Annotated in this window: 118 protein-coding genes, 2 pseudogenes, 7 riboswitches and 2 other annotated features (2 of these 129 cut by a window edge); of the genes and pseudogenes, 13 read left to right on the top strand and 107 right to left on the bottom strand. The window is 43.4% G+C overall.

Annotated features, from left to right (window positions below):
- On the bottom strand, positions 1–2,311 hold the 5' portion of the coding sequence (locus tag E4K67_RS02200; protein ID WP_135544762.1) for a DNA internalization-related competence protein ComEC/Rec2. 218 nt of this gene lie to the left of the window's left edge; only the first 2,311 of its 2,529 coding nucleotides appear in the window; it begins with the start codon at positions 2,309–2,311; the stop codon falls past the left edge of the window.
- Complete coding sequence (locus E4K67_RS02195) at positions 2,308–2,964, bottom strand: helix-hairpin-helix domain-containing protein (RefSeq protein ID WP_135544761.1); 657 nt, start codon at positions 2,962–2,964, stop codon at positions 2,308–2,310. Before E4K67_RS02195 ends, E4K67_RS02200 begins: the two co-directional genes overlap by 4 nt.
- Before the next feature lie 652 nt (positions 2,965–3,616).
- Here E4K67_RS02195 and E4K67_RS31290 point away from each other — a divergent pair.
- Positions 3,617–3,850, top strand: coding sequence for a DUF6199 family natural product biosynthesis protein (locus E4K67_RS31290; protein WP_338031832.1), 234 nt, complete (start codon positions 3,617–3,619; stop codon positions 3,848–3,850).
- 179 nt (positions 3,851–4,029) lie between these two features.
- Here E4K67_RS31290 and E4K67_RS02185 read toward each other — a convergent pair whose 3' ends face one another.
- On the bottom strand, positions 4,030–4,806 hold the full coding sequence (locus E4K67_RS02185) for an SDR family NAD(P)-dependent oxidoreductase (protein ID WP_135544760.1): 777 nt from the start codon (positions 4,804–4,806) through the stop codon (positions 4,030–4,032).
- Positions 4,807–4,955: 149 nt separating this feature from the next.
- Between E4K67_RS02185 and E4K67_RS02180 the strand changes: the two genes are divergently transcribed.
- Entirely contained in the window at positions 4,956–5,984 is a 1,029-nt protein-coding gene (locus E4K67_RS02180) for an AraC family transcriptional regulator (protein WP_135544759.1), read from the top strand.
- Between the two features lie 669 nt (positions 5,985–6,653).
- Here E4K67_RS02180 and E4K67_RS02170 read toward each other — a convergent pair.
- The 8 genes from E4K67_RS02170 to E4K67_RS02135 form a co-directional block, all read right to left on the bottom strand.
- Complete coding sequence (locus tag E4K67_RS02170) at positions 6,654–7,424, bottom strand: ABC transporter permease (protein ID WP_135544757.1); 771 nt, start codon at positions 7,422–7,424, stop codon at positions 6,654–6,656.
- Entirely contained in the window at positions 7,425–8,183 is a 759-nt protein-coding gene (locus E4K67_RS02165) for an ABC transporter ATP-binding protein (protein ID WP_135544756.1), read from the bottom strand.
- A gap of 15 nt (positions 8,184–8,198) precedes the next feature.
- Complete coding sequence (locus E4K67_RS02160; RefSeq protein ID WP_135544755.1) at positions 8,199–8,549, bottom strand: DUF1048 domain-containing protein; 351 nt, start codon at positions 8,547–8,549, stop codon at positions 8,199–8,201.
- A 9-nt stretch (positions 8,550–8,558) separates the two neighbouring features.
- Entirely contained in the window at positions 8,559–8,906 is a 348-nt protein-coding gene (locus tag E4K67_RS02155; RefSeq protein WP_135544754.1) for a DUF1048 domain-containing protein, read from the bottom strand.
- Complete coding sequence (locus E4K67_RS02150) at positions 8,906–9,211, bottom strand: PadR family transcriptional regulator (RefSeq protein WP_274594831.1); 306 nt, start codon at positions 9,209–9,211, stop codon at positions 8,906–8,908. Before E4K67_RS02150 ends, E4K67_RS02155 begins: the two co-directional genes overlap by 1 nt.
- Before the next feature lie 323 nt (positions 9,212–9,534).
- Positions 9,535–9,738, bottom strand: coding sequence for a helix-turn-helix transcriptional regulator (locus tag E4K67_RS02145; protein ID WP_135544752.1), 204 nt, complete (start codon positions 9,736–9,738; stop codon positions 9,535–9,537).
- Positions 9,739–10,077, bottom strand: a complete 339-nt coding sequence (locus E4K67_RS02140) for a DUF3796 domain-containing protein (RefSeq protein WP_158408373.1) — start codon at positions 10,075–10,077, stop codon at positions 9,739–9,741.
- 236 nt (positions 10,078–10,313) lie between these two features.
- Positions 10,314–11,639, bottom strand: a complete 1,326-nt coding sequence (locus tag E4K67_RS02135; RefSeq protein WP_135544750.1) for a PhoH family protein — start codon at positions 11,637–11,639, stop codon at positions 10,314–10,316.
- Positions 11,640–12,136: 497 nt separating this feature from the next.
- Here E4K67_RS02135 and E4K67_RS02130 point away from each other — a divergent pair, with 497 nt between their 5' ends.
- Both E4K67_RS02130 and E4K67_RS02125 read left to right on the top strand, forming a co-directional pair.
- Positions 12,137–12,424: an AbrB/MazE/SpoVT family DNA-binding domain-containing protein gene (locus E4K67_RS02130; RefSeq protein WP_135544749.1), complete on the top strand. Its 288-nt coding sequence runs from the start codon at positions 12,137–12,139 to the stop codon at positions 12,422–12,424.
- Positions 12,417–12,830: a PIN domain-containing protein gene (locus E4K67_RS02125; protein ID WP_135544748.1), complete on the top strand. Its 414-nt coding sequence runs from the start codon at positions 12,417–12,419 to the stop codon at positions 12,828–12,830. Before E4K67_RS02130 ends, E4K67_RS02125 begins: the two co-directional genes overlap by 8 nt.
- A gap of 84 nt (positions 12,831–12,914) precedes the next feature.
- Here E4K67_RS02125 and E4K67_RS02120 read toward each other — a convergent pair whose 3' ends face one another.
- The 8 genes from E4K67_RS02120 to E4K67_RS02085 form a co-directional block, all read right to left on the bottom strand.
- Positions 12,915–14,240 carry a PhoH family protein gene (locus E4K67_RS02120; protein WP_135544747.1) on the bottom strand — a complete coding sequence of 442 codons (1,326 nt, stop codon included), beginning with the start codon at positions 14,238–14,240 and terminating at the stop codon, positions 12,915–12,917.
- Between the two features lie 716 nt (positions 14,241–14,956).
- Positions 14,957–17,461: a leucine--tRNA ligase gene (leuS, locus tag E4K67_RS02115; RefSeq protein WP_135544746.1), complete on the bottom strand. Its 2,505-nt coding sequence runs from the start codon at positions 17,459–17,461 to the stop codon at positions 14,957–14,959.
- A gap of 97 nt (positions 17,462–17,558) precedes the next feature.
- Positions 17,559–17,759 (bottom strand) — a binding site (T-box leader).
- Between the two features lie 20 nt (positions 17,760–17,779).
- The gene (gene rsfS, locus E4K67_RS02110) at positions 17,780–18,139 is read right to left on the bottom strand and encodes a ribosome silencing factor (protein ID WP_243454306.1); all 360 of its coding nucleotides are present in this window, start codon (positions 18,137–18,139) and stop codon (positions 17,780–17,782) included.
- Complete coding sequence (gene yqeK, locus E4K67_RS02105) at positions 18,114–18,710, bottom strand: bis(5'-nucleosyl)-tetraphosphatase (symmetrical) YqeK (RefSeq protein WP_135544745.1); 597 nt, start codon at positions 18,708–18,710, stop codon at positions 18,114–18,116. The genes rsfS and yqeK overlap by 26 nt, the downstream gene beginning before the upstream one ends.
- A 428-nt stretch (positions 18,711–19,138) precedes the next feature.
- Positions 19,139–19,390 (bottom strand): RNA recognition motif domain-containing protein, encoded by a 252-nt coding sequence (locus E4K67_RS02100; RefSeq protein WP_135544744.1) that lies wholly within the window; start codon positions 19,388–19,390, stop codon positions 19,139–19,141.
- A 74-nt stretch (positions 19,391–19,464) separates the two neighbouring features.
- Positions 19,465–20,106, bottom strand: coding sequence for a nicotinate-nucleotide adenylyltransferase (nadD, locus tag E4K67_RS02095; protein WP_135544743.1), 642 nt, complete (start codon positions 20,104–20,106; stop codon positions 19,465–19,467).
- Positions 20,107–20,466: 360 nt separating this feature from the next.
- Positions 20,467–20,670, bottom strand: a complete 204-nt coding sequence (locus tag E4K67_RS02090) for an aspartyl-phosphate phosphatase Spo0E family protein (protein ID WP_135544742.1) — start codon at positions 20,668–20,670, stop codon at positions 20,467–20,469.
- 259 nt (positions 20,671–20,929) lie between these two features.
- The gene (locus E4K67_RS02085; protein WP_135544741.1) at positions 20,930–21,130 is read right to left on the bottom strand and encodes a helix-turn-helix domain-containing protein; all 201 of its coding nucleotides are present in this window, start codon (positions 21,128–21,130) and stop codon (positions 20,930–20,932) included.
- A gap of 157 nt (positions 21,131–21,287) precedes the next feature.
- Between E4K67_RS02085 and E4K67_RS02080 the strand changes: the two genes are divergently transcribed.
- A complete protein-coding gene (locus E4K67_RS02080) occupies positions 21,288–21,656 on the top strand; it encodes a helix-turn-helix domain-containing protein (RefSeq protein ID WP_135544740.1) in 369 nt (122 codons plus the stop codon).
- A gap of 219 nt (positions 21,657–21,875) precedes the next feature.
- Here E4K67_RS02080 and E4K67_RS02075 read toward each other — a convergent pair whose 3' ends face one another.
- From E4K67_RS02075 to E4K67_RS02050, 7 genes are all read right to left on the bottom strand, one after another.
- Positions 21,876–22,001, bottom strand: coding sequence for a cyclic lactone autoinducer peptide (locus tag E4K67_RS02075; RefSeq protein ID WP_135544739.1), 126 nt, complete (start codon positions 21,999–22,001; stop codon positions 21,876–21,878).
- Positions 21,995–22,636 carry an accessory gene regulator ArgB-like protein gene (locus E4K67_RS02070; RefSeq protein ID WP_135544738.1) on the bottom strand — a complete coding sequence of 214 codons (642 nt, stop codon included), beginning with the start codon at positions 22,634–22,636 and terminating at the stop codon, positions 21,995–21,997. The genes E4K67_RS02075 and E4K67_RS02070 overlap by 7 nt, the downstream gene beginning before the upstream one ends.
- A 456-nt stretch (positions 22,637–23,092) precedes the next feature.
- A complete protein-coding gene (locus tag E4K67_RS02065) occupies positions 23,093–24,445 on the bottom strand; it encodes a sensor histidine kinase (RefSeq protein WP_243454305.1) in 1,353 nt (450 codons plus the stop codon).
- Positions 24,446–24,456: 11 nt separating this feature from the next.
- The gene (locus tag E4K67_RS02060) at positions 24,457–25,197 is read right to left on the bottom strand and encodes a LytR/AlgR family response regulator transcription factor (protein ID WP_135544737.1); all 741 of its coding nucleotides are present in this window, start codon (positions 25,195–25,197) and stop codon (positions 24,457–24,459) included.
- 21 nt (positions 25,198–25,218) lie between these two features.
- Positions 25,219–25,290, bottom strand: a riboswitch (cyclic di-GMP riboswitch).
- Between the two features lie 461 nt (positions 25,291–25,751).
- On the bottom strand, positions 25,752–27,308 hold the full coding sequence (locus E4K67_RS02055) for an ABC-F family ATP-binding cassette domain-containing protein (protein ID WP_135544736.1): 1,557 nt from the start codon (positions 27,306–27,308) through the stop codon (positions 25,752–25,754).
- Positions 27,309–27,360: 52 nt separating this feature from the next.
- A complete protein-coding gene (locus E4K67_RS30040) occupies positions 27,361–27,516 on the bottom strand; it encodes a hypothetical protein (protein ID WP_199242434.1) in 156 nt (51 codons plus the stop codon).
- 112 nt (positions 27,517–27,628) lie between these two features.
- Complete coding sequence (locus E4K67_RS02050; RefSeq protein ID WP_135544735.1) at positions 27,629–29,566, bottom strand: ABC-F family ATP-binding cassette domain-containing protein; 1,938 nt, start codon at positions 29,564–29,566, stop codon at positions 27,629–27,631.
- Positions 29,567–30,019: 453 nt separating this feature from the next.
- Between E4K67_RS02050 and E4K67_RS31430 the strand changes: the two genes are divergently transcribed.
- The gene (locus E4K67_RS31430) at positions 30,020–30,553 is read left to right on the top strand and encodes a CBO0543 family protein (protein ID WP_420841513.1); all 534 of its coding nucleotides are present in this window, start codon (positions 30,020–30,022) and stop codon (positions 30,551–30,553) included.
- A 124-nt stretch (positions 30,554–30,677) separates the two neighbouring features.
- Here E4K67_RS31430 and E4K67_RS02045 read toward each other — a convergent pair whose 3' ends face one another.
- From E4K67_RS02045 to E4K67_RS02025, 5 genes are all read right to left on the bottom strand, one after another.
- Positions 30,678–32,012, bottom strand: coding sequence for a CoA-disulfide reductase (locus E4K67_RS02045; RefSeq protein ID WP_135544734.1), 1,335 nt, complete (start codon positions 32,010–32,012; stop codon positions 30,678–30,680).
- Between the two features lie 207 nt (positions 32,013–32,219).
- Complete coding sequence (locus tag E4K67_RS02040; protein WP_206752173.1) at positions 32,220–32,648, bottom strand: hypothetical protein; 429 nt, start codon at positions 32,646–32,648, stop codon at positions 32,220–32,222.
- A gap of 8 nt (positions 32,649–32,656) precedes the next feature.
- Positions 32,657–33,004 carry a hypothetical protein gene (locus E4K67_RS02035; RefSeq protein WP_206752172.1) on the bottom strand — a complete coding sequence of 116 codons (348 nt, stop codon included), beginning with the start codon at positions 33,002–33,004 and terminating at the stop codon, positions 32,657–32,659.
- Positions 33,005–33,169: 165 nt separating this feature from the next.
- The gene (locus E4K67_RS02030; protein WP_206752171.1) at positions 33,170–33,358 is read right to left on the bottom strand and encodes a hypothetical protein; all 189 of its coding nucleotides are present in this window, start codon (positions 33,356–33,358) and stop codon (positions 33,170–33,172) included.
- Positions 33,359–33,573: 215 nt separating this feature from the next.
- The gene (locus tag E4K67_RS02025; RefSeq protein WP_135544730.1) at positions 33,574–34,872 is read right to left on the bottom strand and encodes an L-cysteine desulfidase family protein; all 1,299 of its coding nucleotides are present in this window, start codon (positions 34,870–34,872) and stop codon (positions 33,574–33,576) included.
- 383 nt (positions 34,873–35,255) lie between these two features.
- Between E4K67_RS02025 and E4K67_RS02020 the strand changes: the two genes are divergently transcribed.
- A complete protein-coding gene (locus E4K67_RS02020; RefSeq protein WP_135544729.1) occupies positions 35,256–36,653 on the top strand; it encodes an amino acid permease in 1,398 nt (465 codons plus the stop codon).
- A gap of 188 nt (positions 36,654–36,841) precedes the next feature.
- Here E4K67_RS02020 and E4K67_RS02015 read toward each other — a convergent pair whose 3' ends face one another.
- The 30 genes from E4K67_RS02015 to rplU all read right to left on the bottom strand — a co-directional run bounded on the left by E4K67_RS02015 (position 36,842) and on the right by rplU (position 63,763).
- The gene (locus tag E4K67_RS02015; protein ID WP_135544728.1) at positions 36,842–37,015 is read right to left on the bottom strand and encodes an aspartyl-phosphate phosphatase Spo0E family protein; all 174 of its coding nucleotides are present in this window, start codon (positions 37,013–37,015) and stop codon (positions 36,842–36,844) included.
- A 198-nt stretch (positions 37,016–37,213) separates the two neighbouring features.
- Positions 37,214–38,473, bottom strand: coding sequence for an imidazolonepropionase (gene hutI / locus E4K67_RS02010; protein ID WP_135544727.1), 1,260 nt, complete (start codon positions 38,471–38,473; stop codon positions 37,214–37,216).
- 38 nt (positions 38,474–38,511) lie between these two features.
- The gene (locus tag E4K67_RS02005; protein WP_135544726.1) at positions 38,512–38,730 is read right to left on the bottom strand and encodes a hypothetical protein; all 219 of its coding nucleotides are present in this window, start codon (positions 38,728–38,730) and stop codon (positions 38,512–38,514) included.
- Positions 38,731–38,810: 80 nt separating this feature from the next.
- Complete coding sequence (gene ftcD, locus E4K67_RS02000; RefSeq protein ID WP_135544725.1) at positions 38,811–39,707, bottom strand: glutamate formimidoyltransferase; 897 nt, start codon at positions 39,705–39,707, stop codon at positions 38,811–38,813.
- Positions 39,708–39,824: 117 nt separating this feature from the next.
- Positions 39,825–40,454, bottom strand: coding sequence for a cyclodeaminase/cyclohydrolase family protein (locus E4K67_RS01995; protein WP_135544724.1), 630 nt, complete (start codon positions 40,452–40,454; stop codon positions 39,825–39,827).
- A gap of 106 nt (positions 40,455–40,560) precedes the next feature.
- Positions 40,561–41,238: a hypothetical protein gene (locus E4K67_RS01990; protein WP_135544723.1), complete on the bottom strand. Its 678-nt coding sequence runs from the start codon at positions 41,236–41,238 to the stop codon at positions 40,561–40,563.
- 71 nt (positions 41,239–41,309) lie between these two features.
- Positions 41,310–43,322, bottom strand: coding sequence for a urocanate hydratase (locus E4K67_RS01985; RefSeq protein ID WP_135545150.1), 2,013 nt, complete (start codon positions 43,320–43,322; stop codon positions 41,310–41,312).
- On the bottom strand, positions 43,312–44,217 hold the full coding sequence (locus tag E4K67_RS01980; protein ID WP_135544722.1) for an FAD binding domain-containing protein: 906 nt from the start codon (positions 44,215–44,217) through the stop codon (positions 43,312–43,314). The genes E4K67_RS01985 and E4K67_RS01980 overlap by 11 nt, the downstream gene beginning before the upstream one ends.
- A complete protein-coding gene (locus tag E4K67_RS01975) occupies positions 44,204–44,698 on the bottom strand; it encodes a (2Fe-2S)-binding protein (protein WP_135544721.1) in 495 nt (164 codons plus the stop codon). The genes E4K67_RS01980 and E4K67_RS01975 overlap by 14 nt, the downstream gene beginning before the upstream one ends.
- A 135-nt stretch (positions 44,699–44,833) precedes the next feature.
- Positions 44,834–45,571 carry a vitamin B12 dependent methionine synthase gene (locus E4K67_RS01970; protein ID WP_243454303.1) on the bottom strand — a complete coding sequence of 246 codons (738 nt, stop codon included), beginning with the start codon at positions 45,569–45,571 and terminating at the stop codon, positions 44,834–44,836.
- A gap of 81 nt (positions 45,572–45,652) precedes the next feature.
- Positions 45,653–47,137, bottom strand: a complete 1,485-nt coding sequence (locus E4K67_RS01965) for a trimethylamine methyltransferase family protein (protein WP_135544720.1) — start codon at positions 47,135–47,137, stop codon at positions 45,653–45,655.
- 4 nt (positions 47,138–47,141) lie between these two features.
- Positions 47,142–48,635 carry a trimethylamine methyltransferase family protein gene (locus E4K67_RS01960; RefSeq protein WP_135544719.1) on the bottom strand — a complete coding sequence of 498 codons (1,494 nt, stop codon included), beginning with the start codon at positions 48,633–48,635 and terminating at the stop codon, positions 47,142–47,144.
- Positions 48,636–48,682: 47 nt separating this feature from the next.
- On the bottom strand, positions 48,683–49,687 hold the full coding sequence (locus E4K67_RS01955; protein ID WP_243454302.1) for an ATP-binding protein: 1,005 nt from the start codon (positions 49,685–49,687) through the stop codon (positions 48,683–48,685).
- 614 nt (positions 49,688–50,301) lie between these two features.
- Complete coding sequence (locus tag E4K67_RS01950) at positions 50,302–51,258, bottom strand: glycine betaine ABC transporter substrate-binding protein (protein WP_243454301.1); 957 nt, start codon at positions 51,256–51,258, stop codon at positions 50,302–50,304.
- Positions 51,259–51,381: 123 nt separating this feature from the next.
- Positions 51,382–52,023 (bottom strand): ABC transporter permease, encoded by a 642-nt coding sequence (locus E4K67_RS01945; RefSeq protein ID WP_135544717.1) that lies wholly within the window; start codon positions 52,021–52,023, stop codon positions 51,382–51,384.
- A complete protein-coding gene (locus E4K67_RS01940; RefSeq protein ID WP_135544716.1) occupies positions 52,024–53,139 on the bottom strand; it encodes a betaine/proline/choline family ABC transporter ATP-binding protein in 1,116 nt (371 codons plus the stop codon). It lies immediately after the preceding gene.
- Between the two features lie 44 nt (positions 53,140–53,183).
- Entirely contained in the window at positions 53,184–53,846 is a 663-nt protein-coding gene (locus tag E4K67_RS01935) for an ABC transporter permease (protein WP_135544715.1), read from the bottom strand.
- A gap of 314 nt (positions 53,847–54,160) precedes the next feature.
- Positions 54,161–55,624, bottom strand: a complete 1,464-nt coding sequence (locus E4K67_RS01930; RefSeq protein WP_135544714.1) for a sigma-54 interaction domain-containing protein — start codon at positions 55,622–55,624, stop codon at positions 54,161–54,163.
- A 370-nt stretch (positions 55,625–55,994) separates the two neighbouring features.
- Complete coding sequence (locus E4K67_RS01925) at positions 55,995–56,393, bottom strand: nucleotidyltransferase substrate binding protein (protein ID WP_135544713.1); 399 nt, start codon at positions 56,391–56,393, stop codon at positions 55,995–55,997.
- The gene (locus tag E4K67_RS01920) at positions 56,365–56,679 is read right to left on the bottom strand and encodes a nucleotidyltransferase domain-containing protein (protein WP_135544712.1); all 315 of its coding nucleotides are present in this window, start codon (positions 56,677–56,679) and stop codon (positions 56,365–56,367) included. The genes E4K67_RS01925 and E4K67_RS01920 overlap by 29 nt, the downstream gene beginning before the upstream one ends.
- 160 nt (positions 56,680–56,839) lie before the next feature.
- A complete protein-coding gene (locus E4K67_RS29600; RefSeq protein WP_158408371.1) occupies positions 56,840–56,977 on the bottom strand; it encodes a hypothetical protein in 138 nt (45 codons plus the stop codon).
- A gap of 332 nt (positions 56,978–57,309) precedes the next feature.
- The gene (locus E4K67_RS01915; RefSeq protein ID WP_135544711.1) at positions 57,310–58,509 is read right to left on the bottom strand and encodes an ABC transporter permease; all 1,200 of its coding nucleotides are present in this window, start codon (positions 58,507–58,509) and stop codon (positions 57,310–57,312) included.
- Positions 58,506–59,636 (bottom strand): efflux RND transporter periplasmic adaptor subunit, encoded by a 1,131-nt coding sequence (locus E4K67_RS01910; protein WP_135544710.1) that lies wholly within the window; start codon positions 59,634–59,636, stop codon positions 58,506–58,508. Before E4K67_RS01910 ends, E4K67_RS01915 begins: the two co-directional genes overlap by 4 nt.
- 227 nt (positions 59,637–59,863) lie before the next feature.
- On the bottom strand, positions 59,864–60,301 hold the full coding sequence (locus E4K67_RS01905; RefSeq protein ID WP_135544709.1) for a hypothetical protein: 438 nt from the start codon (positions 60,299–60,301) through the stop codon (positions 59,864–59,866).
- A 179-nt stretch (positions 60,302–60,480) separates the two neighbouring features.
- The gene (yhbY, locus tag E4K67_RS01900) at positions 60,481–60,774 is read right to left on the bottom strand and encodes a ribosome assembly RNA-binding protein YhbY (protein ID WP_135544708.1); all 294 of its coding nucleotides are present in this window, start codon (positions 60,772–60,774) and stop codon (positions 60,481–60,483) included.
- Positions 60,775–60,801: 27 nt separating this feature from the next.
- On the bottom strand, positions 60,802–62,076 hold the full coding sequence (obgE, locus tag E4K67_RS01895) for a GTPase ObgE (RefSeq protein ID WP_135544707.1): 1,275 nt from the start codon (positions 62,074–62,076) through the stop codon (positions 60,802–60,804).
- A gap of 80 nt (positions 62,077–62,156) precedes the next feature.
- Positions 62,157–62,672, bottom strand: a complete 516-nt coding sequence (locus tag E4K67_RS01890) for a Spo0B domain-containing protein (protein ID WP_243454300.1) — start codon at positions 62,670–62,672, stop codon at positions 62,157–62,159.
- 125 nt (positions 62,673–62,797) lie between these two features.
- Positions 62,798–63,106, bottom strand: coding sequence for a 50S ribosomal protein L27 (rpmA, locus tag E4K67_RS01885; protein ID WP_135544706.1), 309 nt, complete (start codon positions 63,104–63,106; stop codon positions 62,798–62,800).
- Positions 63,100–63,474 carry a ribosomal-processing cysteine protease Prp gene (locus tag E4K67_RS01880; protein WP_420841512.1) on the bottom strand — a complete coding sequence of 125 codons (375 nt, stop codon included), beginning with the start codon at positions 63,472–63,474 and terminating at the stop codon, positions 63,100–63,102. The genes rpmA and E4K67_RS01880 overlap by 7 nt, the downstream gene beginning before the upstream one ends.
- Positions 63,452–63,763, bottom strand: coding sequence for a 50S ribosomal protein L21 (gene rplU / locus E4K67_RS01875; protein ID WP_135544705.1), 312 nt, complete (start codon positions 63,761–63,763; stop codon positions 63,452–63,454). Before rplU ends, E4K67_RS01880 begins: the two co-directional genes overlap by 23 nt.
- 12 nt (positions 63,764–63,775) lie before the next feature.
- Positions 63,776–63,860 (bottom strand) — a sequence feature (ribosomal protein L21 leader region).
- Between the two features lie 262 nt (positions 63,861–64,122).
- Here rplU and E4K67_RS31005 point away from each other — a divergent pair.
- Entirely contained in the window at positions 64,123–64,245 is a 123-nt protein-coding gene (locus E4K67_RS31005; RefSeq protein ID WP_274594822.1) for a hypothetical protein, read from the top strand.
- Positions 64,246–64,281: 36 nt separating this feature from the next.
- Here E4K67_RS31005 and E4K67_RS01870 read toward each other — a convergent pair whose 3' ends face one another.
- The 8 genes from E4K67_RS01870 to E4K67_RS29595 form a co-directional block, all read right to left on the bottom strand.
- Positions 64,282–64,515: a hypothetical protein gene (locus E4K67_RS01870; protein WP_135544704.1), complete on the bottom strand. Its 234-nt coding sequence runs from the start codon at positions 64,513–64,515 to the stop codon at positions 64,282–64,284.
- Between the two features lie 103 nt (positions 64,516–64,618).
- Complete coding sequence (locus tag E4K67_RS01865; protein ID WP_243454299.1) at positions 64,619–65,284, bottom strand: hypothetical protein; 666 nt, start codon at positions 65,282–65,284, stop codon at positions 64,619–64,621.
- Positions 65,285–65,498: 214 nt separating this feature from the next.
- Entirely contained in the window at positions 65,499–66,302 is an 804-nt protein-coding gene (locus tag E4K67_RS01860; RefSeq protein WP_135544702.1) for a TPM domain-containing protein, read from the bottom strand.
- A 36-nt stretch (positions 66,303–66,338) separates the two neighbouring features.
- A complete protein-coding gene (locus E4K67_RS01855) occupies positions 66,339–66,890 on the bottom strand; it encodes a LemA family protein (protein ID WP_135544701.1) in 552 nt (183 codons plus the stop codon).
- A gap of 217 nt (positions 66,891–67,107) precedes the next feature.
- Positions 67,108–67,956 (bottom strand): transglutaminase domain-containing protein, encoded by an 849-nt coding sequence (locus tag E4K67_RS01850; RefSeq protein WP_135544700.1) that lies wholly within the window; start codon positions 67,954–67,956, stop codon positions 67,108–67,110.
- A gap of 180 nt (positions 67,957–68,136) precedes the next feature.
- Positions 68,137–68,221, bottom strand: a riboswitch (cyclic di-GMP riboswitch).
- Positions 68,222–68,270: 49 nt separating this feature from the next.
- Entirely contained in the window at positions 68,271–68,462 is a 192-nt protein-coding gene (locus E4K67_RS01845) for a hypothetical protein (protein WP_135544699.1), read from the bottom strand.
- An 87-nt stretch (positions 68,463–68,549) separates the two neighbouring features.
- Positions 68,550–68,634, bottom strand: a riboswitch (cyclic di-GMP riboswitch).
- 378 nt (positions 68,635–69,012) lie between these two features.
- The gene (locus E4K67_RS01840; RefSeq protein ID WP_243454298.1) at positions 69,013–69,423 is read right to left on the bottom strand and encodes an Rpn family recombination-promoting nuclease/putative transposase; all 411 of its coding nucleotides are present in this window, start codon (positions 69,421–69,423) and stop codon (positions 69,013–69,015) included.
- Positions 69,424–69,464: 41 nt separating this feature from the next.
- On the bottom strand, positions 69,465–69,641 hold the full coding sequence (locus E4K67_RS29595; RefSeq protein ID WP_158408370.1) for a hypothetical protein: 177 nt from the start codon (positions 69,639–69,641) through the stop codon (positions 69,465–69,467).
- Positions 69,642–69,725: 84 nt separating this feature from the next.
- Positions 69,726–69,811, bottom strand: a riboswitch (cyclic di-GMP riboswitch).
- Positions 69,812–70,173: 362 nt separating this feature from the next.
- Between E4K67_RS29595 and E4K67_RS01835 the strand changes: the two genes are divergently transcribed.
- Entirely contained in the window at positions 70,174–70,683 is a 510-nt protein-coding gene (locus E4K67_RS01835; protein WP_135544698.1) for a hypothetical protein, read from the top strand.
- 198 nt (positions 70,684–70,881) lie between these two features.
- Here the strand turns inward: E4K67_RS01835 and E4K67_RS01830 are convergent, their stop codons facing one another.
- The 13 genes from E4K67_RS01830 to E4K67_RS30450 form a co-directional block, all read right to left on the bottom strand.
- Positions 70,882–71,796, bottom strand: coding sequence for an Rpn family recombination-promoting nuclease/putative transposase (locus E4K67_RS01830; RefSeq protein ID WP_135544697.1), 915 nt, complete (start codon positions 71,794–71,796; stop codon positions 70,882–70,884).
- 509 nt (positions 71,797–72,305) lie between these two features.
- A complete protein-coding gene (locus E4K67_RS01820; RefSeq protein WP_135544695.1) occupies positions 72,306–72,749 on the bottom strand; it encodes a hypothetical protein in 444 nt (147 codons plus the stop codon).
- Positions 72,742–73,191 carry a hypothetical protein gene (locus E4K67_RS01815; protein WP_135544694.1) on the bottom strand — a complete coding sequence of 150 codons (450 nt, stop codon included), beginning with the start codon at positions 73,189–73,191 and terminating at the stop codon, positions 72,742–72,744. Before E4K67_RS01815 ends, E4K67_RS01820 begins: the two co-directional genes overlap by 8 nt.
- A 39-nt stretch (positions 73,192–73,230) precedes the next feature.
- Positions 73,231–74,298, bottom strand: coding sequence for a DUF3231 family protein (locus E4K67_RS01810; RefSeq protein ID WP_135544693.1), 1,068 nt, complete (start codon positions 74,296–74,298; stop codon positions 73,231–73,233).
- Between the two features lie 285 nt (positions 74,299–74,583).
- Positions 74,584–74,668, bottom strand: a riboswitch (cyclic di-GMP riboswitch).
- 94 nt (positions 74,669–74,762) lie between these two features.
- Entirely contained in the window at positions 74,763–75,479 is a 717-nt protein-coding gene (locus E4K67_RS01805; protein WP_135544692.1) for an ABC transporter ATP-binding protein, read from the bottom strand.
- 129 nt (positions 75,480–75,608) lie between these two features.
- A complete protein-coding gene (locus E4K67_RS01800; RefSeq protein WP_135544691.1) occupies positions 75,609–76,373 on the bottom strand; it encodes an ABC transporter ATP-binding protein in 765 nt (254 codons plus the stop codon).
- Positions 76,357–77,319 (bottom strand): branched-chain amino acid ABC transporter permease, encoded by a 963-nt coding sequence (locus E4K67_RS01795; RefSeq protein WP_135544690.1) that lies wholly within the window; start codon positions 77,317–77,319, stop codon positions 76,357–76,359. The genes E4K67_RS01800 and E4K67_RS01795 overlap by 17 nt, the downstream gene beginning before the upstream one ends.
- The gene (locus E4K67_RS01790) at positions 77,316–78,167 is read right to left on the bottom strand and encodes a branched-chain amino acid ABC transporter permease (RefSeq protein ID WP_135544689.1); all 852 of its coding nucleotides are present in this window, start codon (positions 78,165–78,167) and stop codon (positions 77,316–77,318) included. The genes E4K67_RS01795 and E4K67_RS01790 overlap by 4 nt, the downstream gene beginning before the upstream one ends.
- 68 nt (positions 78,168–78,235) lie before the next feature.
- Entirely contained in the window at positions 78,236–79,600 is a 1,365-nt protein-coding gene (locus tag E4K67_RS01785) for an ABC transporter substrate-binding protein (RefSeq protein WP_135544688.1), read from the bottom strand.
- Between the two features lie 47 nt (positions 79,601–79,647).
- Entirely contained in the window at positions 79,648–80,481 is an 834-nt protein-coding gene (locus E4K67_RS01780) for a phosphoenolpyruvate hydrolase family protein (RefSeq protein ID WP_135544687.1), read from the bottom strand.
- Between the two features lie 2 nt (positions 80,482–80,483).
- Positions 80,484–81,716, bottom strand: a complete 1,233-nt coding sequence (locus E4K67_RS01775) for a Tm-1-like ATP-binding domain-containing protein (RefSeq protein ID WP_135544686.1) — start codon at positions 81,714–81,716, stop codon at positions 80,484–80,486.
- Positions 81,717–81,892: 176 nt separating this feature from the next.
- Positions 81,893–83,905: a phosphoenolpyruvate hydrolase family protein gene (locus E4K67_RS01770; RefSeq protein ID WP_135545145.1), complete on the bottom strand. Its 2,013-nt coding sequence runs from the start codon at positions 83,903–83,905 to the stop codon at positions 81,893–81,895.
- 36 nt (positions 83,906–83,941) lie between these two features.
- Positions 83,942–84,145: a DUF3102 domain-containing protein gene (locus E4K67_RS30450; RefSeq protein WP_243454297.1), complete on the bottom strand. Its 204-nt coding sequence runs from the start codon at positions 84,143–84,145 to the stop codon at positions 83,942–83,944.
- A gap of 303 nt (positions 84,146–84,448) precedes the next feature.
- On the opposite strand from E4K67_RS30450, the gene E4K67_RS01760 reads away from it, so the two are divergent.
- Both E4K67_RS01760 and E4K67_RS01755 read left to right on the top strand, forming a co-directional pair.
- Complete coding sequence (locus tag E4K67_RS01760) at positions 84,449–84,673, top strand: DUF1659 domain-containing protein (RefSeq protein ID WP_135544685.1); 225 nt, start codon at positions 84,449–84,451, stop codon at positions 84,671–84,673.
- Positions 84,674–84,714: 41 nt separating this feature from the next.
- Positions 84,715–84,954 carry a DUF2922 domain-containing protein gene (locus tag E4K67_RS01755; RefSeq protein ID WP_135544684.1) on the top strand — a complete coding sequence of 80 codons (240 nt, stop codon included), beginning with the start codon at positions 84,715–84,717 and terminating at the stop codon, positions 84,952–84,954.
- Positions 84,955–85,208: 254 nt separating this feature from the next.
- Here E4K67_RS01755 and galU read toward each other — a convergent pair whose 3' ends face one another.
- Together galU and E4K67_RS30370 are read right to left on the bottom strand one after the other, a co-directional pair.
- Complete coding sequence (gene galU, locus E4K67_RS01750) at positions 85,209–86,108, bottom strand: UTP--glucose-1-phosphate uridylyltransferase GalU (protein WP_135544683.1); 900 nt, start codon at positions 86,106–86,108, stop codon at positions 85,209–85,211.
- 50 nt (positions 86,109–86,158) lie between these two features.
- Positions 86,159–86,247, bottom strand: a riboswitch (cyclic di-GMP riboswitch).
- A gap of 279 nt (positions 86,248–86,526) precedes the next feature.
- On the bottom strand, positions 86,527–86,682 hold the full coding sequence (locus E4K67_RS30370) for a hypothetical protein (protein WP_206752170.1): 156 nt from the start codon (positions 86,680–86,682) through the stop codon (positions 86,527–86,529).
- 132 nt (positions 86,683–86,814) lie between these two features.
- On the opposite strand from E4K67_RS30370, the gene E4K67_RS01745 reads away from it, so the two are divergent.
- Positions 86,815–87,033 carry a helix-turn-helix domain-containing protein gene (locus tag E4K67_RS01745; protein ID WP_135544682.1) on the top strand — a complete coding sequence of 73 codons (219 nt, stop codon included), beginning with the start codon at positions 86,815–86,817 and terminating at the stop codon, positions 87,031–87,033.
- A gap of 135 nt (positions 87,034–87,168) precedes the next feature.
- Here E4K67_RS01745 and E4K67_RS01740 read toward each other — a convergent pair whose 3' ends face one another.
- The 21 genes and pseudogenes from E4K67_RS01740 to E4K67_RS01645 form a co-directional block, all read right to left on the bottom strand.
- Positions 87,169–88,215 (bottom strand): SDR family NAD(P)-dependent oxidoreductase, encoded by a 1,047-nt coding sequence (locus tag E4K67_RS01740; RefSeq protein ID WP_135544681.1) that lies wholly within the window; start codon positions 88,213–88,215, stop codon positions 87,169–87,171.
- 50 nt (positions 88,216–88,265) lie between these two features.
- Positions 88,266–89,708, bottom strand: a complete 1,443-nt coding sequence (locus E4K67_RS01735) for a UDP-glucose dehydrogenase family protein (protein WP_135544680.1) — start codon at positions 89,706–89,708, stop codon at positions 88,266–88,268.
- 512 nt (positions 89,709–90,220) lie between these two features.
- Positions 90,221–90,745 (bottom strand): acyltransferase, encoded by a 525-nt coding sequence (locus E4K67_RS01730; protein ID WP_135544679.1) that lies wholly within the window; start codon positions 90,743–90,745, stop codon positions 90,221–90,223.
- An 88-nt stretch (positions 90,746–90,833) separates the two neighbouring features.
- Positions 90,834–92,336, bottom strand: a complete 1,503-nt coding sequence (locus E4K67_RS01725; RefSeq protein WP_135544678.1) for a lipopolysaccharide biosynthesis protein — start codon at positions 92,334–92,336, stop codon at positions 90,834–90,836.
- Positions 92,337–93,259: 923 nt separating this feature from the next.
- Positions 93,260–94,225, bottom strand: a complete 966-nt coding sequence (locus tag E4K67_RS01720; RefSeq protein WP_135544677.1) for an acyltransferase family protein — start codon at positions 94,223–94,225, stop codon at positions 93,260–93,262.
- A 36-nt stretch (positions 94,226–94,261) separates the two neighbouring features.
- Positions 94,262–95,440 (bottom strand): glycosyltransferase family 4 protein, encoded by a 1,179-nt coding sequence (locus E4K67_RS01715; RefSeq protein ID WP_206752169.1) that lies wholly within the window; start codon positions 95,438–95,440, stop codon positions 94,262–94,264.
- Positions 95,441–95,450: 10 nt separating this feature from the next.
- On the bottom strand, positions 95,451–96,605 hold the full coding sequence (locus tag E4K67_RS01710) for a glycosyltransferase WbsX family protein (protein ID WP_135544675.1): 1,155 nt from the start codon (positions 96,603–96,605) through the stop codon (positions 95,451–95,453).
- A 37-nt stretch (positions 96,606–96,642) separates the two neighbouring features.
- On the bottom strand, positions 96,643–97,923 hold the full coding sequence (locus E4K67_RS01705; RefSeq protein ID WP_135544674.1) for an O-antigen polymerase: 1,281 nt from the start codon (positions 97,921–97,923) through the stop codon (positions 96,643–96,645).
- Positions 97,924–98,031: 108 nt separating this feature from the next.
- Complete coding sequence (locus E4K67_RS01700) at positions 98,032–99,243, bottom strand: glycosyltransferase (RefSeq protein ID WP_135544673.1); 1,212 nt, start codon at positions 99,241–99,243, stop codon at positions 98,032–98,034.
- A 48-nt stretch (positions 99,244–99,291) separates the two neighbouring features.
- Positions 99,292–100,146, bottom strand: a complete 855-nt coding sequence (locus tag E4K67_RS01695) for a glycosyltransferase family 2 protein (RefSeq protein WP_206752168.1) — start codon at positions 100,144–100,146, stop codon at positions 99,292–99,294.
- Positions 100,147–100,305: 159 nt separating this feature from the next.
- Positions 100,306–101,310: an NAD-dependent epimerase/dehydratase family protein gene (locus E4K67_RS01690; protein WP_135544671.1), complete on the bottom strand. Its 1,005-nt coding sequence runs from the start codon at positions 101,308–101,310 to the stop codon at positions 100,306–100,308.
- 76 nt (positions 101,311–101,386) lie between these two features.
- Positions 101,387–101,572: pseudogene (locus E4K67_RS30445) on the bottom strand (dTDP-4-dehydrorhamnose 3,5-epimerase); the annotation flags it as partial.
- Positions 101,572–101,870, bottom strand: a pseudogene (locus tag E4K67_RS01685) (sugar nucleotide-binding protein); the annotation flags it as partial. The pseudogenes E4K67_RS01685 and E4K67_RS30445, both read right to left, overlap by 1 nt.
- A gap of 37 nt (positions 101,871–101,907) precedes the next feature.
- Positions 101,908–102,465, bottom strand: a complete 558-nt coding sequence (rfbC, locus tag E4K67_RS01680; RefSeq protein WP_135544670.1) for a dTDP-4-dehydrorhamnose 3,5-epimerase — start codon at positions 102,463–102,465, stop codon at positions 101,908–101,910.
- Positions 102,452–103,504 (bottom strand): dTDP-glucose 4,6-dehydratase, encoded by a 1,053-nt coding sequence (rfbB, locus tag E4K67_RS01675; protein ID WP_135544669.1) that lies wholly within the window; start codon positions 103,502–103,504, stop codon positions 102,452–102,454. Before rfbB ends, rfbC begins: the two co-directional genes overlap by 14 nt.
- 31 nt (positions 103,505–103,535) lie before the next feature.
- Positions 103,536–104,420 (bottom strand): dTDP-4-dehydrorhamnose reductase, encoded by an 885-nt coding sequence (gene rfbD, locus E4K67_RS01670; protein ID WP_135544668.1) that lies wholly within the window; start codon positions 104,418–104,420, stop codon positions 103,536–103,538.
- Positions 104,421–104,469: 49 nt separating this feature from the next.
- Positions 104,470–105,354: a glucose-1-phosphate thymidylyltransferase RfbA gene (gene rfbA, locus E4K67_RS01665; RefSeq protein WP_135544667.1), complete on the bottom strand. Its 885-nt coding sequence runs from the start codon at positions 105,352–105,354 to the stop codon at positions 104,470–104,472.
- Between the two features lie 213 nt (positions 105,355–105,567).
- A complete protein-coding gene (locus tag E4K67_RS01660; protein WP_135544666.1) occupies positions 105,568–106,956 on the bottom strand; it encodes a sugar transferase in 1,389 nt (462 codons plus the stop codon).
- Positions 106,957–107,584: 628 nt separating this feature from the next.
- Positions 107,585–108,373: a tyrosine-protein phosphatase gene (locus tag E4K67_RS01655; RefSeq protein WP_243454325.1), complete on the bottom strand. Its 789-nt coding sequence runs from the start codon at positions 108,371–108,373 to the stop codon at positions 107,585–107,587.
- A 99-nt stretch (positions 108,374–108,472) separates the two neighbouring features.
- Positions 108,473–109,183 carry a CpsD/CapB family tyrosine-protein kinase gene (locus E4K67_RS01650; RefSeq protein WP_135544664.1) on the bottom strand — a complete coding sequence of 237 codons (711 nt, stop codon included), beginning with the start codon at positions 109,181–109,183 and terminating at the stop codon, positions 108,473–108,475.
- A gap of 15 nt (positions 109,184–109,198) precedes the next feature.
- Entirely contained in the window at positions 109,199–109,897 is a 699-nt protein-coding gene (locus E4K67_RS01645; protein ID WP_135544663.1) for a YveK family protein, read from the bottom strand.
- Between the two features lie 315 nt (positions 109,898–110,212).
- On the opposite strand from E4K67_RS01645, the gene E4K67_RS01640 reads away from it, so the two are divergent.
- On the top strand, positions 110,213–111,031 hold the full coding sequence (locus E4K67_RS01640; RefSeq protein WP_243454295.1) for an SGNH/GDSL hydrolase family protein: 819 nt from the start codon (positions 110,213–110,215) through the stop codon (positions 111,029–111,031).
- 152 nt (positions 111,032–111,183) lie between these two features.
- Here E4K67_RS01640 and E4K67_RS01635 read toward each other — a convergent pair whose 3' ends face one another.
- Both E4K67_RS01635 and E4K67_RS01630 read right to left on the bottom strand, forming a co-directional pair.
- The gene (locus tag E4K67_RS01635) at positions 111,184–113,790 is read right to left on the bottom strand and encodes a cell wall-binding repeat-containing protein (RefSeq protein WP_135544662.1); all 2,607 of its coding nucleotides are present in this window, start codon (positions 113,788–113,790) and stop codon (positions 111,184–111,186) included.
- Between the two features lie 677 nt (positions 113,791–114,467).
- A riboswitch (cyclic di-GMP riboswitch) is annotated at positions 114,468–114,556 on the bottom strand.
- 48 nt (positions 114,557–114,604) lie between these two features.
- On the bottom strand, positions 114,605–115,343 hold the 3' portion of the coding sequence (locus E4K67_RS01630) for an Rne/Rng family ribonuclease (protein ID WP_135544661.1). 515 nt of this gene lie beyond the right edge of the window; 739 of the gene's 1,254 nt are visible here — the last part of the coding sequence; its start codon lies off the right edge, out of view; it ends in the stop codon at positions 114,605–114,607.

Here is a 115,343-nt window from a genome sequence, read left to right as displayed (position 1 = left end):
GAGGTACTTTGAAGATACTGTTTTCTAAATCGACACCAGTTTCAAATATCTCTTCCATTTCTTCTTGCTCCATATCCGCTGTCAACATAATACTTTGCCCCATGTAGTTAAGCTTAAGCACCAAGGAATTATTATTTGGATCCGAATGCGTTCCTCTGAGAACCTTAGTTGGCCCTAACACGTCCAACCACGCCCCTGAATCAAGCTCGATCCGATCTCCAACTTGAAGCGTCCGTAATCTCTCCGACTGATAGAGCAGCTCAAAGGGAAGTCCTTCCTGCCATTCCTCATTTTCTAACTGCTCCGCGACATCAGGAATACCAACCCAATCTGTCGGAATATTGGCAAGCACCGCCCGGACACCCCCGATATGATCCTGATGTTCATGAGTAATCAATAACGCATCTAAGTGCCCAATTCTGCTTTGCAATAAATAAGGAAGGACAATGCGCTCTCCAGCATCAAACCGATCACTTCTCGGTCCTGCATCCAGCAAGATAGCATGGTTCTCAGGCGTTCGGATTAAGATCGCATCCCCTTGCCCCACATCGATCAGTACGACTTCTAGATCATTCTGTAAATTCCAAGGACTCCATAGGAAAAGAACAATTAGTACTATTCCCCCGATACGAATAGGTAACCACTCTCGAAACCTAACCCGAGTCAACATAGTCACCTGTAACCGCTGCAAGACGCCGCGTAATCTCAATGGACAGTGTTCTAGAATCTTTAAAGCACTACCGCTTAACCCTCTGCTAAGCTGAATCAAGCTCACCTTGACAGCAAAAAGCACACGCTCTCTTCCCCAAAGAATGATTCCCATTCCTCCATACCAAATTATCCAAAAAAGGGGCCCTGGGTTTAACACCCAGACGTCAGCGTACGGTATTTCAGCCAACATCTTCAAAATCGTATTCGTCCCTGCTAAAAGCCAGAGGCTTGCCTGAAAAAAAGGAGCAGATAGCCACCCAGAAAAAGAGAGGATCACCCCGACGAGTCCCACTTCGAGCACACTGCCTAAAATGAAAAGGATAAAGACATTCGCAAAAAATCCTATCAACGATAACCGATGAAACGCCGAAATCAGAAGCGGTAGGGTGGCGACTTGCGCAGCTAATGTACCTGCGACAGCGAAACGCAATAACTTAGGGAGGCGTTCAAGCCACTTTCCCTTGAGAATCCGAGGAGCCAAGACAACAAGCCCCCAAGCGGCTGCAAAGGAAAGTTGAAACCCAAGGTCTTTAATGATTAAAGGATTTTGAATAAATAGGGCTACCGCTGCTAAGCACAGCCAACGTAGCGTGGCCACGTTTCCTCGCCCTAACCGACCAAGCAGAACGACGATACCCAAAACAGTCGCTCTAACAATCGGGGCATTCCCTCCACAAAGTGCAGCATACAGTAAAAGTACCACGACCGTTCCGCTGATTCGCAGCTGCTTAGGCAAAAAGCGCAATAACATCCAAGAAAGTCCAAGCACAAAGGCCACATTAGAACCTGAAGCCGCAAAGACGTGAAGTACGCCTGTCACCTTGTAGCGTTCTTGAACCACATCCGGAATACGACTGGAATCCCCAAAGAGAATCCCCTCCAGCACCCCCGTTTCCTCAGGATCCCAGACCTGAAGCCGACTTCGTACCTGCTGGCGAATTTTCCAAGTTAGACTTGACTGCCCAGCAGAAAGCAGTACTGCATCTCCTTGCGCACTCAACGTGCCACTTAAACCCCGAACCGCATAATACAGGCGCAGGTCAAATGCACCGGGAGTCCCAATCGGCTTAGGCCTCTCTAAACGTGCCAAGAAACTTACACGATCTCCTTGCTGTACCCTCATCCACTCTCCCGGAATCTGCTCCAATCTATCTGCATAAACCGTAAGCCGATAACTCTGTCCGTATAATCCTCGCCAATGTTCACCCAGAGCATACGCTGTATCCGCCGTATCCGACGTATCCTTTGAAGTGCCACCTTCAACTTCCTCGACACGAACTATGCCAACAATTTTATCCTCAGAAATGTTCCAATCCTGAATATGACCAACAATCCCCACATGATCCAAAGAAATGGGATCTAACAAAGTTCGATCCGCTAGTGCACCATACCCATTGCCAAATAAGAGACTTGCGCCAAGCAAAAGGATTTCTGGCCGAAACACTCGTCCAAAAAAATCACGGGGCCGCCAAAATACAAGGCGTACCCCCAGTAATATGAGAACCCCAAACGCCCAAAGACGTGCTTGCTCTGGTAAATACGCGCCACTGACTCCCCCAATCAAGAGAGCTGTAGCTCGTCCGATCCAAGGATCTTTCATGGACTAACCGTCACTTGCGAAGCCATTTTCTCGTAAGTCTTTGCTCCAATACCTGAAACATTCTCTAAGTCTTCAGGCCGAGTAAATGGTCCGTGTTCTGTCCGGTATTGAATAATGCGTTCCGCTAACGCCGGCCCGACACCAGACAACTTGTCCAATTCAGCTGCTCCAGCGGTATTGATATTAATCTTTCCACTAGCCAGTGCCGGGCTGCCCCCACCACTATTAACAGATCCAATACCAACAGATCCAACACCCGTTCCATTTGTTGACCCAATATTATTCCCAGCGCCACTACCCACCCCTACCGCCGAATTCCCCCCCTCTGTGGTCTCCGATGAAATCGGGGGAGCTTTAGATGGCACGTTTATCTTTTGTCCGTCCTTAAGCCTCTCAGCTGGATTCATACTCTCCAGGTTAGCCTCCAACAAAGGACAGACCTGCTTCAGAGCATCATCCAAACGGGCATCCGGAGCTAAATGAACGAGCCCCGGTTTCTCAACTGCTCCTGCGACGTAAACAACGATTTCTCGGCTTGAAACTGTTTTTTGTAGATAGGCATTAGAGCCATGAGGTAAAAAAAGCCTCCAAATGGCAAAAATAACAAGGCCCATGAGCACTAACCACCAAGCATAGCGAAGCTTACGTTCCATACGCAGATTCCTCCGTCCTTTGCTTTCCGTCCATAAATACTGTAGTTTTATTTCTTTTATTTCTTTTATTTCTTTTGATTTTATTTTTTATCTGACTTCTCTTTATTCCTTCTTTTTCCTGCTGCGAAGTCTGGTTTATCCTGTCGTATTTGGTAATTTAAATAAAATCTTACAGAAGATCTATCTTCTTATTTTTTTATAATATGGTTATAGACTCCACTTGAATCAATAGCGACATGAGACAACAATAGTGTTCTAAATGGCACATACATCTGTGACATTCATCTGATGCCCTGGAGCGGTAGCCATCAGAGTATCAGTAGTATCTGGTTAGAGGATTGGCTTAGATATGAACTCTATGGAGAGGGTACACTCTACAGCCTACAGGAGATTCCGGGGAACCCCTTACTGCACAATAGAAGGATGATGCGTATCAGTTAGGTACTTGAAACATGTAAAGATGGAGGAGTGATTTATAATACACGTATTTGTAAAAATGCTGAGTTGAGTGAAGTGCATTTACTATTCAGCGAATAATGGCTATAGTTATTTCCCTTGCTATTTGGTTCTTAATTCCAGGTAAGTAGGAACTGTAAGAAAACACTTTTTTGTAAATCATTAAATAGTAAAATTAATAAGGGGTTGATTAAAATTGGGAATACCCCAGATTGTCAACATTGTATCTTGGATTTTTTTGGGTATATTTTTCTTCACTGGTCTTATCAATTTTATAAATCCAAGATTTATGTGGAAAATACATGAAGAATGGAAGGCAACCAAAGAACCACCAAAATCCTTATTTATAATTCGTAGAATTATAGGATTCATCATAATGTGTATCCCCATAGCTTGGTTAAGTTTTGTATACTATATGGCACATATGTAGAATGATGTGCACTAACTCTCACCTCCAACAACTTTCCCATATCATCGAAAGTGAAGAGAGAGATTCATAATTCACACTATTCCCCTTCATTCAATAGCCTTGGACAACAAGCAAGGATGAGGATGAGGATGAGGTTTAGCTTCGCTTCTTCTTTAAATTCTTCTTCGTATATTATCCATTTACTTTGAGCTCATAAGTATCTTTCCGAGTTCTAATACAAGCCATCTAGGTGTGAACCTTATCGAAAAAACCAGTAATTTATTAATCATTCCAGCAACCTCAACTCGTTTTTCTTTAAATAAAGCTCTGTATCCTATTTTCGCGACTTTCTCTGCGCTCATAACAGATGAATTAAACAATCTTGTATTCAGTAGTTTTGCCTTCTCCGCAAATTCCGTTTGGGTTGCTCCGGGACAAAGTGCGGTGACAGAAATACCAGTTCCCTCAAGATCCTTGGATATTCCTTCGGAAAAGTTTAATACGTATGATTTGGTAGCACAGTAAATTGCATTGAGTGGTGCTGGAGCAAAAGAGCCTGTTGAACCAATGTTGAGTATTTTCCCAGAACCACGCTTAAGCATATCTGCAATAGCCAGTTTGGTAAGGTGGGTGAGGGATACCATATTCACCTGTATAAGCTGTAGTTCCTTGTTAAGATCTGTTTTTTGAAATTCCCCGTAAATCTGTGTCCCCGCATTGTTTACCAAAATATCAATGTGTATAGATTTTTCTTTTAGTTCCTTGAATATTTCATCCGGGGATGTCGGTTGAGATAAATCTTTAGCAATGATAGTTATAGAAATGGGATAATTATTAGTCAATTCAGATGCAAGCTTTTCTAGCTGTGTTTTTCTTCTTGCAACCAATACCAGGTCATAGCCGTCATTAGCAAATAGTTTTGCTATTTCCATTCCTATTCCGCTTGAAGCACCAGTGATTAATACTGTTTTATTCACAATTTTTCACCTCTCAAATATTTCTAATTAAGTTATACCTTATTAGTACTTTGCATCCAATGATATATAACGAAAAAGTATTGACTTATAACGCACTACAAAATAATCTATATTTGTGCTATAAATAACTTTAATTAGGTGGTTTATTTATGAGAAATGAATCTTCAATATCGGTTACCAAAATGTCAACAGTTTTTAATTTTTTTGAAGTTAATGGTATTAAAAGAGAAAAGGCTTTGGAGACAATCGGTATTAGCCCTTCCATTCTGGAGTCACCCGATAACAGGTTGATAGCTGATGAAGTTTATAAGATTCTTCAAGAAGCTATGAGGCTGGCTAATAATGAAAGTATAGGTCTTTATCTGGGAGAACTTTTATCAAAAGGCTTTTCGAACATTCTTGGATACGTTCTGATGAATTGCCGTACTTTAGGTGATGCATCAGAAAAATATTGCAGGTATGAAAAAATTGTTGATGAAACTAGTATTACTGATGTTCGAATAGAGGGTAGTTTTGCCATTGTAAGTATTACAACCATCGACAGAATACTCTTAAATAACAGGCAGTTTTCCGATTATAAGATATCCGGGCTGCTATCTTATATAAAAATGCTAACTGGAAAAAGTATAAACTTGAATGAGGTGCATTTTACACATCGCAAACCCAAAGATATATCCGAATATAAGAGAATTTTTCAATGTCCAGTTTATTTCGAAAAGCAGGTTAGTGCTTTGGTCTTCGACAACTTGCTATTGAATCTACCTATTATCGAACCAAATAATAATCTGCTTGATCTATTTGAAAAGAAAGCTCAAGAAACTATTGAATTATATGATGGTGATGAAACCTATTCCAAAAAGGTTACACGTATAATCTTGAAAGAAATGAATAGAGACATGCCATCTATTAAAGTAGTAGCCAGAAAGCTGGCAATTAGTGTTCGAAGTTTGCAGACATATCTTAATAAAGAACAAACCTCATTCACTAAAATTTTGAATGAAATACGTAAAGATATCGCTTTACAATGCTTGAATGATAATAATGCCTCTATAGATGAAATCGCATATATTATTGGTTTTTCAGAAGCAAGTGCTTTCCATAGAGCATTTAAAAAATGGACAAGTCTTACTCCAAGTGAATTCAGAGTTGCTGCACATTCTTCTTATTATATTCAGTAAAAGACCTGTACCTGGTATTGCCGGGCAGACCTGCCGTAATCTGCTTGCCGTAATGGTGTTTCCCGTTCGTATCGTCCCTGGGCCGATAGTCTTGGCGCACCTGCGGCTTGGCTCCCTCACGCATGAACGTATCCGGGCCATCGGGTATTCGGTTATCAAAGTACCGGTAGGAGAAAAATCATCCTCTCACTTATTAGGACAGTTATCACTGTTTCGTCGTCCCTTTAACGGTATTTTCCCAAATAAAAAACGCCTGGCAGTTGAATGAACTGCCAGGCGTTTTCTCTTTATGAGAGCTATTCAATTTCCGGCGGCAGGGTTCGGAATAAATCGCAGTCGAAAAAATCTATAATGCTTAAATCCAATCCATCACACAGTTTCTTTACCACTTGTTGCCGTAAAGCCCCTAGATAGCTATATGCTCTGATCTAGGAGGGCTAATGGCTTAGCCTTAACTTGGGGTCATACTCGATAGTCAGAAACGGATGTTCGTTTAATCACCCAAGAATCCCCCAGATTCATCTGTGGGGAGTGTCAATGTAACCGCGCTTACATGGCTGCAACATACTGTATACGGTGGAGGGCGTTACTCCTGCCAGCCGCGCAAGCTGTGTATATGATATACCGCGCTGTTTTTGTTGACCACTATCATTTTAATGCCTGCAAACATTAAGCTGCTTTCCGTTTGTATGCGCGCATCGCAAATAGATATGCGACGATCAGTATCCCTAAGCACCACGCGAGCGCAACCCAAATATCATTTCCGACGGGCTGCACCGCCAGCAGGGAGCGGATGGCTTCCACTATTGAGGTCACTGGCTGGTTTTCAGCAAAGGCCCGAACGACCGGCGGCATCGTCTCAGTCGGTACAAACGCTGAGCTGATAAACGGAAGGAATATTATCGGATAGGAAAAGGCGCCTGCACCGTCCACCGATTTTGCGGACAGTCCGGCAATCGCCGCGATCCATGTCAAGGCCAGCGTAAACAGCGCGAGTATACCGGCCACGGCAAGCCATGAGAGTACCCCTGCCGACGAGCGGAAGCCCATTATGAGCGCTACGAGAATGATTACGACAACCGAAATCGCATTGGATACCAGTGAGGTCAGCACATGCCCCCACAGCGCGGCCGAACGCGCAATCGGCATGGAGTGGAACCGTTCGAAGATGCCGCTTTGCATATCCATAAACAGACGGTAAGCCGTATAGGCGATGCCACTTGCAATCGCCATCAGCAGGATGCCGGGCAACAGGTAATTCACATAGTTATCCGTGCCGGTTTGAATCGCGCCGCCGAACACATAAACGAACAGCAGCATCATCGCGATCGGAGTGATGGTGACCGTGATGATGGTATCCATGCTGCGGAAAATATGACGCATGGAACGTCCAAGCATAACACCCATATCGCTGAAAAAGTGTTTCTTAATCGTTTCCATTTACTTTTCCTCCTTCTTGCCGATGATTGCGAGGAATATTTCCTCCAAGCTCGGTTGTTTTTCAACATACTCTACTTTAGCGGGCGGGAGCAGCTTTTTCAACTCAGCAAGCGTGCCGCCCGCGATAATCTTACCCTCATGCAGAATGGCAATTTGATCGGCAAGCTGTTCAGCTTCCTCCAGATGCTGCGTGGTCAGGAATACCGTCGTGCCGCCGTTAGCAAGTTCTTTGACAGTCTTCCAAACCTCGATGCGTCCTTCGGGATCAAGCCCGGTGGTCGGCTCGTCGAGGAAAATAAGCTGCGGTTTTCCGCTAAGGCTCATGGCGATGTCGAGTCTGCGGCGCATACCGCCCGAATAGGTGGAAACCCTGCGGTCGGCGGCATCGGTCAGGCCGAAGCGGTTCAGTAAATCGTCCGCGACCTGAAGCGGATTTTTCAGGTGTCGTAGCCTGGCGATCATGATAAGGTTTTCCCGCCCGGTCAATATCTCGTCCACGGCGGCAAATTGCCCTGTCAGGCTGATCGACTGCCGTACATGGTCGGGCTTTGACGCGACGTCAAATCCGTTTACGACGGCGGTGCCTCCGTCCTGTTTAAGCAGCGTGGTGAGGATTTTAACAATCGTCGTCTTGCCCGCGCCGTTGGAGCCAAGTAGGGCGAAAATCTCACCTCGCTTCACTTCAAAATCGACGCCCTTTAGGACTTCTGTGTCCTTGAAAGACTTTCGCAGACCTTTCACTTCAATTGCTTTTTCCATCCCGCTATCCCCCTTTTACTTTGTTTTATCCGTAACCTTTTTCATGACCTTGTTAACTTCTTGGTCAACAGATTCTTGATAGATGTCAGCGTGAGTTTTTGAATTTTTGACTAGATCATCGCAGAAAGCCGCTACGTCACTGCCTGTCACTTCGAGCACGCCTTTCCCCAAGGCCGCGCCCTCTTCAAAAAGATCGATAATTCCCGAGAACAAAACCATCCCGTCGGTTAGCTCACCAGAGCCGCCCTTAAAGAGATATTTTTGAATCTCTTTATAAACAATCTGATAATCTTGCGGGAGCGCTTTGACACGCGCCACGTGCGCTCGCCACTCTTTTTTGCCTTTGATGATATCTTTTATGCTCATTTTATCCTCCTATTTACCTAATTTTTTAGCGATATTATTGTTGAGTTGCTCGCGCCACTTGTCGCGAAAAGACTTTGCCCCTTCTTCGCCGGCCAGCGCTGAACAGAAGCCTTTGATATCGTCACCCAAAACCTCTTGGACACTCTGACCGTCCGCCGCCGTTTCTTCGAGCAGGCCAAGCACACCGTCAAGAATTGGCATGAGGTTGCGACCGGTGAAATCTGAGTACGCCCAAAGATTGGCATTAATTTTTTCCCATGCCGCTTGATAATCAGTCGGCAGCTTTTTGGCTCGCGATTCAAAAGTTTTCAATTCTTTAGTCATGTCGCTGCCTGTGATATTTTCCCAAAAATTCATTATTTTTTCTCCTTTAACTCGTTAATTTTCAACGCAACAAATTCCCATTTTTCCCAGAACCTCCGCAGCTCCTCACGCCCCGCGTCGTTGAGCGCGAAAAACTTTCGCGGCGGTCCCATGTCGGAGGGCTTCTTGGTGATCTCTACCAGCTTGCTTTTTTCAAGCCGGATCAGGATGGTGTACACCGTTCCCTCCACAACATCTGTGAAGCCGAGGGCGTTCAGCCGCCGCGTGATTTCATAGCCGTAGGTTTCTTTGCGGCTTATAATTTCAAGGACACAGCCCTCAAGGACGCCTTTGAGCATTTCCGTTAGGTTTTCCAGCACAATCACCCCTTGCTATTCTGTATGACCGATATTCAGTATTACTTACTACTGCTATAAAGTAACACGTAGTAGTCGGTTTGTCAATAGCGGTTGTTCTGATAATGAATTTCAACTAATGCAAGATGCTAACCGGCAAGCAATTTGACTCCTTCATCTTGAATGGAATAAAGAAAGGGCCTGATTTTTCAATCAAGCCCGGTGGGGATAGTAAAATGTACTATCAATGAAATGTTGGTAGAATGAGATAGTTGCGACTAATTAAACAAGGCAGGTGGATTGACAAATGATCCACCTGCCTTTATTTAGTCACTAAATGTAAATATCTCTTCAATGGGAACTTTAAATATTTTTGCGATATCAAAGGCCAATTTTAGAGATGGATTATATCTTCCAGCTTCTAAATGAACTATGGTCTCGCGGCGTACCCCCACTAAATTAGCTAATTCGTCTTGAGACATCTCAGCCAAGAAACGATGCTTCTTTAAAGTTGTTACTAATTTTCCCATTTATAGATCACGTTCTTCGAAATATTTCAGTAAAAAAACAAAACTGAGCAGAGGCACTGTAAAAATAATCTCTATACCAGTGAAAATAATGTCCTTAGATATACCTAACCCCTTCAGGAAAAGGATCACCATAAGTCCCAGCATTGTTATAGCAAAGCATGCAAGCCCGGTCTTTGCAAGATTCTCAAAAAACCTTTCATCTGTTGGCTTGTTATAATTTCCAAACCATACGAGCCAAGCAAACCACCAATACCATGTCTCATTACCCGTAAGGGGACCAAGCAATCCGAATAATCCAAGGAAACCGAATAAGGCTAAAGGGTTGAACCTCTTTTTCATAAAATCACTCTCCGTTATATATTTATAACATGATGTTATAAATATATAACTAACGCCTGACGATGTCAAGGTGCACATGAAATATGGCCGTTCCTAAGTCAGGCTCATCGTACCCTAATCTCAAACGTCCTGCTCAAATTATGATCGTCGGACGGCTCATTTGCCCTGCATCGAAAAGAGCCTATACGGCCAGATTGCTCTTAGTCCAATCCCGAGCACTGGGTCACACAAGTCCCTTATAGTAGAACTGCCGCCCGCGTCGCGAGTTCACTCCGTTCTCCGCGAATCAATCGAACCTGACCATAGAAGGATTGACCATTTAACCGTGCCGCGACATAAGCTAAACCGTTACTTTCCTTATCTAGATATGGATGATCAATTTGATCTGGATCTCCGCAAAGCACAATCTTTGTCCCCTCACCCGCTCGCGTAATAATCGTTTTTACTTCATGCGCAGAAAGGTTCTGGGCCTCATCAATAATCATGAACTGATTGGGAATACTTCGCCCCCTAATATAGGTGAGCACTTCAATTTCAAGTTGCCTCTTCTTGATTAGCAGATCAATGGCGCTGTCAACAATAGCTTCGCCGCCCTTTTCGCGCTCTTTTTCCCGCCGTGGTCGAAGTAAATATTCAAGATTATCATAAATCGGTTGCATATAGGGACGAACCTTCTGATCCTTCTCTCCAGGAAGAAATCCAATATCTTTACCAAAAGGGACAATCGGCCGAGCACAAAGCATCCTGATATAGAGTTCCTCATGAACCGTTTGTTCTAAACCGCTCGCCAAAGCAAGAAGAGTCTTCCCGGTACCTGCTGGACCCATCAAATTAACCAACTTGATCTCTGGATTGTTGAGCATTTCCAAAGCCCAAGATTGTTCCATGTTCTTAGGCCTAATATCCCAGGAGGCGTGACTTGGACCCATATGATAAACTAACTTTTCCCCATTTGGAGACGAAACTAAGGGGAGTACTGAGTCATCACTCAAAACAGCTTTTACACAGCGATTTGGCAGCAAGGGTATCTTTAATGGAACATACTTACTTTTATAAAATTCGTCAACCTCTTCATCCTCCAAAGGCAGTACGATAATCTCGTCCATAATTGGGGGCAGCACAACTTTGTCATTATGATAATCATCCGTTAAGATTCCTAAAGCATCCCCTTTAACACGCATGGCAATATCCTTCGTGACCAGTATAACCGGTCGAGTTTCCTCTCGCGACAAGCTCAAGGAAACCGCAAGAATTCGGTTATCTGCCAAAGCCAAATCCGAGTTCAGCGGCAAAACATCACTAGAATAATGATTTAATTCAATACGAATCGTTCCTCCATTCGGTAAAATAACACCTTGAGAAAGTTGACCAATGTCTCGTAAACGATCAAGATGACGGATGGCCTCTCGAGCAGCCCGACCGACATTCTCCATAAGTCGTTTCTTACTCTCTATTTCCTCTAATACCACGAAAGGAATAACAACATCACTTTCCTGGAATTGGAATATTGCATTGGGATCATGCAGTAACACACTAGAATCGAGTACATATACTTTTTGCAAAATATAGAACACTCCTTTTCTGTCACTCTTTTAATACTATATTCCATATATTACTAATTATCTTCTACCTGACGACCAGTTAACGACTCCACTCTCCCTTAAACTATATTCCAGAATAAACTAACCATTCATAACTAGATGAAGCCCCTCAAAAAAAGCTCACTCGTAGGAAATAAAGCTGACCCATACGAGAAATAGAGCACACAGAATCTGCCATCTTCCTGAACGACAAGCAGGGACGGTTGTTTGACTTGTTTGCCAAGTCAAACAACCGTCCTACTACAACTCCTTGCGCCAAAGCTGACGCTTTTGTCGGCACCCCGCTCCCTAAAGACAAAAGCAAATACAAGGCCAAGAACCGTCCCTGACCTTGCACCTGACCTTGCACATACATGTTTAGGCATTTGGATTGAATGCTAACTGTCAAAACTTTACTTTTCTAAAAGTATTACTTATAATATTAGTAATACTTTTAGTTAGGATGGAGGGAGATTAGTATGGCAAAACAACTTCTTTCTGGTAAATTAACTAGTAAAGGACAGTTAACTATTCCAGTTGAACTAAGAACTCTTTTAAACATAAAAGAGGGAGACAGATTAGCTTTTGTCTTAGATGAAAACGAAAGAATTATTGAAGTTCAGCCTAAAACTAAAAAGTCAATTCGAGGGGTCATGGGAGCATTGAAGTCTACCTCCTCCATAGATGTAGATGAAGCAATTGAATTAGCTATAACAGAACGGGCAAAAGCAGTTACCAGTGGTTTAAGGGAATTCGAAAATGAATAAGCCTATGATAGCTGATACCAACATCTTGATTCGTTTATTCGTAAAAGACGATGACGCTCAAATCGAGCAATTGGTACGACTTATTGAACAAGGTGAGACTACGTTTTATATTCTGTCACTTGTTCTAATCGAAGCCTATTGGGTCTTGCGTAAAGTATATAGATTCGAAAAAGAAGCAATTTTACAAGTGTTTGAGGATTTTATTGAATCTGACGGAGTTGAACTCGAAGAAGACATTCTGATGCAACATGTCTTAGTTCGGTTTCGTGAGATAAATGTAGATTTTGTAGACGTTTACTTAGCCGAGAAGTCAAGGAGTTTAAAGCTACCAATATTGACATGGAACTCTAAGGATTTTAGAAAGCTAGGCTGTGAATTTTACAGACCACAAGATATTTCACTATAAGACAATGTTTAAATTTCTTTAGAATAAATTAGTAAAAGCAAAAAGACTCTAATTATAGTTAGAGGTCTTTCTGCTTTACACAACTCACAACAAACGTGCCGCTCGTGTTGCCAAGTCACTTCGTTCCCCGCGGATCAGTCTAACCTGACCATAGAAGGATTGACCATTTAACCGCGCCGCGACATAGGCTAACCCGTTACTCCCCTTATCTAGATAAGGATGATCAATTTGATCTGGATCCCCGCAAAGCACAATCTTTGTCCCCTCACCCGCCCGCGTAATAATCGTCTTTACTTCATGCGCAGTAAGGTTCTGAGCCTCGTCAATAATCATGAATTGATTAGGAATACTTCGGCCCCGGATGTAAGTGAGCACTTCAATTTCAAGCTGTCGTTTCTTGATCAACAGGTCAATCGCGCTGTCAACAATAGATTCTCCACCTCTCTCGCGCTCTTTCTCCCGCCGTGGTCGCAGTAGATATTCAAGATTATCATAGATTGGTTGCATATAGGGACGAACCTTCTGATCCTTCTCCCCTGGAAGAAAGCCAATATCCTTGCCGAAAGGGACAATCGGCCGAGCGCAAAGCATCCTATGATAATTCTCTGCATGAACCGTTTGTTCCAGGCCACTCGCTAAAGCAAGTAGAGTTTTTCCAGTCCCTGCAGGGCCCATCAAATTGACCAACTTGATCTCAGGATTATTGAGCATTTCCAAAGCCCAGGATTGTTCCATATTCTTCGGTCTAATATCCCAAGAGGCGTTACTCGGCCCCATCTGATAGACTAATCTTTCACCATCTGGAGACGAAACTAAGGGGAGTAGTGAGTCATCACTCAAAACTGCCTTTACGCAGCGATTTGGCAGCAATGGATCCTTTAAGGGGATGTATTTATTTTGGTAAAGTGCAGCAACCTCGGTATCCTCTAAGGGCATTATTGAGATCTCATCCATAATCGGAGGCAGTACCACTTTGTCATTATAGTAATCTTCCGTTAAGATTCCCAAGGCATCCGCTTTTACACGCATGGCAATATCTTTAGTAACCAAAATGACGGTGCGTTTTTCTTCACGAGTTAAATTTAAGGAGACCGCTAGAATTCGGTTGTCCGCCAAGGCCAGATCCGAGTTTAGTGGCATAATATCATTGGAGTAATGATTCAACTCGATCCGAACATTTCCTCCGTTCGGCAATATAACACCCTGAGAAAGTTGACCAATGTCTCGTAAGCGATCAAGATGACGGATGGCCTCTCGGGCGGCTTGACCGACATTCTCCAAGAGACGTTTCTTGCTTTCAATCTCCTCTAAAACCACATAAGGGATAACTACCTCATTATCTTGAAATAGAAATATCGCGTTAGGGTCATGCAGTAACACACTGGAATCGAGTACATATACTTTCTGCAAAGATATAACACTCCTTTTCTGTCGCTCTGAAATGACTCAATTCTTTATCTTCCCTGCCATCACAACTGCTGCCAAGCAACAGGTCCATCCCTCCCAATAATCGGAATGCACTTCTAGGTGCTATTTTCAATACTTTGGTTCATATTAAAATTGTAACATACTTATGTAAAGCGAAAGCTTACTTAATGTTAAAGAAATGTAAAAATTGGCCCCGAAAGGCCAATAATACAAAAACAATGTATCCACTTTACTTAACAACCACGTTTCGAAACCAAAGAAGCAAAAGGAACGTCCCTACACTTTCTCCGAGAACTGTGTCACACAAGTCCTCCGTTCCCAGCCCTAGCCCGGGACGCTGTGTCACACAAGTCCAAGAACCGTCCTTGACCTTACACTGACCTTGCGCTCCTCAAAGCAAGACGGCGCACATGAAATGTGCCGTCTCCCACGCATTCCGTCCCTGCTCCATACCGGTCCCGCCCCGCCGTTCCAAGCCCGGGACGCAGTGAGACACAGCGCGACGTCTTTTACGTAAGCAGCCCAGCAAACTTCCGTGTAAGCGACCCCAAATACGGGGCTGAGCACAGGACGTGCGAAGCCGCCAACTGAGCCAAGGATGGCGAATTGGCGGGAACCCCGCTCCCCAGATCAGAAGCTTACACGGTTAGTTTGCTCTGCGTCGTATGATCCGAGCGCTGTGTCTCACAAGTCCCTATCTACCTAACTACAATATTAACCAACTTACCCGGAACCGTAATCACTTTAACAATAGCCTTCCCTTCGGTAAATTCCAAAACCTTGGGCTGGGTAAGCACCATCTTTTCCAAATCTGCCTTTGTAGTATCAGCTGGCACAATAATCCGGTCTCGAACTTTACCATTCACTTGAAGAACAACCGTTACTTCATCTTGGACAAGAGCAGCTTCATCCACGACGGGCCAAGCCTGTTTGTGAATGCTCTCCGTATGCCCAATTTCCATCCAGAGCTCCTCTGTGATATGCGGAGCAAAGGGGGCAAGAAGTAATAGAATTGCTTCAACAGCCTCCCTGCCGACCGCAGCATCCGCAGTAGGCTGTTCCTTATAGATGTACAAAGCGTTGACCCATTCCATGACAGTACTAATCGCCGTGTTGAAATTATTACGTGTTCCAATGTCTATCGTCACATGCCGAATAGCCATATGAGTATGCCGGCGCATATCTTTACTGATTGCATCCAGGCTCGCCCAGTGGTCCGTTTGGCCCTTAGATGAGGCTGGGTGATTCAGAGTTTCCTTAATAATCGGCTCATATTGAGCGACCAGACGCCAAACTCGGTTCAGAAAACGATAACAGCCTTCAACCCCTTGATCACTCCACTCTAAGTCTCTCTCAGGAGGGGCAGCAAACAAGATGAATAGGCGTGCCGTGTCCGCCCCATAATTTCCAATAATCACCTCAGGGCTCACAACATTCCCTTTGGATTTAGACATTTTAGCTCCATCCATACAAACCATTCCTTGTGTAAGCAAGTTTTGGAACGGTTCATCCGCTTTCACGTGTCCTAAATCCCGCAAAGCCTTAGTAAAGAAGCGTGCATACAGAAGGTGTAGAATGGCATGTTCCACCCCCCCAACATATTGATCTACGTTCATCCACTGATCCACCGCAGATTTAGTGAAAGGGGCTTCCGTGTTGCGAGGGTCAGTATAGCGCAAAAAATACCACGAGGAACAAACAAACGTATCCATCGTATCCGTCTCACGCCGCGCCACTCCTCCGCACTGAGGACACGTTGTTTCTGTAAACGACGCTGATGTGGCTAAAGGATTTTCTCCAGCCTTAAAGATAACATCTGCGGGAAGCAAAACAGGCAACTGTTCTTCAGGCACGGGTATTGTCCCGCAAGATTCACAATAGATGATCGGAATAGGAGTACCCCAATAACGTTGACGAGAAATGAGCCAATCCCTCAAACGGAAGTTAACTTTCCTTTGACCCAGACCACGGCGTTCCGCTTCATCTGCAATCCGTTCTAAGCCCTCATTACTATCCAGACCATCAAAGGAATCGGAATTGACCATAATTCCTTTCCCCGTGAAAGCGCTCTCAAGCGCTTGATCTTTCGCCTCTGGTGCACTCCCCGCAGGAACAATTACCGAACGAATCGGCAGATTATATTTTGTTGCAAACTCAAAGTCCCGTTCATCGTGAGCTGGCACACCCATGACCGCGCCCGTTCCGTATTCGAGCAGCACATAGTTCGCAATCCAGATCGGCACTTTTTTCCCACTCAGCGGATTAAGACAATACGACCCGATGAACAGCCCTTCTTTTTCAGCGTCCGTAGACGTCCTGGCAATTTCATTAAGTCCCTGCATTTTTTTAATGAACGCCGAAACATCCGCTTCATACTCTGTTCCACTGACCAACTCTGTGACCAAGGGATGTTCTGGAGCTAAGACCACATAGCTCACTCCAAAAAGGGTGTCAACCCGGGTGGTATACACAGAGATCTTCTCTGGACGCCCATCCAAAGGAAAACTGACCTCCACTCCTTCAGAACGACCTATCCAGTTGCGTTGCATGGTTTTCACCTTTTCAGGCCAGCCCGGCAACTTATCCAAATCCTCAAGCAAAATATCCGCATAATCCGTAATCTTGAAAAACCACTGTTCCAAGATTTTCTTCGTTACAATGGTATCACACCGTTCACATCCTCCATCCACAACCTGCTCATTAGCAAGCACTGTGCTACAGGACGGACACCAGTTCACAGCAGCCTTTTTCTTATACACTAAGCCATGTTTGTAAAACTCGATAAATATCCACTGCGTCCATTTATAATAGCCTGGGTGGCAGGTCGCCATCTCCCTGTCCCAATCATAGGATATTCCCATTTCTTTAAGCTGACGCCGCATATTAGCAATGTTTTTCCAAGTCCAGTCCGCCGGAGGGGTTTGGTGCTTAATCGCAGCATTTTCCGCTGGTAAGCCAAAGGAATCCCAACCGATAGGGTGTAGGACATTATACCCTTGCATCCGCTTATAGCGAGCGATGACATCCGCTATAGAGTAGTTACGCACATGCCCCATGTGCAGATCTCCCGAAGGATAAGGAAACATAGCCAAGGCATAATACTTTGGCTTTGAAGAAATTTTTTCCGTCTTATAGGCTTTGCTCTCCACCCAATGTTCTTGCCACTTCGGTTCGATCTGGGAAAACGAATACTTCTCTTGCATAGAGCCTGCCCCCTTAAAGATTAATCTCAAGAATTTATATAAATAAACAAAACTATCAAAGCAAAGATACTCAAAAAGAGCAAAAGTCTCCCGTCCCTGAAGGGACGAGAGACTAAGCTCCCGTGGTACCACCCAATTTCAAAAAGTGCTCAAACGATTATAACGGCTCGCACCGGTGTTCATTGCGACCTGAACACAGCTCCAAGGCGAGTTCCAAAAGTTCCCTACAACGGCTTTCACCTAACGCCGCCTCTCTAAATGAGGGTTCCTAAGTACTGCTCCCTATCATGGCATTTACATTTCATTCACGACTTTTGACTATACTAAGTTAGGGTCGAAGGAGACAACTCCAGCGTCCTTCCAGAGACGTTCAAGCTGATAAAATTCACGCTGATCAGGGGTCATCACATGAACGACTAAATCGCCGCCACAATCCATCAAGACCCATTTAGCAGACGGTAATCCTTCAAGATGGAATACCGGTACACCCATCTCAGGCAACTTTTCTTCCAAATGGTTGGTTATAGCTTTAACCTGAGTTGTCGTATTTCCCGTTACAATCAAGCAATAATCCGTAACCATAGATATCTCCTTTAAATTAAGCAAGGAAACATCGATGCCTTTTTTGTCTTCAACAATGTCAACGACTTGTTTAAGCATTTTTTGATCCAGTTCCAATATTTTTCCTCCTTTGCAAATCCTCATAGGTCAATTGGGTTAAGGGATGAATCGGATTGTTCCTTTTCTTTAAGTATATCAAAGTGCGCTCAACACAGTCTAATGTACCCTTTTCTAAATCATCATACAAGGAATGGCGCAAAATGTCCACTTCTGGAAAATCTCGACTAGGTTCTGTCAAATCAGCACTATAGATGAGCATCTCCAAAGGAGACATTCCTGGCCTCCCTAACGTATGACTCGCAATAGCCGCCAGAACCTCAGCATCGTCCACCTTAAAATAATGTTCCAACCAATAAGCCGCAAGGCGCCCATGTAAAACAGCTGGGTTCTGTTCATCTTCAGGATAGTTCAGTAAATCCCACCGATGGGCTAAACTAACCTGATCCTGCATCGGAATCTCCTTTGCCAAATCATGTGCCAACCCTGCACAACGGGCACTTACCGGGTCCAATCCATGATGCCTTGCCAACTTTTCAGCCCAATCTGCAACATCTAACGTATGTTTAAATCGCTCCTCGGAAAGGACGCGAGTTGCTAAATTCAACACATCTTCAGCCCTTAACTTCACTATTTTCCCGCTCCCCTTTATCTCTCAACTTGATTCTTCTATTATATTCTTAACACTCATCCAATGCAAAAACACAAAGGGTTTTTGATTGAATAAATGCAAATATCTCCACAGCACGCCATGCCTACTGACACACTCCTTTATAAGAAGTATTTAACAAGCCATAATACCACAGCAACTATTACTACCAGCTTTATTATTCTAATCATTTTCTAATCATTTAAATCGCTCCTCCAACTACCGTTTCACTCTTTGATAAAAAGTATATTTAACAAGCCATAATATCACAGCGACTATTACTATTCCGATCATTTGAATCACTCCTTAACACAAAAATGCAAGTCGCAAGAATCGTCCCCCAGCTTGCACAAGAACCGTCCCTTCTCACCCTGAACGACTAAGGGAGACCAGAGGTCTCCCTTAGTATATTAAATTTGTTTCGGTTTAGCCTCATTGACAGTCAATGGTCGTCCACCATAATCCATGCCATTTAGCTCTTCAGCCATACGAGCCGCATCTGCTTCTCCCACTTCGATAAAACCAAACCCCCGGGAGCGGCCAGTTTCACGATCGGTAATAATACGACTACTCTCAACCTGTCCATATGGGGCAAAGAATTCATTAAGTTCCTCTGCAGTAGTATTCCATGGGAGATTTCCGACATAAAGTGTTGTTGCCATATTTATAGTCACCTCTTCGAATTAATTCATTTGATCGTTTTTAGTATGATCAAATCCGGGTAGAGTATACGAATTTATAAGACATTGTCTTCACGATAAAGACCATGTTGTTGAATAAAAAGACGAACTGGCTCAGGCAAAAGGTAGCGAATGGGATACCCCTGCTTAACCCTTGATCGAATATCTGTTGAGGAAATCGCTAAAGCCGGCACTTCCAAATAATGAATTCTCCCCTGTGTTTCTGGGTGCTTATGCTGGATTTGAAGAAGAAAATCACTCGCGTCAAACCCCGGACGTGCCGCGCCTATAAACTCGGTCATCTTTAAAATCTCTTCTACTTCACGCCAAGAAAAAATCTCACGAAGAACATCTGACCCCGTAATGAAATATAGTTCATGCTCAGGATATATGCCCCGCAAAGCGCGCAACGTATCCACTGTATAGGATAGCCCTTTTCTCTCAAGTTCGAGGGCAGAAATTCCAAACGCTGGATTATCTTGAATAGCACGTTCAATCATTTCGAATCGAAACCCTGCGTCTGTAATGTCGCTTCTATCTTTATGCGGCGGTGTTCCAGACGGTATGAACAACACTTTACTTAGATTAAACATACTGCGGGCCATTTCTGCAGCAACCAAATGCCCAAAATGAATTGGGTCAAAGGTTCCGCCCATAATCCCCAACCTATCCACTTTGCCTTTTTGCTCATCACCCATTACTTCTTCTCCATAACCTAAAGTTGCTCAACAGTCACTGACAGCTTAAAGTATAATTTCTTTAACAAGCAACTTCATTAAATTCTCAACTATGAATTATATTAACTTAGCTAGCTAAGTTTGTTTAGATTAAGAAGGTAATTTTATTTCTTTGACTAATAATTATATGAACCTTCTTAATTTTTAGCAGTTTGTGCATACACTTATAGGATTACCGAGCTTGATGATAATCTATCCTCAAAAATTTATAACTACTGGGTATTGTAACACAGCACGTTTAGATTAACCATAAATTACAGAAAACTAGGCTAGCACCAAGCCTTCGGGCACTCGTTAAGGACTCGAACAGGGCATTTAAGATTAGAGCCCCACACCAAGGGCTCTATCTCTGTCATCCTGCTCAGCTTTTTTCATTATCATCTCTTGATACTTGTCTAATACGTCATCTAACGCTTGACTTGTTGCTATGACTTCGGGATCCGTATAATTTCTTCCCTCTTTTGCCTGAATCATGTTTAGGCGTAATTCTTCGATTCGATTTATTAATTCTTCGATTTCAGACATACTCTCCTCCGTTAATTTTTATATTTGGGGATCAGTGCGCCCAAAAAGTAAGGCCCCGGCAAAACCGGGGACCCACTTTTATGTTTTATAAATGAGAGAAGAGCTAAACAAAAGGGGTAGAGCTCTATAACAGCCCTCCCCCAATATTTATTTTACTTTCTTCACCATTAACTCCAGTTCAACCTAGACCCGATTATTGGATGAGGTTTTCCTTTCAAACTATGAAAACTATCACTTTGATACATCTTAATGACAATCTTCATGTTTTGAAAAAAATCGTCCAATCAAACATTAAAACGCTACCCAGTCTTTTAGCAGTTTTAACACCAGGGTTTTTGCTGCCTGACTCTAATTCTGCATAATATGATCTGCTTATTCCTGCTTTATTTGCAACTTGTTGCTGCGTTAAATCCCCGCGGTATTTTATTAGCCACAGCCTCGTCTTGCCAAATTCAGCCACACTTCCCCCCCTTTATCCGGTTGCGTTACGCCACTAATATTCATTTTAATAATACAGTCGCACTTCGCGACTGTCAATACTCTTTGTTGAGATTCGCGACATTTATTTTAATTGTCGCTTATTGCGACTATACTATAGTAAAGGAGGAATGTCCGTAATGCTGGGGAAAAGACTACTATATTTAAGAAATAAACGTGGACTTACTCAAGAAGAACTAGCAAAAATATTTTGTATGTCCCGAAGTACGTATGCACAATATGAAGTCGATAGACGCAAACCAGATTATGATACTCTACAAAAAATTGCCGATTATTTTGAAGTATCTACTGACTTCTTATTAGGTCGTACAGATGATACTGCAATGGAAAAATGCAATTTTCCTTATTTGCTTGAAAGCGAACAAGGTTACAATACTCAAGACGCCCACCGTTCAGATGATCCGATGGAAGATCTACCAGAAGAAGCGAGGAAAGCCCTCGAAGAATTCAAAGAATTTATTCTAAGAAAATACCGCAAAGGCGATTAGGAGAGACCATCCTAGGCCTTTTTTTCTTTAATATAAATAAATTGCTAACCGAGAAGGAACCTTGGATAAATTAGCGAAAGCAATTTAAATGATCTAAGACTCAACAAAAGGGATTGCCTTGAACGTTCAAGGCAATCCCTTTTGTTGAATAGGATCCGAAGCTTCAACAATTATGCATTGATAATATGTTGCCTAGTTTGAAAAACTCTTTTGCTAAACTCACTTCTTAGGCGGTTCCGGTTGGTACATTAAAAACATGCTAGTTGTCCCAATGCTTGTCATTGCCACGACAGTTAATACTGCTGCAAATCCTTGAAATACAATTTTGGTTGCGAATTTTAACATTCTGCTTCGCCTCCTTTCTTTTTAAGAGTAAGTAAAATGTCCCATAATCCGATAAACCTATGTCCTGCTGGTGTTAACGTAAACCCTTGCCATAATAATGCAAATGCCATTGTCCAAGCAATCAAATTGCTAGTTCCTACAATAACTGCCGTAGCAGATAGCGTGCCCACTACAATTAAAGTGTACCAACGAAAGGCCAATTCTTTAGCTTTGTTCTCAAAAGGCTTATTAAGAGGGGCTTGAGGAGCATAGTGCCAGTACAAAAACATTGCTAATACTGTGATTCCAAGCAAAGCGGTTGATGGTAATAGCTTAATAAAAGGGTAAACAGTTTTAATTATGTAACCCAATGCCGTAAATATTAAAGCACTTATTACTAGACATCTATAATATGCAGAACAATGCGCTCCACCAGATAAAGTGCGAATCAGCCCAGTTACTACAAGTAAGACTGCTACTTCAAGGACGACTTGCATCATGGCTGCGATAAAGAAGATGATACTCAACTTGACAATACTTCCTAACAAAATTTCGGCACCATATTCAAGATATTCTGCTTGGTCAAGTCTTGAAATCTTTTTTGCAACATATAAACCAACTGCATGTCCCATTTTATGGATTGAAATTTCATTCATTCATTCTTTCCCCTCCAATTCTATCGTACCACCTACTCCATATAGTTCCAATATCATATGTACAACCAGTAGGAATCACGTTGTGACTCGTAGGTTTTGTTGCTTAGACCGTTATTTTTCAGCTCTGAAAAATATGAAGAATGTATTAGATCCGTTGAAGACAGTCCTCTCTTGTAACTAAGCAGAGGAGTAGAGAATGGACGTTCATCAATATACTTCAGTCAAAAATCTTTTGAAAGCATAGAAAGCAATGAAATAGCATGATAAATATACCGAGGGCACTGCCCCAGTTTCTTCTTATGCACAAGAAACAGCATTTGAGGCAACAATTACTTCATGTTACGTAACGATTCTTACACGTTGCCCACATCATATAGGAAATATATGGATCTAATGCTACAATAACGCTAAACGATATAAATCAATTAGGATTTTTCTATTTACTTAAACCCTTGGTTAATTGCGCCAAGGAATATAGGCCACAAATTCCACACCAGAGTAATTTTCTGGCTCCTTCAATTCTAATTGACCATCATAGCGATCTATAATTTGTTGAATAATATATAGTCCTAGACCACTATGCTGTTTTACATCTTTAGTTGTATACCCTAGGATATAAATATTCTGTTTATAACTCTGAGGAATGGGGTTGCCATTATTAGAGACTGTCAACTCTAAACCTAGCTTATTACAGGTGAGTGACAGGTCTACTATTGGAGTACAATTAGCTTTTGCTGCATCTAGAGCATTGTCCAATAAGTTACCGGTTAAATGTGTAAGATCCTCCGGTGATAGCGGAAGGGTAGTACCCTCCACATTTACTTTCCAATGAAACCGGATCCCTCTGGTTTTCGCTTCCTCCTGTTTTACACTTAGAATAGCGGCTAATTCCGGGGGATAAATTTTTAAAAGACTTTCTATATGGCGAACAGTTTCGTACAAATTTCCAATATAGGCTTCAGCTTGGGCGTAATGGCCTTCTTTTACATATCCGTAAATGGCTGTAAGATGATTATAAAAATCATGCCGCTCAACTTGTACTCGCAGATTTAAGTTATGTCTTTCCCTGACATAATGCAATTCCGTTTCTAATCTAGCTTCCCGTTCTATGACTTGCAATAAGTAATTAGCTACAAAAATGGTGGCTAAAGCCGCAACCATTAAGACAAAGATACTGATTTCTACTAAATTATCAAGAGTAAGGCTGATATAAACACTTGAGCTATAGGCGTAAAAACTTATCTTTAATAATACAAGCATTAACGCTTGTATTAGACATAAGGCAATGAGGTAGGTTTGCTGTTTTCTTGTCCTTTTAGCTGTCTCACAATTCACTTCCAATATTCGTGCAATCAATGGCACCCGGAACTGACGTTTTCTAATCATATGGGTTAAGACTGCCAGGAAAATCACGTGTGGTAAAGTGAATAGCATCCGCAGCAACGGATCGGTGAGAATCTGTTGTAGCTCTAAGGAAAAAACCCAAGCAAGAAAAGGTACAAAAATCCCCTCTGTCAATCCTAATATCACACTGCTCAGTATCATCACAGCAAACGCTATTAGCCAGGGAAGTTTTAAAAAAGAGTTTAATAAAATAACCATTAATATTACTTGTAAGATGCTATGGATACCAAAAATCATTGGTATTGCTCGGATGATATAAGAAAACAGGGAAGTTATCAACGAAAGACTAATAATAAAGCGTAGAGATTCGTTTTGACCTACTAGTACCAACACCATATAATATAGAATTAAACTTTCAGGAACAGAACTGCCTAAAAAGGGTATTAGTGGCATTGAATCCATCATTACTCCCCCTTTTAGACATTGTAATGTGAATATTTCATAAGTTCATGTATGCGGTCACGGCTAAGCAAAGCCTTATCTTTATAGTTTTCAAAATTAACTTCGTAATACGATGAATTAGGATAAGTGACTATTCGTTCAATTCGGTCAGTGTTAATGATGTAGGATTTATGGGAACGAAAAAATATAGGCCCTAAGTACTGCTCCAGTTCTATCAGGGTTTGCCGCGTTTTAAATTTTCCATTGACAGCGTTAATAACAGTGTAGCGACCACTTTTTTCGATGTAGAAGATCTCACCGAGCTTTACAAAGACCCGTTCATTTCCCAGATTTATAGAAATTCTAGACGCAGGGGGTTGCGTGATTGAATTGTCCTTCTCCAGCGTTTTTAGGGTTTGTTGAATGTGAGCGAAAGTTGTTTTTACCCGTTCTTTATCGATGGGTTTCAAAATATAATCAGAGGCAAACACCTTAAAAGCATCAAGCGAGTACTCTTGATGTGCGGTAACAAATACTATAGCCAAATCTGGCTGTATTTCTCTCATATTCTTAGCCAAATCTATTCCCGTCATATCCGGCAGTTCGATATCCAAGAAAGCTAAACTTGGGCTTTTGTCTTTGACGAGTTTCATAGCATCAATAGCATTTTCTGCTGTTCCAACAACCAGAGCGCCTTCAAGCTCACTAAGGATTGATCCAAGTAATAATGATACTCCAAATTCGTCGTCTACTATTATAGTCTTAACTCGCAACAAATTTACCACCTCCTTTTCTCAATCTATAATCAAACTGGCTTTAGAGCCATGACTTTGCGTTCTTGTCTTTCAACAAGTTTGCCTTTTATTTATTTATTTTGATATTAGCTATTATACTAAATTTATTGCGTATGAATTGTTGGATTTTGTCTTATCGAGTTGCTATTTCTTCCTTTTATTATTATCTCGATTTTCTCAGAATGAAAGTTATCGTAGAACGAAATATGCTGACAATACACCAATATCGCTAGAATTCCACCGTCAACACTTAGCTCTAAAACATCGGTTAATGTGAATACGAAAAAATCCCCAATATACACAAGCTAATCCTTGTGTATATTGGGGATAATGGATAGAATCTAGATTTGTTGTACCCCGTTGCCGTCCAGCATCCGCTAAATTCCGCCTCATATTATTTCATTCATATGTGCGTCGTAACGTGCTTCATCAATCACCTTGGACTGATCAGTTTGAATTCACAGAGAGGCACTGACTCTCTTTAAGATAGACTATCAAGACTTTAGTTAAAAACCTCAGATAGCCTCTAAAACTCTTTAGACTATTTTAGTCGTCCACTCCTCTAAATTCCACACATTAGTCACCCAATCTTCATAGAATTCAGGTTCATGAGAAACGACAATCACAGTCCCTCTATATTCAGTAATCGCTCTCTTAAGCTCTTCCTTAGCATCCACATCCAAATGATTGGTCGGCTCATCGAGCACTAACCAGTTCACATCCTTCAGCATGAGTTTACAGAGTCGCACTTTGGCGTTTTCTCCGCCGCTTAATACCATCATCTTGCTTGAGATGTGTTCCTTGGTCAAACCACACCTTGCTAGGGCGCTGCGCACTTCTGAATTCGAAAGACCCGGGTATTCACCCCAGACTTCATCTAATGCAGTGTTATAGTTCTTGTGACTGGATTCTTGCTCAAAGTAACCTGGGAAGAGAAAATCTCCCAGTTCGAGGTCTCCCGACACTGGCGGAATAATTCCGAGCAAGGTCTTTAACAAGGTGGATTTACCCAATCCATTGACCCCACGGATAGCCACCTTTTGTCCACGTTCTAACCTCAAATTCAGAGGGCTTGTCAAAGGTTCATCATAGCCCAGTACGAGATCCCTCGCTTCAAAAATCAACTTACTCGGTGTCCGCGCTTCTCTAAATTTAAACTTCGGTTGAATTTTCTCCCTTGGTTTATCTAGTAGATCCATCTTTTCTAACTGCTTTTGCCTGCTCTTTGCACGCCCAGTCGTTGAAAATCGCGCCTTGTTCTTGGCAATAAAGTCTTCCATACGGTCCACTTCTTTTTGCTGCTTATCATAGGCCTTAATCTCCTGAACCTTTTGAGTTTCAAAGAGTGCCATAAATTCTTCATAGTTACCGGTATAGCGAGTCAAGCCCGCGTTTTCTACGTGATAAATGAGGTTGACCACGGAATTTAGAAAGGCAACATCGTGGGAAACGAGAATAAATGCATTTTCATATTGATTAAGGTAGCGCTTCAACCACTCAATATGCTCCACGTCCAAAAAGTTCGTGGGCTCATCTAGAATCAAAATGCTCGGATTTTGGAGCAAGAGCTTCGTCAGTAAAACTTTAGTACGTTGCCCCCCGCTTAAATCCTCGACATCTTTGTCCAGCCCTACTTCTCCGAGTCCTAGACCGTTGGCAATCTCTTCAACTTTAGCATCGATCATGTAAAAGCCATTGTGTTCTAGAATGCTCTGAATCTCTCCCACATCATCCAAGAGTTTATTCATTTCACTTTCCGAGACACTTCCCATTCGATCATAAATCTGTAGCGTCTCCGCTTCCAGATCGAACATACCTTGAAACGCTTCTTTGAGAACGTCCCGGATCGTTTTACCCCGGGTCAGGACTGTGTGTTGATCTAAATAACCTACTGTAACTCGACTTGACCATTCGACCTTGCCTTTATCAGGCATGAGCTTTCCTGTAATAATATCTAGAAAGGTTGATTTCCCTTCCCCGTTCGCCCCCACTAAGCCAACGTGCTCCCCTTTTAATAAGCGAAAGCTAACATCCTCTAAAATTCTACGTCCACCAAAACCATGGCTAACGCTTTCTACATTTAAAATGCTCATATGACAGTTTTTCTCCCCTTAAATTACTTACTATCTAGATTTAGGAATTAAGTTACTTATCAAACATACCGCCAACTTTGCGTCGCTTAATGCCCTTTCTTCTCTCCCCGATTTTCTGCGTGGCTTTAGTCGGTCCACCTTGTTGGGAACTCTTCAGTTTCTTCTCTTCTACTACTCTTTTCATCGCTTCAAGCGTCTTGTCATCCATAAATTTCATCCTCCAATAATTTTATTGATCTAATTTGACGATAATTTGCCGACTGCCTTAGCCGGGATGCGTTGCAACTCTATCCTTGCAGCTCTGGCATCGTGCATCCTATTTACCCCTTGTTTTGTGCTATCTTTTCCGCTAGTTCGTTCAAATGCGTCCAACGATCCAGCATATCATCCAGTTTCTGCTCCAGATTTTTTTGAATTTCTACCAGTTCAGTTAGTTTTCCAAAATCACTACCCATATCATTCATGAGTTGATTATTTTTCTGAAGATCCTCTTCCGTCTGAGAAATTTGAGCCTCGATTTGCTCATAGTCTTTCTGCTCTTTAAACGTCATTTTCAACGGACGCTCTTTCTTCCGCTCAGGAAGATCCTCCGCCTTCGTAGTCTGGAAAGTTTTGGCCAAAGAGGCTAAACTGACAGCCTGCTCATCCGCCTGTTTTTCTGCATACATCTGTTCGCGATAGTCTGAGTAATTTCCCACATAGGATCTAATTTTCCCCTCCCCTTCGAAGGCGAATATCTTATCCGTAATTCTATCGAGAAAATACCGATCATGAGAAACCGCAATGACTGCGCCTGGAAATTCGTCCAGATAACCTTCTAAAATAGTTAAGGTCTGAATATCCAAATCATTGGTCGGCTCATCTAACAATAAGACATTGGGAGCTGCCATCAAGATTCGCAATAGATAAAGTCTTCGCTTTTCTCCACCCGAGAGTTTACCGATCTGGGTCCACTGCGTTGCCGCCGGAAATAAGAAGCGCTCCAACATCTGAGATGCCGTAATAGTGCCACCATCAGCCGTGGGAATTACTTCAGCCACAGCCTTAATCTCATCAATAACCCGGATGTCAGGATTCAAATACGTATTCTCCTGAGCAAAATACCCGATGTTAACCGTGCTGCCTATCTCTATGCTCCCGCCATCTGGAACCATTAAACCAGTAATCAAGTTTAGTAAGGTTGTCTTACCGCTCCCATTGGGCCCAACAATCCCGATCCGATCATTTCTCAGTAGAATGTAATTGAAGTCATCGATCACTACCCCTCGGTCGGGAAAGCCTTTTTGCACATGATTACATTCTAAGATCTTCTTTCCTAAGCGGGATGCCCCTGCCGGCATCTCAATCCGATCAAGGTAATCCGTTGGTTTATCGGCCTGTATCTTTTCAAAACGATCGATCCTCGCCTTTTGCTTGGTCGTACGGGCTTTGGCCCCTCTGCGCATCCAGGCAAGCTCATTGCGAAAAAGATTTTGGCGTTTTCTCTCAGTCGCCTCAACCTGCTCTTCTCGCTCCACTTTCAGCTCCAAGAAACGGCTATAGTTTCCAGGGTAAGGATAAAGTTTCCCCTGATCTAACTCGAATATTCGACCAACGACCCGGTCAAGAAAATATCGATCATGCGTAATCATGACCAAAGCACCTTTACGTTTATTCAAATACTGTTCTAACCAATCCACGGTATCATTATCAATGTGGTTTGTCGGCTCATCTAGTGTCAGAATATCCGTAGGGTTAATGAGCGCACTCGCCAAAGCCACTCGTTTTCTCTGCCCTCCCGACAGGGTCCCGATTAAAGTATCAAAGTTAGAAATTCCAAGCTTAGTCAGAATCGCTTTTGCATCACTTTCGAGCTGCCAAGCCTCCAGTTCATCCATCTGTTGCCCGAGCCCAATCAAGGCCTGTTGCAGAAGCGGTTGATCTGGGTCATCATTAAGCCTTTCTGCGGCCACTTCATACTCCCTGAGCAACTTCATCACTGGAGAATTCCCTTTAAAAACTTGCTGTAAAACCGTAGCCTCATCTTCAAACTCAGGATTTTGAGGGAGATAGTCGAGGTGCACGTTATTTCCCATCGTGACCTTACCCGAATCCGGCCATTCTACACCTGCTAATATTTTAAGCAAGGTAGACTTACCAGTCCCGTTAACCCCAATGATTCCTATCTTCTCTCCTTCGTCAATCCCGAATGAAATATCTTCAAAAAGTACTTTTTCTCCGTAACTTTTCGTCAGATTCTCAGCTGTTAAGATGTTCATGTTTTGTTCCTCTTCCCCTTATATAAAAACTTAACAGGCGCTAAGCCTAAGGTATATAAACGTCATTTTATACTCTAGACCTAGTACTAAAAAGCTGTAGAACAATTTATTATATCATATTTAGGCAAACGATGCTTAGAAGAAGTCCCATAGCAGGGGCAGTTGCACCGCTACGGGACTTCTTCTACAAAAATAATACCACTTGCTCGCTTTCTTAGTCCTCCTGCTAAATCCTAAATCCCGAATTCCAAATAGGACCTTGATAATAGGGCTAAAGTCCTATTAGGATGTGCCGTTTGGCATATTATAGGTAAGACCTTCCCGCGATACAATGGTCCTATATTCCATTTTATGAATTTATTGGTATACAATGTTCTAGGACCTAAAAACAAGTAATAGGAGGTAGTTAACATTGAGTCAACATGACATTTCAATCTTCCAAAGGTGGCATATATGATACTTATCATTCTTCAACATATCATAAGACCAGCAAAAGCAATACTGCTAATTCTTATTTGTCTGAAATGGGGCGATTGGAGAAACTGGAGAAAATACTACCCTACCATTCTATATGTTATTATTTGGGATCTTCTTTATAATTTTTTTACTGTGAATCACCCATTATGGAGGTTCGAGCATCCGGTACTTAAGCATACATTCAGTGATCTATTAATTGCGTTTGTATCTTTCCCCTGTTACATTCTTCTCTTTCTTCCCTATATTCCAAAAGAATCTAGAGTCAAAAAAATTCTTCATATTGCAAACTGGGCATTTATATTATCTTTACTTGAAGCTACCTCCATTCCCTTACAGTCCATAACTTATCATAATGGCTGGAATTATTGGTGGTCCGTCGGGTTCAATGTCACAATGTTTTCCATGATAAGTCTACATTATAAAAATCCGCTACTCGCTTGGCCTATTTCAGCTTTATTGTTTCTTGTAGTCATGATAATCTTCAAACTTCCGCTAAGTAGCCTGTTATAGCTTGAACCCTCCCCACCTAGGCCCGAACCTGAGGAGGGGATTCTAAACCTTCATAGAGAACCGCTCTTTAGCCAGAGCCTCTAAATAGAAGCAACAGATCACTGCTCCGAGACACGTAGCCTCTTTAACCAGCGTTATTCCCCGCTACATTAAGCACATCCCAAGCCTTAGAAAAGGGAGGGGAATAGCACAAATCTAACATTCCCAGTTCTTGAGTAGTCATCTTTTTAAAAATGGCAGCAGCCAGCACATCAACTCGCAACACTGCGCCCTTTTTGCCAATAACCTGTCCCCCGAGAAGGACCTGAGTTTCTGCCTCATAAATAAGTTTTACCGCGATATCCGCTTGGCCAGGGTAATAGCCCGTTTGATTTTGATCGTTAATGAAAACTGTCTTAAAATTCAAACCCATTTTCTGCGCTTCGCCTTCAGACAGTCCGGTCTTTCCCGCTTCGAGATCCATGACTTTAACTGCCGCAGACCCTAAGGTACCTTGAAAAGAAGTCTTCTGACCTACTAAATTTTCCCCCACAATCCTCCCTAGCTTGTTCGCTGTCGTCGCTAGAGGAATATAGACATTTTCCTCCCTGATCAGATGATAGACTGTCGCACAATCTCCAGCAGCATAAACATCTTTTAAGTTAGTTTCTCCAAATTCGTTAATCACAATAGCGCCATTTCGCAACAAGTTCATCCCTGTATCACCTAAAAAGGCTGTTGACGGTCTGATTCCCGTTGCCAAGATCACAATATCCGCTTTGTAGGTTCCCTTGTCAGTGACAACATCTGTTACCGTTGTTTTTCCTTGAAACGCAAGAACCTTTTCTACAAGCTGTAACTGCACCCCTTGATCCGTCAACTCTTTTTCCATAATATCTGTGATTTCTTGATCAAAAGCCTCCGGTAGTATTCTCGAATCGAGTTGGATAAGACGAACCTTCTTCCCCAGCTTTAGCATCGCTTCGACCAGCTCAAGCCCAATGAAACCAGCCCCGATAATGACAACTTCTTTATTTCTTTGAAGCAAGGCCGCTTGTTTTAGATCAATCCCGTCATAAATGGATTTCAGAGTGAAAACATTCTTCAATTCTACATTTTGAATAGGGGGAATAATCGGAGTTGCCCCAGTAGCAATCATAAGTTTATCGTAACTGTCCACGCGCTCTTCCCCTGTAGTTAAATTCTTCAATGTTAGAAGCTTGTTAGGGACATCTACTTGAACCGCTTCGTGTAAGAGATTGATATCAATGCCACTCTCTCTTGTCCTTTCCGCCGTTCGAGCCACCATATTATTCGGATCATCGAAGAAATCCCCCACAAAATACGGAAGTCCGCAAGCACCAAAAGAAACAATATCGGTTTTTTCATAGACAACTACCTGTGCATCTTTATCTACTCTTTTTGCTTTAGCTGCAGCACTCATACCAGCTGCATCTCCACCGATAATTACAATCTTCATAACTAATCTCCTTCTTCAGCATTTCTTCTCAATCTCACCATAAAAGGCAACTCAAGAACCGTCCTGCGTCCCCATGCCACACTCCACGCGTTTCTCCGTCTCCCGCCTTTCCAGCAGCGCTGGAAACAGGCCGTCTCCAAAGCCAGATAACACACAAAGCGTCTCTGCGTCAATAAACGCAGACAGCGCCACGGGCCCCGCTCAATCCTATCCCCGTCGACCCCAGCCCAAAGGTCCGCGCTCACACGCTCCGACGCCTTTTGCGTGAGTCGTAGCCAAACTCGGCTTTAATCCTCTTTCATCAGCAGGACGGGAAACAGGACGTTTCCCGCCGGCCCTGCGACAAGGACGTCGCATTGGCCGGGAATCCTGCCCTCTTGCAAGAAGGATTAAAGCCCTAGTTTGGCACGACGAACGCACGGCCCGAGGAGGTGTGACGCGGACCTTACTTAAACGCCCCCCATGGCAAACAAAACGTCCCCATGCCACGCAAACGTCCCCATGCCACGCGTTTCTCCGTCTCCCGCTTTTCCAGCAACGCTGGAAACAGGCCGTCCCCCGTTCTTCTTCCGTAGACCTCAGCCCAGAGGGTCCGTGCTCACACGCTCCGACGCCTTTTGCGTGAGTCGTAGCCAAACTCGGCTTTAATCCACTTTCATCGGCAGGGCGGGAAACAAGGATGTTTCCCGCCGGCAACGGCCAAGGATGGCCGATTTGCCGGGAATCCTGTCTCTTGCAAGAAGGATTAAAGCCCTAGTTTGGCACGACGAACGCAGGGTCCGAGGAGGTGTGACGCGGACCTTACTTAAACGCCCCACATGGCAAACAAAACGTCCCCATGCCACGAAAACGTCCCCATGCCACGCGTTTCTCCGTCTCCCGCTTTTCCAGCAACGCTGGAAACAGGCCGTCCCCCGTTCTTCTTCCGTAGACCTCAGCCCAGAGGGTCCGTGCTCACACGCTCCGACGCCTTTTGCGTGAGTCGTAGCCAAACTCGGCTTTAATCCACTTTCATCGGCAGGGCGGGAAACAAGGATGTTTCCCGCCGGCAACGGCCAAGGATGGCCGATTTGCCGGGAATCCTGTCTCTTGCAAGAAGGATTAAAGCCCTAGTTTGGCACGACGAACGCAGGGTCCGAGGAGGTGTGACGCGGACCTTACTTAAACGCCCCCCATGGCAAACAAAACGTCCCCATGCCACGAAACGTCCCCATGCCACGCGTTTCTCCGTCTCCCGCTTTTCCAGCAGCGCTGGAAACAGGCCGTCCCCCGTTCTTCTCCCGTCGACCCCAGCCCAGAGGGTCCGCGCTCACACGCTCCAACGCCTTTGCGTGAGTCGTAGCCAAACTCGGCTTTAATCCTCTTTCATCAGCAGGACGGGAAACAGGACGTTTCCCGCCGGCAACGGCCAAGGATGGCCGATTTGCCGGGGATCCTGCCCTCTTGCAAGAAGGATTAAAGCCCTAGTTTGGCACGACGAACGCATGGCCGAGGAGGTGTGACGCGGACCCTCCCACGACGAACGCATGGCCCGAGGAGGTGTGACTCGGACCCTCCCTCCCTAACTTACTTTCTTACTCACCATAATATCCAAAATAACCCGATCTACTTCACGCGAACATTCATTGGCGAGACGGCCAAGGTTTTCAATAGTTTGTTCCGCTGTACATTCAATAATGCCATCAGTTGGCTGAATAGCAATCCCATCTATTGCCATAAGGGCGGCTAAAACAGCGGCATTGGTACAAGACGATAATTTCAAGGCACATCCTACTTTTGCTCCATCACAGAACATCCCAGCCGTATTACCCTGCATATTCTGGATTGCCGCCTTTATTTCCGCCTTTCCCCCTCCTAGCAAGTAGGTAATCCCGCAACTTGCACCTGTTCCAGATGCGGTAGCTCCACAGAGCGCAGAAAGTCGTCCGATCCGTAATTTTATGTAAATCGCAATAAGATTACTCAAGGTTACTGCCCGTATTAAGCGCTCATTAGATACTTGCAATCTCTCTCCTACGGCTACAACCGGTAAAGTCGCCGAAATCCCTTGATTACCACTTCCCGAATTACTCATCACTGGCAGTGTACTCCCTGACATTCTGGCATCAGAAGCCCCAGCCGTCAAAGCCATAGCATAGGTTATTAGGTCATCCGTTAAAAACCCTTTACGAATGCTTTCCTTAATCGTTTTCCCGACCTGCAACCCGTACTCATGAGTCAACCCCTCTAACCCAATGGTAGTATTGAGTTCCATAGCCTTCTTAATAATATCGAGGTCCTTAATCTGGACACGTTGCACAAACTCCCAAATGGAGTCTAACGTAATAAATGAATCCTCTTCCCTCTCACTCCCGACACTGCTTAGAATTCCATTCTTTTCCGTGAGCGTATCGATTAAGGTCAGTCCATCTACTTCAATGAGTACAACCTTTGTATGCTCATCAGCGACAATAACCTTGGCATAAGATTGTGAGGTTTTGACGACTACCTCGATATACAGTTTTTTAGCTGTTTCAGCAACCCCTACCGTAACTAGCTTATCTGCAATCATTTTCTTCGCTTTCTCTACATCCCCTTGCGTCAGTCCTGTCAGCACTTCCAGACCTTTCGAAAAGTCTCCAGCCAATACACCTAAGGCAGCCGCAAAATTAACCCCACTGCCGTGAGTACCTGGAATGACAACCGCCATCGCGTTTTTCAGAACATTAGCACTAGCTAAAACTCTCACCGCCGTTACTATTTCTCCCTTGGCATGTTTTCTAGCAAGCGCAGCCGCATAAGCAATCGCAATAGGTTCAGTACACCCTAAAGTGACCACCAGTTCTTTTTCTAGACGCTCTATAAATTTCTCATAATCCATGTTACGTATTCCCCCTTGTTTTTGGCAGCCTATTTGAATTATCTATAATGGCCTATTTGAATTCCATTTTGAACTAAATCCTCAACCAATAATAACCTTAATTCTCCTTGACTGAATTATCATACCATTTCAAGAGCAAAACGTCACGAACTCTACTTAGTCTTACATTAAGCTCTCATAAATTCCAATTCACCGTGTCATCTTTCAACCTAAATTGGGAACGCTAATTTCTGTAAAACGTTGAGTACAAAGCACAAATCCCGAACCGTCCCCACACTTGCACTAATTGACAATGGTGCACCAAGTTGGTAGTCTAATGAAGGTTTTCATCTAAGATCCGCTTTACTATTCAATATTAAAATGGCAGAGGAGTACATATCAATATGGGAGACAAAAAATTAGGTTTTTGGTTATTAACTGCTTTAGTGGCTGGCAACATGGTTGGATCTGCTATCTTCATGCTCCCCCAATCTTTGGCAAACGTCGCATCACCAGCTGGAGCCATGCTCGCCTGGCTTTTAACTGGATTCGGCGTTCTCATGCTTGCGCTTGTCTTTGGGCAATTATCAGACCGCAAGCCTAACTTGATAGGTGGGCCTCCCAGTTACACCCGCGAATTGTTTAATAATAAGACGAAACTCGGGCAAATTATGGGCTTTGAAATTTCCTGGGGTTATTGGACTTCTAACTCCCCTGGAAATGCAGCTGTTTTAATTACACTGATTGGGTATCTTACGTATTTTCTTCCAGTAATTCAAAGCAAACAACTTATGGTTAGTTTTGGTTCCTTTGATCTTCTCCTAGGGAATTTTCTGACATTTATCATTTCGTCCGTTATTCTCTGGATAATACACTTTTTAATGTACCGCGGAACTTATGCGGTTAGCAAAATTAATTTTGTAGCAACCGTTGCGAAAATAGTAGGCTTTATCTTTTTCATCGCCGTAGTCTTGATCATCTTCCAAACCCAATACTTACACCCTTTTGTAGCAGAAAAAACACTCGAGACCGGAGAACACCTGGGGCTTTACGAACAAATGAACCGCGGGGCACTGCTTACCTTGTGGGCCTTCATCGGAATTGAATCTGCTGTCTGGCTATCTGGCCGAGCCAAAAACCTTCGTGATGTTAAGCGTGCAACCATAGTAGGACTCTTTATAAGTTTAACCATCTATTTACTGATTACAATCTTTGCCATGGGCGCCTTGCCTCAACAAGAACTCATGACCACTGACAAACCACTCGTCGACGTTCTCACCCATATTATCGGACCCAACGGCTCCTTGATCATGGCCGCCTTAGGCGTTTTATCCATGGCAGGAGCTGCTGTCGGGTGGATTTTATTGAGTGTCGAAGTTCCTTATCAATCTGCAAGGCTCAATCTCTTTCCTCACTGGTTCGTTAAAGAAAATAAAAATGGCGCCCCCTTACGTGCTGCCTGGGTCACCAATGGATTAACTCAAGTATTCTTAATCTCTACCTTATCTAATTCCATTGCTAACGCCTTTAACACCATGATAGTTATTGCCACCCTAGCTAACCTTGTTCCATATTTATTTGCAGCAACCTATTCTTTAGTGCTTACCCTAAAAGGAGAAAGTTACGAGAATGTCAGTAAATCCAAACGGTTCACCGAAGGCCTTATTGCAGCCCTCGCCGCTGGTTATTCCATCTGGGTTCTCAAGTCTGGCCTTACAGACCTGAAGACCCTAGGTTTGGGGATGCTCCTTATCCTTTCTGGACTCGTCTTTGTTCCCCTGTTACCTAAGCTAAAATCATAATCGCATCACATTACCTAGAATTTCCTCCTGATAGTAAATCTAGATTTAATAAGGGTTGTAGCAAACTGAAACACGCTTGCTACAACCCTTATTAAATCTAATGTTGAAACTTATATACTCTAGTCACAATCACCCTGAATTTCTCTTTGTGAAAAGACAAAGAACAATTTGCGCATCTTCCGGCTAAATCACACGGCAGGGTGACTAAATCCTATGTTATTTTTATAAAACTCGTTAATTAGTAAGTCCAGTTTTGTACTCAAACTTACAACTCTGTGGTCTGTAAGATCTTTATCTGAAGCAACCGCTTGCATAAGTAATCTTAATTCCTCAATTTTTTCATCTGTGGTAAGCTGTTTCACCTACTAAAACCTCATTTCATTATTATTCACAGTTCTCCATAATATAGTAATATATTATCGAGATAACATCAATAACTAATTATATATATTTCTGTCACAATATGTATAACTATGCAGTGAAAATCAGCTTTTAGCACAATTCCTAAATTATTACTCAAAATTGATCAAAACTAAACCCTTTCCAACACTCTTGCTATCTCAAAACTCCCAAACCACTTTCCCCCGTTTAATAACTACCCCCACAGGATTACTTCCGAAATGATACGGCAAATAATTCAGATTAGGAATATCGAGAATCAGAACATCCCCTTGTTTCCCAACTTCTAAACTACCTACCTGATCAGCCCTGCCGATAGCATGAGCCGCATTGATGGTTGCGGCCGTCAATGCTTCCTCTGGAGAAAGCCGAAGGTAGAGACAAGCAAGAGTTATGACTAGGGGCATGGATTCCGTAGGAGATGAGCCAGGATTTGAATCAGTTGCCAACGCTACAGGCACCCCTGCGCCAATCATAGTTCTTGCTCTGGCATACGAATTTTTAGCAAGGTTAAACGAAGTCGCAGGCAGCAGAACCGCGATCACTCCTTGTTTCGCCAGACCAGAAATCCCTTCATCCGAGGCTTGGAGTAAGTGTTCAGCACTAATGACACCCATTTTTGCTGCTAACTCTGTCCCTCCAGCTGAGGCAGCCAATTCATCCGCATGAATTTTTAACTTGAGATTTAGCTGTCTAGCCTTAGCTAAAATCCGCTCGCTCGAACGGACACTGAAAACTCCAGGTTCACAAAAAACATCACAAAACTCCGCGAGACCCTCAGCAGCAATTTTCGGCAACATATCTTCGATAATATAGTTTGTAAACTCTTCTTCACTATAACCCGGTGGAACTGCGTGTGCTCCCATAAACGTCGGCACCAGGTCAAGCACCTGTTCACTCCCTAATTCTTTAATGAGACGCAACGACCGTATTTCTTCCTCTGTCGTCAATCCATACCCACTCTTCACTTCAACCGTGGTCGTTCCAAGACTAAGCATCGTCTGAAGCCTGCGGCCTGTTTGCGCCTTAATTTCTTCATCGGTTGCCTGCTTCGTACTTCTAACCGTCGAAAGAATACCCCCACCCTGTTTTAGTATCTCGAGATAGGGAACCCCTTTAATTTTCAAAGATAATTCATTTTCCCGAGAACCAGCATAGAGAACGTGTGTATGAGGATCGACAAAGCCAGGGGTAACAACCCTATTCCTAGCGCTTATTTGCCTTGTTTCAGGCCCTACCCAACCACCAGCCTGAACTTCCGCCGTAGTCCCAACCGCTACGATCATTCCCTCTCGAATAGCGACGGCACCATCTTCAATCAAACCGATCTCAGACATAGCGTTTCCACAGGCAGGACCTGTCGAGAACCCCTTCAACGTCGCCATCATCTGAGCAGAATGGATCAAAAGATCCGCATACATAAAAACATCTCCTTAATAATAAGAAATACTTTTCACTCTCAAAGCGCCTCTGCGTTAATAAATGCAAACAGCGCCACGGTCTTTTCCGTCATCCTTCCTCTCCACTCGACCCAAGCTAGAGGGTCCGCGATAACACTCTCCAACGCCTTTGCGGTGGTCGTTGCCAAACTCGGCTTTAATCCGCTTTCATCCGTAGGACGGGAAACAAGGACGTTTCCCGCCGGCCATGCGACACGGACGTCGCATTGGCCGGGCATCCTACCCCTCTTGCATGACGGATTAAAGCCCTAGTTTGGCACGATGAACGCATGGCCGAGGAAGTGTTTCGCGGACCCTCTTAAAATCCGAACACGCGTTTCTCCAAAATCTGCTCACTAGAGAAATCATGCACCCCTAAATAATAGGTTGCAACATCCATCATAGCCTCCAACGGGACAAGTCCCACGATTTCACTACCTACAATAGGCACTCCAAAATGGGCTGCCTCTGTCTTTATAAACTCCAGAGCCCGATACAATGGCGTTCCTTGAGTATCCACCATATTCATAGAGATCTGCACAAGCCCTTGCTCAGAAAGATCAATCGCTAAAGCCTTAATATTGACAAATCCGCCAGAACTCCCACGAATCCCTTTGGCAATCGCTTTGCCAATCTCTAGATTTGTTGTTCCCAGGTTCACATTAAACGCAACAAGAGGCGGTCGAGCTCCAATGGCGATCGCTCCCGCCTTCCCTAAAACACTTGGCCCATAATCTGGAGTCCGCTCAGAAGTTCGAATACTCTCTTTCAGCCCTTCATATTGCCCTCTACGCACCTCCGCTAAGTTGCGACGTTCAGGCCTAGTCGCAGCCTTCTCATACAGATAGACCGGAATTAATAATTCCCGCCCAACACGTTCCCCTAAGCCCTTCGCTAAATCAACACATTCTTCCATCGCCATTCCCCGTATTGGAACGAACGGAACGACATCTGTTGCCCCCATTCGAGGATGTTCCCCTTGGTGCTGATCCAGGTCAATCTTCTCAGCCGCTTTTACGATAAGCCTCCAAGCAGCCTCAACTACCCTTTCTGGCTCACCAATCAGGCTAATAACCGTCCGATTGTGATCCGCATTACTGGAATAATCCAGCAAAGTAACTCCCGCAACCTGTCTCACCTCAGCCAGGATTTCCTCTACAACATCTAATCTCCTGCCCTCGCTGATATTAGGAATACATTCCATAATCTTTACCACTAATTATTTCCCCCTAAAATTTATAATTCAATATCCAATATCCAATTAATTCAATGCAAATTCAAGAACACTCCTCATACTTGCGAACTGCCCCCGACTCTTGCCTTGAGAGTCTCACTACTCGAGCCGCTTCAACACATTACCTTGGCATTCCTCAAACAAGCGAGTTCCCTTTTCGCGCAATGCTTGGCATTGCATCATTAAATCTTCTTTCATCGGCAGAGACTTAAGGCCTAGCGCATTTATTTGAACATTATAGAGGGCACCCTCTAACCCAGATTTAAACATTTGAGCAGCAACTCCCATGTCACTCAAGGCATTAGGATTTCCTTTAGTCAACAAGCCAAGTACTTCGCTCAACCCCGTCAAACAAACCCTCGCCGTCTGCAAGGGAATCTCAGCTGCCTTCATCGTTGCCCGCTCCAAGGCTTCACGTCGGAGCACTTTTTCCTCATCACTCTGCTTAGGTAGCGCGAGTGCCTCCATCACGACCTTAAACCCTTCAGTATCCTCCTGAACCAGGCTCAACAACTCTTCCCGCCTCACCACAGCCACTTCCAGCAAAGACCTCATCTCCTCCTGAACCGGGAAAAACTTCTCCCGTCCAAGCGTCAAACGACAAACCATAGCAACCAACGCATATCCTTGAGCCCCTGCATAAGCTGCAACACTCCCGCCGCCCGGCGCAGGCGAGGAAGATGCCACCTCTTGAACAAAGTCATTCAAGCTTAAGTCTCGCAAATTCATAATCGAAATACCTCCGTATGCTTTTTTGTTAACAAGGGTAGTGAACAAGAATACTGATGGAAGAAGACTGTTCGAAAGACTGTTCGAAGAGACTAATCGAAGAAAACTATCGTCGATAAATAACTTCACTTAATTCTGGAACATGTTGAAAATCTATACGCTGTCCCTTATACAAAAATCTTATACCTTCTATCCACTCACCCTTATAGTCTTTCTGTAAGAATGATTCAGCTAAACGAATTCTCGTTATAGTTCCCCCTGTTGATCCTTGGAATAAGCTAGTAGACCATGAGTTACTCTGTTTCATTGATGTATCTGTTGAGCTTTCTGGCATCTCCTCCAGATTGACCGTGGCAATTTTCTTATCATCAATCTCTAATACCTTGATCGGAAGATTGCTAAAATAAGCTTCAGATATAGTTTCTGCAATGGTACTCAATTTACTCTTCAGGGAAAGTTCCTTGGGCATAGTTATATAAAAATCTATTACCTTGCTGTAATCATCAATATTACCTGTACAGATGGAATAAATATTCATTTCATTTGCCGAATCTTTGCTTAAACTTGTAATTATCGATACTTGCTTTTCTACTCTCTTATTTGCACTTTCAAGCGATTCACTTAAAACAGCTTTCTCCTTTTCTAGTTCAACGTTTTTTTGCTGTTCTAAAACATAACTCTTATCGAGTCTGGCTATTTCATCCTGTTGAGAATTTGAACACCCTGTGACAGTAATACTTGATAGGCACATTACTAAACCCAACGTTAGAACTTTCCTATCCAAAATAAACTCCCCCTCCAGCGTTACCGATTATTTATGACAATCGCATAGCTGAACAAGTATGTCGCGGAGCCTTACTTGACTAGTCTCTCAATTAACTCCTCGTCAGGAATAAAGGGAACCGTAATATGTCCTTTCCCCTTGTAACGCTCATTAAACTCAATGCTGGTTTCAATTGAATGCTCATTTCTAGCCCAAGACCGTCGAGCGACTCCACCCATCACATCCCATAACAAGGCGGATTTAATAACCTTATCCACGCGTTCACTTCCGTCAAGTACCAAGCCAAAGCCCCCATTGATCGCTTTGCCAATACCGACGCCCCCTCCATTATGCAGGGATACAAGACTCATCCCTCTGGCGGCATCCCCCGCGAAGCTTTGTACAGCCATATCGGCCATCACATTACTACCATCTTTGATGTTCGCCGTTTCTCTAAACGGTGAATCCGTACCGCTCACATCATGGTGATCTCGTCCCAGCATGACCGCTCCAATCTCACCATCACGAATCATTTCATTGAATTTAAGGGCAATCTTAATCCGCCCCTCAGCGTCCTGATAGAGAATCCTCGCTTGAGTACCGACGACCAGTTTATTCTTTTCCGCATCCTTAATCCATATATAGTTGTCCCGATCTTGACCCCTGCGGTTTGGATCGATACAGTTCATAGCTGCCTTGTCGGTTTTCTGTAAATCTTCTTTTTTTCCGCTCAGGCAAACCCACCTAAACGGCCCGTACCCATAATCAAAGAGTTCTGGCCCCATGATATCTTCCACATAAGAGGGGAAAATAAAGCCATCTTTTTCATCCACGCCATTTTTAGAGATCTCTTGGACTCCAGCATCATAAACCGCTTTCATAAAAGAATTCCCGTAATCAAAGAAATAGGTACCCCGTTCGACCAACGTAGAGATCAATTCGTAGTGGCGTCTTAGACTCTCGTCCACCAATCTTGCAAATTCTACCCGGTCCTCACCAAGAAGCCTGGTTCTCTCTTCGAAGGTAATTCCTTGTGGGCAGTAGCCCCCTTCATGCACAACATGACAGGATGTCTGGTCAGAAAGTAAGTCCACTTTTATCTTGTTCTTGACCGCATACTCCAATAAGTCCACGACATTACCCTGGTAGGCAATCGACATAGGTTCTTTCTTCTGCAAATACTCCGCCGCAATCCGAAAGACTTCCTCGAGGTCTGCTGATCGTTTACTAACCCAGCCCTGCTCGTAACGAGTCTGGATTCTGGACTCGTCGACTTCAGCAATAATGCCGACTCCCTGGGCAATCTCCACAGATTTCCCCTGCGCACCGCTCATTCCGCCCAGACCGGACGAAATAAATAAAAAGCCTCGAATATCCCCATCATGCGGGACCCCCAACTTTAAGCGGCCAGCATTGAGTAAGGTATTGAACGTGCCATGCACAATTCCTTGAGGTCCAATATACATCCAGCCACCTGCTGTCATTTGTCCATAATTGGCAACGCCCATCTGCTCCGCAATTTCCCAATCCTTCTGATTGTCAAACATTCCGACCATTAAAGCATTCGTGATAATCACTCTCGGAGATTCCGGCCGCGAGGGGAACAACCCCACTGGGTGCCCTGATTCCATGACCAAGGTCTGCTGATCCGTCATCACTTCAAGGTATTTTTTGATCAAACGATACTGCAGCCAGTTTTGGCAGACACTTCCCGTTTCACCGTAAGTTACAAGCTCATAGGGATAAAGAGCAACATCAAAATCCAGGTTATTCTCGATCATCACCTGAAAAGCCTTGCCTTCGATGCAGTTCCCCTTATACTCTTCAATAGGTTTACCATACAATCGTCCCGCTGGACGGAAACGATAAGCATAAATTCTACCTCTCGTCCGCAATTCCTCTAGGAATTCTGGGGCTAATGTCTCGTGGAATTCCTCTGGCACATAGCGCAGAGCATTTTTTAAAGCAATCTTAGTTTGAGCTGGTGTTAGGCTAAACCCTCTATCTGGAGCCCTGCGGATTCCCTCTACAAATTCTTGTATCTCTGGCAGCTGAGAGTCTAGTTTAATGGTCATGGCTTCCGAAATTTCATAATTACTGGTCATGCTTTCGCCCACTTTCTCCTGGAATCGAGTTTGATCCAAAAAGGTTCACGAACATATCCTCAGCTATTCCCCTTATTGCCTCACGTTTATAGGGGTGAGATTCTCTCCCTGTAATCGCCTTATCAACAGCTTCTGTTAGCATGTCCTCAAAACGGCGTAAAAGTAACGGATTGATCTCTCCCAAAAGATTTTTTTCGAGGTCCGGTAACCTAAATGCCGTCTCGCCAAGTGCTCCTACAGCGATGCGCGCTTCCTTGATGGAATTATTCTCTCGATCGTACTTTATCACCGTTGCCATATTTAATCTAGCCACGGTCACAGTCGTCCGACTACCAATCTTCTCAAAACCGCTGACATACTCGTCATCTAGGAGAGGAAAGTCAATCCCGGTGATCACCTCCTTCGAGGTCAAGCAGGTTCGACCACTTCCCTGCAGCACCTGACAAAGAGGAAGCCTTCGAACGGAAATAGGATCTTGTAAGGTAATCATCGCTTCTAAGACTAAAAGCACAGGCAAACAATCTCCTGCAGGGGAAGCGCTGGCAATATTTCCCCCTATCGTCCCACGGTTTCTGATCTGCTCTGAGCCAATCCTCCGGGTCGCTTGCGCTAAACATAACCCCTTTTTTAAAATGAGTGGATGTCTGGACAGAAGGCTAAAGGTAGTAGCACCCCCAATGTGGATACGACCATCCTCCTCATGAACCCCGCTAAGTTCTGGAATTTGAGACAAGTCAACGACAAGTTGTGGCTTTTTTTTGCCCTTTCTCAAGTCAATGACTAGGTCAGTCCCCCCCGCTATGAAGGAGATACTCCCGTTAAAGTCTGAGACCCCCTCCATTAACTGGTTTAAAGTCGTCGGTCCAAAGAAGTTATACCCTTTATACCCCTCCATCGACTGGCCCCCCTTTCCCAAGGTTCGTGCCAGCTACCGCCTGAATGGCGTCAATGATCTTGATATAGCCTGTACAGCGACAGAGATTCCCCGCAATAGCAAGCCTGATCTCCGCTTCACTCGGGGTGGGATTCTCCATCAGCAAAGCCTTTGCCGCCATAATCATGCCTGGCGTGCAATACCCACACTGGACTGCACCCGAATCAATAAAGGCTTGTTGGAGGAGATCTAACTCCCCATTATGCTCTAAACCTTCGATAGTAACAATCTCTTTCCCTCTGGCTTGTAAAGCTAGGACCAAGCAGGAATTAACGGCTTTACCATTCATAATAACAGTACAAGCACCACATTCCCCTTCTCCACTACACCCTTCTTTGGCACCCGTTAAACCCAGGGACTCTCGCAGAACATCAATTAATCGATCGTTAGGCTTAACTCGCACTCGTTGTGCCATACCATTAACGGTCATTTCTAATTCCATTTTCTGTACGCCTCCTGCAAGTATGGGGGATGGTTTTCCACCTGAAAGGACTTCATCCCATCGAGACTCCCACTTCTCCAAGGGGGAGTTTTACCCCATACTCTGCTTCGATGGGGGTATACGCCTCCTTCACCGCTAAGTGTTCCTTTTCTCTCCATCCGTGGCCAGCGGCTTAGGTTTGCCAAATTTCAAGCGACTGTGGGAACAATTTTGCTGATCCACGCACATCTCACAGGTTATTGCGCAGGACAAGTTCGGCTTACTCAACTTTTGTCCAACAGGGATCACCAGCGTATGAGATTTTACCGGAGACATTACCAACGACTCCCCTAACGTCACCCCAATTTCTCCTCCATCCAGCAGAGCAAATATGGTTTTCTGAGCTTCTAGGGGAATTTGATAACCCCCTGGGCATAAATTATGACCCGTCTGTAGACCGCGAGCTGACACGTCCTTAACCACCATACCCCTTAACAATTCTAAAGCTTCATCAAGGGCCACTGTCCCGCAGCCATCTAGGACCATCCCATCGAGCATCTCATTAACTTCAAACAAACGCGCTGACTCTTCTTCGAGGCGAAAGCCGATAGTTTGAATAGCGATTAGCACTTCCGCTGCTCCTTCAAAGAACGAAGTAGCAGCTTTAACTGGATACTGGTTGGCCAGAAGAATTTCTTCAGAACCCGAGACCTTTACCGGTACGTAGTCATAAATGCAACGAACCTCAATAAGACCTAACGCCTTGAGTCGCATCTGTTCAACATATGGCTTAAAATTCTGACTCCGTTTAGAATCCGCATCCGGCATACCAATACGCCGATAAACCTCAGACGGATCTATATTCAAGTTTTTCCACTCAATTCGCTGCATCATTTACCCGCTACCTCCCAAATTTTAAAACCCCATGCCTTCTATTATTAAGCGATTACCCAAGACACTTTAGGCTAATCGAATTCACTTGCCCCTCTTACCCTTATATCGGCTCCTGGGCACCGCACACTTTTCTCTGGCCTTGATAAGTACCGCTTCAATTCCCGCTCTAACCTCTTCTGTGACAGGTTTTGGGTGATGTGTTTCAAGGATCGTTTTAATCCGTTCCCGCGCCCGATCGGCCATCGTCTTACTTCCGTTCTCTGACCAATTCTCATAGTTACTAAAATCTGAGAGCTCTGGCCGCCAATTTTGTCTAAAATGAGCGGCCGTATGCTCATCCCCCAAGAAGTTGCCACCTGGACCCACTCGCATAATCGCTTCTACACCCAAGGATTCTTTGTCCGTATCAATCCCTCTTAGCAATCGTCGAGTCCGCTCAATCACCTCATTCGAAATGACCAGTAGTTCCAGTGATCCCGTTAAGCCAAATTCCATATAAAAAACATCATGCATAATATTACACCCTTGAAGTGCACCCATTAAGGTGAATTGGGTCGACTCCATAATCGCTTGTTCATCACACACTTTAGAATTGCAACACCCAGCATAACCCCAAGAAGGAAGCTGGTAGTAGTGTGCAAGATCCACCATCCCCCCTTGATAGAGAATAGCCTCAGGAGTAGCATAAATAGCCTGCATAGTCCGCATATCGAGGGGAGAATTACCGTAGCCGTATACAAAAGGGGCCCCTTTGGCTTTCAATTGATGGATGACTAAACCACTCAAAGCCTCAGCGTTTGCTTGAACTAAAGCAGCACCGACCGTTACCGGAACAGAGGCTCCTGCGACCCCTCCGCAGGCAAAATTCGTGGGAACCCCATTTTCTGCGGCGATCAATAATTTGTCAACTGATTCTTTCGGATGCTGGAGTGGGGATGTTGGCTCGGTGTAGAGCATAAACAGGGGTTTTTGCCGCAACCGTTCTTTCCCACCGACTGCCACAGCAGCCATCTCGATAATATCCCGCAGAGTATCCCCATCTTCGGCGATAACTACTTGGGGTTTTTCTGTATTTTGCACCATAATAGCATATTGTTCCCGATTAATCATGCGAGGATCCACATCCGACAAAAGGCCCATGGACATGACAAAATCAATATTTGGCGACTTGTCACAGATTTTAATCCCGTTCGCCACATCCTCTTGAAGCCACTTACGCCTTTGCAAAGTGTTCGGATCGAGATAATTGAGGGTGTCTGACCCTGTACCAAAATATACATTGGACCCTTCTAAATGAAGTGCTGCTCCACCGCTTCGATTATATAGGGTCACTCTTGAAGGAGCGGATTGCAAAGCTTGCTGCACAAGATAGGTCGGAAAATAAACATGGTTACCGTTTTCTACTAATGCCCCCGCCTGGCGAAGAAGTTCGACCGCTTCCTCATGGTGAATCACCATACCCGTCTCTTCGAGAATTTGACAACTCGCGTGATGAATATCCATCGCTTGTTTTTCTGTCAGTGTTCGGAAAAACAGCCCGTTGCCGTGTGAAGTTCCTACTCCCATGACGTTACTCCCCCTTCTTTGTCCCCTTGACTCTCCTCGTGGACTTTTTCTCCCTCTCAGTCTCCGCTATGATCTCATTCAATCCTGTGCGGATCGTTTCATCGAGCAGTTCAGAAGTATGCGTTGCGACGATCTCTTTGGCCAAATCAGCAGCTAGGTCTTCTGCCGATTTAGATCCCTGCTCTTCCCAAATCTCCCAGAAGGATCGGTTGAACTGTTTTGGTGTCCAGACCTCGTCACGGAAATGCTTAAAGGTATGATCATGACCGAGATAGTTGCCACCCGGGCCCACTTCATCGATCACATCGACGGCCAACGTATCCTCATTAATTCGAGTTCCACGGCCCATGTAACGCGCGTTATCCATAAAATCATTGCACATTGTCAAAAACGTCAGTGAACCGGTTTTTCCACCCTCGAGATATCCCACGTCATGAACCAAATTAGCGCCCATCAACTGAGCCATTAAAATTCCGTTCCCCGCTTCCATTCCAGCCTGAGCATCAGGCACAGGTGCATTGACACACCCAGCTTCTGTAAAGTTCGGAATCCCGTAAAATTGAGATAATTGAGTCATAATTCCATAGTTCATCATCGTCTCCGGAGACCCGTAGAGAGTTGCCGTGGTCCGCATGTCCATCGGAGTCGCGCCGCCCCCTATAATAATGGGCGCACCTTTTTGTTTTAACTGAGCCATGACAACCCCGGCTAGTGCCTCCGCGTTCATCAACACGATAGTTCCTGCTTTTGTAACTGGCGTTGTAGCCCCAGATAAAATCCCCGGCGTATAAACGACCGGCACTCCATATTCAAAACACGCAAACATCTTGCCAATCCCATCATTCGTATGTACCAACGGAGAGATCGGTTCAGAGTAAAGAATCAGGCAAGGGTTCTTGCGAAGTTCTTCCTTACCACCCACCACTAGGGCAGCCATCTCTAATTGAGCCCGCATATTTATTTCATCATGGGCAGTCACGATCATCGGTTTAATCGTGTTAGAAACCATAGCCTCCATCTGATGAAGGTCGCTTACTTTAGCACTCTGATCTGAAGCAATGGCATAACTCATCACAAAATCATAATTTGGTAAATAGTCCATGACCCGGCAGGCCAATTCAACGTCTTTCTTCGTAGAGCGTCTTCGCTTACCCGTTTCCAGATCAATGGTAAAGGGAAGATCCGAGCCCGTGCCGAAATACGTCCTATTCTTTTCCAGAGGCATGACGCGTTCACCCTTGCGATTGGCAACCACAATTTTACTCGGTGCCAAGCGAATGCACTCTTCGACCAGCCAACTCGGAATTCGAACACGGTTTTCCGTCACAATACATCCCGCATCCTTCATCAACTGCAAGGCCTCTGGATGGTCCACTTTTACCCCAGTCCGCTCCAGCACTTCCAAGGTCGCGAAATGAATCTCCTCAATCTGTCCCTCACTGACCCACCGTAGCTGTGGGGTTGCATATTCAATACTATTAGAACGAATCTTTCTCATAAACGTCTCCCCCTCTTACTTAATTCACTAGATTCACTAGGCACTTCTTAGCCATCCTTAAGATTGATTCTCAGAGCACCCATGGAGATTGCCTCATGGGGACAAGTCTCAACACAGATTCCACACCCCCAACACTTTTCCGGATCAAATTCAACCATCCTTCGGATCTTGCCTTTCACCACAAATTCCGCTTCACCCACATAAAACGCTGAAAAATGGCACCGCTTGGTGCACGCCCCACAATGGGTACACTTGACTGCATCTCTCTGAGCCTCGTATTTAATAACCGGGAATACGCCCTTTGTTCCCCTATCTAAGGCAAAACGTGTCGGATAACAACAGCAAGAACAACAATTACACATATAGGCCAACCCCTTGGTCCGCCAGTCACTGTTCACAGAATGCATCAAGCCATTGCGATGAGCCGCCTCCACGATCTCTTTGGCCTCCTCCTTCGTCAGAACTTGACCAAAAGTACGGTCTGTGATGGAGCGATCAAAACTCAAACAAGTTTCAGTTGGCTTAGAACAATGGCCCGCTAACTTCCGACAATTACAAGGAACTAAACGGATTTCACTAACAGAATCAAGTAATTCCTCAAGATTATCTATCAGCTCAAACATCTCCGGAGCCCTATCCACTTCCTCCTTTTTCTGAAGTCTATCTAAATACGGCTCCATCCGACCTGCGTACACTTCATAGCACCACTCGTTCAAAGCCGCAGACAGTTCTTGGTCCACATGATAGTTGTCGTCAAACTTACACAAATAATCTAATCTATCATAGAAACTAGAAGCAAAATAAACCAGTTCCCCACCACACTCTTCCTTATTGACAATCGACTTCAAATAGCAGCTCTCCAGCAGGTCCCGGGTTTCTAATTGCGTGCATTTCATCTTCAAAGCTAAATCAGGGACAGAACACTTCTGACCATCCATCAGAAGCACCAGCTCCATTTCAGGTTCAGACACAAAACAAGCCAAATGGGGAACGACAAACTTCGGTACCCCAAACAAGGCGGCAAACCTCTCACCCCTCGACAATATGGACATAAAATATCCTGCCTTTCACGTTTCAAAAACTAATAATGGCCACCTCCTGCCCCAAGCCAGAGGCAATTCCGGGGCATAAAGTGGCCAGACTTGTGTGACACAGCGCTCGGCACTTACGACGCAGAGCAAACTAACCGTGTAAGCTCCTAAAGGGGGTGCGGGGTTCATCCTTCGGCGATAGTATTCTTTTAAAGAACACGCCTACGGCGATAATCTCCACTGGAGACTATCGTGCCAAATGCGCCATCCTTGGCGCAGTGGCGACAGCTCACGTCCTTGTTCGCTGCCCCGTATCTGGGGCCGCTTACACGGAAGTTTGCTAATCTGCTTACGTAAAGGCTTCGCGCTCGTGTGACACTGCGTCCCGGTCTTGGAACCGAAACGGAACGAAGAACGGTGGGTCCGCGATCACACGCTCCGACGCCTTTGCGGTCGTCGTAGCCAAACTCGGCTTTAATCCTCTTTCATCGGCAGGGCGGGAAACAAGGACGTTTCCCGCCGGCAACGGCCAAGGATGGCCGATTTGCCGGGAACCCTGCCCTCCCCAAAGAAAGGATTAAAGCCCTAGTTTGGCACGACGAACGCAGGGCCGAGGACGTGTCTCGCGAGCCTCCCTACTTGAGCAAACCCTTACTCTTCAAAAACGTCGTTGAAACTTCTTCGACAGACTTCTTCTCAATGTCAGCCTGCATGTTCAACTCTGTGATGGTCCTAGTATCGAGCACAGAACTCAATTTCTTTAGATCATCAGCCAAGGTAGGATAAGCATCGACAATTTCTTTTCTGACAACAGGTGCAGCATTATAAACCGGGAAGGCCTTTTTATCGTCTACGAGCATGACCAACTTATCCGTAACGATTCTCGGTTCCGTGGTGAAGGCTATAGCTAGATCCCCTTTATTAGCTTTGAGAGTATCGTAGTTTAAACCCATGGCCACATTGACGAAATCCCCTTTAGGCATTTTGAAATCATAAACCTTTTCAAAGGATGGTAGACCGTCAGCTCGCCCTTCCCATTCAGGGAAGCCGACGAATTTCAGGCTTTCGCCCTTCTTAACTAGAGCAACATAGTCCGAGATTGTCTTAAGTTTATACTTTTCAGCGACATCTCCGCGGACCACAATTCCATAGGTATCATCCAAGGGAGCATAATCTAGCCACACAATGTTATTTTTAGCATCCCACTCTTTAATAAGTTTGTAGCTCTCTTGCGCCTCAAACACAGGGTCATGTTTCATTAAGTTGATGACACCCGTACCAGTGTACTCCCAATAAAGATCGATTTGCCCAGAAGTCAGAGCTGGTCTAATCACGGCCAATTCCCCTAGACCCATCTTGTTTTCCACCGGGTATCCCAGGCCCTTTAAGTACTGCAGACTAAGTGTTCCCAAGAGTGCCGCTTCTGTAAAGGTCTTAGACGAAATCTTAATCGTCGGTCCTTTTTTAGCTGTGTCAGTAGCAGCCGGAGTAGTCCCAGCTGCAGGCGCTTTTGCGCCACAGCCCATTACGCCTCCCAAAGCTAAGGCGAGCGACATAATCACAACGATTCCCAATGATAATCTCTTCTTCATATACAGACCCCTTCCTCTAAACCTTTTTTATCCTTCTCTCCTATAAATCTTATTAACCTTCCAAACCTTCAATCCCTTACTGGGTGGATCCCTCCCTTCAACTCCATTCACAGGTTCACTTATTTAAACCCGCATACCAGGTGGAGTAATTCGATACTCAAGATAGCTTAAACTCCGCTCTAACACGATCGCCATAAGCGCCCCAAGCCCAGCTCCAACCAGCAAGTACTCTGGCCGGAAAAGAGACAAGCCCCCCATAATTAAATTACCCAAACCGCCTGCCCCAATCAGCGCAGCTAAGGTCCCAATACTGACAACATAAACAGTGGCAGTCCGAATACCGCTCAGAATAATCGGCAAAGCCAACGGAATTTCTACTTCAATAAGAATTCTCCGCTGGGACATCCCCATACCACTAGCCGCTTCCTTCACATCTGGACTTACCCCAATCAACCCAGCAATCGTATTTCGGACAATGGGCAGCAGACTTTGAAAGAGCAAAGCGAGGACGGCAGGTTTCATTCCCAAACCAAGAATCGGTAACGCTAAGGCAATAATAGCCAACCCTGGAATCGCTTGTAAAACGTTCAATATGTTAAGGGTTACTAGGCCGAAACCTTTGAACTTCGGACGAGATAATAAGACTCCGAGAGGGACGGAAATCAGAATAGCTATCGATATGGTAATCACAACGATCAGAAAATGCTCCAGTAGGGCTTCTGGCGCCTTCTCGAAAAGGGCAAACCTAAAATTTTCCCAAGTCATTTACCCACCCTCTTTCCGGTAAACATGTCTCCGAATATCTTTGAAAGAGAGCACTCCACAAAGTTCTTTGCCCTCAAGAATCCCCAGATAGTCAGAGTCAAATTCCAGCAACAACGAGAGAGCATCTGGTAGAGAGGTCGTTGCTTGAACGAAGGCCGTCTCCGTGCGAAGAACCTTTTTCCGCAAAGCCTCCAGCTCATTCTGACACTCTTCAAACTCCACTAACGTCAAATGTCCCAAGCGCTTACCCACCTCATTTAAGACAAACGCCACCTCAGTCCCTGCGTCCTTCATCATCTGACCGGCCCTCAGCAATTCAGCCTCCCTCACAAGACACTTCACGGGCTGCATCGCTTCATCAACACGATATAAGCTCAACTTTTTGACCACTCGATCATGTCCAATAAAGTTCTCAACAAAAGAATTCTTAGGATTCGTGAGGATCTCTTCCGGCGTTCCAAATTGAACGAGTTTACCAGCGTCGAAGATGGCAATATTGTCTCCCATCTTAATGGCTTCATTAATATCATGCGTGACAAAGACGATCGTCTTTTTAATCTCCTTTTGCAGACGCAGTAATTCATCCTGTAAATGGGTCCGTGCAATCGGGTCAACCGCTCCAAAGGGCTCATCCATAAGCATAATGGGAGGATCGACAGCCATGGCTCGGGCTACACCAACCCTCTGCATTTGCCCACCACTTAGCTGAGACGGATATTTCCCCCGCGTCTTTTCCAGGTCAAGCCCCATCATGACGATGAGCTCGTCGACACGTTTGGCGATCTTCTCCTTCGGCCATTTATATAACCGAGGCACAATTGCAATGTTCTCTGCAATCGTCCGGTGGGGTAGAAGACCAATTTGCTGGATCACATAACCAATACCCATTCTTAACTGATCCGAATCGGTCTTCGATACATTTTCCCCTTTAATTGTGACCGACCCAGACGTCGGTTCTATCATTCGGTTAATCATGCGCAAGATCGTGCTTTTTCCGCAGCCCGAGGGACCGACTAATACACAAATCTCTCCTTCAGGTATGGAAAGAGATAATTGCTCCACTGCAGGCATCGCTTGACCAGGGTACTGCTTCGTAATTTGCTTTAGTTCTATCATTCAAGATCCCCCTCTGGAAACTTTATCCGATGGCAAACCGCCACTTAGCCTTCAAACTTTCGCCTCATTCCTTTCGGAACAATCCATTTCTCAATAACCCCTAAGATCGTGTCCAAACCAATAGCAATCACGGAGATAATCAGGGCTCCAGTAACCATCATAGGCGTATTTGAACGGACAAGCCCTTCCGAAATAAAGCGCCCTAGATTGCGTTCTCCTATATAGGTCGCGATCGCGGCGATGCCTGTCGTCATGACAACCGTGATTCGAAAACCAGCAAAGATAATCGGCATACCCAACGGCACAAGAATTTCACGTAAAATTCTCCCCGTACTCATACCCATCCCTCTGGCCGCTTCAATGACATTGCGATCGACATTTTTAACCCCGTCATAGACACTACGAATCAAAGGCATCATCGCATACAGAACCAAAGCAAACAACGCAGACTTCCGCCCTAAGCCGAAGAAAGGGATAGCAACTAAAATAGCAAACATCGATAAACTAGGAATGCAAAAGATTGTATTCGCCAAACCCAAGACCCTAGCAGCCCATTTATCGCTTTTGGTCAACAATAAGCCGACCGGTACCCAGATCACTAGCGAAATCATCACCGCCGACAAGACTAGCGTAAAGTGATTTCCACTATATTCGATAATCGTCTCCGTATTTTTCTCGAGAAAACTCAGGAAATCTTGCAAGGTCACTCGCTATCACTCCCCCAATCTTTATCCGACCGTGAGACCCCCGATTTCTACAAATAGGAGTCCTCTGAGTTAAACTTAATATTTGTTGCAAGAATCGTGCCTACATTCAGACAATAGAGAGCATCGGCCTTGAGGCGTTTTTCTCTTTTTCTGAGGTGCATAACTTTTTTGCCCCTAAAAGAACCTTTGAATACTTCAAACAGCAAGTTTTAGGACAAGTGCATCATAAATTTTTGCTGCAAAATATTATGCACTTCAACTATGTTATAATTCACTTTTTCACCTTCTGGGTAACAAACTATTATCCAAAAACTTTACCGACGAAATTGTTCCACCTCAATGCCGAATTTCTTAATTCGATATTGCAGACTTTGCCGAAGAATACCCAGTTCTTTCGCGGCATGGCTTAGATTACCGCGATGTTTCTTCAACGCATCCGTTACAATAATGTTTTCTGTATCCATTAAGAAAGGACTAAGCAGAGCTAGATTCTTTCCCCTTAGGACATCCATTAACCCTCTCTCCATCAGCTGCTTGAGGTAGCTTGGCAAGTGTTCACGAGTCAAGCATAACTCATCACCCGACATACAGATCATGCTTTCGATAGCGTTCTCCAACTCTCGGATATTTCCTGCCCAACGATAATCCTGAAACCCTTGGACCAACTCTTGTGCCAATTCTAATTTCTCCAATGAGTTCTTAGGAGAGTGTTTCTTGATGAAATAGTCGGTTAATAACGGAATATCCTCTTTTCGCTCCCGTAACGGAGGAAGAGTAAGCGAAATCACCGATAAACGATAAAATAAATCCTCCCGCAAACACTTCTTTTCCAAACAGGTGACAGGATCGATGTTTATTGAACTGATAATCCGACAATGCAGAGGAATTTCCGCAACACTCCCCACCTTGCGATAATTCCGTTCTTGGAGGGCCCTCAAGAGTTTAGCTTGAAGCCCAATACTCATAGAATTGATTTCGTCCAGATACAAGGTCCCTTCATCGGCATATTCAAACAGTCCCGCAGTTGGAATCGCCCCTGTATACGCTCCCTTCACTGCCCCAAACAACATAGTTTCCAAGAGATTTTCTGGAATCGCAGAACAATTAATCGCCACAAAAGGATGACTCCTACGAGGACCGCCGTTATGTATACTCTGGACAAGAAGTTCTTTACCAGTACCCGTTTCTCCATAAATTAAAATGTTCGCAGCACCCATCATGGCACGTTTTGCCCCATTGATGACCGTTTCCATAGCCTTACTCTTACTAATAATATCGGAAAACGTAAAGTAAGCCCTTGGATATTGTACTCCCTGCTTTTTTCCCACTTCTACAGAATCCTCTTTAATCTCTTGCAGTTGCATCGTACGCAGCAACACTTCTCTCAAATGGGTCGTCTCGCGGCAAAGTGAATAAACTGCCAATAACTCACCATTCTGCAACACCGGAACAGTAGTCGCAACCAAGTGAACCTCATGACCCTGGCGTGTAAAATATTTCTGATACGTCTCCCCAATCGGTTTCGAAGTCCGCGAAACCAGCAAATGCTCACTCGTATCCGGCGCTTGACTGTAAATCTCTGAAAGATGCTTTCCTATCACATCGTCCCGGTTTAAACCTTCTAGAACAGCCAACTCCTGGTTATAGAAAACAACATAACCAGATGGATCAGTAATAATAATGCCCTCATGGATTGAGTTAAGAATCGTTTTATAAATCTGAATCTCCTTACGCAACATTTCTGTCTTGGCCATGCGCATGTACCGCCTATACCCCATCTCAAAAGCCTCCTATGGAACTTGCGTTACATTGTCTCATCCCGTGCCGGGGACATTTTGTTAGCGATACCACCTGAATCTATCCAAGAATCTTCTTCCTATTCCAAGTAGTTTGAATAATCATCTATTGTACTAGTATACTTTTTTACACAATGGCAATCAAGACATCCCTTGGTTGACTTTAACTCTACGGACCTCAACTTGCTAAGTAGAATAGGCACTACAAGAGGATATAAGTCACAGACCATCCTCAACTTCTATCCGTATCGACATGGCCACCAAAACGTCCCCTTGCCACCACCAAGACATGACAAAAAATGCAGAAAAGACTTTACGCCTCTTCTGCATTTCACATACCCAATCTAACATATCATTCGCCAAGCCTTGTTTTGATTCGCTCCAGCAAATGCACAAGGGCAATGACATATTTCTCTTCTATATTACGACATATCTCAATCGCCAATTGTTCACTGTAGATATGTGCCGTTGAATTTCTGTCGTTGAGCATGGCAAGCCACAATTCGTCATCTTTTATAAGCTCTGCCGAAAACGCTTCACGCAATACCGTCTTCGGAGAATTCAGCCCTGTCAAACCCTCATCTTCAAAGACAGCCTTTAACGTTTTCCAAGCAAGCTCGAAAGTAAACTCGAATCGCTGTATTACCCCATCTCTGAGCAGATCATCAGACTCATCGTATTTAGCAATGCCATCTTTTAGCCTGCCAAGAGCATTGGTAAAATTATTGACTTTTGTGTATGGCTCGCTCATATAGAAACACCCCTTCCCTCTCAATATTTTCCAATAAATCAGGGTCAGTATGCCCATTGATATAAACAACATCTATTCTCAAAAGCGTATTAAGGTCGTCAAATTCACTAGCCATACGCCCCTTGCTCTCAAACTCTGGTAATAGAAAAACAGCTAAATCAATATCACTTACTGGCTTATGATCACCTCTAGCCCGTGACCCGAATAGAACTATCCGTTCTACAGCATATTTTTGACCAATTTTCTGGATGCCTTGAATTAGCCTATCGTCTAAATCGAAAGCCATTCTGCACCTTCCCCTAACAATCTTGTCCGAGTTCTAAACCAACGCACCCATATTATACCATAGTATTGAAAAACGACACAGGTCTGAGCCACCCTACTTCATAAACTTAATGCAAGCAACGAATCGCCCCCGACTTTCATTCCAACCGCCAATGCATACACTACTTAAGCTTATTCCTTTTTGCGCATGGCAAACGAAACGTCCCCATGCCACGCGTCCCCATGCCACGCAGTGTCGTCTCTCCGTCCTCCGCCTTTCCAGCAGCGCTGGAAACAGGCCGTCCCCGAAACGTCCCCATGCCCCGCAGTTCCGCCTCTCCGTCCCCCGCTTTTCCAGCAACGCTGGAAACAGGCGTCCCCCCGTTCCTCTCCGTCTACCTCAGCCCAGAGGGTCCGCGCTCACACGCTCCGACGCCTTTGCGGTCGTCGTAGCCAAACTCGGCTTTAATCCACTTTCATCAGCAGGGCGGGAAACAAGGATGTTTCCCGCCGGCAACGGCCAAGGATGGCCGATTTGCCGGGAACCCTGCCCTCCCCAAAGAAAGGATTAAAGCCCTAGTTTGGCACGACGACCGCATGGCGAGGAGATGTGACGCGGACCCTCCCTAGGAAGTGTGTCGCTGACCCCAACTTATTCATACCGCAACGCCGCCATCGGCTCCAACTTCGCCGCCTTCAGTGCAGGATAAAAGCCGAAAAACAATCCCACTCCGATCGAAAAAGTAACCGCAGAGAAAATCGCCCAACCCGACAAAAGTGGAGGCCAGTGCAAAAGATACGCCACCAGCTGCGCACTTCCTATCCCCAAAGCAATGCCCAAAATTCCACCGATTAGGGATAACACAATCGCTTCTAATAAAAACTGTGCCAAAATGTCGCGTTCTTTGGCCCCCACAGCTTTGCGCAACCCAATTTCTCGCGTTCGCTCCGTCACCGAAACTAACATAATATTCATAATTCCAATCCCCCCTACTAAAAGGGAAATACCCGCCACCAAACCGATAAAACTTGTTAGAATGCGTGTGATCTGATTCGCTGATTGCACCAATTGCTGCACATTATAAACCTCATACTGATCCATTGTTCCGTGACGCACGTTCAATAAACGTTGAGCGCTAGCGATCGTACCTTTTAAATCTGCTTCTCGGTAAGTCGCGCCTTCTAATTGATCGACACGCGTCGACTGGAAAATATCTGACCAACTTCCCCAGGGGATATAGGCAAAGGCATTCTTTGGACCCATATCGAATTGGGCAAAGGCAGACTCATCCTTGGCCAAAACTCCAATTACTCGGCAAGGTACATTTTGAATGATCACCTGCTGACCTAAAGGATTTCCGGCCCCGAAGAAATCCTCAGTTAAGGTCTGATCGATCACCACCACACGCCGATCTGCCGAAAATTCTTCTTCCGAGAAATACCGCCCATTGGCAATCTCCCGGCGACGTAAGTCTGCAAATTCAGGAGTCGTTCCCACGATCATGGCTGAAGATCGCTTTTGATTCACTTCTAAGGCTGTGTACTCAACACTCGTCGGAATCAACGTTTTGACTTGTGTTAGGGCCCGTCTCAAACTTTCCCCATCCTGAATTGTCAAACCTGATCCGACTGATTCACCCGTTTGCCCTGCCGATTTCGGGTATAATATGAACAGGTTAATCCCGTTCTTTTCCATCTCTAGCATGATAGCAGCCTTGCCGCCCAGTCCGATCGTGACGACCGCGATGACTGCCGCAATCCCGATGATAATTCCCAGCATCGTCAACCCTGTCCGGAGTTTATTAGTCCGCAAGCTGAAGAGTGCTCCCCGCAAACCTTCTAAGAGGCTCATGTCTCACCACTCCCAGTATCGGCTGTTACCGCCAGACCTTGCGAAAGTTCGTTAGAGGGATTAAGAACGATCAGGTCCCCGGCTTTTAAACCAGAGGATATTTCTTGATGCGTCTCAGTACCTATCCCGATCAATACTTCAGTCTTGACAAGTTTTCCATCCTGGATCAGATAGACAAAGTTCTTCTTCCCTTCCTGAAAGAGAACCTCTTGAGGAACGGCCAAGACGCCCTCCTTGGTAGACACAATCATTTGGATATTCACACTAAAACCCGGCTTTAGTCCGGCAGGCACTTGATCTAAATGAATCTTCACGCCCACCGTCGCCGAGGAATTTCCCTGAACACTCGCTGTTGCAACTGCCTGAGGTGAGATTTCGGTAACAGTTCCTTGAGCAGGCGTATCCCCTAAGAGCTTACTAGAAATCGTCACTTTTCCACCTATCTGAACCTTCCCCGCATCCAGTTCATTCAGTCTCGACTCCACGTTCATTTGGCTTAAATCGGCCACTGACACAAGCGGCTGTTGTACTGGAGATAGATTTCCCTCTTGGGCATTGACTTCGATCACTGTTCCAGCAATGCTTGCTTTATAAACCATTTGCCCCTGTTGTACCTGAGCAATTTTCAACGCTTCTTGGGCCTGCTTTAAGGCTGCCTTACTTTGCGCCAGAACTCCCTCGGCCTGCTTAGTGCTGCTAAGTCCTGGAGATGCTGAAAGAGGGCTGAGATTAGCTTCACTCGCGCTTTGGACTCGCTTAAGCTCATTCAAATTGGATTGTGCTGAATTTACGCCCGTTTGAGCGGCTTCAACATTCGCCTTAGCTTGGGCCACTTGAGCATCAGTCAGAGTCGAATCGAGAGTAATCAGGACCTGCCCTGCTTTAACAGACTCCCCACTCTTCACTGCCACCTTTGTTACGAGCCCAGGATTTAAGACCCTCACCTCCTGGCGAGACACTGGTACCAGACTCCCTGTCGCATAGACTTCTTCTTGCATCGTGATAGGAGCAACTGCAACAGCTTTAACCTTCATCGGCCCCTGATCCCTTCCCCAAAGCCACCATCCTCCGTATGCTAATGATAAAACAAAGACTATCCCGATACCCCACCAAAGAGGCTTCTTCACCACTATCCCCTCCAAACGCTCCTGGGCGCGATTAGATATAAAATCATTTTCTAGTGTACCCGTATAAAGCTTTCAAATATTCCCTCTACCAAATCCTATCCAATCAAATATGTAGTCCCCAACAGATTCATGGTCAAGCCATGGATCCATTGGGGACTACATAGAACTACTATTATGAGGGTTATGTATTGAAGAATCCCTAGAATACCTAATGTCATTGGAGGGGTTCATTTAATTCGTCTTAAGTTGGATGTTTCTAACTGCAACACTTCGAGCTTGGCTTCAATTCGTTCCAGTGTTTGTCCAATCGTTTGATTATAATCTTTTTGCATTTCACGGAAGTCAAAGATTGCTCCAATTTTTTGCGCAATATCATGCTCAATAACAGTTTTTATCTTTGCAACGTTTTGAGCTAATGTTTCTTGATCCATTCTGAGTACATCAAATTTACTTTGCATTTCACCTCTAAGTTCTGTCGACTCATTTCGAATTTCGCTTCTAAGCTTTATTAATTCACTTTGCATTTCGCTTCTAAGCTCTTTCGACTCACTTTGCATTTCACTTCTAAGTTCTTTTAATTCACTTCTAAACTCTTTTAATTCAATACGCATTTCAGTTTGTGTTTGATATATGTTCGCGAGAAGCTCCATAACTTTCGGATCCATTTGAACACCCCCCTTGAGACATAATTATAACATAATTTGTAAGTTATTAAGCCGTGTTTTGAATTTCTTAACAATATTTTTTCCATCAAATCTAAATCAAAATAAAGTCCCCAACAAATACATGGTCAAGCCATGAATCTATTGGGGACGGCGGTAGAGTTACCTACTTACATACCTACTTACTTCGGCAAAACAATAATGGGCTTGTTTCTTGACGCTCGATACAATAAGAAATTCCGGCCAATAACTTGCACAAGGTCAGCCTGAACTTGTTCAGCCAGTTCCTCAGCTACGCTTTTCGGCTCATCTGGACAATTTTGTAAGACTCGGCACTTGATGAGTTCACGAGCTTCCAAAGTTTCCTCAGTTTGGGTGACCAAGGCTTCCGTAATTCCACCCTTACCCACTTGTATAATCGGATCCATTTCATTTCCCATGGATCGCAAATAACCTTTTTGCTTACCTGTTAACACTAAACTATTCCCCCTAAACCTTTACTTCTAAACCCAATCAAACCTCACGCCAGCGATCTCGACTTTATCCCCTTCTTTGATTCCTTCCGCCCGGAGAGCTTCATCGATCCCCATAGCTTTGAGGATATTCTGGAAACGGTAAACACTCGCTTCCCGCTCGAAGAAGGTCATCTTCACATGTTTTTCAATTTCTTTGCCAACAACCATAAAGAGATCTTCTTCTTTAAAGATTTCAAAACGTTTATCCGACTGAGCTTTCGTCACCAGATGATCCACTGGAAGATTAACAAGCTCGGGAACTGGGGTATCCGGCAAGAGTTGCGCAATTCGATACACCAAGGCTTTTAACCCTTCCCCAGTCGCTGCCGACACAGGGAAAATCTCGCAACCGTCTTCTACCGCTTCCTTCAAGCGCTGCAACTGTTCCTCAGCACCTGGAATATCCATTTTGTTGGCCACAATAATCACGGGTCTCAACGCCAACTCTGGACTATACAGACGCAGTTCATCCTGAATAATTCTTAAATCCTCAAGAGGATCCCGCTCTTCCGATCCCGAGATATCTAAAACGTGCAAAATCAAACGCGTACGCTCGGTATGACGCAAAAATTCATGCCCTAAGCCCGCCCCCGAATGAGCACCCTCGATGAGCCCTGGAATATCGGCCATGACAAAACTCTGTCCATCCTCAAGCTCAACCACGCCTAAATTCGGAATCAAGGTAGTGAAATGATAATCAGCAATCTTCGGCTTGGCAGCGGAGACTTGCGAAATAATCGTTGATTTTCCCACATTCGGGAAACCAACCAATCCGACATCTGCCAAGAGCTTTAACTCCAGACGGAGCCAGTTTTCTACGCCAGGTTCACCGTTCTCAGCCAAGGTTGGAGCTTTATTGGTATTACTCATAAAGCGAGCATTCCCGCGCCCACCCCGTCCTCCGGCAGCCACTATGATCCGTTGTCCATGCTCGGTTATATCCGCGATAGTTTCTCCAGTCCCATCATCGAAGACGATCGTTCCGACCGGAATGCGCAGAACAATATCTTCCCCGCTTCGACCACTGCAATTTTTTGCTTGCCCATGGTCCCCGCGATTCCCTTTATAATGCCGTTGATAGCGGAAATCGACAAGGGTTCTTAAGCCCTCATCTCCCATGAAAATAATATTGCCCCCACGTCCGCCATCTCCACCGCTCGGACCGCCTTCAGGAACATATTTCTCCCGTCGAAAGGCGACCGCTCCTGCGCCGCCATCGCCGCCTTTAACATAGATCTTGGCCTGATCATAAAACTTAAACATAGTTGATTCTCCTTAACTGTTAGATCTCTCGTTAAACTAATGCTGAACTTTATCTCGTTTCAGCTTGAGCGTAGGCGAGTTCACTTAGGCGACATCTCTAACTTAAGCATTTTATCAAAAAGAACGGTTTCCTCGTCCTCTAAGATAACCTGACAAGTCAATCCACCCAGCTCCTCGAACAAATACACTTCAGCAGTGACGTTAGATAACAATTGTGACTGTGAAGACACGTCCAAACATTCTCTAGTGTACCCGTATAACCCTGCGACATATTCTTCTTGCCAATGATCTCGCCAAAAGTCTTTCTTTTTCATCCCCTCAGGAAAGTCGAGAGTCGCCTTAATTCCATTCTGCCGAAGACCAATCAGTAAACCTAAGAGAATAGCCGCTAGGGCTGGTTCTTGAATATGCGCTATCTTTTGTTCTTGCTCCTGGATTGCGACCGTTTCCTTCATATAAGCCAGGGCTTTCTCCGGTTGCTGGAGTTGTAAGTTACCCATAATCACTTGCCAGTGATTCAGATAATCATGCCGCTGGAGAGTATACCACTGTAAGAGTTCGGACAGAAGAACGTGTTCAACTTCTGACATCATCATCATTTTCCTCTCAAAATCGCGCTCGTTTAAGGTACGGATTCATAAATTTCCCCTACAGAAAAAGAAGTTATGATATGTAGATATATAAAAACCCCTGGGAAAACCCAGGGGTGAATAAATACAGCTTATTGGGCTACTGCCAATGGTGTTGCTGGGCGATCAGGATAGATACTAACTTGTTTGCGCTTCCGGTCTTTATGCTCAAACTTAACATAACCGGAGATCAGAGCATATAAGGTATCATCTTTACCCAAACCACAGTTTTTAGCGGGATGAAACTTCGTTCCGCGTTGTCGTACGATAATCGTACCTGCGTTTACGAATTGGCCATCGCCACGTTTTACGCCAAGACGTTGAGAATTACTGTCCCGACCATTCCGTGAGCTACCAACCCCTTTTTTATGGGCGAAGAGTTGAAGATTCATTTTTAGCATGGAGTCCACCTCCTTCGATCTATAAATATATAGTCTTGACCATAAGTCGCATGTATCTGTTCAATGCCTAGAGTCATAGTTTGCAAAATCCACTGAGCCTTTTCCAATTCTAGCTCCGGTATTCCAACAAGTTCACAGGTGAGATGTCCATCTGCCTCCTGCAAAATAGGGGCTACCGACAAGAAATGTTCTAAGCCATTGGAAGCCGCAATACTCAATGCGGAAATCCCCGCACAGACTATGTCTTGACCAGAATCTGCATATCCAGCATGTCCGGACAACTCAAATTTACGTATTCGCCCTTGATCATCCGCCCATATTATGAAACGAATGCCATCTTGACTCTTACGCTTGGAGTGCTTCGACAAGAACTTTTGTGTAGGGTTGTCGATGTCCTTGTTTGCGTCGATAGTTCTTCTTGGCCTTGAATTTGAAGACAATTATCTTCTCCCCTTTACCGTGCTCCACAACTTTTAGCACTGCTGTAGCACCAGCTACAACTGGGGTTCCTATATTAACCACACCGTCTTTTTCCACGAGGAGAACCTTATCAATTGTTACGGAATCTCCTACGTTAGCCTCCAATTTTTCAACGTAAAATACGTCGCCTTCTTGAACGCGGAACTGTTTACCACCGGTTTCAATCACTGCGTACATTTTATTACACCTCCCATGCCCTAGACTCGCCATTGCAGGTCGATTTTTAAAGACTTAAAAACCTGTTAATACCTGATTCGAGCGGTTGCGGTGAGAAGTCACCACATTTAAACATTTTAGCATCTGAGCATATTATTTGTCAAGCATATTCGCTAAGAATCGAACTTCAAATACCCATTGGGAATAAAAAGCATTGCAATTCTCTCCCGCCTGCCTACTCCTTGGCGTGAGCAAGATAGCTTAGAGGGGAAAGTCCTTGTCGCACATGGTTAAATTTCTTCTGTTATCCACGGTCTAGAAGAAGGAATTGTGCTAGTAACGCAGAATATTATAACCATATATTGTAAGGAGTGATAAATATGCCTTGGAAGCGACTCAAGACCCCAACCTTTAGTCTGCCAACTCGTCAAGAACTCCTGATCCTTGCTATTTCATCGATCATCGGACTGCTCGCAATTGCCTTCTTCGCCCTGCGATCTTAATAACACGGTATAATTTATCAGTGATTTCGCAAGATACTATCTCAACCTGCTCGTTTTCAACTGGTCACTAAGCATAGGGCAAGTGGATTTTTTCCCTTCTAAGGCCTTGCTCGGTTGACGACTTACTTCTATTCCTCTATTCAAAAGATCCGGCGCTTCTTGACGAGAATTTATAGTGTGAATATCTTGTTTTATGACTTTAATGTCTTTCTTCATAATTTCAAGTAAACCAATAATATTACTGAACATCTCTCGAGTTTCATGATCCACGTCATCAATCCCCCCTCGATAATCTTTTAATACTGCTTCTGCCCTCTATCTCACTGGCTGCTAGGGTGCGCTTCATCCCGACCAAATGAGCAAATAGTGTCGCTCAAAGGCCCGCTTTACCCAAGAGCTGTGAGCGCATACTGGACTTAGCATTTCCATATTCACTCTTCTTCGTACCAATAATATCCGTGGGCAGATTATTCTCAATCAGTTCGGCCTGCATCATATTTAAGGCACCGTAAAATTGACTGTCCACATTAGCCTCGAGCATAGTTCCTGCTTGAATATATTTTTGGACCAACTCTGAACGCTTCAAGGTGCCAGCTTTGTTACCCTGCCTATACTCCTGAACTGCTGCCGAATACAGTGTATCTAAACGGCTCAAGGCAACATTCTGTAAATAATCAAACTGACGCTTATACTTACTATTAATTTCGTCTTGAATCTGTTTCGCAACAGCACCTTCGTTCACAGAAGTTGAAGCGGTCGCGTTTTTGCCTGCCTCTGGGTCTTTTGCCTTTTCCACCATAGATTCAAGCATTGAGGTATCAAGCTTATTTTCCAAATCAACTGATTTTGTATCATTTACAGTTCCTGAATTATTAGAGGCCGAGACTTCATCAAACGAAGTAAAAAAACCCGCCCCAAATTGGTTATTAAGTTGTTGTTCAATTTCCGGGTCTGGAGTAAAAAATTTATTGTATCCCCAAAAAACAACCAGTGCCATAAATATGACTATAATTCCTGTGATTTTTAGATATTTTTTCATAATTTCTCCAAACAAATAAATAAATATTAAAGATTAACAAGATACGTATGCCTGCGCTGGAACACTCAAGTTTTCCTGGAGGTAATATCCCGCTCTAGCATGAAGGATTTGGATTTAGTCTTTTCACACATGGTATATTATACCATGATATAAATTTTCCTTCAATTGATTCTGACAAATCAATGCATTAGATTCCATCCAAGGAACCCAATGGTTACCACCCTCTGGAGCTACCTCCGCCTCCACCTGAACCACCACCGCCGCCGAATCCACCACGACCACCACCGCCACCGCCTCCTCCTCTGCCCCGGAGCAACATTCCCAAAATAAGGCCAAAGAAGAAGCCGTTAAAGAGACGCCGATCGACATAGAACAACAGGATGATAAAGAGAAAGGAAATAACTTTAACCCAGGTTGGCATAGGTGTCTCCACTCCGGATGACGATGCATCAGGCACAGGCATCACGAGTGCTGAATTGGGATCTAGGGTTACTTGATACTCCTTAGCCACTTCCAAGGCTAAAGCACTGTATCCATTCAAGATACCTTGGTTATAATCATTCTTTTTAAAAGAAGGAATCATATACTCATCCTGAATCTGACCCGTCTTGGCATCCGGCAAGGCTCCTTCCAGCCCATACCCGACCTCAATCCGCGAGACCCGATCCGTTGTGGACACAAGAAGGAGCAACCCATTGTTCAAATTTTTATCCCCAATTCCCTTTACCTTTTTATCAGTTTCCCATTCCCGTAGGATAGCTAAAGCCTGTTCCTCAAGGGATACTCCCTTTAGACTACTTAGAGTGACAACCACGATCTCAGCTTTCGTTTTTTGCATCAGCTCAGCCGATGTACGAGTGATTAATTGTTCCGTAGCTGGATCAAGAACATTGGCCTGATCTACAAGGAAATAATTCACGTTGCTCCGCTCAGGAATAGGAAGGGTTGCTGCTCTTAAAGGGGAAGCAATGGAGAGTATTAGCAAAACTAACACAGCGAGAAGGGGTATCCTTTTCATGAGGCTTCATTCCCTTCGACAAATCTTTCTTTACGTCTAAAATTTAACCTCGGGAACATTCTCTACATTAGCAGTCGGTTTAAAGTAGTCTCGTTGCCCAAAGCCCAGGAGCCCGGCATAGAGAGATGAAGGAATCGTCTTGATTTTGGCATTATAGCTTTGAACAGTATTATTGTAGTCCATACGAGCCACAGCAATACGGTTTTCCGTACCAGCCAGCTCATCTTGCAAAGCACGAAAGTTTGCATCGGATTTAAGCTGTGGATAATTTTCAGAGATGGCTAATAATCTTCCTAGAGCACCGGTGACTGCCTGATCAGCCTGAGCTGCAGCGCCCACGCTTGTAGCACCCGCTAATTTGGACCTTGCCTCAGCAACCTCAGTAAAGATTTCTTTTTCTTGTGAGGCATATCCCTTCACGGTCTCCACCAAATTCGGAATTAAATCTGCTCTGCGCTGTAACTGGTTTTGAACTTGACTCCAGCTTCCATTGACACCTTCGGACATTTTTACTAGGTTATTATAACCAGAAACTAGCATGACACCCAGCAAGACAATTATACCCACTGGAATTAACCATTTTTTCATCAGGAACGCCTCCTATTTTTCTACCTAAATTTACTCTAGTTTAACATTAGATATTCACGCAAACAACTTTTACAGTTAGGAATTTTCGCACTGTCCCTTCTGCAGTTAGGGATCATATATATAGAAGCAAAACTAAAAAGAGAGAAGCAGCATCATAGAATGCAACTTCTCTCTTCTTACTCAAGTATAGATATCTACTAAAAAGTCAGGACGGGTCTTATTCTCGCTTCATTAACAATTGGCTTGATTCCTGATTGCTTTTACTGCTCTTAGCTGTTTCCGGCTGATACACGGTCAGTGCTTGAGGGAGTTTTGTCTTATCCCAAACAAAACCGTTCTTAGTCATATAAGCATCTGTCTTATTATAGTACTTAGTTGTGTTTCCACGTACATCATTATTCGTAGCATCAAACTGATACCAGTTACCATCAATTTGCACCATATTCCAAGCATGTAACCCTCCCGGAATAGAACCCGAAACTATTATAGTTTTTATTCCTGCCTCTGTTAACATTTTCTCGGCTAACATAGCATACCCTGAACACACGGTTTTCCCGCTTGTCAAAGCTGAGTACGCTGTTCTTTGTTGCACTTTATAATCATAAGCTACATTTTTGAGAATCCAGTCATGAATGGCCTTCTCTTTTTCAAAATCCGTCATAGTGGCCGTTATAATAGTAGGCACAATTTCTTTTACTTGTGATGTAACGAAATTTTCTTGATCCATTGTAGTCAAATATTCCACAGTAAAATTGATACTCGCTTTGCCTGCTTCTCCAGAGACTTGATACCTGATAGTTGTCCAGGACAGGTGCAAGTAACCATCACTTTCTTCAGCTTGTTTCGTAACAATCCCAAGGCTTCCCAGCATCTTAGTAGTGTCCCCGACATAATTAATGGTAAAATTTGACTCTCTGTTAATCATATCCTCTTTAATTGCCTGCTCAAGCTGTGTTAAATCCGTAGCTGTTTCACCATTAGCCAATGCGTTAAACGGATTGGATGCCAAACATGTCATAGACAAGAGTAATACGAGGACAAACTTTATCGCTCTCTGTTTTAACATTTATATATACTCATCTCCTTAAAAGTTTGATCCTGATCCATAATTCACCCGAATTTTTTCACAGACAATAAAAAAAATCGCTAAGCCTAAAAAAGGCGTAGCGATAATGGTCATGGTAAACCACTAAAAAAAGTCGCTAAGCCTAAAAATAGGCATAGCGACATGCGAAACGTTTGTTTGTTCGGTGGCTTGGCAATCATCAGCTTTACCTGGAAGACCCATAGCTTTGCGTCCTTAGTTTTCACTAAGTTTGCCATTATCGCTAACATTATGAAATTAAAGTTATACTATTTGTTTATCCACTTATTACCTTGTTACACCATGCCATGTGTAACACTTCTGGGATAGGAGCATTCGTCAACGAGACCAAGCGGTTTCTCAGGCTTTAAAGAATTGTCTTCCTTGTTTCGTAGTTCATTGATCAGTCTTTCTTTAGCGTGAGCGCCATAATTAAAAGCTAATATTATTGCCAAAACAAGTAAATAAAGAAGTACAAATTTCAACATAAATCTTCATCTCCTTAATTTCTTTTACAATAGAAAACAAAAAAATCGCTCAACCTTTAAAAGGCAAAGCGATAATCGCGGTAGTTGTTCGGTAGCTTGGCAGTCATCAGCTTTACCTGGAAGACCCATAGCTTTGCGTCCTTAGTTTTCACTAAGTTTGCCATTATCGCTAACATTATAAACTATCATATTATATTATAGCTAATAATAACATAAGAAGTGTGCAATTAATGTCGAAAGAAGACAAACTAAATAATATATTCTGGGAGAGCCACCCTCCCTTAATGCAATCAACAAAAGGGGGGCTTTCGTTAGACTCAAAATCAGGGTTCTCGATGCAAGCAATATAATTAAGCCTGTTCGTAATCGACTGGTTCACCATGAGTGAAGGTGGTTTAGTTTTAGCTGCCTCAATCAACCTGAGCGTCTCGGCTACTCTCAGAGTATTTATTCACATAACTGCATTATGTTACATTGAAGAGCCCTTAGAAGGCCTGATATTGTTGGCTTTAAGGGATCCTTGGTGAGCCGTTCCGCCGAGTACTCGCCTTTAGTTTGATAGTTCTGCTTTGAGCTTCTGCACAGTTTCTAAGGGCAGATCGGTTATCTCAGCAATGTCTTCTAATGACAATCCTTTTTTTAATGCATTTCGGGCTGCCTCTAACTTACCTTCTGCCTTCCCTTTATTCTCCGCAGTCTCTATCCTCGTTAGCTGGTCACGAAGCTCGGCTTCTCTGGCATCATACAGCATTCTTGCCTTTTCATCCTTACTGATGATCTGCAACAAATCATAAGCTTTTTTAATGTCTTTATTCTTTTCTGCTAACATCTCAATCACTCCTTTTGACTTTGCATCTAGGAATTCCATCCATTCAACGATTCGATCATTCTCATCTCTTGGAATCGCCAAATTTGCTGGCTTTACGATCTCCAGAAAATGGACCTCTAAGATGTCCGTCAACCTGTATCCGCTTTCATGTTTCCTATCTACTTATTCCTGTGTTACACCACGCCATGGGTAACGCCTCCGTCAACAAGACCAAGAGGTTTCATAGGCTTTGCAGAATTTTGTTCCTTTTCTTGTAATTCATTTTCCATTCTATCTTCAGCGTGAGCACCATAATTAAATACTAAAATTATTGCCAGAACAAGTAAATAAAGAAGTGCAAACTTCAACATTAATCTTCATCTCCTTATTTCTTTTACAATAGAAACAAAAAAATCGCTCAACCTTTAAAAGGCAAAGCGATAACGTGGCAGTTGTTCGGTAGCTTGGCTGTCATCAGCTTTACCTGGAAGACCCATAGCTTTGCGGTCCTTAGTTTTCACTAAGTTTGCTATTATCGCTAACATTATAAACTATCATATTTAATTATAGCTAATAATAACATAACAAGTGAGCAATAAATGTCGAAAAAAGACAAACAAAATAATATATTCTGCGAGAGCCACCTATAGGCTGAACGAACCACCGAGATATTGGCACTTAAAGCGTCCTTCTATCTCTATATTAAACAAAGGTTCCTGGACTCGAAAAATCCACCCTCCCTTAATGCAATCAACAAAAGGGGGGCTTTCGTTAGTAGAAACTCCCTGAGTGTAAAATGGAAAAAATTAACCAGTTAGAAACTTCTAAGTTTGTGATAAACTTGAAACACAAATGTGTAAAAATGGGCAATTAATAACAACCTTTCATAAAGGGGGATATCCAATGGTAAAGAATAAGACGAAATTGTCATTAATATTAATTGGTATCGCACTGCTCATTGGGTATTACGGGTATTCCACTTACGCTAAGAGCAAAGATTTATCGTACAATGAACTGACAAACTCTATTGAACAACACTGGTTTGAAGGTAAACCAATGAACTTTACTATTGAGTTAGAAAAAGATGTTGAAGACTTGCATTTACTGCTTTTGTCATACCAACCAGCCCCCAATTTTCCCCAAGTGACTGGACTCGCGACATTCAAACGTCTGCAAAACGGTAAATACAAATATTTTGGTTTCATGCAAAGCTCCAGCGGGATATTGCCGAAAGAGTTGACTGGTTTCGAGAGAAATTACGGAGTATTTTGCGGTATCATTACGGATAACCAACCAACTAAGTATTTGATTGATGGAGAGTTAACGGATACTTTTGAAAAGAACAAGTATTTTATTAGGGTATATGATTTGAACTCAAAATCAGGGTTCTCGATGCAAGCAATATATAATTAAGCCTGTTCGTAATCGACTGGTTCACCATGGGTGAAGGTGGTTTAGTTTTAGCTGGCTCAATCAACCTGAGCGTCTCGGCTACTCTCGCAGAGCATTTATTCACATAACTGCATTATGTTACATTGAAGAATCCCTAGAAGACCTGATATTGTTGGCCTTAAGGGATCCTTGGTGAGCCGTTCCGCCGAGTACTCGCCTTTAGTTTGATAGTTCTGCTTTGAGCTTCTGCACAGTTTCTAGGGGCAGATCGGTTATCTCAGCAATGTCTTCTAATGACAATCCTTTTTTTACCGCGTTTCGGGCTGCCTCTAACTTACCTTCTGCCTTGCCTTCGGCCTTCCCTTCGGCCTTCCCTTTATTCTCCGCTGTCTCTATCCTCGTTAGCTGGTCACGGAGCTCGGCTTCTCTGGCATCATACAGCATTCTTGCCTTTTCATCCTTACTGATGATCTGCAACAAATCATAAGCTTTTTTAATGTCTTTATTCTTTTCTGCTAACATCTCAATCACTCCTTTTGACTTTGCATCTAGGAATTCCATCCATTCAACGATTCGATCATTCTCATCTCTTGGAATCGCCAAATCTGCTAGCTTTACGATCTCCAGAAAATGGACCTCTAAGATGTCCGTCAACCTGTATCCGCTTTCAGCCTCTATCAAATGATAGCTGGAGTACACCTTTTGAAGTGGGGTACATTTGAAATCAACGATGTTGATGGTGATACATTTCTTTAGCTTAGAATAGGTATCTCCCGGCTTTACTTGACTGCTATACATCTTAGACCAGTAGAACAGGGTTCTTTCAGGCATAAACTCTGTAGGTAAGATTTGTATTTCAATATCGATTTGTTTTCCTTGTTTAGTTTTTGCCCTCACATCTAGAATTCCTTTTTTATCCTCTGCAAATTCCCTTAGAAGCTCATTATTGATGATTTCTATTCCCTCAAAGTCTTCCGCTGGAACACCTAGTACTGCACTGAGGAAGGCAATTAGAAGATCTTTATTTTTTTCGTCTCCAAAGATTAGCTTGAATACGAAGTCGACTTTTGGTGACATTAGAAATCCATCGTCCGTTGCTGTTTGTTTAGGTTTACTCTTCTTGCTCCCAGCCATTTTAACGTCAGCCGCTCTAACTATTTAATATCATATTAGCAAAAAAAATCTACAGTAGTTTCACGCACTCACCAGCACAACCATTCTATTAAAAACTAAACATAACCACCCTATAGGTCATTATACAACAACGTAAATATTAATTCCATAAAAAGGAATAGTTTGTGTTAGACATTTCTAATCATATTATATACGTCATAGTTACTAAGAGGTTCAGAGTTTTACGATTTAAGAATCCCTAGAAAGCCTGAGGTTGCCTGGCCTTAAGGGATTCTTTGGTATTGTCAGGATAACGTTTAAGTTGCGTCTGAATATTTCGGTGTTGCAGAGCCAAGTACGCACTGTCTTGAGCCACTCTATTGCTAGTTGGACCACTAATCTGAATAATACGGTTCAACAGAGCAAGCATTGTCACGAAACTAGGGGTCCGTTTCACATCTTTTTTTGACATATATTTGGAGTCTATTACTGCGCATAGGTAAAAACTTCAGCAGTAAAATAATTTGAAATCAGCTAAGCCAAAAGCTAAATCTTACAGTTAATAAGCCTATTAATATATGTTTCAAAATTTCAATAGCTGCTGGTCCTGAAGAAATATTTGCAGAAGGCTTTACCCAAAACTTAGAAGTTAACCCTCTATGCATTATTAGCCAGTAAAAAGCACCAACACCCATACCTTTTAGATATGCATTGCTGGCTCCAGTAAATAATAAAACGAGACCAATGATTATGCCTGCGCCCGCCCCCATAATAAAATGCCCCATAAGACCCACTGCCTGAGCACTAAGCTTATCCAATGGTTCGTCATCAGGTAGTAGTATAGATGCTGCGTAAGTGATAACTGTATTTTCGATTGTATGGAATTTGTATTGTAAATAATCAATAGCCGTTTCAATAACCACAGCCATCATTCCTGCAAGGACCATCTTAGTAAAATAATCGAGTTCAATCATGGGTCTTATTACATATAGGGGATTGTAATACCAAGACAGTTACAATCCCCCATAGAATCGATAAAACTAAAGTGGACAATACCATGATTGGTGAAAGTGTTTCATAGAGCCTTGGGCCAATCAATGTAGGGAAGAAGGTAGTATGTACTGGCCAGAAAACCAATGATATACCAATCCCTTTTATGAACGCGTAATCATATCCCGTCCATTTGAGTAAGTAAGTAAGTATAACTCCAGCAAATGAGCCCGCCATTATGTTACTTACTACTCCTAAGAATAAAGGGAGAGTTGAAATTGCAGTTCCAGGGGGGGTAATAAATACTGCTGCATAATGTGTAAGAGTTGATGGTAAGACCCCTAACATGAAAAGTATCCAGTTGATAACTCCATAGACTATAGTTGCAATAAGTCCCGCAATACTACCACGCATTAGAGTGTCCATTTCTAATAACCGCCTTTTATTTCTAGAATATAATATTGACTAGTTAATTAATTCTTTACGGTTAGCTGTTTGGGGGACTTTCTCTAGCCATCCGCTTTCAATCATTAATTCTGCTCCGTCTTTTGCTAAAGAAAGAACCTCCATCACAAGATTAGCGAAGGTAGCTGCCAAGTCCTTTCTGGCATTATTTGACAACGAAAGTCCGTATTCAGCAATAATAGTGGCTATAACAACGGTTACGTGACACATGATTAATTTATCACTATGCGGAGATTCAGTTGAGTCGGTCACCAAATTGGCTGTTAATATTGGTTGAGGTAAATCTTCATCCTCTAAATAAGAACTAAGTTTCTTTAGTTGCTTATCAGCGGTTTGTTTTGCTTGCGAGATAAAACGCTTGACCTTCTCAGACTTAACAACTTGAGCATAACCCAAATTCAAGGTTTTCAATAACTGCTTAGTCTCCATCAATGTGACGATATGACTGATTTCAATTGCATTAAGAGGTCTTTGATTTCCCAGACCCAATATAGAGCCAAGATAATCCGTGTTATGTACAAAATCGACCCTGTCAGGAATCATAATACTCGGACATTTTTCTAATAACCCTTTTGCTAATAATACCTCCGTTGCTTTTTGATGCACCTCTTGAGACGTATTTAGGCATTCAGAAAAATAACGACGAACATCAGAACGAGACGATGTACTTAGAGATTTACTATAATTTATTAGGATAAACTTGTGCATAAGCCTAGTATATTGAAGTGTAAAAGACTCGGAAAACAACTGCTTAGCATTGACATCGACATCATTTTCACCGTAAGCTTCAGGAATAGGATGATGAATCGAATTAAAGATGTCCTCCATAGTGTTTATCCGTTGGCTTGAGACATCAAGTGCGCGTTGTAAAACAGCGTGAATATCAGGGTCCTTAGATTTGGCTACATAATACTTGAGAAAACACACAGACATACATTCCGCTAAGTAACTAGTCCAAAGATGACCAACTTCAGACGCTGAAGGTAAAATATCAGACAAATTGTGTTGGACGGCTCCAAAAAGAACTTGCTCTGTGTTACATTGATGTTGTTGTTGTAAGTCGCTCATAACTAAGCCTCCATTATTATTAAACATGCCTCGTTATTATTTACCCTATTGATATATGATATTCTTCATATTTTCTCCGTTCAACGACTACAAGAGCGACATCCCTTAGATACAATCGTAGTTGATGTAATCATCGCATGTACCAGAACAAGGAATGAGGCACGCTATAGGGCAACTAGTTAATTGAGAAGCCCTATTCCTTACCTATTGAAAAGAAATAATAAGAAGGTATCTCCCAATGAGAAGCGGGAGATACCTTCTTATTATTTGACTGTGTTGTATTATATTGGTTGCTTGGCAGTCATCAGCTTTACCTAGAAGACCCATAGCTTTGCGTCCTTAGTTTTCACTAAGTTTGCCATTATCGCTAACATTATTAGCTGTAATATTTTATTATAGCTAATTAATAAAATAAGGAGTGGTCAATTAATGTCGAAAAAAGACAGGTTAAACAATATATAATATTATACTCCCAGAAATTGATGCTGGCTTTCTTTATCCGCCCGGAAATCCTCGGCTGTCCCCTCATAAACAATTCGCCCGTTAACTAATACGTATACTCTCTGCGCCACTCTGAGAGCAAGCTCTAAATTTTGTTCCACGATGAGGATTGAAATTCCTTGCTCAGTGAGTTGATGACACAGGTCAATAACTCGGTCAATCACCATCGTAGAGATCCCTTCTGAAGGTTCATCCATCAAAAGGATTTCAGGATTACTCACCAAGGCCCTGCCAATAGCCAAAATCTGTTGTTCCCCGCCACTAAGTTTGGTGCCACTAACCTTTCTCCGAGCTGCAATCTCGGGAAATAGTTCGAAGATCCGTTCGGGATTCCATTCCTTAGCTTTACTTTTACCAGGGCGGTAAGCTACCAGAAGATGTTCTTCAACCGAAAGGGATGGGAATAAGAGCCACCCTTGAGGTACATAGGCAATTCCCTTTTTGGCAATTTCATAGGTTTTTGCTTGATTAAGCGTTTCTCCCTTGAAGAGCACATCCCCTTCTACTTTAATATCCTGTAGGCGAAGGATTGACTTCAACAGAGTCGATTTTCCCATCCCATTTCTCCCGAGTACGGCAACTCTCTCCAGGGAATTAACAGTGAGAGACACCTCTTGAAGAACATGTGATTTCCCATAGTAGGAATTTAGATTATTAATCTTTAAAATTGCTTCTCCCATGTTTCCCTTCCTTATTCTCCAAATTTTTCTCACCTATCCAAACCACTAACCCCAACAAAAAATCAAACTGCACTCAAACAAAATCAGCTACAAGCAACTACGAACAACTACAAGCAACCTAAAAACGTCTCAGCCCAACTTGTAAATCTTCTTGACCTCTGGATTCGACTTGATCTCCTCAGGTCGCCCTTCCGCGATCACCCTGCCATGATCCAGTACTGTCACATCATCGGTCAAACTTAAAGCAAAATCCATATCATGCTCGATGACTAAGATGATCTTTTCCGCCGCTAATTTCCGGATCAACTTGCCCATGAAAACCCTTTCGTTCGGGGACAACCCTGCCATCGGTTCATCAAAGAAGATTATTCTGGGATTAGAGGAGATAGCCATACCCAACTCCAGTTGCCGCTGTTCACCGTGGGCCAAACTACTCACGAGAGTTTGGCGTTTACCCTCTAAACCAACACTGGCTAAGACTTCCTCGATCCGTTGCACTCGTTTATACGACTTCATCCATGACGTCCAGAGACTTGAGAAATCCCCTTGGGAATTCCACTGTTTATCTTTTAACGAGAGATAGAGATTTTCCTCAACCGTCAGTTCTTTAAATAAGTTAGAAATTTGGTAAGTCCGAGTTAACCCCAGCTCACTCCTCTTCTGAATCTTTGCTTGACTAATATCCACCCCAAACAGGTAGATTTCCCCCTCATCCATAGGGATTTCTCCGGTAATCAGATTGAAAAGAGTGGTCTTCCCCGCTCCGTTAGGACCGATCAGAACCCGACTGCACCCTGCATCTAAGGTCAAAGAAACGTTATCAATCGCTTTGACTCCTCCAAATGACTTGGAGAGGCTGCGAACTGTTAAGGCTGGTTTACCTTCTTTTGTCATAAGGACTTCCTTTCCAAAGCTTATTCATCACGCGCTCCATAATGTCGATGACCCCTTTGGGGGCAAACATAATGACCACTAAGAATAAGATTCCGATAATCAGCAAATAACGTTGGGTGCTGCCACTTAACACAATCTCCAGAGTCTTAATAATCCCGGTGCCTAGAATTGCCCCAATAATACTGTTTACTCCACCAAAAATCGAAGCAATCATGACTTGGTTCGCTGAGTTAAGGCTGATTGAATCCGGGTTAATCAAGCCTGAGTAATAAACGTAGAAGATTCCTGCCAGTCCGGCTATGAAACTAGAAATCATAAAGGCTGCCCACTTTAATAAGGCCACATTGTAGCCAAGCATGATCATCCGCGACTCGCTTTCCCTAATGCCGCGCAGCTTCAGGCCAAACGAAGACCTCATTATGGCTGTGAGCCCTAAGACAACCAAACTAAAAACAGCCAGAGTATAATAATAGAATCCGACATTCGACCCCTGTCCTAAACCCCATAAATGGGGTACCTCAATACCAGAAATCCCATTCGTTCCTTTGGTCAGGCTAACCCATTGCAAGACGATAGCCCAAACGAGTTGACCCAAAACTAGGGTGAGCATTAGAAAATAGACTTCTTTAGAGCGATTGACCAGGAATCCAGCCAAGGCCGCAAAGGCTAAAATAATGCCTAAGGCGACAAGGACGGAATAGGGAAACAGCAAGATTTCCTTGGATTCGAGAATGGCAATTGTATAGGCGGAAATTCCCATAAAGACGGGAACCATCAGAGAAAACAATCCCAATTGTCCGGCCAAGAAGGTAAAGGCCACAGAAAGTAAACCGAAGTACATAATTCTGATCAGCATCGTGATAAAAAACTGATCCACAACCAGAGGGATTGCGGCTAAGAGAAGAATGCTGATTATTAGGGCCCAAAGCTTATAGTTCTTTCTCATAATGTCCTCCCGAATAAGCCCTTCGGCCTAATAACCAAGGTCAAAGCAACAGGGGCAAACATGAGAAATAGGGAAAATTGAGGGACATACACACTGCCGAAACTAAAGATCAAGCCGATGATAATCGAACCAATGATCGTCCCCCCAAAGCTTCCCATCCCCCCGATAATGATAATCAGGAGGGTATAGGTCAAGATGCGCCAGTCCTCACCCGGGGCTACCATCAGAAACGTTCCCCCAATGACCCCTGCCATTCCTGCCATAAAGCCAGCCAAGGAAAATACAAGCGTAAAGACAAGGCGTATATTGATTCCCAGAGCTGACACCATCTCGAAATTGTCAACCCCGGCACGGATAATCATTCCCATCTTAGTTTTATTAATTAGCAACCACAAGCCAAGCCCGATCACACAGGCAAACGTTAGGAGAAATAAGTTATAAATTGGAACATTGACGGTAAACAGGCTCACAAACCCTTTCAAAGCCTTGGGAATTGCAATCATCTTGGGGTTGCCACCCCAAATCACGACGATCAGATCAGAAATAATAATAGCCATAGAGAGTGTGATTAAGGTCTCTAGTGTCGATTTACCCCGCACACGCCTTAAGAAGAAGATTTCCTCAATGGCAGCGATCCCGCCCGCAACAAGGGCTCCGCATAATACCCCTAACCACCAGTGGCCTGTAGATTTAAGCACACTTAGGCCAATATATCCCCCAAACAAATAAAAGGCTCCGTGAGAAAGGTTGACAACCCGCAAAAGACCGAAGGACAGGTTAAGGCCAATAGCCATGATAAATAAGAGTGCTGCGAGGGTTAATCCATTGAAAAAAGTTGATAAAAACATGCAAACCCTCCCCTCTCGGGATTTCTTGGGGGAGCAAAGATTTGCTCCCCTTCACAATTACTTAGTTCCTATTTCCAACCACCATTTTTCTTTAAATCATCGACATAGCTTTGCCCGAGATATTTAGTGATATCAGCTGTATACTCACTTAGGTTGCCCGACGGATAATCCCGACCATCTGGAGGCATGGACATATATTTATCCTTAATGCTCTCGTAAGGTCCAAATTGCGTCACATCTTTATAAGTCTTAACTACAACATTGGCGAGTTTACCATCGACTTTCTTAACTTGCTTGATATAGATATCCTGCACAGCCTGGCCGTACTCATCGAAGTAGAAGTGTCCGCGCGGTGAATCAGTCACTTTAACAGCCAAGATGGCTTTTTCTAACGCAGCAATATCCTCCGTCTTACCCTCTGTGGCCTCTAAGCCTTTGAGGATAACTTTCATGGTGTCATACCCTTGAAGGGCGATAGCATCCGCTTGTTTATTGAATTTCTTTTGGAAGTCTTCCTTGAACTTCTTGTTAGCCGGGAGATCCATGCCATCGGCATAGTGCATGGAAGAGTAGAGACCTTCAAAGCTCTCGGATACTTCCGTAAGAATCGGAACATCTGGAATATTGGCTCCACCTAATAATTGGGGATAGAGTTTGCCCATGCCATACTGTTCCCATTGCTTCCAGAAGGCAATAACCTGGGCACCGCCCCCGTTATACATCACAGCATCATAATCTTTAGCCATGGTTTGAAGCTGGCCCATCATCGAACTAAAATCCAACATTTCCACCGGATGCCAAATCGTCTTAACCTCTTGTCCACCATTTTCTAAGAAACCACGTTTAAAGCCGGCAGCCTGGCCCCATGGATAAGCATAGTCCTGCCCAACCACGATCACTTTTTTGTACTTAAGGTCCTTAGCGACGAACTGACCAAAGTTAAAGATGACCTGATCAGCCGTCCAGCCAGCCCGGATAATATTAGGAGTACGATCTCTCATAGTCATATCTTGGGGGGCGGCGTAACCAGGCATCATCAGAACATCCAGGTTTTTCTTTGCCCAACCAGGTGCAGCGTCCCCTTCATGCCCCAACGATGGCCCAATGATGATATTGACTTTATCCCGTTGTTTTAAGCTGTCTAATTTGGTAACCATGACTTCAACTTCTGCCTTGGTATCTTCAATGTACAGCTTAATCGGGCGATCCTTATACTTTCCGCCTACTTCATCTAAGGCTAACTGAACCCCTTGAACAACATTTTCGCCATAGACTGTAGCCCAACCAGTCATCGGGCCAACCACCCCAATCCCGATTGGCTCACCCGTAGGTGTGGCAGGTGTAGCAGCAGGTTTAGGTGAGGAGCAGCCCACCACGGTTAAGCTCAGGATTAACGAGGCTACGAGTAACACAGACCCCAATTTCTTCTTCATTCTGCAATTCCTCCTCGATCATTTTTACTCTAATAGTTCCACTTCAACTACTGACGCAGTTCAAGCTTCTTAAAATCCAACACTTGATTTTTGATCGCGGTTTCAGTTGGGAGACGCTCGATACTGGAAGCACCAAAGAAACCAACAACCCCTTTTGTTCTTTGCAGTACATAATTAGCATCATCCGGTTCGGAGATCGGTCCGCCATGACAGATGACCATGATATCGGGATTCACCGCTTTACCTGCATCGTGAATGGCTTGAATTTTCTCAACGCAATCATCTAAGGTCAAGGCAGTCTTTGCTCCGATGGCCCCTTTCGTTGTCAGCCCCATATGGGCCACTAAAATATCGGCCCCTGCTCTAGCCATTTTCTCAGCTTCCTCGACATTAAAGACATAAGGGGTTGTCAACAAATCAAGTTCATGGGCTTTGCGAATCATCTCTACCTCAAGGTCATAACCCATGCCAGTTTCTTCTAAATTCGTGCGGAACAAGCCATCGATTAAGCCCACTGAAGGGAAGTTCTGTACTCCCGAAAAGCCCATATCTTTGAGTTCCTTCAGGAAGACATCGATTAAGCGGAAGGGGTCTGTACCGCACACTCCAGCCAGCACAGGCGTGTTCTTGACAACTGGTAAAACCTCACTTGCCATATCCACAACAATCAGATTGGCATCCCCATAAGGCATCAGGCCTGCTAAAGAACCACGGCCAGCCATCCGGTATCGTCCGGAATTATAGATAATAATGAGGTCAACTCCACCCGCTTCCGCGCTTTTAGCCGAAAGCCCCGTTCCTGCACCAGCACCAACAATCGCTTTTCCCTGAGCCACTTGCGCTTTTAACCTAGAAAGTATTTCATTCCTGGAAATTGTCATTTCTAATTCTCCTTTGCTTCGAGCATTTGTATCAACTTTTCTGCCATGGCAACTGCAAATTCTTGATCATTGATATTCTTATTCATTTCCACTAAGCTGACCCGCACTGGATTAAGCTCTTCCCGCAAGGTCTGGAAGAGAGCCTCATCTTCCTCCGGACCATAGAAGGGCTGTCCTTCCTGATCAATCGCCGAAACCCCCTTTAAGGGTAGGAACAAGGCGGTTGGCCCAAGAGTCTGATTCAGTTTATGGGCAATGATTTTCCCAAGTTCCCGGTTTTCCTCCACTGTCGTGCGCATCAAGGTAATCGTGGGGTTATGTTGATAGAGACGACGCCCCTTGAACTTCCCAGGAACAGAATCCAACGAACCAAAGTTAACCATATCTAGAGCACCAACAGACACAACCTGGGGTATCCCAGCCTTTCCAGCTGCTTCAAGGCGCAGCGGTCCTGCCGCGAAAATTCCTCCCACCAGCTCATCGCACCATTCCGTCGTGGTGATGTCCAAAACCCCTTTGATATAACCAGATTCTATCAAGCTTTCCATAGCTCTGCCGCCTGATCCTGTGGCATGGAAGACCAAAACCTCATACCCACGCTCTTCCAGATACTCTCTGGCCTTGGTAACGCAAGCGGTGGTAACTCCAAACATCGTTGCACCCAGCAACGTCTTCTCTGCGGCCTGAGTCTGAGTACTCTGGCTTCCTTTGACCATTCCAGAAATCCCAAACGCTGCGTTCGCCAGAATCGTCCGGGAAAGCCGGTTAAGGCCTGAAATATCAACCACAGAATACATCATGGTAATGTCCTTAACTCCCACATAAGGGCTGGTATCTCCAGAAGCCACGGTTGAGACCATAATCTTGGGCACCCCTACGGGTAAAACCTGCATCGCATAGCACCCAACCGTGGTCCCGGCTGATCCGCCGACACTGATCATGCCACCGACTTGGCCCGCTTGGAAAAGCTGTCGCACTATCTCGGCAGAACCCTTCATCATCACATCGATCGCTTGGCCCCTGTCCCCTTGCTCGATCAATTCCATCAGGGTCGTTCCAGCCGCTTCAGCCACAGAGACGTTGGAAATATCAGGTTCAAAATAAGGCTTCCCGATAATTCCGGCATTGATGACGATGGTTTGTAGTCCGCTGCCTTCCACAATCTCCTTTATGTACTGAAGTTCCACTCCCTTGGTGTCAAGAGTACCGATAATTACAACCTTGCCAGCTGTCATTCTAAATTATCCCTCCTTTGCACCTTTTACTTTACCTAGTGCAAGAACCATGCCAAGGCCGAATAGGCGATATATTCTGAAAAATGGGAACCCACTTTCCCAGCGTTCCCCTCCTTTGAGAAAATCCTTGCTCAATACTAAGGCGATTGAGAAGATATCTTCCCAATCGCCAGAATTTAGAGAATTTTATAGCGCATCATTTTGTTATATAAGGTTCTGCGGGTTATTCCTAAGTACTGAGACGCCTTGGTTCGGTGCCAATCAAATTTTTCTAAGGCATCAATCACTAACTGGCGCTCCATGATCTCTAGATTGACATTGGTAAATTGGGTCATCTGTCCTTCGGTAAAAACCAGCTCCTGCTCCGAATTAACGTTCTGGATCAACACCGGTAAATCAGGGATGCCAATCACTTCCCCGTCGCAAAGCACAGCAGCCCGCTCTAAAGTATGTTCAAGTTCCCTGATGTTTCCCGGCCAATCATATTGCATCAGACAATCCAAGGCCGCAGGGGTCATTCTAGTAATCTTCTTTTGAAACTTCTCCTCGATTCTCTTCAGAAAGTGATGCACGAGCAACGCAATATCCTCTTTATGCTCACGCAGAGGTGGAGTGTTAATCGAAATCACATTGATCCGATAATAGAGATCTTCCCGCAGTCTCCCGTCGCTCACATACTTTTGAATATCGACATTGGTGGCACAAATAATCCGCACATCGACTTTGATAGTCTTATTGCCCCCAACCCTCTGGATCTCCTGCTCCTGAATGGCTCTCAAGAGTTTGGCCTGGGTCTTATGACTCATTTCCCCGATTTCATCAAGCAACAAAGTACCGTGGTTAGCCAGTTCAAAGCGTCCCATCCTTTGTTGATGCGCACCGGTGAACGCCCCTTTTTCATGCCCAAAGAGTTCACTTTCTAAGATGCTCTCCGTTAAAGCAGCACAATTAACCTTAATAAAAGGTCCTTTATAGCGCAGGCTATTGAAATGGATTGCCCGGACCACAAGTTCTTTACCTGTTCCGCTTTCCCCATGAACTAAAACATTGATATCTTTGTCAGCCACCTTATTGATGATGTCATAAATGTCCTGCATCACTCTGCTCTGGCCAACAATCTCATCAAAACCCTTTTTCTTAATCAGTTCCTTCTTGAGAATTTCATTTTCCTTCATCAGGCGTACATAATTCTTAAAGTTATCCGTCGTCTCCTTGATCGCCGTTTCCGTCGGAAACTTTTCGAAACTGGAACCCCCGATATACCCAACCGCACTGGAATTTTGATAGAAGAAGCTAGCATCTTGAGGAGTTTTGATAGGTCCCCCATAAACCATGTTTAACACACCAGGATTGACCCGATTGGCAGCCTCAAAGATTCGATTCGCGTACTTTACCCCCTCTTCCAAGGTCGTCCTGGGCTTAACACTTTGTTTCCCCCCCACAGTCCAACCCAAATGGGCGCAAATAACATCGACATCGACTTCAGCCATCTTTTCTGCCTGCTCCTCATTAAACACAAAGGCAATCGTAAAAAGTCCGCGACTGATCGCCTTCTTCATAAACTCCACTTCTTGGTCAAAGCCAAAATTGTTCTCTTCCAGAGCCTCCCGGAACTGGCCGTCAATCAAGCCAACTGTGGGGAAATTATTAACCCCATGAAAACCCTTCTTGATAATCCGTTCTATGAGGACACTCTGATCCACCATAGGATCAGTGGCACAAAAACCAAAGATGACAGGCTTTTCAATGACCCTGGGCAGAACCTCTTCCACCCCGAATTTCATAACAATGTCATTACTATTGCCAAAGGGCATCATACATCCCGTAGAGGAAATACCAATCGTCCGAAAGCGCCCAGCATTTAAGACAAGCAAAAAGTCCGCCCCTCCTTCAGCCGCTTGTTTCGCTGAAAGCCCAGAACCGACTGCCACCCCGATAATAGGGGTATTATTACGTATGCTTGTCAAAAGAGATTCTTTTATTTGCCCTCGATTAAAAATGGGAACCCCTCCCTTATCGCGCAACCCAATTAATTCACTCAATGAAAAATTCGCCCGCAATAGGGCGAACTCCTTTAAATTGCCGGATTTTTTCCACTCTGCGCTTGCCTTGTCCGCTATAAATTGATCCCGGTCCTCAACCGGAATCCTAAAAAGGATGAGCCCTTGGGTATAGTTCAAATGGTGCATCGATGCACCATTTGAAAATTTTTTTCATTTTATACTTCACACCCTAGATTTGTCCAAGCTGTCAAAAAAATGGCTCATGTTCCCAACATCATTGTCCGCTATAAATTGATCCCGGTCCTCTACCGGGATCCCAAAAAGGATAAGCCCTTGGGTGTAGTTCAAATGTTGCATCGATGCAACATTTGGGCTCTCTTCCTCGTACGCAATTTGCTCAGGCGTCCTGTTGGAAATCATCCTCATACCGTCTGCCCATCCTTTTTTCGGAATGTCTTTTCAGTTACCATTATAGGATATGCCGAGCCCCAGACAAGCGTGAGGGTTATTTACCCATAAAAAAATGCGATTTGGAGAAAGATGCTTCCCAACAGTAAAACCATAGTAGAAGCAAATCCAGACTATATACAACCCTTCTGAATCCATCGGACTCTGGATCAAGGGGGAGGGAGACCCCAGATTTGTCCAAGCTGTCACAAAAATCAAGTCCAGCCAATATACTAAACTTAGGACAACCATTGTCCAATCTTCAAGAAAGGAGGTGAGCATATGGCCGTTATAGCCAGTAATAAAGACAGTGTGCTGGTTGTCACCTTTGAAACTGGTGTGACCCCACAAGGCTCAGCCAAACTAAGTCAACGTAGTTTCCCCAATGTGAAATTGATCGCTACAGACGAAGATATTTATAATATAGCCGTTGCCATTTATGAGCTTCAGGAATACCCACTCAGGGGAGTGCGAAGAGACAATCGCGTCGACTTGGCTAGTGATTAGGGCTAGGCTTGTGAATGAACAATAGAAAGGAGGGATGACCAATGGCCAGCGTAACGAGGAAGGTCTTAAGAATGACCTTTAACAACGCCTTAGGGAACGCAGTGACAATAACTTTAGCAAACCCTAAGACTGATTTGACAGCTGCCCAAGTCGAAGCTGTCATGGATCAAATCATCGCGAAGAATATTTTCCTTACTTCCGGTGGTGACCTCATTTCCAAACGAGACGTCAAAATTGTCAATACGACAACAGACGATCTCTATGATCAACCTATCACCTAAACTACCGTTTTGGGAAGCTCATTAGGCATTAAGGCATCGGGATTATTAAACCGATGCCTTATAATCCTAACCCATACGAGGTGAGCGACAGCGAGCTGTTCGAGATCCCCAGAAGGATGAGCGCCTAGGTGTAGGTCAAATGGTGCATCGATGCACCATTTGGACCCCCATTCGAAAGCACTTCAATTAGATAAGTCATCGGGATTAATACCGGTGCCTTTCAAGGGACAAGATGTATCCCCGAGCATGAACCCTTATGCTAAGTATTTATCTTCAAATTCTATTTTCTGAACCAACGCTCTCAGATAATTCTTAAGATCCTCTGAAAGATCTCCTCGGCGCAAGGCATATTCGATGATTGCTTCTACAAAGCCTAATTTGTCTCCGACGTCATACCTCCGCCCTTCGAATTCATAGGCCAGGATTTCCTGATACCGTCCAAGTTCCTTAATTCCATCCGTGAGCTGAATCTCCCCACCTTTACCCGCTGGCAGGACTCTCAAGATATCAAAAATCTCCGGATTCAGGATATACCGGCCCATTATGGCTAGGCGAGTTTCGGGGGCTTCTTCAGAACGAGGTTTCTCAACCATAGTCTTGGCACGATAAAGCCGATCCGCAAACTTTTCACCATCCACAATCCCGTATTTGGACGTATCCTGGAGTGGAACTTCTTGAACTCCTACTATGCTCGCACCATAACGTTCGTATTGATTTTTCATTTGAAGTATGGCAGGCACTTCAGAATGAATAACATCATCACCTAAAAGAACTGCAAATGGTTCATTACCGATAAATTTACGGGCACTATAGATCGCATGTCCCAAACCTAACGCTTCCTTTTGCCGAACGTAATAAATATCAGCCATCCGCGCGACATGCTGCACCAAATCTAGCAGTTCCTCTTTTTCATTTTTCTCCAAAAATGTCTCAAGCTCCATGGAACGATCAAAGTGATCTTCAATGGACCGCTTATTCCTCCCTGTCACAATAACAATATCTTCAATTCCGGCATTAATGGCCTCTTCCACAATATATTGGATAGTTGGCTTATCTACGATAGGTAACATCTCTTTGGGTTGAGACTTTGTTGCTGGCAAAAAACGGGTTCCCAACCCCGCCGCCGGAATTATCGCTTTACGAATTCTACGCATTACTCGTTCAACTCCTCCCTTAAAAAAAACAATAAAAAAACTGCCAATTACTTGGCAGCCGAACCATCATAGCACCATATAGCGCCTTAGACTTCTAACTTTGCGCCCCAACCTTTCAGCTAGTTTGCCTTTTCACAATCAATTACGATTAACTCACAATCTAATCTTAATATACTATACCGTCGCACTAGTCGTCTACCATTTTTGTACAATATTACTTTAATGTGTTGATTCTCCTAGATTTTTCTTATTTCCTTAATATTTCTGCAATTTATTACAAATCTCTCGTGCCTTCAACGCGAATACCGAGCCCGAGCAACTCCATAAAACTCTATAACCGTATTAATCGTTTTCTATTTGAGTCTCATTAAGTTTTGAGCTATCACCGGACATAATAAAATGAGCACCTATTTTATTATTATTCTTTCTTCTCTGGCTGTTCTAAATCCTTATATGACTGCAAAAGAATCAATTCCCTGTCCTTGCTATGTATGTACATTTCCTCAGTTTGACGCTGAATCTGCTGGATTTCTTCAATGATATCCGTCATTTTGTTAAATAGGATACTATACATTTCTTTATAATCTACCAGTGTTCATCACCCCGATATTTTCAATTCACCATTCGAGATAATTTTAGCGATATTCTCGCTAAAAGTCAATAGCGAATAATTCGCTAAACTATAATTAACTTGAGGTGATTTCAGGTGTATGAAAGAATAAGACATTTAAGGGAAGACAAGGATCTGACGCAGACACAGGTTGCAGCATATCTCAACTGCAGCCAAAGGATATACAGCAATTACGAACGAGGTGAGGTGGATTTACCAACCGGAATTTTAATCCGACTGGCAGAATTACACAGCACAAGTACAGATTATCTCTTGAACAGAACAAACAGGAAAAAGCCATATCCGAAAGTCTGAATCTGAATGGAAGTTTGGAAAAGAAAGGGTCCAGGAACCTTCGCGGAGCGGTGAACGGTAGGGAGCCGTTACCCCGAGTAGTTTTAGCGAGACTGGCTCAACTTGAGCGTATCTTGAACAGAGCATATTATGCATTCACTTCACCCCATAATACTCAACATACCAATCCGCGAATTTCTGTAACCCTTCTTCTATACTCGTGCTAGGTTTAAAATCAAAATCTCTCTCCAACGGTGAACTGTCACTATATGTGGCCTTAACATCACCCGGCTGCATGGGAAGGAACTCTTTCTCCGCAACAATCTCTCTCCCGACTGCATTACTTAGAGCTTTTTCCAGTGCAGCGATATAATCCATCAGTTGCTCAGGTTGATTGTTTCCGATATTGTAGACTGCGTATTGTATCCCGTTTAAGATACTGTCCTTATCCACTCGCTTAGCTGGTGGATTGCACAATATCCGCGCCACAGATTCGACAATATCGTCGATATAGGTGAAATCTCTATAGCAGTCCCCAAAGTTAAACACGTTGATTGTCTCACCCTTAAATATCTTCTGAGTGAAACCGAAATAGGCCATATCCGGTCTTCCCATTGGACCGTATACAGTGAAGAATCTTAAACCTGTACAAGGTATGCCATACAATTGACTATAAGTATGCGCCATCAACTCATTTGATTTTTTAGTGGCAGCATACAGAGAAACAGGATTGTCCACTTGATCATCCGTAGAAAAGGGTACCTTCGTATTGGCACCGTAGACAGAACTGGATGAGGCGTAGACTAAGTGATCGACGGGATTATGACGACAAGCCTCTAAAATATTGTAAAATCCAATGATATTGCTCTGAATATAGGAATCAGGATTTTCAATACTGTAGCGAACTCCAGCCTGAGCTGCCAGATTCATGACAATGTTTGGCTTATACTCCTCAAAGACGTTCGTGACAGTGTCTTTGTCAGAAATGTCCCCTTGGATGAAGGTATAGTGGTCATATCCTTCTAACTGTTTCAGTCGGCTATACTTTAAATTCACATCATAATAGTCGTTCATATTATCAATTCCAACGACTCTGCATCCTTGCTCCAACAGCTTCTTGGACAAGAAAAACCCGATGAATCCAGCACCACCAGTGATCAAATAGGTTTTATTGGGGTCTAATTCTCGATATCCTTCAATCATGTTAGTTGGTCTCCTTTTATTGAGATAGTTAGCCCTTCAATCATCGCAGTCTACCGACTAACCACAAATTTCTTTCTACCAATAGAATAGTATTCCACTCCGCTTTCCTTCATATCTTCCACAGCATAAATATTCCTTCCATCATAAACCAATGGTGTTCGCATCAATCTCTTATAATCTTCCGGTTTAACAGCTTTAATTTCTCCCCATTCTGTAAGGACGAAACAGACGTTAGCACCTTGGATGGCTTCTTCCACGCTCTCTACGTATTTAATACTACCCTTGCCCTGCTCTCCTTTACTCTCTGTACCGGTCTCAGGAAATATCTTCCTAAAGTTATCCATCGCAACCGGATCATAGGCATAAATATCTGCCCCTTGCGCTAACAACAGAGGTACATTCTCTAATGATGGAGCCTCTCTTAAATCGTCTGTTCCAGGCTTGAATGCCAATCCAAGCACAGCCACTTTCAAACCATTAAAAGTAATGAGTCTCTTACATGCCTTCTTATATAGAAGTACTTTCTGGTCTTTATTCACAGCAATAGCAGCCTTAACCGTCCTAAGCTCATAGCCATTTTGCTTAGCCAAGTAATCCAAGGCTTTCGTATCCTTCGGGAAGCAGCTGCCACCATAACCAATACCGGCATTTAAGAACTTATCCCCTATTCTGCCATCGAACCCCATCCCCTTCGCAACATCCTGTATATCCGCGCCCACTAATTCACAAAGGTTAGCGATGTCGTTCATATAGGATATTTTCAAAGCCAGGAAGTCGTTGGCAGCATATTTAATCATCTCAGCAGACCTTCTTGAGACTGAAACGATGGGCAAGCCAAATGGTTCATAAACCTTTATCAAAGTTTCCTTGGCGATGATACTATCCGTGCCGATGATAATTCTTGCTGCCTCTAAAGTATCCCGCACCGCAGTACCTTGAGCTAAGAACTCTGGGTTACTTGCTACCTCAATCTTTATCTTACTATTCTTACCTAGAATTTCATTCTCGCTGTCTGTTGGCAGAAAGTCCTTAATAAACTGCTCCACCTTGTCATTGGTGCCTACAGGGACTGTGGATTTCACCACAACGAGACAGTCTCTTTCTACGGTTTCTGCGATCTGTCTTGCGACTGTTGCTATGTAAGCCAAGTTCGCCGAACCATCAGGCAGTTCCGGGGTTCCAACTCCGATAAAGATTACGTCTGCATTCTTGTAGGCTAATTTGTAGTCAGTAGTGTAAGTTAATCTTTCTTTATTAAGATGCATTAATTCTTCTAAGTCCTGTTCGTATATGGGAGAAATGCCTTGTTGCATCATTGTTACTTTCTTCACATCAATATCGACACAAGTTACATGATGTCCCCTGTGGGCCATGCATACGCCAGAGACTAAGCCAACGTAGCCTGTCCCTGCTACGGCTATATTAAGTGGGTGAGGTATAGTCTTGGGAGTTTGGGTTTGTGGGGATAGTGTTTTAAATAAGATATTATTCATAGTTGTTCTCCTTTTATATCAGAAATTTTGGGTATTTGATTTTATTCTTATACAAAGGTTTTGATATATTCTTGTACCTACAGACTGTCGAAACCTAGTTTTCACAAACTAAACAATAAGTTGATAAGTTATAAGTTATAACTTGGGTTGAGTGGAATGGCACTTTACAGTGACAAACCCTCTCAGAACCGGGCTTGCGCAACTAACGCACACGGCTCCTCATACTACATTTACATCACATAACTAAAGGGTTTGTTTAGGTCGAAGATGCTGAGGCTAATTATTGGCGGTTGGTCTACCTTACCCGATGGGATTCCCACCCACTATATTTTACGACCTGGCACACCCGCACTATCAGGCACGAGGTTCCCGGGGTTCCTCTTAGGTTGTTTTCTGGCACCATGCGGCGGCGGTCTGGACAGAAGCACGATAATCGTTTACCTGCTGGCGTCTGATGATGGACTGCACTTCGAGAGTCATGGATAATTCCTTCTCAAATAGTCTTGAGGTGATTATCTCAATTCCTGATGTTTATTGGTATGTGCAGATTTTTTGACAATTACCTCAATAATATATTCTTGTTTGCACTTAATACTTGTTTCTGACGGAATATCCTTATAAATAACACAGCCTGCGCCTATAACAGAATGCCGACCAATATGAACACCTTTAAGTATTATGACGTTGCTTCCTATCCAGCAATTATCTCCAATCTCGACTTCCGCAGAAGAAAACCCTTGCATAACAATCGGAGTATTTGAATCCTTAAACACATGATTATGATCGTATATCTTGACATTCTCACCGAACATACAATAGTCACCAATTTTAATTCTTGAATGAGAATGAAGTGAACAATCATGATTGAAGAAAACATTATCACCAATTTCAACTTTTCCCTCCGAAGAAGTAATATTCACTCTAAATTTGTCTCTGAAACGAAATATCTTACCGTACACAAAAGAATCCTTATACCTGAGTCTGAAATAAAGCCTTTTGCTCAATTGATAGGTAATCGAAAAAACTTTTTGAATCATCAATCTATCACTCCCATTATCCAATATCGGAATATCTGTTTAAATCTTTATTAATAGTAAACATTTATGTATGTAATACTACTCATCATCAACACTCTGTCCGCTTTTTACTAAACAGATTTCGTATACCCATTAAACTTTTCTTAAAGAAAACCACGTTGAGTACAGTGCAAATAGTTATATTGACAACACCTTTTTTTAAGGCCAAAATTACCCACGCAGAATAGCCAAAAGATTTCAGCATAAATAGATTGCCCACAAAAACCATCAGCATAACACAAACGACATCAACAAGCATATGCTTGATAAAATTGAGTGGACTCCGGCGCATGATATTATTGGAAAGATACCAAACCATATAAAACGTCCTGTAGAGCATAGCACACAAAGTACCTACAGCAACACCGATAAGTCCATACTTTACAACAACCAAAACAGAAATTACAATATTAATTGTCATCTCCATCCAAGCGCTGTTTTGTGTTTGTTTGTAATGACCTGCTGCGAGAACTAAAACATTATACGGCATTCTCAAACAATATGCCATATTAGCTAAACATATTAGATAGCCAAATGCAGGAACCACATAATTTGCATCACTTACGTCATAGGTGTAAATCTGAACAAAAGGTACAATTAGAACCATAGCGCACCCAAAGACGAAAGTAACCATCAAATGAAATAAAGACTCATATGTATCAAAGATTCTATTTAATAGTTCATTTTCTTTTTTTGCAATCAGATTCCCCATTAGTGACTGCATTCCACTTGAGAGAGAAATGGCGAGATTTCTAAGGCCATTTACCACCAAGTAGTATACATTATATATCGACACATTAGCCAGCGTAGAAAACAAAGTAAGTACAATGGTATCCGTACTGTTTAGAACGACCGTAGCAATATGCTGAGCTATACCATTCCATTTTTGTTTAATCGGCTCACCTTCATACTGTACCTTTTTGTCAATTTTGTAGTGTTTTTGAACATAAAGTTCAAGACAGATAGGTCTAAGTAGTAGTGTTAATGATGTCGTAAGTTTTACAAGCTGGATGCTGAATCCATTTATTATTAACAAAGCACCCAATACATTATTCAGTATCAAAACAACTGTATTTAAACTATAGTGGATGTATCCTCTTTGATCAGCAATAACAAGCAGTTGATTCTTTAATCCAAAATAATACTGAGCAAAATAGCTAATACACAATGACAGAATTAACGTGCCTGTGTAAAGGAAACCAAATTGCTTGTTGATACAAAGCGGGTATATTATCAACAAAGCTATTACATATATTGCCATCACTTGCGCTAATCGACGAAAAAACTTCCCCGCTGAAGACATTATTGCACTCACTAACTGAGATTCTTTTCGTGATAACGGACCATACAATGATAACTGTACAACTGCTCCTACACCTAATTCTAATAATGTAATTACCGTTAAAAATTGCGTAATTGAAGAAACCAGGCCATTTACTGTTGACCCAAACATTGTCAATATAAGACGCGGAAGTATAAACGCACATACTACCATTGCAATTTGATTGATTAAAGAACTTACAGTATTTAGCACTAGTTTCTTTTTTCTCATACTCTCACTTCTCTGTTTACTCGGAAGCTGAAGCCATTCTCCTAATATTCTATCGCATTCATCAGGTACGAACGGGACAAAACCACAATGATGGAAGAAAGTCAACTCTCCAAAGTAAATTCTCCCATTTATACTCTAAAAATCTACTCTTATATGAGGCATTCCTGCAGAAAGCACTCTAGCCAGCCTCTTCATCTTCAAAACCTGCAGGTTTTGCTATCCTATTTTTTAATTTGGGTGTCCATTGATTATGTCCAGATGATTGAAATCCATGTCAATAAAATCGAACTTTGTATCATGGCTCACGGCTCCGTTCGGATGTAACCAACATAATTTTGGGGTGCCATTAAAGAAAAAAATTTGTAATCTTTTAAATCTGTCCCAGATTCATCAACCATGTATTGTTCGATTAAGTATGCGCGGTTTCACTCCATTGTATGGCCACACTCTACCATACAAGAAGAAATTTCTCAGCATACATTATTCGATTTTTTGTTGCGCTGCAACTAAATACAGGTTTGACTTATCTTTAAACACTATCAGCCCACCACTGTCATGCGTGCATTTTATTACAAACGTCCGGTAAACTGCTTATATCAATTTCATTAAAGCCCCCCCCCTGCGCATCCTAACAGGTGAATCAAATATCGTTCGCCTATCTTTTCTCGACATATTTTCTTACTTCAAGCTTGTCCACTAACGCCGTATGGCTTGGATCTCGATAATACATTTTTAGCCTGGATTGCCTAAATCAAGTCTTTTTCCGACTCTGGCTCTAAATACCAGCTTAAGGTACATCTTATAAGGCATCCCAGTTAAGTGCATTATGTGCCTGTAACGTTATAACAAACTTGTCGGATTTTTGATATAACCACTTAGCTTGCTCATATCGCTTTCTCCTTTTTACCAACCTTAATGCTTTTCTATTCTTCGAAGCTAATCACAATTTTGTCATATGTATACTGAACACAGTATGAAACAACCATCAATAGTGGCAGAATAATCAAATAAGCCGCCCATACCGGAAAAACTCCAATCAGCTTATATACCAGACCAAACATCTGCCTGTGGAATAAATAAGCGCACATACTTGCGTAACTTATCCGTTCCAAAGTTTTTTTGCAGAAACTGATTTTATTGCACATTTTACCCAATTCAAATGCAAACAAGATAAATGCGCAGACCATCAGAACTTTGACCAAATACAGACTGTTTAGTTTTTCAAATAAACTTATCACTATGAACAAAATAAACAAAAAAATAGCATATATATAATTTATCTTGTCAGTAAATTTAACTTTATTAGCTATCAATAATCCTATGCAATAGAATGGAAAAAATAGCAACAATCTGTTATCTACATCAAATAAGAATAAATCTAATAGCTGAAACACAGCAAAAATAGTTACGCAGTATAGAAACTTTTTTAAACAGCCTTTTGCTGAATTAATAACAGGTGTCAAGGCATAGAATAAAATAAGCATACTGATAAACCAAATTGTTTGCGGAGCCGGTGTTATTATACAGGACAAGCCCAAGAGCGTTAACAAATACTGTTGGACACTTCCTATATATTGAATATCCCAAATAAGATAAATAAACAAAAAGGCTGTACTTGAAATAAAAAACAATGGATAGAACCGAAGAAACCGTTTCTTATAGAAAGCCATAGCATCCTTTATTCCTGAAATCTTTTTCGCTCCCAGAAAATATCCAGAAATCAAAGTAAATGTAGCCAACACACCGTTCGTAACACCTTCAGTTAATGGAACTGAGATATCCCACTTAACGTACTCAGCCATATGCCAAAATCCAATAATCCAAAGTATACATAAGGCACGAGTACTATCAAGAAATTCTACTCTATTTCGTATTTGTGTGTTCTTCATTTTCTTTGATTACCCATCCTTCCCAACCACCAGTTCTTACTGATTGAGTACTACTCTGTCGATTGCAATTTCTGCGATTTGAGCGCATCTCCCCTTAGTATGTAGTTCTACACTATTTTCAAATCCTGCCTGAGCATATCTTTTCATATCGCTTCTATTCTTATATAAACAGAAGATTTTATCTGCTAAGTCTTCCACAGTTCCATCATACAAAAGGCCTGTCTCACAATCTTTAATCTGTTCGGTAGTTCCTCCGCTGTTACGACCGATCATCGCCATCATGCTCAGCATACCCTCAATCGTTGTTCTGCCAAATGCTTCATTTGTCGAAGCTATAACTCCTACGTCCATTTGAGAACGCAACGAAGCCATATCATTTACCAGTCCGTGGAGAATAACTCTATCAGAAAGCTGTTTTTCCTTAGTAAACTGTACAATCTTTTCATAATAATCACTATTACTTTTTCTGCCCGCCAAATGCAATTCAATGTCACAGTTAGCATGTCTTGATAGCAAGGATTCCACAGCCATTACCACATCTAACTGCCCTTTGCTTGGCTTAATATCCCCCGCAATTAAAACGCAGAGTTTTCTGGACATGTTAAAACGGTCTCTGGGCATAATAAAACTTTCCGGATAGCTATTATATGTCACTGCCATTTTGTTTTTGTCAATCAAATCAACATGATCATCCATAACACTGCGTGACACAAATAGCACGGCATCCGCACATTTGTTGATAAAACGCTTTAAATAATCTTCACCCAAGAAAAATTCAATCTGGTGATCCTTAACTCTGAATTCGCGAATATGCCATATCTGTTTACATCCGAGGTTCAAACCTAGCCATCCTCCAAATACAACGCTACTTGTATTTGAGTACACCATATCAATGTTTTGATTTTTCAGTTCTTTTGCAGTCCGTCTGGCTTCATTTTTCATACAAAGATATCTAAAACACAAAAATGGGAATTTAATTGCCCGCTTTAAGTGGGATTGAGTCAAGTCCTGCATCAATTTGCCATACTGAAATGTGTGAACGCAAATATTCTTGTTTTTATAGTAATCTATAGCACTTCCGGCACAGTCAGGAAAAACGACCTCGATATCATACTTCTTCGTTGAAATCAAGTGATTCATTATATCTGTCAGCGATCTTGTTGCGCCGCTTTGTATGTTTGCGCTGTGAAAAACCACTAATATTTTTGGTTTCATATAGTCATCATTACTCCTCACTCAATGCCTCTTTCAGTGCCTCTAAGTAGGCTCTTCCAAACCGAATGTCTGGCTCCATGTAGTTCCCTTCGCCCCACTCATTCCATGCCTGCAAAAATACGATTCGATGCTCAGGCTGTTTATTTTTTACGACACTGATTGCATCCTTTACATGTTGCTTAAACAGCTCCGGTGTACCATCATAATAAATTGTTGCGTGATTACCTTGGCGAGGGGTTTTATCCCATCTGGGAACCATCATAGGATAGATTTGTTCCTGTTTGTCAGCTTCAGTATAAAAGTTCTCTATTATGTCCTTATACTTATAGCGGTCGGTCATACGAAGCTTCAGCCCATGGTACAAAGCACGCTTCAGCCACATTCTATTGTACCCTCTAGCAAGTATTTCAGCCCGTCTCATATTATTTGACCATACTGCGTCAAAACCCATTTGGAGACAATGGTCATAATATTCAGCATACTTGCCTTTCAGTCGTTCTTTCGCATCTGAGTCGCTCAATTGAGAAACGCTCTCAACACGAGCAACAAAATGAATTCCTGGTATTCCATTTTTCTTGGCCAAACGATTCCAAACATCCATAAAACTGATTAGCTCTGATGCAGGGATTGCATTGTGGTCAAATATTGCAAATAATGGTTTCCCCTCGACTCTGATATATCTATCATCTAGAAATGCCGGTAGCACTGCATTAAAATGCGCAGTATAGTCCTCAACGCCTAAATACTGCTGCGTCAAAAACTCAGTATCTGTAGCCGTTTTTTTTGCATCATTCCACGTTTTAGTTGACCATGAATGATTGGCCCATGCAAGGCAAAATGGGAAATCTGGTTTATGCGATTCTACCACCTTCTGAAAAGGCATCTCCAATATGCGCTTACCATCTCCGAACCAATAATGCCAATAACAGAAGCCCTCAATGCCATATTGTTTGGCAAGCTCTGCCTGTGCCACTCTAGTTTCTTCCATCCTCAAATCATAAAAACCTAATTCAGACGGGATTTGCGGCTGATAATGCCCCTTAAATTGAGGACGTGCTTTTGCGACATTTGTCCATTCAGTAAATCCTTTACCCCAAATCTCATCATTCTCTTTCACCGGATGAAATTGAGGCAGGTATAGTGCTATAACTCTTGCTGAGCTCATACAAAATCCTCCAAATTCTTCAATAAGCAAAGACTACTCATCGTTTATTATCAACCAAGTTATCCCTTTTCTTAAACAAGAAGCAAACATACAAAAATGCGAATGCATATGCATATGATGTAAAATAAAATCTTGCAAAAGATAATATTAACCCAATACAAACAAAAATGTATAGTGAACAGTTATATTCATCTCTATTCTTTAGCACTTTTTTATACAGGTATCCGGCCAGCATTCCATATAATACCATTCCAATTATTTCAAAAGCAAATCCACCATCCACATAGAAATAAGCCCCCACCGGTAAAAACGCATTCATATTATGTGAATACCCTCCGATAGGAACATAGCTATTTTCTATAAAGAACCGAACTGTTTGCGTTGTCTGATAAATAGCAGGTGACTTGATGCCTAAATAATTAGGCAAGATCATTATAGGATAGACAAATCCATTAAACGAGAAAAAGCCAAAAAGTCGCTGAGATGAGACAATTGAACTTGATAGATAGGTCTGCATCAATGACGGTGAACATGTTAAATAAGCGTAGAAGGATGTACCAACATCATCAATTCCACGCGAGACAGAAATCTCATTCATTATGACCACTAACAGTACCAGTATTATCACCACAAACCATTTTGTTTTTCGGCTTGTCTGCGCTTTTTTTCCATATATAAGATACGCCAATATATAGCTTATGCCAAATAAAAAGAGCATTTTTCTCCCGCCATGATGAGCAACAGACAAAGCAACAATTATAAGATTAATAGCCAAATAACGGTATTTATTCTGACTTCCGTTAATGAACTTGACTGCACAAATAGGTGATACCAAATAAGAAACTGGATATACAACAAATAAGTATAGAAGCACTTGGAGTGATCCAGAGATTTCTACCGTTCCTTTCCCTGATGCATCCCTCATAATATCATAAAAGGACGCTCCCTGAATTAGCCTTATAATAATAGTTAATTCATCAATCAACATGACTATGCTTGCCAGAATACACAGAGCCCAAAATAATTTCTCTCTAAACTCGTAAGTACTCATAACATAACTTAGTCTGCCATGTCTTTTTACTCTGTATCTATTTTTTAATCCTAGCAAAACACCAAGAGGAAAGAAAAATATCATTATTAATAAGATAGCAATTGAGTGATCAGTTAATATGGTAAAGTTTAAGTAGTCGATCTTGTAAAGAATAAATATCACAAGCCATACTCCGTTAAACAGAATTACCGGGTGATATTTTATCTGCTTATTAGTCACACAGGTAAATAAGCAGATCACAAATGAAAAAAGTATCAGCAACCACATAATAAAATTCCTTCCCAAAATCCTTTTAAGTTTTCAACATAATCACCATGCAACTTTGCAAATCAGAACTTAGATCATTTCTCGCTAAAAACGATATTTCACAGAATCTCATCCGCCATTTGCTGCAACTTCTCGTAGTTTTTTATAAAACTCATTTCTCTTTGTTTCCAGTATTGTATATTCATACTTTTTAGATCTTTCATACAGCTTATTACGAATTGGCTCTACACAACTCCAGTCAGATAAAAATGGTTCAATCTTGTTTGCAAAGGCTTCTCCGGAAAATTCTTTCACCAGCAGGTCATCGTCAAGCAATTCAACAATGCCATCAATTTTAGTTCCAAAGCAGAGCAATCCATTTGCCATTGCCTCTATCATTGATCTGGGCAGACCTTCTCCATAAGAGGCAAAGACAGCAATTTTTGCTCGTTGTAGTTCTTTTTGAACATCTGCATAGCCAACTTTCCAACCAACGAAGTCAAGCCGGTCTCGTATGCCAAGGCGTACGCCGAGTTGCTCGAATTCCTGACGCAGGAGCCCTTCGCCGACTAGGATTCCTTTCACGTTATAACCGCGCTGATGCAGGATGCTTAAAGCCTCAATGAAGATGTCTTGCCCTTTGCGATTATCGTTCATCATTCCCGCATTGATAAATGTGAATGGATCAGGTCTCACCTTAATGTCTGCTACATACAAATAGCAGTAATTTTCCTGGTCTAACCGAATCGTAGAATAGCTCCCCTCAAAGAAACTTTTGCTTTCACCCTTCAGTTGAGCCGTGCTGGGATATAGTTCCTGTAGCGTCCGTTCGGTTACATACGACACACCGTTCGCCTTGAGACACATATCCTTGGTTTGGTTTACAACAATGTTTAATATCAGAGGCTGCAAAATATGACTCATCGACTGCTTGGAATACTGCGTCGCTGGATTATTCATAATCTCCACTGCAAACGGCTTTTTGCTCTTTTTTATCAACGGATACGCAACCATGGAAATCGGACTCGGCGCACGGAAAATCACGCAATCACATTGTCTGATTGCACGCTTGATTGTTTCTGAAACCTGCGAATAGTTCTTAATGAGACCACCGACACCCCGGTAATTGGGCAGTTCGACAAAAGACACTCTGTCCCGATCAGAACGCATCAAGCCATCTGTATCATAATCTTCGCACTTGTTGAATCTCGCGCACACGACGATTTCTTCAAATACATTCAAATATCTGTCCCAGAACCTTTGATTGGATTGAACATCCACCCATACTTCCCCATTGGGCATCCGGGTAAAATGTTGTTCCTGAATAACTAACAGCCTCATTTTTTCATATTCCTCCAAAAGAACAAGCGCACAGCAATTAACAACGCTTTAATTATGCATTTTCCCGTTTCTCATGCCCAAATACCGAGAAAGCATATCAGGTACAAAACGAATCAAGACTGGAACATTGAAATCCTTTATCGCTGCCTTAAACACAAAGATAGCAAGTTGTAATCCTGTGTCAGTTGTTTTATAGTTATCAAACTCTCTGTGTTCCTTAAACCATTCTCCGGTAGCATAATAACGTTTATAAAGCTGATTGAGTGTCAGCTTATGAGAATGCTCCACAACCGCCGTTGCAACATATGCCTTCTTGTAACCTGCTTCCAAAATCTTTTTTGCATAATACATATCCTCATTGAACATCATGTGGATATTATCATAGCTGTTCAGCCGCAAAAATGCGGGTCGATAATAGGCCGCAAACGCATCCGATGAACCAAACGCTTTGATCTGTAATCTTTCGATATCCGCTTTCGTAACTACTGATGATGCTTCGCTGTAGTTCTTCAGTCGTGTGTAATGCTCAATCGTTTTCTTAGAACATATTTGTCGCCCATATGCATAGACAACCTCAGATGTTACATGACTTGCCAACTCAAACAAGCAGTAATCATCCAGCAAAATGACGTCCTGTGACATCATAATAACAATGTCATTTTCACAATACTCAAAAATTGCTTTTTCGCGTGTCAAGCTATGTGAAAATGCATCTTTACTTAAAAGGAAGTACCGGTACCCCGCCTTAGATATTTTATTTGCAACTTCCGCCACACTCCCTTCTTCAGTAATTGGGAAAATCACATTGTCTATTTCAACGTTCTTTTGACGCTGTAATCTTTCCAGAAAGCCTTCAATGTAATCTTCTGCCAAATACAATGGGCACACAATATCAACTTTCATAACCTTTATACCTTTCATTTTAGATAATATCGATTCAATCATATATTCAACAACGATTAGACACTCTTCTCAAAATTGCCCCAATATATCCTCATCTAAATAAACAGTCGCACCGTTTCTATTTTTATAAAACATATTTGCGCTGGCACTTGTGTATAATCATTCCAACCCTTCTCTGCCACAATCCTCAAACCAATCTCTCAACGTTTCCTCAAAGGTGTAATAGAACTTGTATCCGCTGGCAGCTAACTTTTTGCCGCAGATATTAGTGGAAATCATCAGCTTCTTTACACGCGCAGGGTGGAGCCCCAACTTCATCCCACCAAACGGAACCAGACAAACGGCAGCAGTCATTAGTATCCATCCAGGAATCAATGGGACAAAACGCTTCATGTCCGTTGCTTTTTGCATCTCGCTGCAAATCTGCTCCATGTTGTAGGCTGGCTCAAAGGTGCTGTTGAAAACGTCCACTCCCGGAAAATCGTTATCAATCATTCGATACTTCATGAAGCGGACAAGTTCTTTCACATAGATGCACGCCTTCACCGTATCCTTGCGACCAGGATAGAAGAAATAGTGCTTCCTCTGTCCCCAATACAGACGGGTAAAGTTCCCATGCTCTCCTTTACCGTAAACAACGCCGGGGCGAACAATGGTGAGTTCGCGCTTCGGGCCTCCTGCCTGCCATTTCTCGTGAATCTTTTCTGCGACAAGTTTGCTGATGCCATAGGCGGTATTGGGGGTGGGTAGTGTGGTCTCTTCTTTGAATTCCTCTGCTGCCCCATATGGCGCAATAGAACTGGTAAACAGGATTTTTGTGATGCCATGCTCCACGGCAAACGCCGTCACATTTTCCGCACCATAAAGGTTCGTTTCAAAGTACTCGTAATCCGGATGACCAGGAGTGCGATGAACTGCAGCGAAGTTGAAGATGATATCATCTGTTGTTGTCGTGATATCGAAATCAATGGGTTTCCGAACATCACAGCGTACATACTCAACACACTCGATCTTCTCTACAACCCCAGGGACAACGCCTTCCTCACCTGGCATGACAATATCAAGGGCATAGATTTTATCGTCGGGGTTCACTGCTTCTGCTTTGAGTAGATTAATCAGATGGGTTCCGATGAAGCCGGTTCCGCCAAATATAATGTAGTTCATCTTTTTTACTCCTTGACTTCAATATATTTAGAGGACTAGTCCCTCCGAAGAATGCATCATATGTAGAAATGTTGCTTCAAAATCTGAATGTATCTTTCAACCCCAGCCACTTCTGGTCTTTATCGCTGAGATTCAGCTTTGCACAATCTTCTAGGCGATAACCTTCAGTACTGGCTGTCCCTTGATATTCTCCAACCAACTGAGGCCACACAATACCGATTTCAGGGTTGTTCCAAGCAAGACCACCCTCGTCACCGGGATAAATGGACGTGCCGCTTTGGAGAGACCATATTCTATCGTGGTCACAGGGATAATGTTTGTCGTGTATCCTGCCTGTTTGTAAATCTCGCATGTAAAGTCATACCAAGAGATGCAGCCGCCTTCGATCGTCGCATGATTGTAACCATATTTTTGGGGTTCAATCATATCTACCAGTAGGCGCGACAATCCAATGTGTATGTCGGTGTACCGATCTGGTCGTTGACCACGCGCACTGTGTCATGTGTCTTGCCGACCTTTAACATGGTTTTTATGAAATTCTTGCCATTGACGCCAAAAACTTTAATCGCACGTCTGTTAGTCCTTCATTCCAACACGTTAAAAACTATCTTTCAAATCTCCTAACCTCGAATTCACCTGATCCTTATTACTTAGCAAAATTTCCATCGTCTCCAGTTCAGGCCACATAATACCCACAGTCTCATCATTCCACATTAACCCGCCCTCATCCTCCGGATAATAGAACTCATCACATTTATACGTGAACTCCGCAGTCTCAGAGAGCACCAGAAACCCATGGGCAAACCCTCTCGGAACAAAAAACTGTCGCTTATTCTCTTCCGACAAGATAACTCCTACCCACCTACCATAGGTCTTGCTGTCTTTTCTCAAATCAACTGCGACATCGAAAACCTCACCACTGATAACACGGACCAGTTTCCCCTGCGGATGTTTCTTCTGAAAATGAAGGCCTCTCAGAACACCCTTCTTGGACTTGGACTGATTATCCTGAACAAAGGTAACCTCGATGCCGCCTTCTTGGAATTCTTGATAGTTGTAAGTTTCCATGAAATAGCCTCTACTATCGCCAAAGACTGTCGGCTCTATAATGTAGACGCCTTCAATCTCCGTCTTATTAAAGCTAAACTTCGCCACAAATTTCTCCTCCCTGATAAGCACCACTCGTTACATTATCTAGCCAGTTCTTATGATCAAGGTACCATTTAATGGTCTTCTTGATACCAACCTCGAAGGTGGTTTCCGGATACCAACCCAGATCCTCCTTAATTTTTTGAGGGTCTATGCCATAACGTCGATCATGGCCTTTTCTATCCTCAACGTGTTTGATAAGATGCTCTCCAACCTCAGAGTCCACATGTTCCTTCAGGTAATCCAGGATCGCTCTCACAATCTCAACATTCGGTCGCTCATTATGCCCGCCGATGTTATAAACCTCTCCCAGCTTACCCTGACGGATGACCTGATCAATAGCCTTACAGTGGTCTTCGACATACAGCCAGTCCCTAATCTGCATTCCATCGCCGTACACTGGTAACTGCTTGTGCTGCAAGGATTTATTAATGATCAGAGGTATTAGCTTCTCCGGAAATTGATAGGGTCCGTAGTTGTTGGAACATCTCGTGATATTCACCGGTAGCTTATAGGTATCCGCGTAGGCGTTCACAAATAAGTCGGCACTCGCCTTACTTGAGGAGTAGGGGCTATGAGGGTCAAGCGGATTTGTCTCCGTGAAAAAACCCTCAGCACCTAAAGAGCCATAGACTTCATCTGTGGAAACTTGCAGGAACTTAACGCCTTCTTTATAGAGATCATCGCCCACGAGCCACGCTTGCTTGGCAACATTAAGAAGATTTACTGTGCCCATGACATTGGTCTTGACAAAAATATCAGGCTCTACGATACTTCTGTCCACATGACTCTCTGCTGCAAAGTTAATAACATAGTCAATCTCGTTCTTCTCAAACAGTGTCTGCATCGCTTCTCGATCGCCAATATCAGCTTGAACAAAACGATAGTTTACATTGCTCTCTATGTTGACCAAATTTTCAAGATTTCCGGCATAGGTCAACTTGTCAAGGTTGATGATCTTGATATCACGGTATTTCTCTAACATGTAAATAATAAAGTTGGAACCTATAAAGCCTGCGCCACCCGTTACTAGATATGTTTTCATTTACTTGCCCCTCTATGTTTTTTGGGTGGGTCTATTCCCCGTCGTAATGATCCATAAAGTATCTCAAGGCGTCTTGCCAGTTCCTCATCTCGTCACCGACAGTACATCTGAGCATCATATTATCCAGGGCAGAGTACGCCGGGCGTTTTGCCGGAGAAGGATAGTCCTCGGTCGTACATGGAGAAACGGTCGCCTTAATTCCAGCGTATTCAATGATCTTAGAGGCAAAATCGAACCATGAGCATTCCCCGTTACCCGTGCAGTGGTAGATGCCATACTCTTGGGTGGCTGCTATTTTCAAAATATGATAGGCCAGATCTACCGCATTAGTCGGGTTGCCTATCTGATCATTGACCACCTTTAAAGCTCCGCGTTCTCTGCCCGCTCTCATAATGGTCTTGACAAAGTTTTTACCAATAGGACTATAAAGCCACGCTGTTCTAACGATAAAATAGCGAGAACAAAAGTCTCTGACATACTGTTCTCCTAGATATTTTGTGGTGCCATAAGCACTTTGGGGATGACAGATAGATGCTTCGTTATCGGGTTTTGTACCGTTGCCGGCAAAGACATAATCTGTAGAAATATGAACTAGCTTGGCTTCGATCTGCTCCGCTGCAATCGCCATATTTCTGGCGCCCAAAGCGTTCACTTTAAAGGCATCATCTCGATATGTTTCGCAGCCATCTACATTAGTATAGGCTGCGCAGTTAATGATTAAATCCGGTTTGGAATTTGCAGTATAAGCCAGTACTGTCTCTAGATCTGTTATATCAAGTTCTTGGAAATCGACACCTTCAATTTCAGCTGCTTCAAGGAAACCAGGAATTCCTCCTAGTTCAGATGTCCCCATTTTCAACATCTGCGTAAGGGAACTGCCCAGTTGACCTGTTGCTCCCGTTATTAGTACTTTCACTTTCTACAACACCTATACTTTCTCAGACGTCAGTTTTTATGATTAGCTACTAATACCTAATCTTTCCTTCAGCGACTCGTTTGAGATGCTCACCATAGGGTGATTTTCCGTAGCGCGCTGCTGAAGAGAGTAGCGTTTCTTTGCTGATCCAGTCATGTTTATAGGCTATCTCTTCAGGCGCTGATATCTTAATGCCCTGTCTTTTCTCTATCATCTGCACAAAGTTTGTTGCCTCAACTAAGCTATCCATTGTTCCCGTATCCAGCCACGCATATCCTCTGCCCAGTAACTTTACATTAAGTGTCCCTTCCTCGAGATACATACGATTTAAGTCAGTAATCTCCAGCTCACCTCTGGCACTTGGCTTGACTTTTCTTGCTAACCTAGCTACTCGTTTGTCATAGAAATACAAACCAGTAATGCAGTAGCTCGACTTAGGGAATTCTGGTTTTTCTTCCACTGAAATAACTTTTTCATACTCATCAAACTCAACAATGCCAAATCTCTCAGGGTCAGTGACATAGTACCCGAAAATAGTCGCTTCTCCTTTTTCAGCGTTCTCAGCCGCATCGCGCAACAACTGACTGATACCATTACCGTAGAAGATGTTATCTCCTAAGATCATGGCACAACAATTATCTCCGATGAATTCCTCCCCGAGAATAAACGCTTGAGCTAGACCATCCGGTGACGGTTGCACTTTATAAGACAATTCGATACCGAACTGACTGCCATCACCTAAGAGCCTCTCAAAGTTCGGCAAGTCCTGCGGGGTCGAGATTATCAAAATGTCCCGTATTCCTGCTAACATCAGCATGGATAAGGGATAAAACACCATCGGCTTGTCGTATACAGGTAGGAGTTGCTTACTTGTAATCATGGTTAGCGGATACAGACGTGTTCCTGATCCCCCTGCTAAAATAATACCTTTCATGAGTTATGACAGCCCCTCAATTTTAAGATATATCGACTTCTCGCTCCAAGTCTGAATCCTTCTTTGAATCAAAACTGTAATGATCATAGAAACTTAGGTAAGTCTCTCTCATCATTACCCATGCTCCATTGATGCTAATTCCACAGATTGTATCGATGGAGCATTTTAGTATATAACTTCAATTAAGAAAGTGACATACTTCCTTCATCCTTCCTAACTCGCCCCACGTCTCCCCAACACCACTGGTACCGTCCTAGCCAAAATCTCCATATCCAACCACAACGACCACCGATCAACATACTCGGCATCCATCTCCATCCACTCTTCAAAGCCCACTTCATTCCGCCCACTTATCTGCCAAATGCACGTAATCCCCGGTCGAACCGCCAATCTCTTCCGATGCTTTGAATCGTATAAATTCACTTCGCTTGTTAGTGGTGGCCTCGGACCCACTAAACTCATATCCCCTTTAAAAACATTAAATAATTGTGGGAGTTCATCGATACTCGTTTTTCTAATAAATTTTCCCACGGCGGTCACCCTTGGATCATTGGTAATCTTAAAGACTGGTCCACTCATTTCGTTTAAATCAGCCAATCGTTCCTTAAGCTCCTCCGCATTGACAACCATGGAACGGAACTTATAGATTTTAAACGGGCGCCCGTTCAAGCCGACCCGTTCTTGCGCAAAAATTGCAGGTCCCTTGGACGTCAATCTTATCGCTAACACAATTACTAAAAACAAAGGACTCAGAACGATAAGACCTAGACCAGAGGAAATTACATCAATACCCCGTTTGCCCACTTCCTGCCACGGTCGCCTTGGGTAACTGTCATACATCACCATCGATAGCCCCCCAAAATCAACAGGTCTACTGCGGGCGACTTTCGTCACTATATCATCGAGTAAAACAGCAACACTTTTTCCCATGATATCCAAGATCTCAATCGATTCTTGGATTCCCTTTTCTGTGATGAGTGCTGTAACTACGGTTAAATCCACGATATTCATACTAACAACGGATTCGAGATTCGTATAATCTCCTAAGTAAGGAATTTTAAGGCCATTCTTTGTGGGAGCAAGATACCCAATCACTCTATAACCCAACTGGGGGTTAGCTTTTACTTTTTGCAGATAAAGTCCAGCAGCAGAGCCGCCCCCCAGAATCAAGACATAACGTGTGTTGCGGCCAACTTTACGCCAAGCTTGCAATATTAGCCGAGTTATAATATGCATCCCCAGTGTTAAACACACAACAAAGGCTCCAAAGTAAAAAAAGAAACGATTGCGTATTAAATTTGGATTGTAGAGATTAATCAATATCATGCTACAGGCGAATGAGAAAAAATGCGCTTTTAACATTTGAGTGAGTTCACGTCCTGCCGACGTAAAACGACGTGATTGGTAGACTTTGTAGATATTGCTACCGATGATCCAAGTCAAAAGATAGATCAAATATATAAGAAAATACTCCGCCCAGTCATCCCCTTTTATGGTTTGCTTAATTTGATAGAGTTCAATGACTAAAGAGAAACCTATCGACATTAGAACAATGTCAATGATTTCTGATATGTTTTCAAGGGTCCCTCGTCCCCTTAACATTGTCCCACTTCCCCTTTTCTTTTAGAATCCAATAATCTGTACCCCAGATTCATCAGTCCTAGAGACCCTTTCTCGAGCCACTCGGCAATGCTTCTCAACCTCATCCCACCCCATAAATATCCGCACAATATCCCCTCTACCAAATCAGTCCCCACTTGCACCTCAATATACTCTTGGCCCTAACCCCATGCTTGGCACCGACCGGAATATTCTGTACATCTGAGATATAACCTACCTCTAAACGAACCACTCTCCCTGATCAAATCGTTAAAACAGAAAAAAAATAGACCTAACTTCACGGACACTGCCTAAGCCTTACCATTTAAGTCCATGATCATAGGACAAATGTACTTATATCTATTTCGTCACTTAAAATTAAAAACCTTTACACTAAATTAAAACAATACTACATTTATCTTGTTTTGAGCTAATATTACAGCATTAAATGTATTTTTACGCCTGATAACGACAGAAATAATTTAATTTATTCATTAAATCTCCTTATTAAGTGCATTATTACTTATAATTCGACTTTATCACTTCAAATACTACTCTACAGCTTTTAAAATTATACCAATTTAACTTAATGAACGACAAAAAAAGGCCCCCCTTGCCATCAAGGGGGGCCCTATCGTCGAAATAAATCCCGAAACCCGCGTTTCTTCTTCTTTAAAATTGGCTCATCGAGGGCATAATCCCTTCCGCCCTGCAGTGGTTTTCCTTCCAGAATTGTTTGGGGATTCCACAGTGTCATGTCTTGGAACCTACCCTCACCCGAGATCTCTTTAACTCCCTGGAGTGCCTCTGTATAGATCGACTCGCTTCGAGATACGCGGTGTGCATCGGATCCTATTAAGTGAATTAACCCATTACTCAGCATCAGTTCAGCTAGCATCTTAGGTCGCGGCCCATAGTATCCACTTAAGCTTCTTACGTTCATCTGAAAGAGGATTCCCCTTTTGGCCCACTCTAGGAGACGCTTTGGTTCATCATTCAAACCAAGGTTGCGTTCTGGGTGGGCAAGTATCGGAGTCAGTCCTTTAACTTGTAGTTCAAAAAACACTTGATCCGTGTAGTGTGGTATTTCCCGCATTGGCAGCTCTACGAGTAGATACTTTCCTGTGTTTCCCAGGGTTAGTAGCTTCCCAGCACTAAACCACTTTGCCATATCTGGGAAGATATAGTTCTCAGCACCCGGTAAGATCTCAATCTTAATTCCAGCTTCAGCAACACGCTGGCGAACTTGCTCTGTAACCGTCAGAATTTCAGCAGGGTGTAAGTAGTCCCGTCCTTCTAAGACATGTGGAGTCGCGAAGATCGTCTTAAACCCCGACTCTTGCAACTGACGCACCATCTCCAGGGTTTCTGCCATGTCTTTTGCCCCGTCGTCCAGTCCAGGTAGAATGTGACTATGCATATCAATCAAATTCGACTCACCTGCATTTCTTAATCAACATTAATCGCCAGCAGACAGTCTCCCTCCAGCATTATGCCGAAAGGAGACTGTCTGTTGATTTCAACGTGCTTTATGGCCTTTATGCTTCTTCTTCGGATCGTTCGATCCGTGATAGTAGTAGTAATAGTAATATTCACTGGTTTTCATGTCCGCTTTGTTGAGTACTGCACCGAGGATCTTAGCGCCGACTTTGTCCAGGAGTTCTTTGGCCCTTTGCGCAAAGTCCTTGTTCACTTCGCCAGAGGCCAAGACCAAGATGACTCCATCGACTTCTTGGGCTAAAATCGCGGCATCCGTCACTGCAACAATGGGAGGGGTATCGATCAGGACTACATCATATTGCTCACTAACTCCCTCGATCAGACGCTTCATCCGGTGAGACCCGACAAGCTCGGCAGGATTTGGTGGGATAGGGCCTCCTGTGATCACACTGACACCGGGCACAGCAGTTTCTCTGATATATTGTTGGTAGTCATAGTCTTGAACCAAGGCCACCGATAGACCCTCCCAATTGTCCAACCCAAAGAGTTTGTGTTGGGTTGGATTGCGCAAGTCGGCATCGATTACAAGTACAGACTTACCTGCTTGAGCCATACTTACCGCGAGGTTGGCAACCGTACTTGATTTCCCCTCCCTAGGACCTGCACTGGTAACCATAATTTTTTTGGTCTCTGAGTCCACACTCGTAAACTGAACGTTCGTCCGGAGTGTTCGAAAGGCCTCTGAGATTGGAGATTTCGACTGTTCTAAGGTGATTAATGAATATGCCAATGGAATCTTCCCCTCTTACCCTTGTTTCCCTATCTCATAATGTGGAATAACGCCGAGTACCGGAATTCCTAAAAGCTTCTCGACATCATCGGAGGTCTTGATCGTGTTATCAATGTACTCAAGTAAGAAGACCACTCCAACCGAGGCCATCAAACCCACCACAAAGGCTATAAGTACATTGAGAGTTTTATTGGGCTTAACAGGCTTATCTGGGGTCACTGCACTATCGACAATACTGACACTATCGACTTTTTTGATCTCGATTACGGCTTTGGAAAACTCTTGAGCCATGGAGTTGGCGATAGAGGCTGCCAAGACTGGGTCAATATTTGAAACTTGGATTTCTAAGATCTCCGTGGTCTTAACGGGGTTAATGGAGATCATACTGTCAAGTGCTCCGACCGTCAGCGGCAAATCTAAGTCCTTGATGACATTTTGTTCGACAGTGCGGCTCTGGGCGATCGTAGCATAAGTCTTGGCCAGTTGAAGGTTTGCTTGTAGGACACTATTATCGAGCATTTGCACTGCCGCTTGGCCAGACTCTGCAGCTTTTTTCCCGACAATTAGCGTAGTGGAGGCTTGATAAACTGGTTTAATGACATAAAAACTAATAATTCCGCTGGTCAGTGCTGCGATGAGTGGTAAAATCACAACGATAATCCAACGTTTGCGCAGTACTTCCCAGTACTGCCGTAATTCTATTTCTTCTTCCATTCTCGCCCTCCAAAAATCGTTGTGTGCATAACTATTCCAACGTTATCCTATTCGAGGTAGGTGTTGACTTTTCCTTCATACTTAAGTTAAAACTATTATTCCTTTCGCAAAGTTTAGTCATATATGGCAAGACCTCAGGCTCTAGGACTTCTCACAGCTACAATTTTATTTCTTACTAAAAAAAGCCTCCCTATCGAAAACAATATCGCATAATATCCTTGATCTCTAGAAGGGAAATAAGATATTGTATGTCGAATACTACTATCTGATGGAAAATTGATCCACCTATGCCTATTTTGGGAGGAGACATATCTGATGAGAATCACAGCTAAAACTGAACTATATATTATTTCATTCGCCTTAATCCTAGCGTCTCTCGTTATTGGCGTATTTTGGGCTCTTAATAGAGGGGACAAACCCGAGTATACCTTAGACCAAACCTCCCCGATCAGTGTAGCAAAACCGGTAACGACAGAAACTATAGCAGGTTCTAGCAAAAGCGAGCAAGCGACAGTCACTTCAGTCATACCCCGGGGGTTGACTAGACTAAGAGAATCTACAACCGTTAATGCCCTTATACTCGGAGATTCTATCGCTGAGAGCAACGGTGCTTCGAACAAAGACCTTTTGGGCTGGTCAACCTTAGTGTCCAACGATTTACATAGGAAATACTCCGGTACTATTCAATGGTACTTCAAGACTAGCGCGGGAGCCTCCATCAATGATGTCTTAACCCTCGTGCCCATAGCAACACAAGATACTGACCTTATTGTCCTATGCCTAGGTCACCAGGATGTCGGTAAGTTGAGACTTACTGAGTTTAAGCAGAAATATGAACAACTTCTCGTTGAACTGAAAGCGAAAAGCCCGCATGCAGACCTCTTTTTAGTTGTAGAACCGCCTGTTAAAGATACTGCTGAGAATAACAGATTTTTCCTTTATCGAAAAATCATTCTTGATTTAGGACTTAAACATCAGCTTCCAGTGATTGACCTGTGGACGGCCTTTATTAACGATCCAACTCCCCTATCTGAGTTATTGGCAGATGGTGTGAATCCTAATGATAAGGGGTACGAGGTGTTTGCTGCAGAAGTGTTAAAACGGTTCGATAACTACTTATTGAGTGCGTATTAACAGCATTGTACTCAGCAACTTCCACCTTACCGTATGCCAAACTATCAAAAGAATGCTATTCCCTTACTAAAGAACCGACCGCTTGAAGCAGTCGGTTCTTTGCACTATACATGTTTTGCATCTTCATAGGTCAGACTAGACAGTCCAGCATTTTATGCCTTAAATTTTATCGTCCAAATTGTGCCACTATTATCCTTGAAATAAATTTCTTCATCTATGAGTTGACCAATTTTTGCGTCTCCCCAAGTAGTAACGCCACAAAGCGTTGCGATTGCAGCTTTAATATCCCCACTTTCGCTAAGTGGACTATACCAATCATTTTTGTTCGTACTCACGGAGGATGGCAGGACGTTACCCGAAGAGGTCAGCAGATTTTTGAGTCCCATAGTACTTAGAGAACTATCTGCTTTACCAGATATTATATCAGCGGTGATTACGTGACCACTGACAGTCAATGTAGCCCACTCATTTTCTGGAGTAGTAATAGAATCTGTTAAGTTTAATCTCAGACTAATTGAGCTTGACGTGTATCCAGATTTAGTGAGTGTGCCATTAAACGTCACATACGAGCCAAATAAGTCTCGCAGAGAACTTAAACTAACATTTCCACCACTGATCGCACTCCCAAGAAGGTCAGACATAGTTATCGAACTACTAGTACCTAAATCAAATGATTTATTAAAGCTTATTTTACCCATCAAAGGGGATGAAAAACTTGTTAGTTCTAGGGTACCATCTGCCGGACTGGCTGTAATATCAATAGCCGTAATCAATTGGCTATTAGGGAGTTGGGTAAGCCCAGCCGTGCCACTCGTTCCATTTACCGTGACAGTTGATATTACATTGGAAGCACCATTTTTAATAGTAAAGTCAACGATTTTAGTAGATGATGTTGTTCCACCAGAGCTTCCACCAGAACTTCCTCCCGAGCTTCCTCCCGAAGATGGCGGAGCACTTGGGATTGAAGTTGTTGGCAGGTTATTAACATTTCCGCCACCGCTGACAAGGGTACCCGTTGATCCCGCATCTAAGCTAGCAATACTCGAAGTACTTGGAATCGTAATCTCGACGAGTGCAGTAACCTTCATGGATTGAATGTCTGTATCCTCTGCCAGGACCACTTCACCCGTTGAATTAACTTCAACGGACGCAAATTGTCCATCTAAAGTGACTACCTGCCCAGGATTTTCCGTGTCAATCACAACGGATGGAATGACTGCGCCTGCTGCTGCTTTCAAAGTAACCGCACCTGTGACAACAACCGGCTCGGTAAAGGTCCCCCGCAACTCAACAACTGGGTTCTGGCCAGGCGTGCTGGTGATGAATACTTCACCCAGAGAACCGCCATTAGCGTCTAGGATGGTGAAAGAGCGAACCACTGTGTCCCCAATTGTCGTGGTTCCGTTAGCCACAACATGAACGTTGCTGCTGCTGTCCACTGTGAGAACTCCCGCTGTTGTGTTTTGCAGGATAATACTCTTGGAGGCTCCAGAGAGAATTACAATGTTAGTGGCAGTTACGCCGTCTAGCGTTGCTGAGCCAGCGTCACCGGGATCCACAAAGACCGTTCCTTTGACGGTTAGATTGCTTAGCGTGATTTTATCTCCCTTGACATAAACGCTGTAATCCGTTTTTGCATTTTTCAAGGTTACGTTATCTCCCGTGATCTTGACGTTATCCGTCAGGACAAGCGGAGCCGCAGGATCTGTTGAACCTACAGTAGCATCGTCCGTAGAATATGCAACCTCAGAGGTGAGGGCATTCATCCCGGCTGTAGGAACAACCACTTCGCCACCAATAGCAACCATGTCATCGGTTGACATATTCAACTTCACAAATTCCTTGGTGGAGCTGTCTAATTGTTGATGAACAAGCACAACGGGAGATCCACTTGCTGCTGCAAGAGGTACTACGGCTAAAGCGTCGACCAAGGTTTCCCCGTTGGCAACATACACTTTGTCATTTTTATATTCTTTGGCAAAACCCTTCAGGATTTCGACGTTCGTGTCATACTTTGTTTGTCCAAAATATCTCTTTACATTTCCTGTCAATTGTCCTTTGACTGCATCTGAAACTACAGCCGTTCCACCGACAACATAGGAATCCGTGACCTTTGCCTTGATACTGTCAAGATAAGTCTTAACCGAGTCAGGAAGCTGACCCTGGGAAGTGGTCAAGATAGGCATTCCCTGAGCAGCAGCAATCGGCCCAATGGACAGAGCATCTGCTGGGCTTAACCAACCAGCCGCAAGGACGACTCGGGAAATATCGACGCCCTGATTGGCCATTTCTTTGGCGATGTTGACCGAGGTCTCGTATTGGTCATACCCGCCGAGTTGAACTGGGGTAATACCCATAGCGCTGATTTCATCAAGAACGGATTGTTTAATGACCGCTGTGCCACTTGTAATATAAACCTTTTTAGGTTTTAGACGAAGTAATTCCGCTTTAGCCGAAGCATTTAACATTGTTCCATTATCCGTTAAGAGAATAGGGGCTTTTAGCTTAGCCGCTAGAGGGCCGGCTGCAAGGGCGTCTACAAGGGCGTAGTTCTGTCCGGCTGAGAGCACGACACTATCACTGGTTCCCGTCCAGCCATTTTGGGCCATTAAGGTTGCTGTTGCGTACTGGTCAAATCCACCAATTCTGGTCACATTAGAGTCTGCAGCGTTCGCTAGGACAGGGGTAAGGGTTGATGACAATACAAAGGCTGCTGCCATACAACCGTTGATCAGCTTTTGTTTTGTTTTTTTACTCATGATTTAGCCTCCTCGTTCTGTATTCGCCCTCTAGGCGAAGGGGATGGGATGGGAAATAAGACCAGTTATCTATATGTTCTGACGTAGCCCCCTTAGTAGATATAACTTTCTACTACTTCGCCAGCTTAAATTTTTTTCCTGCAAGAATTTATTTAAATTGTAAATATTTTCTACTTAATTTCAACAATTTTCGACCGCCTAAATTGGCCCCTACAAGCCTCATTAGTGGACTTTTATCCCCTATTAATTATCAAGACTGACGCACCAAAAAGGCTTGAAACCCGATGTGTTTCCACTGGGGTTCCAAGCCTTTTTATCTCTCTATATCTTTCTTTATCTCTCTTTTGCTTCAGTTATTTCATATTTATCAGATATACAACCCCAACAGTAACCACGGCTAAGAGTATTGTCGCTAGAATAATATAATAGTTCTGTTTCTTGTGATTTAGCTTATGCCATGGTAAGGCCATTAAGCGCCTGCCCCCTTCTTTTGAGTGAGTTATTGTATAATAATATTACAATATGCGACATTAAACAACAGTTTTACTTTTACATTTTTTCTTGTGCACTTCGGAGTCCTCGTTTAGCCTAACTATGAAGACGTCGATGTCCAAAAAAAATGAAAATAACCCTGTTATGGTGTTGCCAAAACAGGGACTACGTACCTTACCCTTATTTACAGCAACCCGACTATCTTGGCCCCCGCTGAGGCTGTAGACTCGTGGCTTTGCGTCCTCAGCTTTCGCCGAGTTTGCCTTTATCATTTTTATCACTTTTATCATTGTACTATAATGTTAATATATAGGCAAGAGGTTTAAACCCTCCCGCTCCCATCACAAGTAGGACAGGGAGCTGTATACCGCACCGCCAAAGTCTGACCCACTTTTTTCCGGGTCATTTCCACAAGCCCCAGTTGAGTTAACCCTAGAACCTGGGACTTTGTCTTATCCTTCGCACAGGCCGCCTCCAACACTTCAATCACTTGTTGTTGATCTTCCTTCGAGGTCATATCTATAAAGTCGATAATGATAATCCCCCCAAGGTTCCTAAGGCGCAATTGGCGGGCAATCTCACCGGCAGCTTCCAAATTCGTATGGACCACCGTCTCCTCAAGGGAACGTTGACCTACATATTTCCCGGTATTTACATCAATTACGATCAGTGCTTCTGTTTGTTGAATCACCAGATAGCCACCGCTCTTTAACCAGACTTTGGGGCGCAGGGTTTTGCGGATTTCGTCATCCACACCATACTGGCCAAAGAGGTTATCCGACGTGACAACGTGAATATGTTTAGCCGCTGGATGTTCAATATTATGCAAGGCTTTACGCAATATTTGAGCAGTTTCTTCCTGATCAACCGTGATTTTTTCCACGTCATGATCAATCCAGTCGCGGACAAGTCGAGCAACTAAATCCACATCCTTATGAACAAGACCAGGTACAGAAACATGCGGAATTTTCGGTTGTAAGGCTAGCCATATCGCCACAAGCTGAGAAATATCGTCTGCAATCTCTTCCCCGTCAATCCCTTCAGCGAGGGTTCGGATAATG

The organism is Desulfosporosinus fructosivorans (genome assembly GCF_004766045.1).
Classification (GTDB): domain Bacteria; phylum Bacillota; class Desulfitobacteriia; order Desulfitobacteriales; family Desulfitobacteriaceae; genus Desulfosporosinus; species Desulfosporosinus fructosivorans.
Note: the sequence above shows the minus strand (reverse complement) of the source record. Positions and strands in the feature narration are given on the sequence as shown.

Bases quoted from the DNA above. Each gene is read 5' to 3' on its own strand.
- E4K67_RS02195 (WP_135544761.1), bottom strand. From the start codon at position 2,964: ATGGAACGTAAGCTTCGCTATGCTTGGTGGTTAGTGCTCATGGGCCTT.
- E4K67_RS02180 (WP_135544759.1), top strand. From the start codon at position 4,956: ATGAGAAATGAATCTTCAATATCGGTTACCAAAATGTCAACAGTTTTT.
- E4K67_RS02170 (WP_135544757.1), bottom strand. From the start codon at position 7,424: ATGGAAACGATTAAGAAACACTTTTTCAGCGATATGGGTGTTATGCTT.
- E4K67_RS02165 (WP_135544756.1), bottom strand. From the start codon at position 8,183: ATGGAAAAAGCAATTGAAGTGAAAGGTCTGCGAAAGTCTTTCAAGGAC.
- E4K67_RS02160 (WP_135544755.1), bottom strand. From the start codon at position 8,549: ATGAGCATAAAAGATATCATCAAAGGCAAAAAAGAGTGGCGAGCGCAC.
- E4K67_RS02155 (WP_135544754.1), bottom strand. From the start codon at position 8,906: ATGAATTTTTGGGAAAATATCACAGGCAGCGACATGACTAAAGAATTG.
- E4K67_RS02150 (WP_274594831.1), bottom strand. From the start codon at position 9,211: ATGCTCAAAGGCGTCCTTGAGGGCTGTGTCCTTGAAATTATAAGCCGC.
- E4K67_RS02145 (WP_135544752.1), bottom strand. From the start codon at position 9,738: ATGGGAAAATTAGTAACAACTTTAAAGAAGCATCGTTTCTTGGCTGAG.
- E4K67_RS02140 (WP_158408373.1), bottom strand. From the start codon at position 10,077: ATGAAAAAGAGGTTCAACCCTTTAGCCTTATTCGGTTTCCTTGGATTA.
- E4K67_RS02130 (WP_135544749.1), top strand. From the start codon at position 12,137: ATGGCAAAACAACTTCTTTCTGGTAAATTAACTAGTAAAGGACAGTTA.
- E4K67_RS02125 (WP_135544748.1), top strand. From the start codon at position 12,417: ATGAATAAGCCTATGATAGCTGATACCAACATCTTGATTCGTTTATTC.
- leuS (WP_135544746.1), bottom strand. From the start codon at position 17,461: ATGCAAGAGAAGTATTCGTTTTCCCAGATCGAACCGAAGTGGCAAGAA.
- E4K67_RS02100 (WP_135544744.1), bottom strand. From the start codon at position 19,390: ATGGCAACAACACTTTATGTCGGAAATCTCCCATGGAATACTACTGCA.
- nadD (WP_135544743.1), bottom strand. From the start codon at position 20,106: ATGGGTGATGAGCAAAAAGGCAAAGTGGATAGGTTGGGGATTATGGGC.
- E4K67_RS02090 (WP_135544742.1), bottom strand. From the start codon at position 20,670: ATGTCTGAAATCGAAGAATTAATAAATCGAATCGAAGAATTACGCCTA.
- E4K67_RS02080 (WP_135544740.1), top strand. From the start codon at position 21,288: ATGCTGGGGAAAAGACTACTATATTTAAGAAATAAACGTGGACTTACT.
- E4K67_RS02075 (WP_135544739.1), bottom strand. From the start codon at position 22,001: ATGTTAAAATTCGCAACCAAAATTGTATTTCAAGGATTTGCAGCAGTA.
- E4K67_RS02070 (WP_135544738.1), bottom strand. From the start codon at position 22,636: ATGAATGAAATTTCAATCCATAAAATGGGACATGCAGTTGGTTTATAT.
- E4K67_RS02065 (WP_243454305.1), bottom strand. From the start codon at position 24,445: ATGATGGATTCAATGCCACTAATACCCTTTTTAGGCAGTTCTGTTCCT.
- E4K67_RS02055 (WP_135544736.1), bottom strand. From the start codon at position 27,308: ATGAGCATTTTAAATGTAGAAAGCGTTAGCCATGGTTTTGGTGGACGT.
- E4K67_RS30040 (WP_199242434.1), bottom strand. From the start codon at position 27,516: ATGGATGACAAGACGCTTGAAGCGATGAAAAGAGTAGTAGAAGAGAAG.
- E4K67_RS02050 (WP_135544735.1), bottom strand. From the start codon at position 29,566: ATGAACATCTTAACAGCTGAGAATCTGACGAAAAGTTACGGAGAAAAA.
- E4K67_RS31430 (WP_420841513.1), top strand. From the start codon at position 30,020: ATGATACTTATCATTCTTCAACATATCATAAGACCAGCAAAAGCAATA.
- E4K67_RS02045 (WP_135544734.1), bottom strand. From the start codon at position 32,012: ATGAAGATTGTAATTATCGGTGGAGATGCAGCTGGTATGAGTGCTGCA.
- E4K67_RS02025 (WP_135544730.1), bottom strand. From the start codon at position 34,872: ATGGATTATGAGAAATTTATAGAGCGTCTAGAAAAAGAACTGGTGGTC.
- E4K67_RS02020 (WP_135544729.1), top strand. From the start codon at position 35,256: ATGGGAGACAAAAAATTAGGTTTTTGGTTATTAACTGCTTTAGTGGCT.
- hutI (WP_135544727.1), bottom strand. From the start codon at position 38,473: ATGTATGCGGATCTTTTGATCCATTCTGCTCAGATGATGGCGACGTTG.
- E4K67_RS02005 (WP_135544726.1), bottom strand. From the start codon at position 38,730: ATGCCCGGCCAATGCGACGTCCGTGTCGCATGGCCGGCGGGAAACGTC.
- E4K67_RS01995 (WP_135544724.1), bottom strand. From the start codon at position 40,454: ATGAATTTGCGAGACTTAAGCTTGAATGACTTTGTTCAAGAGGTGGCA.
- E4K67_RS01985 (WP_135545150.1), bottom strand. From the start codon at position 43,322: ATGACCAGTAATTATGAAATTTCGGAAGCCATGACCATTAAACTAGAC.
- E4K67_RS01980 (WP_135544722.1), bottom strand. From the start codon at position 44,217: ATGGAGGGGTATAAAGGGTATAACTTCTTTGGACCGACGACTTTAAAC.
- E4K67_RS01975 (WP_135544721.1), bottom strand. From the start codon at position 44,698: ATGGAATTAGAAATGACCGTTAATGGTATGGCACAACGAGTGCGAGTT.
- E4K67_RS01970 (WP_243454303.1), bottom strand. From the start codon at position 45,571: ATGATGCAGCGAATTGAGTGGAAAAACTTGAATATAGATCCGTCTGAG.
- E4K67_RS01965 (WP_135544720.1), bottom strand. From the start codon at position 47,137: ATGGGAGTAGGAACTTCACACGGCAACGGGCTGTTTTTCCGAACACTG.
- E4K67_RS01960 (WP_135544719.1), bottom strand. From the start codon at position 48,635: ATGAGAAAGATTCGTTCTAATAGTATTGAATATGCAACCCCACAGCTA.
- E4K67_RS01955 (WP_243454302.1), bottom strand. From the start codon at position 49,687: ATGTCCATATTGTCGAGGGGTGAGAGGTTTGCCGCCTTGTTTGGGGTA.
- E4K67_RS01950 (WP_243454301.1), bottom strand. From the start codon at position 51,258: ATGAAGAAGAGATTATCATTGGGAATCGTTGTGATTATGTCGCTCGCC.
- E4K67_RS01945 (WP_135544717.1), bottom strand. From the start codon at position 52,023: ATGACTTGGGAAAATTTTAGGTTTGCCCTTTTCGAGAAGGCGCCAGAA.
- E4K67_RS01940 (WP_135544716.1), bottom strand. From the start codon at position 53,139: ATGATAGAACTAAAGCAAATTACGAAGCAGTACCCTGGTCAAGCGATG.
- E4K67_RS01930 (WP_135544714.1), bottom strand. From the start codon at position 55,624: ATGGGGTATAGGCGGTACATGCGCATGGCCAAGACAGAAATGTTGCGT.
- E4K67_RS01925 (WP_135544713.1), bottom strand. From the start codon at position 56,393: ATGAGCGAGCCATACACAAAAGTCAATAATTTTACCAATGCTCTTGGC.
- E4K67_RS01920 (WP_135544712.1), bottom strand. From the start codon at position 56,679: ATGGCTTTCGATTTAGACGATAGGCTAATTCAAGGCATCCAGAAAATT.
- E4K67_RS29600 (WP_158408371.1), bottom strand. From the start codon at position 56,977: ATGGGGACGTTTCGGGGACGGCCTGTTTCCAGCGCTGCTGGAAAGGCG.
- E4K67_RS01915 (WP_135544711.1), bottom strand. From the start codon at position 58,509: ATGAGCCTCTTAGAAGGTTTGCGGGGAGCACTCTTCAGCTTGCGGACT.
- E4K67_RS01905 (WP_135544709.1), bottom strand. From the start codon at position 60,301: ATGGATCCGAAAGTTATGGAGCTTCTCGCGAACATATATCAAACACAA.
- obgE (WP_135544707.1), bottom strand. From the start codon at position 62,076: ATGTTTAAGTTTTATGATCAGGCCAAGATCTATGTTAAAGGCGGCGAT.
- E4K67_RS01890 (WP_243454300.1), bottom strand. From the start codon at position 62,672: ATGATGATGTCAGAAGTTGAACACGTTCTTCTGTCCGAACTCTTACAG.
- rpmA (WP_135544706.1), bottom strand. From the start codon at position 63,106: ATGCTAAAAATGAATCTTCAACTCTTCGCCCATAAAAAAGGGGTTGGT.
- rplU (WP_135544705.1), bottom strand. From the start codon at position 63,763: ATGTACGCAGTGATTGAAACCGGTGGTAAACAGTTCCGCGTTCAAGAA.
- E4K67_RS31005 (WP_274594822.1), top strand. From the start codon at position 64,123: ATGCCTTGGAAGCGACTCAAGACCCCAACCTTTAGTCTGCCAACTCGT.
- E4K67_RS01865 (WP_243454299.1), bottom strand. From the start codon at position 65,284: ATGAAAAAATATCTAAAAATCACAGGAATTATAGTCATATTTATGGCA.
- E4K67_RS01860 (WP_135544702.1), bottom strand. From the start codon at position 66,302: ATGAAAAGGATACCCCTTCTCGCTGTGTTAGTTTTGCTAATACTCTCC.
- E4K67_RS01855 (WP_135544701.1), bottom strand. From the start codon at position 66,890: ATGAAAAAATGGTTAATTCCAGTGGGTATAATTGTCTTGCTGGGTGTC.
- E4K67_RS01850 (WP_135544700.1), bottom strand. From the start codon at position 67,956: ATGTTAAAACAGAGAGCGATAAAGTTTGTCCTCGTATTACTCTTGTCT.
- E4K67_RS01845 (WP_135544699.1), bottom strand. From the start codon at position 68,462: ATGTTGAAATTTGTACTTCTTTATTTACTTGTTTTGGCAATAATATTA.
- E4K67_RS29595 (WP_158408370.1), bottom strand. From the start codon at position 69,641: ATGTTGAAGTTTGCACTTCTTTATTTACTTGTTCTGGCAATAATTTTA.
- E4K67_RS01835 (WP_135544698.1), top strand. From the start codon at position 70,174: ATGGTAAAGAATAAGACGAAATTGTCATTAATATTAATTGGTATCGCA.
- E4K67_RS01830 (WP_135544697.1), bottom strand. From the start codon at position 71,796: ATGGCTGGGAGCAAGAAGAGTAAACCTAAACAAACAGCAACGGACGAT.
- E4K67_RS01820 (WP_135544695.1), bottom strand. From the start codon at position 72,749: ATGATTGAACTCGATTATTTTACTAAGATGGTCCTTGCAGGAATGATG.
- E4K67_RS01815 (WP_135544694.1), bottom strand. From the start codon at position 73,191: ATGGACACTCTAATGCGTGGTAGTATTGCGGGACTTATTGCAACTATA.
- E4K67_RS01810 (WP_135544693.1), bottom strand. From the start codon at position 74,298: ATGAGCGACTTACAACAACAACATCAATGTAACACAGAGCAAGTTCTT.
- E4K67_RS01805 (WP_135544692.1), bottom strand. From the start codon at position 75,479: ATGGGAGAAGCAATTTTAAAGATTAATAATCTAAATTCCTACTATGGG.
- E4K67_RS01800 (WP_135544691.1), bottom strand. From the start codon at position 76,373: ATGACAAAAGAAGGTAAACCAGCCTTAACAGTTCGCAGCCTCTCCAAG.
- E4K67_RS01795 (WP_135544690.1), bottom strand. From the start codon at position 77,319: ATGAGAAAGAACTATAAGCTTTGGGCCCTAATAATCAGCATTCTTCTC.
- E4K67_RS01790 (WP_135544689.1), bottom strand. From the start codon at position 78,167: ATGTTTTTATCAACTTTTTTCAATGGATTAACCCTCGCAGCACTCTTA.
- E4K67_RS01785 (WP_135544688.1), bottom strand. From the start codon at position 79,600: ATGAAGAAGAAATTGGGGTCTGTGTTACTCGTAGCCTCGTTAATCCTG.
- E4K67_RS01780 (WP_135544687.1), bottom strand. From the start codon at position 80,481: ATGACAATTTCCAGGAATGAAATACTTTCTAGGTTAAAAGCGCAAGTG.
- E4K67_RS01775 (WP_135544686.1), bottom strand. From the start codon at position 81,716: ATGACAGCTGGCAAGGTTGTAATTATCGGTACTCTTGACACCAAGGGA.
- E4K67_RS01770 (WP_135545145.1), bottom strand. From the start codon at position 83,905: ATGCACCATTTGAACTATACCCAAGGGCTCATCCTTTTTAGGATTCCG.
- E4K67_RS30450 (WP_243454297.1), bottom strand. From the start codon at position 84,145: ATGAGGATGATTTCCAACAGGACGCCTGAGCAAATTGCGTACGAGGAA.
- E4K67_RS01760 (WP_135544685.1), top strand. From the start codon at position 84,449: ATGGCCGTTATAGCCAGTAATAAAGACAGTGTGCTGGTTGTCACCTTT.
- E4K67_RS01755 (WP_135544684.1), top strand. From the start codon at position 84,715: ATGGCCAGCGTAACGAGGAAGGTCTTAAGAATGACCTTTAACAACGCC.
- galU (WP_135544683.1), bottom strand. From the start codon at position 86,108: ATGCGTAGAATTCGTAAAGCGATAATTCCGGCGGCGGGGTTGGGAACC.
- E4K67_RS30370 (WP_206752170.1), bottom strand. From the start codon at position 86,682: ATGTATAGTATCCTATTTAACAAAATGACGGATATCATTGAAGAAATC.
- E4K67_RS01740 (WP_135544681.1), bottom strand. From the start codon at position 88,215: ATGATTGAAGGATATCGAGAATTAGACCCCAATAAAACCTATTTGATC.
- E4K67_RS01735 (WP_135544680.1), bottom strand. From the start codon at position 89,708: ATGAATAATATCTTATTTAAAACACTATCCCCACAAACCCAAACTCCC.
- E4K67_RS01730 (WP_135544679.1), bottom strand. From the start codon at position 90,745: ATGATTCAAAAAGTTTTTTCGATTACCTATCAATTGAGCAAAAGGCTT.
- E4K67_RS01725 (WP_135544678.1), bottom strand. From the start codon at position 92,336: ATGAGAAAAAAGAAACTAGTGCTAAATACTGTAAGTTCTTTAATCAAT.
- E4K67_RS01720 (WP_135544677.1), bottom strand. From the start codon at position 94,225: ATGAAGAACACACAAATACGAAATAGAGTAGAATTTCTTGATAGTACT.
- E4K67_RS01715 (WP_206752169.1), bottom strand. From the start codon at position 95,440: ATGAAACCAAAAATATTAGTGGTTTTTCACAGCGCAAACATACAAAGC.
- E4K67_RS01710 (WP_135544675.1), bottom strand. From the start codon at position 96,605: ATGAGCTCAGCAAGAGTTATAGCACTATACCTGCCTCAATTTCATCCG.
- E4K67_RS01705 (WP_135544674.1), bottom strand. From the start codon at position 97,923: ATGTGGTTGCTGATACTTTTTTCATTTGTGATCTGCTTATTTACCTGT.
- E4K67_RS01700 (WP_135544673.1), bottom strand. From the start codon at position 99,243: ATGAGGCTGTTAGTTATTCAGGAACAACATTTTACCCGGATGCCCAAT.
- E4K67_RS01695 (WP_206752168.1), bottom strand. From the start codon at position 100,146: ATGAAAGTTGATATTGTGTGCCCATTGTATTTGGCAGAAGATTACATT.
- E4K67_RS01690 (WP_135544671.1), bottom strand. From the start codon at position 101,310: ATGAACTACATTATATTTGGCGGAACCGGCTTCATCGGAACCCATCTG.
- rfbB (WP_135544669.1), bottom strand. From the start codon at position 103,504: ATGAAAACATATCTAGTAACGGGTGGCGCAGGCTTTATAGGTTCCAAC.
- rfbA (WP_135544667.1), bottom strand. From the start codon at position 105,354: ATGAAAGGTATTATTTTAGCAGGGGGATCAGGAACACGTCTGTATCCG.
- E4K67_RS01660 (WP_135544666.1), bottom strand. From the start codon at position 106,956: ATGTTAAGGGGACGAGGGACCCTTGAAAACATATCAGAAATCATTGAC.
- E4K67_RS01655 (WP_243454325.1), bottom strand. From the start codon at position 108,373: ATGCATAGTCACATTCTACCTGGACTGGACGACGGGGCAAAAGACATG.
- E4K67_RS01645 (WP_135544663.1), bottom strand. From the start codon at position 109,897: ATGGAAGAAGAAATAGAATTACGGCAGTACTGGGAAGTACTGCGCAAA.
- E4K67_RS01640 (WP_243454295.1), top strand. From the start codon at position 110,213: ATGAGAATCACAGCTAAAACTGAACTATATATTATTTCATTCGCCTTA.
- E4K67_RS01635 (WP_135544662.1), bottom strand. From the start codon at position 113,790: ATGAGTAAAAAAACAAAACAAAAGCTGATCAACGGTTGTATGGCAGCA.